Genomic DNA, 110,160 nt, shown 5'->3' with positions numbered 1-110,160 from the left:
GGCGCAGGAGTTTCCAGTCCGCCGGGGTCAGCAGGGCTTTTTTCAGCGAGCTGTCCGGGAAGTGCTGTTTGATCACCAGCCCGCAACCCTCGGCCTGCTGCACATCAATGATGGTTTCGTGCAGGCTTTCGTTCCACGCCTGTTCGGTGGTCACGCTGTAGCCGTCGGCCACTAGCGCGGCTTTGAGCACACTCAGCATGCCGGCGTGGTCATGCTTCTTGTCGCACACCAGCAGGTGTAGATGGGCCTGGGTCACGCCAGCGATCAACTTGGCACGCTTGAGCGCCAGGCTTTCCGAATGTTCGGGGTTGATGACCACCAGAATGCTGCGAATGGCTTGCATGAGCGGAGTCTCCAGCAAAGAAAAGGCACGGCGTTGCACAACTATAGTTGCTGCTCGATCGTGCGCGACTTGATGCATATCAACGCCAGCCGCTGGTGGTCTGCGGGCAGGCCGGTATAATCGGCGCCCTTCGCTCGAACACCTTTTACCGTGAGCCCCATGATCCTTCCCGAAATCCACGAATTCCTTGGCTGCCGCACCCCCGACGCCTGGGTTCAGGCTGCCCTGGCCGATCAGGAAACCCTGCTGATCGACCACAAGAACTGCGAGTTCAAGGCCGCCAGCACCGCCCTGAGCCTGATTGCCAAGTACCATTCCCACGTCGACCTGATCAACATGATGTCGCGGCTGGCCCGAGAAGAACTGGTGCACCATGAGCAGGTCATGCGCATCATGAAACGGCGCAAGATCGAACTGCGCCAGCTCCACGCCGGCCGTTACGCCTCCGGCTTGCGCAAGGTGGTGCGCAGCCACGAGCCGGTGAAACTGGTCGATACGCTAGTGGTCGGCGCGTTTATCGAAGCACGCAGTTGCGAGCGTTTCGAGGCCCTGGTGCCGCATCTGGACGAAGAACTCGGCAAGTTCTACTTTGGCCTGCTGAAAAGCGAGGCGCGGCATTTTCAAGGTTATCTGAAACTGGCCTATCAGTACGGCGATGCGAAGGACATTGCTCAGGTCATCGAAAAAGTCCGCGCCGCCGAGCAGGAGCTGATCGAGTCGCCGGATGAAGAATTCCGCTTCCACAGTGGTGTGCCTGCACAAGATTGTTAAAAACTCTTAAGAGTATGAAACATCACCGAAAACCGGCCCCAGCGGCCGGTTTTTGCTGCCTGAAACAAACGCCTGCGCCACGAAAGCCGCCATAATGCCGACCACTTCACACATGGGCGGCACACGGTCGTTATGGATAACCTGGGTTTTGGCAGACTCCTGCTGGTCGAAGACGATGAGCGTCTGGCGGCGTTGATCGCCCACTTTCTCGAACAACACGGCTACGAGGTGCGCACGGTGCATCGCGGCGACCTGGCCGTGGCTGCCTTTCTCGAATTCAAGCCGAACGTCGTGGTGCTCGACCTGATGTTGCCGGGGCAGAGCGGTTTGCACGTATGCCGCGAGATTCGCAGCGTGTCGGACACGCCGATTGTGATTCTGACCGCCAAGGAAGATGACCTTGACCATATTCTCGGTCTGGAGTCTGGCGCCGATGACTATGTGATCAAACCGATCAAGCCGCCGGTATTGCTGGCCCGGTTGCGGGCGCTGCAACGACGGCAGGTGCCGGACAGCAACGTGGTCAGTTTCATGGAGTTTGGCCAGTTGAGTGTCGACCGCAGTTGCCGGGAAGTACGGCTGGCGGGCGAGGTCGTCGAAATGACCACCATGGAGTTCGAACTGCTGTGGTTGCTGGCCAGCGCGGCCGGCAAAGTGCTGTCGCGGGATGACATCCTCAATCGCATGCGCGGGATTGCCTTCGACGGGCTCAACCGCAGTGTCGACGTGTACATCAGCAAATTGCGCAACAAGCTCAAAGACAATCCTCGCGAGCCAATGTGTATCAAGACCGTGTGGGGCAAGGGGTATCTGTTCAATCCGTTCGCCTGGGAGCTGTAGATGCTGCGGTTATTTCTCGGACTGTTTCTGGTGATGACGATCGGTCTGGTGTTGGCGTTGCAGACGGTCGAGCGCACCTTTGACGCTTTGCTCGATTATCAGATGCAGGACTATAACCGTGAAGCCGTACGCGGACAGGCATGGACGTTAGGCCAACAGTTGCGTGACCTCGACGGCCCGGCCCGGGAAAAACAGCTGGAAACGATCCGCCCGCATTACGGTTTGGGGCTGATGCTGGTCGACGCCTCTGAACTGGCCCTGAGTGACGAGGAAAAAGCCGAGCTGGCCAAAGGGCTGCTGGTGATCCGTGACAAGTACAACCAGTACATTTCCCCGATTGATGAGGGGCCGCAGTTACTCAGCATCCGCTTGCCGGCCGAACCGAGCCTGATGCCGTTCTACATCGCCGCTGCCTACCTGATGATCGCGGTGCTGATTGGCATCGTGCTGTTCTTCTGGGTGCGTCCGCACTGGCGCGATCTGGAGAAACTTCGCCTGGCCGCCGAGCGTTTCGGCGATAACGATCTATCGGTGCGCATCCAGTTGTCGAAGCGCTCGAACATCCGCGATCTGGCCGAACACTTCAACTTGATGGCGGCGCGTATTGAAGGGCTGATTGCCAATCAGCGGGAACTGACCAACGCCGTGTCCCACGAATTGCGCACGCCGATCGCGCGGCTGTCGTTTGAGCTTGATCAACTTAAACAGCAACCTGACGCCAGCCAGAACCGCGAGCTGATTGCCGACATGTACGCCGACCTCGGCGAACTGGAGGAAATGGTTTCCGAACTGCTGACCTATGCCAGCCTTGAGCGTGGCGCGACGGTGATCAAACGGGAAAACATCGAGGCCGCCAATTGGCTCGACAGTGTGGTCGGCAGCGTGGCGCTGGAGGCAGAAGCGGCGGGCGTGCAGTTGCTGATTGCTGATTGCCGGATCGACACGGTGCGCATCGAACCGCGCTTCATGGCGCGGGCGGTGATCAATCTGCTGCGCAACGCAATTCGCTATGCCGAGCAGCGGGTGGAGGTGACGCTGGAGCGCACCGGCGATTACTACGAAGTGCGCGTCAACGACGATGGGCCGGGCGTGCCGGTGGACGGGCGCGAGAAGATCTTTGAACCGTTTTCGCGACTGGACGCGAGTCGCGATCGGCGTACGGGCGGGTTTGGTTTGGGCCTGGCGTTGGTGCGCCGGGTTTCGCAGTCCCATGGCGGGCAAGTTGAGGTGGGTGATTCGCCTTGGGGTGGGGCGTCGTTCCGGATGACCTGGGCGCATCTGGATTAATACTGTGACCTGTACCGGCCCCTTCGCGAGCAAGCCCGCTCCCACAGGTTTCGGCGGCGCGCACAAATCCAATGTGGGAGCGAGCTTGCTCGCGAAGGGGTCAGTCCAATCAGCATTTTTGCTGCTGACCCACCGCTATCGCGAGCAGGCTCACTCCTACAGGGGGGCTGGAATTGCGAGGTCAGCGGGTCAAACCGAGGCGTTCATGCCACTGGGCGATGGATTCCTCGGGGTAGACGTCGAACTGTTGGTCTTTCGATTTGGCCTCCACTTCCACCCAGGTTGCTTTCGAGCCGAGCATCAAGTGCGTGCGTTCCGGCGGCACCGGCAACGGTGTGTCGATGGCCGAGGCGAACGGGTGAATCAGCTCCGGCCACTCGGGGCTGAACAGCCACAGGCCGCTGCCACACAATGAGCAGAAATGTCGCTCGGCGCTGCTGCGATGGGCACGTTTGGCGCCGTCGTCCTTCATCTTCGCGTGGTAGACGCTGATGTGTTTGCGCCCGTGCACCTTGAGGCTCGTCGCGTCGCCGCCGAGGTTGATCGCGTAACCACCGCCGCCCTGGGTCTTGCGGCAGATCGAGCAATAGCAGCGTTGATAAGGGTAGGGGTGGGCGCTGGTGAGGCTGAATGTGACCTCGCCACAATGGCAGGAGCCTTCGAGGTGCATGGTGTGCTCTCCCGTTTTTGAATGTGCGTTTGAGCCTAGAACATTCAGTGCGATGGCGGTCGGTGTGATTCGACGGGCGGGCGCAGCGTCTAGCCCCAGTGTCCCCGCAATCCCATGGGGCGAGACTTCGGAACCCGGCATGCAAGCGCTGTTGAACGAGATTCTTGAGGCTGTCCGCCCGTTGATCGGGCAGGGCAAAGTGGCTGACTACATTCCCGCCCTCGGCACCGTGCCGGCCAATCAGCTGGGCATCGCCGTGTACGGCAACGACGGTGAGATGTACTGCGCCGGTGACGCCGAGACGCCGTTTTCGGTGCAGAGTATTTCCAAGGTGTTCAGCCTGGTGCAGGCGATCGATCATTCCGGCGAAGCGATCTGGGACCGCCTCGGTCACGAGCCGTCCGGGCAGCCGTTCAACTCGCTGGTGCAGCTGGAGTTCGAGCGCGGTCGGCCGCGCAATCCCTTCATCAATGCCGGTGCGCTGGTGATCTGCGACATCAACCAGTCACGTTTCGCTGCACCGACCCTGTCGATGCGCGACTTCGTCCGGCGCTTGTCAGGCAATCCGCAGATCATGATCGACGGCAAGGTCGCCGACTCCGAATACCAGCACCGCGCGCGCAATGCGGCGATGGCGTATCTGATGCAGTCGTTCGGCAACTTTCACAACGACGTCGAAGCGGTGCTGCGCAGCTATTTCAGCCACTGCGCGTTGCGCATGAACTGCATTGATCTGGCGCGGGCGTTCTGCTTTCTGGCCAACGACGGTTTTTGCAAACACAGCGGCGACCAGATCCTCACGCGCCGGCAAACCCAGCAGGTCAACTCGATCATGGCCACCAGCGGACTGTATGACGAAGCGGGCAACTTCGCCTACCGGGTCGGCTTGCCGGGCAAGAGTGGCGTTGGCGGCGGGATTGTCGCGGTGGTGCCGGGGCAGTTCACGGTGTGCGTGTGGTCGCCGGAGTTGAATGCGGCGGGGAACTCGCTGGCAGGAATGGCGGCGCTGGAGATGCTTAGTTCGCGGATTGGCTGGTCAGTGTTCTGATCCGATTACACAAACACCACAAAACCCTGTGGGAGCGAGCCTGCTCGCGAAGGCGTCAGGTCAGCCAACATTGATGTATCAGATCCACCGCTTTCGCGAGCAAGCTCGCTCCCACAGGGTTAGCGGTTGCTTTGGAGGTTTGTGTTCCTATACATTTTCCGGCCGCTCCCTGCATGGTGAATCCGCTTCATGTCTCTCGCGCTCGAACGTCTAGTCGCTGGCACGCCGATCCCTTTCGCTGGTAACCGCGTCACCGTGGTCAGCCCCGAACTGGCGGCGCGCTTTCAGCCCGGTGACCATTTGCTGGTCGAGCAGGTCAGTGGCGAGTTGCTGTTGATTCCCGTAGCGGATCAGCAAGCGGCGTCCGTGGCGATCGAGCGTGCGGCAGCAGCATTCACGGCGTTATCGGCGGTGTCGGATGAGGCCATCAGCCAGTTTTTCGATCTGTTTGCGCAGCGTCTGGAAAGTCCGGAGTGCTGGGCGCACATTGAAACCGCCAACCTTGCCGACATCGAACGGGCCAAGGCACGTGGCCGTTCGACCACCCGACTGCTCGCCGATGAGCGCATGCGCGGTGACATGATCGCTGGCCTGCGCGCCTGGCGGGATGCCGCGGCCACGCGCGGCAAAGTCATCAGCAGCGTCGAGCACGACGGCTGGAAGGTCGAGCAAGTGGTCTCGCCGCTGGGCATCGTCGCGTTTGTCTTTGAAGGCCGGCCGAACGTGTTCGCCGACGCGGCGGGTGTCTTGCGCACCGGCAACACCGCCGTGCTGCGTATCGGCAGCGATGCCTTGGGCACCGCGCAGGCCATCGTCACTCACGCGTTGAACCCGGCGCTGGCCGATGCCGGCCTGCCCGCTGGTGCGGTGTCGTTGGTGGAAAGTGTCAATCATGCCGCCGGTTGGGCGATGTTCGCTGACCGACGTTTATCGCTGGCGGTGGCGCGCGGTTCGGGTCGTGCGGTCAGTCAGTTGGGCAGTATTGCCCAGCAGGCCGGCACCGCCGTCAGCCTGCACGGCACCGGGGGCGCGTGGTTGATCGCGGATCGTGCGGCGGATGCCAAACGTTTCGCCGCCGTGGTGCGCAACTCGCTGGACCGCAAAGTCTGCAACACCCTCAACGTGTGCCTGATCCAGCGTGAGCGCGCCGCGGAACTGGTGCCGTTGTTTCTTGATGCGCTGCAACAGGCCGGTACTGCGCGTGGCCAAGGCTGCAAATTGCACATCGTCGAAGGCAGCGAAGGCTGTTTGCCGAGTGAGTGGCAGAACGCGACCGTCGAGGTCTATCGCGCCGAGGGTTATCAGACCGAAGCACTCGCAGAACCCTTGGCAGAGTCCGAGTTGGGCCGCGAGTGGGAATGGGAAGAAACCCCGGAAGTCAGCCTGATGATCGTCGATGACCTGGATCAGGCGATTGCGCTGTTCAATCGCTACAGCCCGCAATTCACCGTGTCGTTGATCAGTGAGGATGCGCAGGTTCAGCAGCGTTTTTACAACGCGGTCAACGCGCCGTTCGTGGGAAACGGCATTACCCGTTGGGTTGACGGCCAGTACGCGCTGAACAAGCCGGAACTGGGCCTTTCGAACTGGGAGAGCGGGCGCTTGTTTGCACGCAGTGCGATTCTTTCCGGGGACGGCGTATTCACTGTTCGTAGCCGGATGACCCAGATCGATCTCACGGTAAAACGCTGATCCCGTGTAGGCGCTGCCGAAGGTTCGGGCCGCGTTCGGCAGCTCCTATAGAGAGGGCTTGAGTTTCAGGCGGCTGCAATGGCGTTTGCCTGAACCGCGCAAGTCGCCGGTTGCTCGGCCAATGGCACGAACGTGCGGCGGTCCGAGGACAGCGCATCGATCGAGCCGGTCTCGATGTCATACACCCAGCCATGCAGATTCAGCAGGCCTTTCTCCTGTGCCAGACGCACGCTCGGGTGAGTCTGGATATTCGCCAGTTGCGCGATCACGTTTTCGCGCACCATCGAACTCAATTTCGCCGCGTCGTTGGCATGCGGCCGCGCTTCGTTGACTACTTTCGCCGACTCGGCATGTTGCAGCCAGCCGCTGACGGCGGGCAGGTGATCCATGCATTTGCACTGGGCAATCGCGGTCATGGCGCCGCAGTCCGAATGCCCGCAGATGACAATGTCGGTCACACCAAGCACCGCCACTGCGTATTCCACCGTCGCCGAAACCCCGCCCGGATGCGGGCTGTAGGACGGCACGATATTGCCGGCATTGCGGATCACAAACAGCTCGCCGGGTTCTTGTTGGGTCAGCAGTTCCGGCACGACGCGGCTGTCGGAACAGGTGATGAACAACGTGCCGGGCTGTTGCGTGGTCGCCAGGTGTTTGAACAGTTCGGTGCGTTGCGGAAACGCTTCGTTCTGGAATTTCAGGAAGCCATCAATCAGGTTTTTCATGGTGTTGTCCTTTCAGTTCGAGCAACCGCTGCCGAATTCGCTGTATTGAAGAATGTGTTTGCCGCCGTGGCTGTCCAGATACGTCATCTCGACCGGCACCACGCCACACACATCGGCAACCGGAGTAATGCTCAGCACTTGGGCGATATCCAGTGGCATGCCATAGCGGTAGGCGACGGCCTCGTCAGCGGCAAATGCCTGGGCGCAAAAGCCGCCGAGTAGGGCCAGGGTCATTAGAATTTTTTGCATGGGGCAGCCTCCAGGCGCAGGTGGTGACGGGTAGCCATTTGGGATTGGGTTGGCCCGCACGAAGGGTGCGGGCCGGTGCGAATCAGAACGGACGCAGGGGCAGGAACTTGCCGTCGAGGGTGACCACAGCGCGGGAGCCGCCTTCCGGGTCTTCGACTTTTTTGATGTCGAGTTTGAAGTTGATCGCGCTGATGATGCCGTCGCCGAACTGCTCGTGAACCAGGGCTTTGAGGGTGGTGCCGTAGATCTGGATCATCTCGTGGAAGCGGTAGATGGTCGGGTCGGTCGGCACGCCACTGAGGCTGCCACGCAGGGGGATGATCTGCATCGCCGCGACGTCGTCAGCGCTCAGCTCCAGCTTGTCACCAACCACTTGGGCGGCGTTTTCCGGCAGCGGGTGCTGGCCAAGCAGCGCGGCGGTGACGTACGCCAGGCTCAGGCCGGTGTCGTCGGCCAGATCCTGCCATGACAGATCTTTGCGTGCCTTGGCGTCGAGAATGCGGGTGGTCAGGGCCAGGCTGGTGTCGTTGTAGGCGTGGGACTGTTGCATGGTGTCACTCCTTTCAGGGGTTGGCTTGCTGTGTGGGATTGATCTTCTGCTGATTGATCCATAGCGTCCAAGACCGATATACAATGCTTCGCATAAGTCCTGCCTATAGATGGTGTTCCCCATGCTGCTGCGACATTTGCGTTATCTGCTGGCCGTTGCCGATCACGGCGGCTTCACTCGCGCCGCCGAGGCACTGCATGTGTCGCAGCCGACTCTGTCGCAGCAGATTCGCCAACTGGAGGAAACCCTGGGGGTGAACCTGTTCGATCGCACTTCGCGCACGGTCAAGCCCACCGATGCCGGCGAGGCTTATATCGAATGCGCGCGACGGGTGTTGGTGGAGCTAGAGGCGGGCAAGCGCGCGTTGCATGACGTGAAGGATTTGTCTCGCGGGACGTTGCGCCTGGCGATGACGCCGACGTTCATGGCGTATCTGGTCGGGCCATTGGTGCGCGATTTTGCCGCGCGGTATCCGGGGATTCATTTGCAGATTTTCGAGCTGTCGATGGACGACATTGAGGTGGGTCTGGCGGATGACTCGCTGGATATTGCGATTGCGTTTACGCCAGTGCGCAATGCCGATATCGAGTGTATTCCGGCGTTTACTGAAACCTTGGGGATTATGGTCGGGCGGGAGCATCCGCTGTATGACAGCCACTCGGTACTGACGCCGGGGGATATTGCTTCGCTGGACTTTGCCTTGTTGGCGCCGGATTTCATTACGCGGTTATCGGTGGACGAATATTTCCGTCAGCACGGGATTACGCCGCAGGTGCGGATCGAGGTGAATTCGGTGAGTACGTTGCTGGAAGTGGTGCGTCATTCGCCGCTGGCGACGATGTTGCCGCAGGCGATTGCGACGGAGGATCGCGCGTTGCGCCGGTTGCGGGTTGAAGGTGACGCGCCGCAGCGTGGGGCGGCGTTGTTGCGGCGGCGCAATAATTATCACAGTGCGGCGGCGGTGGCGTTTGTGGAGTTGGTGTTGGACATGGGAAGCCCCTCACCCTCACCCTAACCCTCTCCCAGAGGGAGAGGGGACTGACCGAGGTGCTTGTGCGATTTACGCCGACCTGAGAAACCTGAGTCGAACTCAGGTTCTGAAAGCACCATAAATCGGCTCTCTCTTCCTAGGGAGAGGGAACTGACCGAGGTGTTTGTGCGATTTACGCCGACGTGAAATTTTTGAGCCGAACTGAAATTTTGAACGCCGCACAAATCGGCCCCCTCTCCCTCGGGAGAGGGCTGGGGTGAGGGGCTACAATTCCAGCCACGCCAAATCAATGCAAGCGAACAAAAAAAGGCCTGCTTCCTTTAAGGAAGCAGGCCTTTCAATTATTTAATGACTAACTCAGCAGAACCGATCAATCACCCGAACTTCATTCTTGTTCTGCATCGAATCCCACGCCTGTTTTAGCGTTTGCAGAACATTCCCGATGAAGTCCTTGTCGGCCGCAGCCTTCTTGCCAACATAACCGTGGCCGCGACGGTACATCTTCAAGCGGGCCAGCAGGTTCTGATGGTTGCGGTCGAACTCGTCTTCGTCAGCATGGGTCGCCAGGCAGTCGATATGTACCTGACCCGATTTGCTGATCCACAGAATATGGCTGTCGTGGCTGTCTTTCTGCGCAGCGAACATACGAGCCAGTTCTTCGATGGTAGGTTGATTGTTCAGATTCATGATATTGCCCCTTGACCAGTCTGGTGATCTTTCAAAGTTGATTCGCTAATACAGGTAGCCCATCGGTTAGTTGATCCCTGGCACCGAAACCAGGACGTCAGCGCTCGCCCGTGTGCAGTACGGGGTCGTGCATCTGTTGCATGTAGTCGTGTTGAATAACTGCTACGCAATAGCGTCACAACGAGGAGAAGCAGCGAAAACCGGGAGGCTCCTTGACGACATTTACCGTGTCGACCACAAGCGTCTTGAGAATTTTCGCTAGCGCTTCTCGTCCTTGTACTGGACGTTCAGGCCAGGTCAGCTTCTTCAATCTGCCTTGTGGGCAGCGTGTATCCGGAAAAAACAACTCGGCGGTCAGACGAGTTTGCTCAAGCGTGTTACCGATGTTCCCGATCGGGGAACGTCTTCATCATGCAAAAGCAAAACGACGCCGTCAACGGTTTTGTAGTGATTATTTTTGTTCACTACATATTGTCGGACAAAGCTGTTTTGGAATGAGAAAGAATCCGTTCAGGCAACGGAAAAAGGCGTGCGCAGCACGTAGAAGGTGCACGGATAACCGTCAACTTCGCGTTGCTGCAGGGTGAAGTGGCCGTCGCTCAATAACGGAATCAGCCTGGCCCAGAAGCGCTGTGCCGGCAGGTTGGCGTCGATGTGGAAAATCTGCCATTGACCCGGGATGTGGCTCAAGAGGGCAGAGACGACAAACTGCGCGACGCCTTGGCCACGGAAGCGTCGGGCGATGAAGAAATAGCCGATGTTGTGCTCGGCACCGGCGACATGTGTTTCGTCATCGACGGTCAGGAAACCGGCGAGTTCGCCATCGACACGAATCAGGAACGGGCGTGTCGCCGGGTGGCGCCAGTATTCGGTTTTCGGCTGGATCGAGAAGAAGCCGTGCCCGGCGAGCTTCAGCGGCAGCCACTCGCTGAAGTCATACATGTAGAACTGCATGAGGTTCTCGATGATGTCCAGCTCATCGCGCTGTGCGGGTTGCAGTTCGATATTGGCCATGCGCCGGGTTCCTGGAAGTGATGAGCCTGCAGAAACATTAGCGGTTTTTACTTGGCAGCCGGTTTCGCCGTGCGTTTTGTTGTGCCTGTGGTTTTGCTGCGGGTGGATTTGCGTTTCTTCTTCCAGGGGGCCGCGGCTTTGCCGGCCGGAGGCGGCCCGCTGATGGTCAGGCTGAGGCTGGAGCAGCGCGTCACCTGTTTGCTCATCCACGCTGCCTGTTTGGTGACGAATTCTTCCAGGCTCATTTCGCCGCTTTGCACCATGTCCAGCGCCTGCTCCCAGATCGCCGTGGTGCCGGGGTCGGCAATCGCACGCGGCACCGCGTCGATCAGGCTGAATGCGGCCGGGGTAGCGGCCAGGGCCTTGCCGTTTTTGACCAGATAGCCCCGATCAATCAAGCCCTGAATGATCGAGGCGCGGGTCGCTTCCGTGCCGATCCCGGTGGTGTCCTTGAGCTTCTGTTTGAGCAGCGGATCTTCCACCAGTCTGGCGACGTTTTTCATTGCCTTGATCAGATCGCCTTCGGTGTAGGGCTTGGGCGGTTGCGTCCACAGGTCCTTGAACTTGACGCCAGCCACTGCGCACTCAACGCCTTGCTCAAGTGTCGGCAAGGTTTGCGGTGCCGGTGCCTCGCGACCCTTGGCGGGTGCCAGTGCCTCGGGCAATGCGCGTTTCCAGCCCGGTTCGATGATTTGCTTGCCCACTGCACGCAGGTCTTCCCCGGCGCAGTCGAAGTCGGCCTGGGTGCGATCGTATTCGTGATTGGGCAGGAACTGCGCCAGATAGCGCGCACGGATCAGGGTGTAGACCGCGCGGTGCTTGCCATTCAGGCGTTCAAGGTTTTTCGCCGCAGCGGTGGGGATGATGCCGTGGTGCGCGCTGACCTTGGCGTCGTTCCATGCCCGGGATTTGCGTTGCGGCTCCAGAAATCCGTTGAGCGCTTCGAGGCCCGGATCAGCCTGACGCAACGCCGCGAGAATCCCCGGCGCCTCACTGTGCTGGCTCAACGGCAAAAAACCGCAATCACTGCGTGGATAGGTGATGACTTTGTAGGTTTCGTAGAGTGCCTGGGCGATGTCGAGGGTTTCCTGCGCGCCGAGGCCGAGCTTCTTCGAGCACACCTCCTGCAAGGTGCCGAGATCGAAGGGCAGGGGCGCCACTTCGCGCATACGCTCGGTTTTCAGCTTGACCACCCGGGCACTGGCCGCGCTGCTGATCGCAGCCGCCGCTTGCTGGGCCAACGCCTGATTCAGGCAGCGCTCCTGATCATCACAGACATCCGACGGCGCGCGCCATTGCGCGGTAAACGGGATGCCGTTGTGCAGCAGATCGACATCGATCGCCCAGAACGGCACCGGCACGAAATCGGCGATGCTGCGGTCGCGATCCACCACCAGGCGCAACGTCGGCGTCTGCACCCGGCCCACCGGCAACACGCCTTGATAACCCGATTGCCGCCCGAGCAGCGTGAACAGCCGGCTCATGTTCATGCCGATCAGCCAGTCCGCCCGCGAGCGGCCCAGCGCCGAGTGATACAGACTGAATGTCTCGGCGCCTGGTTTCAGTGCGGCCAAAGCCTTGCGGATCGAGGCTTCATCCAGTGCCGACAGCCACAACCGCCGGATCGGCCCGCGATAACGATAGTGTTCGACCAGTTCCCGGGCGATCATCTCGCCCTCACGGTCGGCGTCGGTGGCGATGATCAGCTCGCTGGCCTCGCCGAGCAGGCGCTTGACCACTTTGTACTGGCTGGCCGTGCGCGGCTTGACGGTCATTTTCCATTTGTCCGGAATGATCGGCAGATCGGCCAGCACCCAGCGCTTGTAGCGCGCGTCATAGGCATCCGGCGGGGCGGTTTCGAGCAAGTGGCCGATGCACCAGGTCACCGTGACGTCCGTTCCCAGCCAGCAACCGTCGCCACGCCGCCTGGCGCCGAGCACGGCGGCAATGTCTTTGGCCTGAGAAGGTTTTTCACAGAGGTACAGCCGCATGGCTTCCATCGCTGGTCGGTTTGGGAGGAGCGCACAGGATGGCTGGAGTTCGCGACGGGAGCAACTTTTATCTGTATGAATATACAGATAAAAACCGTTGCCGAACGTGACGTTGTTCAACGACCAGAAACCGATGCAAACCGTCTTACGCCGTTCGGCCGTATTTCCTGCTGGAACCGAAGCCATCAGCTATACCTGAACCGGTCTCTTCGCCGTCTCCAGGAGAAGCTCATGAAAAGCCCCGGTCCCGTGATCAACCTCGAACAACTGGCTGGCTGCCTGCTGGTGAAATTCCACGGCATCCAGGTCGCCGCGTCTTCTCACGCATTGATCCTCCGTGAGGCCAACTACCCGCCGGTCTATTACGTCCCCCGCGAAGACATCGACGAAAAGTATTTCGCCCGTACCGATCACACCAGTTATTGCCCGTACAAGGGCGATGCCAATTACTTCAGCCTGCAAGTGCCGGGGCATGAAGGGGCGAATGCGGTGTGGACTTACGAAAAACCGAAAATCTCGGTCGAGCAGATCAAAAACTACGTGGCGTTTTATCCGGATCAGGTGAAGTTCGAAGTGATCAACGCTGATGCCTGAGCAAAAAAAGCGGCGAGGGTAAAAGCCCTCGCCGATTGAGTTGTCTGGGTGAGTTTCAGTTCTTGTCGAGATCGATATTCTTCGTCTCACGCAAACAGATCATCCCCACCACCAGGCTCACCCCGGTAATCAACACCGGATACCACAGCCCGTAGAAGATATCCCCGGTGTACACCACCAGCGCAAACGACACCGTCGGCAGAAACCCGCCAAACCAGCCATTGCCGATGTGGTACGGCAGCGACATCGAGGTGTAGCGAATGCGCGTCGGGAACAGTTCGACCATCAGCGCCGCGAGCGGGCCGTAGCACATCGCCGAGATGATGATCAGTGCGACGATCAGGGCGACGATCATCGGTTTGTTGATCTGCTGCATATCGGCCTGTTGCGGGTAGCCGGCCAGGGTCACGGCACCGCGCAGGGCGGCTTCGTCGTAGCCGTCGATCTTCACGTCGCCGATGCTGACCTGCACGCCGCTGCCGGCCGGGGCGGCGGCGCTGGAGTAGGGCAGGCCTTGCTTGACCAGGAAGGTTTTGACCTTGTCGCACGGGCTGTCGAATTTAGCCTTGCCCACCGGGTCGAACTGGAAAGTGCAGGTCGCCGGGTCCGCCAGCACCGTGATCGGGGCCTGACGGCTGGCCTGATCGATCGCCGGGTTGGCGTAGTGGGCGAGGGATTTGAAGATCGGGAAGTACAGCGCCGTGGCCAGCAGCAGGCCCAGCATCAGCACCGGTTTACGGCCGACCTTGTCCGACAGCCAGCCGAAAAAGATGAAGAACGGCGCGCCGATGACCACGCTGATGATCAGCAAAGTATTGGCCACTGCCGGGTCCATTTTCAGGAACTGGGTGAGGAAGAACAGCACGTAGAACTGCGCCGCGTAGAAGGTCACCGCTTGCCCGGCGTTGATGCTGAACAGCGCGATCAGCACGACTTTGAGGTTTTCCCATTTGCCGAACGATTCGCGGATCGGCGCTTTCGAGGTTTTGCCTTCCTCCTTCATTTTCAGGTAGGCCGGCGACTCGTGCAGGCTCAGGCGAATCCAGGTGGAAATGCCCAGCAGTACGATCGACAGCAGAAACGGAATGCGCCAGCCCCAGACTTCAAACTGATCGCCGGTGAAGTAGCGGCAACCGAGCACCACCAGCAGCGACAGCAACAGGCCGAGGGTGGCGGTGGACTGAATCCAGCTGGTGTGGAAGCCGCGTTTGCCGATTGGCGCATGCTCGGCCACGTAGGTGGCTGCGCCGCCGTACTCACCGCCGAGCGCCAGGCCCTGCAGCATGCGCAGCACCACCAGAATGATCGGCGCGGCGATGCCGATGCTGGCGTAGGTCGGCAGCAGACCGACGCAGAAGGTCGCCACGCCCATCAGAATGATCGTCGCGAGAAAGGTGTATTTGCGCCCGATCATGTCCCCCAACCGACCGAATACCAGCGCCCCGAACGGCCGCACGATAAAGCCTGCGGCGAAGGCCATCAGCGCAAAGATGAACGCCGTGGTGTCGTTGACCCCGGCGAAAAACTGTTTGCTGATTACCGCCGCAAGGGCGCCGTAGAGGAAGAAGTCATACCACTCGAACACCGTTCCCAGTGATGAAGCGAAGATGACTTTGCGTGTGTCCGGACTGGTCTCCGCGCTGCGCACGGCGTCCAGCGGCTGAACGTGTTCTGACATATCGGTATCCCTCACAGTGATTGTTTTTGTTGTTCCACTGGTGTTGCGTGTCCGGGTGATGCGCGATGCCTTGAATCGGATGTAAATCCCTGTGGGAGCGAGCTTGCTCGCGAAGGCGTCCTGTCAGTCAACCTCTATGTTGAATGATCTACCGCTTTCGCGAGCAAGCTCGCTCCCACCGGTACGGTGTTTACAGCTTTGGAATTGAGGATGAGTTGTGCCGCTTTCTCGGCAATCATCAGCGTAGGCGAACAGGTGTTGCCCGAGGTGATGCGCGGCATGATCGAGGCGTCGGCGATGCGCAAACCAGGCACGCCATGGACGCGCAGCTGTGCGTCGACCACCGCATCGCCGTCATTGCCCATGCGACAGGTGCCGACCGGATGGAAAATCGTCGTGCCGATCTTCGCCGCCGCTTGCTGCAACTCTTCTTCACTTTGCAGGTTGGCGCCGGGCAGATACTCGACCGGTTTGAACGCTTGCAGGGCAGGCGCGCTGACGATGCGTCGGGTCAGACGAATCGCATCTGCCGCCACGCGCAGGTCTTCAGGATGACTGAGGTAGTTGGGTTGAATCAGCGGCGCCTCCTGCGGATCCGCCGAACGAATGTCGATGCGTCCACGACTCTGCGGACGCAAATCGCAAACTGAAGCGGTGAAGGCGGGGAAGCTGTGCAACGGCTCGCCAAAACGCTCCAGTGACAGTGGCTGCACGTGATATTCCAGATTCGCCGAAGTCTGCTCCGGCCCCGACCGCGCAAATGCGCCCAACTGACTCGGCGCCATCGACAATGGTCCGCTGCGGTTATACAGATAGCGCAGGCCCATGCCCATCTTGCCCCAAACGCTGCCTGCGATTTGATTGAGGGTGCGGGCGTTTTCCAATTTGTAGATCAGGCGCAGTTGCAGGTGATCCTGCAGGTTGCCGCCGACGCCCGGCAGCTCATGAATCACGCTGATGCCCAGGCGTTCGAGCAACGGCCGCGGACCGATCCCGGAGCGCTGCAAAATGCTTGGTGATCCGACGGCGCCTGCGCAAAGGACAATCTCCTTGCGTGCCTTGAACTGTTTGACCTGACCTTCGTGACGTGCACTGACTCTTGTTGCGCGACCGTCCTCCAGCAGCACGCGATCAACCTCAACCCCGGTCAGCACCGTCAAGTTCGTCCGGTCACGTACGGGTTTAAGAAAAGCCTTCGCCGCGTTCCAGCGCACGCCGGATTTCTGATTGACCTGAAAGTAGCCGCAACCCTCGTTGTCACCCTGATTGAAGTCATCGATGCTGGCGATGCCGCTCTGCTCGGCAGCACTGCGAAAGGCATCCAGAATCGGCCACGACAGGCGCTGTTGTTCGACCCGCCACTCACCCTTGGCGCCGTGAAATTCAGCCGCACCGGCAAAGTGGTTTTCGCTTTGTTTGAACAGTGGCAGCACGTCGTTCCAGGCCCAGCCCGGATTGCCCTCGGCGGCCCAGCCGTCGTAATCGTTGGCTTGGCCGCGCATGTAGATCATGCCGTTGATGGAGGAGCAACCGCCCAACACTTTGCCGCGCGGATAACTCAGGGCGCGGCCGTTGAGGCCCGGTTGTTGTTCGGTCTTGAAGCACCAGTCGGTGCGCGGGTTACCGATGCAGAACAGGTAACCGACAGGAATGTGAATCCACGCATAGTTGTCGCGCCCGCCGGCTTCGACCAACAGCACGCGCTGCTGCGCATCAGCCGACAGTCGATTGGCCAGCAAGCACCCGGCAGGGCCGGCGCCGACCACGATGTAGTCGTATTCATCGAGGGAAGTCTGCATTCCCTGACCTCGCTTTTTGTTTTTATTGTCGGACACTCTAGTTGTTAGCTTTCGTCAAAAGAATGTTAGTTTTTGCGCAGCCGCTGTGCGTTTTCAAACAGCCTGCATTGACCATAGCCGACAAGGACACGCCATGTTCGACTGGAACGACCTGCGGTTTTTTCTCGAATTGCAACGCAGCGGCCGCCTGCTCACCGCCGCCCGCCGGCTCAACACCACCCACGCCACCGTCGCCCGCCATATCGAAGCCATCGAAAAAAGCCTCGGCACCGCGCTGTTCGTCCAGCACGCCCAAGGCTACGAAATGACCCCGGCGGGGGAGGCGCTGCTTAAACACGCTGAAGCGATGGAAAATGTTGCGTTGCTGGCACAGGAAGAAATCACCCAATCCACTGCGCCACTGGGCAAGATTCGCGTCGGTGTCACCGAAGGTCTGGGCATCAAGTTTCTCGCCAGCCGCATGATCGGCTTGTTCGAACGCTATCCGGGATTGGAAGTGGAACTGGTCGCCGTGCCGCGCTTTGTCAGCATCCTCAACCGTGAAGCGGAAATCAGCATTCATCTGGAGCGCCCGGCGGCGGACATGCTCGTCACGCGCAAACTCACGGACTATCGCTTGGCGCTCTATGCCAGCCAACGCTATCTCGATAAAGCCCCGCCCCTGCACAGTCGCGAAGACCTCGGGCGGCATGCGTGGATCGGTTATGTCGATGATTTGCTGTTCAGCCAGGAGCTGATGTTTCTCAACAGCTTCTGCCGCAGCCCTCGGGTTGTGTTTCACAGCACCAGCGTCATCGCCCAGCAGGAGGCGGCGCGGTCGGGATTGGGCATTGCGGTGTTGCCGTGCTACATGGCCGAGTCTGACCCCGATCTGGTGCCCTTACTGCCGGATGAAAGCATCGAGCGCAGCTATTGGATCAGTACGCGGCGCGAGTTGCACAAATCCGTGCGGCTGCGGGTGGTCTGGGATTATGTGGTGGGGTTGTGTGAGGCGGAGCAGGGGTTGCTGCTGGGCAGGTCGCAGGCCGGCAGCTGTTAATCCTCTTTGGCTGTGCTGGTGTTGGCGCCGCTTTTGCTTGAATAGCGCCAAAGCCTTTGGTAATGGAGAGCAGCAATGAGGGAATGGCTTACCGTTCGCGACATCAATACGGACACCTTGAAGGCCATCAGTGACGGCGTCTTACGGCATGGCCGAGCCTTGTCTGAGGCGCGCGGCGGACAAGCTGAAGCCATCGCCTGTGCGCTCATGGAGGAGGGAACACTGATCGGCGGCGCTACCGGCAGAACCGAATTCAGGCGCCTGTTTGTCAATTACCTGTGGATCGACGCGCAATGGCGCGGAACCGGGCTGGGTGCTCAGGCGTTGCACAAGCTTGAGGCGCTGGCCGTTGAAAGGGCGTGCGTGGATGCCTTGATCGAAACGCTGGATGACGACGTCGCCCGTTGGTACATCCGCTGCGGCTACAGATTGATCGCGCACGTGTCTGAGTACTGCGGCCCGTGGAGTCGTCATACGCTGTTGAAAGCAATGGTGACGACAGCTGCGCCCACAGAGCTCTTTGGCCAAGGGCATTTGCCGGGTTGATTTATATATGGATATCCGTATATTCGAATTTCCATATATGCAGGCCAATCCCATGATCACCCCCACCGAAGTCTTCAAGAGCCTCGCCGACGAAACCCGCGTCCGCGCCATGCTGCTCATCGTCAATCAAGGTGAACTCTGCGTCTGCGAGTTGATGTGCGCACTCGGCGACAGCCAGCCGAAAATCAGCCGCCACCTCGCGCAACTGCGCAGCAATGGATTGCTGCTTGATCGCCGTCAAGGCCAGTGGGTCTATTACCGTCTCAACCCGGAACTGCCGGCGTGGGTGCGCGAAATCCTGCAAGTAACGTCAAAGGCCAACGCCGATTGGCTCAAGGACAACGCCGCGCGCCTGCAGAACATGGACGGTCGTCCGGTTCGCGAAACCGCCTGCTGCTGAGGAAGCAAGAAAACCATGCGAATTCTGTTTATGTGCACGGCCAACAGCTGCCGCAGCATCCTCTCTGAAGCCATGTTCAACCACCTGGCGCGCCCCGGATTCGAGGCCGTGAGTTCCGGAAGTTTCCCCAAGGGCCAAGTGTTGCCGCGCAGCCTGTCGACGCTGCAACAGGCCGGCATTGCCATCGATGGCTTATCCAGCAAAGGCAATGACGCGTTCGAAGACAATCCGCCAGACATTGTCATCACCGTCTGCGACAAGGCCGCCGGTGAGAGCTGCCCGGTGTACTTCGGCCCCGCGCTCAAAGCCCATTGGGGCCTGGCAGATCCCTCGGATGTGCTCGGCGACGATGCCGCCGTGGCCGCGGCGTTTGCTGCCACGCTGGCGATCATCGAGCGGCGCTGCGCGACCTTCCTCGGCCTGCCATTTAAAGCACTCAGCCGCGCTGAACTTCAGCGTGAGCTGGATCGTATCGGCTCTCTCTGAGTCGGAGGACATATGTCAGAACACCTGCCCTACCTTGATCATTCGCTGTTCGAAGGCTTACGGGCCTCTCCTTCGGGCGAGCTCAAACCGCGCATCCTGTTGCTCTACGGCTCGACCCGCGAACGTTCCTTCAGCCGTTTGCTGGTAGAGGAGGCCGCGCGCCTGCTCGAACACTTCGGTGCCGAAACACGCATCTTCAACCCGTCCGGTCTGCCACTGCCCGACGACGTTCCGGTCGACCATCCCAAGGTGCAGGAACTGCGCGAACTGGTGCTGTGGTCGGAAGGCCAGGTCTGGTGTTCGCCAGAACGGCACGGCGCCATGTCCGCCGTGTTCAAGGCACAGATCGACTGGATCCCGCTTGAACTCGGTGCCGTGCGCCCGACTCAGGGCAAAACCTTGGCGGTGATGCAAGTCTGTGGCGGTTCGCAGTCGTTCAACGTGGTCAACCAGTTGCGCGTGTTGGGGCGCTGGATGCGCATGTTCACCATCCCCAACCAATCCTCGGTGCCGAAGGCCTACATGGAATTCGACGACGCCGGGCGGATGAAGGCGTCGCCGTTTTATGATCGCGTGGTGGATGTGATGGAGGAGTTGGTGAAGTTCACCGTACTGCTGCGCGATCAACAGGCGCATCTGGTCGATCGGTATTCCGAGCGCAAGGAAAGTGCCGAGCAACTGATGGCGCGGGTGAATCAGCGTTCGATTTGAGGTCGTTTTCTCAGCAGGGACGGCCGTAGCAGGCTCGGTACGGCGGCTCGCGGCTGCTGCGGAGCGCGGTTGCCCGTCGGGAATCGACAACGTCGCTCGCAGGCAAACGCCAATCCTCTTCAACCACAATCCCTGTGCGAGTCTGCTCGCGAAAGCGGTGTGTCAGCCTATGATGATGTCGGCTGACACGGCCCCTTCGCGAGCAGGCTCGCTCCCACAGTTTTTTGTGGTGTGTTCGAGTAACCGACACTTCAGGTTTTGCGCCTGCCTGCCGATGAAATCTGCACGATTTCAACGGATGCCATTCATGAACAAGGTTGTTGCTGTACTGGCGCTTACTGCCCTCGTTGCAGGCTGCAAGAGCAGTCCACCCAATCCTCAGGACGAAAGCCTCACCGGCACCCGCTGCATGGTGTTTTCGAGTGTGAAAGACCTTTCCAGCGAACACCTCGACTATGTTCGCGAAGCCAGCAGCAACGGCAACCCCAAGTGCAAGATCGCGCTTGGCGTGTTGTATGAGTTTGGTCGTGGCGGCTTATCACCGGATGTGCGCAAGGCCCGGGCCCTGTATGAGTCTGTCGCTGTCGTGGATGGCGCTGGGTATGAGCAATTGGCGCGCATGGCCGATGAGGGCAGCGGTCAGGCGCCCGATGCTGTCGAAGCGCGACGACTTTATCAATTGGCGCTCGCGCATCGTCAGAGCGCGTACAGCGAGTTCGCGCTGGCACGGTTGATGGAAGCAGGGCGAGGTGGCCCACAGGATCTGTCCGGGGCGCTGATGCATTACCTCAATGCCACTCAGCGCATCGGTGACGAGGCATGGGTCGGCGTACAGCGGGTCCGCGCCCAGGTGTTGACGCTGACCACCGAGCAGACACAGCGCTACAACGAAAAATGGTACGACGGCGTCGGCAACAGCCTCGCATCAGCGATACACGATACCGAGTTGCTGCTGAACAGACAGATCAAACCCGGCTCCGCGAGCAAGCCCGTCACGCTGGAGGCGAAAGGCAAACCGGGTTCGCTGGTGCCGCACATCACCTTGGTCGAAAGCTCCGGCAACAACGACGTCGACCAAGCGGTGGTCAAGGCCCTCAGCGAGTACCGTTACCCGGCGCAGCCGATTTTGAAGGCTGGGCAGGAGTCCTGGTCATCAGAGTTTCCGGTTAAAGTCGGAGTGAACTGAGCTGGCCGGGTCACTTGCCGGAATAGTCTCTCGCGTCCACTCTATGACCTGCCGACAAGGAGCGTCCGCCGACCCTCCGTCGTGACCACAGGGAGCTTGCAGCATGAGCGAAGACAACAAGGTAAAAGGCCCGGCGTCATACTTCCCCTCCATCGAAAAAAAATACGGCCAGCCCATCGATCACTGGCTGAACCTGCTCGCCGGCATCACCGACAAGAAGCACATGGAACTGGTGGCGTGGCTCAAGGAGGAACACGGCATGGGCCACGGTCATGCCAACGCCTTGGTTGCGCATCATCTGGCGGGTAAACAGTGAGGGCAGGGCAGCGATGAATTTCACCCACCGGCCAGTGACGGCCGACGACGTCAACACCCTCTGCAGCTTTCCCCAAGGCGAACAAGAACTGTTCTTCATGTTCCCGAAAGCGAACTTCCCGCTGACGGAAGAGCAGATGCACAGCGCGATCAGCCAGCGCTTCGACTCCACGGCTTTTCTGGCCAACGGCGAGTTCGTTGGCTTCGCCAATTTCTACCGCGCCGAGCACGATGGCATCTGCTGCATCGGCAACGTCATCGTCGCGCCCTACGCCCGAGGCCAGGGTGTGGCGCGGTACATTGTCGAGACCATGACCGCGCTGGGTTTCGAAAAATACCAGGCCAAGGAAGTGCAACTGTCTTGCTTCAATGAAAACACCGCAGGCCTGCTGCTTTACCCGAAACTTGGCTTCGTCCCGTTCTCCATCGAAGAACGCCCGGCGCCGGGTGGCAAACGTTCAGCGCTGATCAACATGACGCGCATCAGAGACGCAGCGAATGCCATTCATCTTCCATAAGATGCACGCCAACGGCGATGACTTCGTCGTGATTGACGCACGCAACATCAGCAACCCCGTCACCGGCCAACTCGCCCGGCGCCTGGGCGATCGCCATCGCGGCATCGGTTTCAACCAACTCGCCGTGGTCCTCGATTGCGCAGACGCCGATGCGCGCGTGGAATTCTGGAACGCCGACGGCTCAGCGCTCGACGTGTGCGGCAGCGCCACCCGTGGCGTGGCGGACAGGTTGATGCGCGAAGCCGGCCGGACATCCATCACCCTGCGCACAAACCGTGGCTTGCTCACCTGCGAACGCACGCCCAGCGGATTGATCGCGGTCGACATGGGCGAACCGTTGCTCGACTGGCAAGACATCCCCTTGGCGCAAGAGCACGACACGCTTTTTCTACCGCTCGCCGGCGCTCCAACCGCCTGCAACATGGGCAATCCGCACTGCACCTATTTCGTCGATGACCTCAGCTCCATCGATATCGCTGCCCTCGGCCTGAGCCTAGAAACCCACCCATTGTTTCCACACAAAACCAACGTCCACTTCGTGCAGATCATCGACCGCCAACACATCCGCCTGCGCATCTGGGAGCGCAACGGTGCCATCCCGCTCGGCTCCGGCTCATGCTCATGTGGTGCGGCCGTCAACGGCATCCGCCGAGGCCTGCTCGACCACACCGTCAACGTCGAATGCGACGGCGGCCCCGTCACCGTCCACTGGAATGGCTCAGGCTCCGTAACCCTGAGCGGCCCGGTAGAACCCACTTTCTCCGGCACCCTCCCAGACACCCAACTCGACCTCAAGTGACCACAACCCTCTGTAGGAGTGAGCCTGCTCGCGATAACGCCAGCCCAGCCACCGCAAATCCCAACCCAACCACAAACCCCTGTGGGAGCTAGCCTGCTAGCGAAGACGCCAGCCCAGTCACCGCAAATCCCAAACCCACCACAAATCCCCTGTGGGAGCGAGCTTGCTCGCGAAGACGCCCACCCAGTCACCCCATCAACCACTGACCGAAATAAACAGTAAAACCACCACTGTTTAAACCAAGCCTCAAGTAACCACCGAAACCCTACAACGCCTTGCGCCGTTACCTACGACTAAGCCAGAATCCGCCGGCTTGTGCGTCTAGGTCGCGGGTTCTATCGTCTGTCGGTCGCTGAAAAACAGTGATCGGGTTTGGTAGCCCGCCATAACTAGTCGCATCGCGAACCGTTCGCAGACCTCATCAGGTCTCTGCTCAATGGTGGCCATGCGCAGGACACCTTCGGGTGTGCCGGGTCCTAGTTACCGGTCTACCAACCCGCGTATGGCCGCCACCTTCGTTTGGTAGCGAATGTGAAGGCTCCTTTTTATTAACTAGGAGTTTCACCATGATCAAACCAACACCCAACCCACCCGAAACCGACCCCACATCCCCCTACGAATCCCCCGATTCCAAGCGATTCCACGAAGCCGCCGAACGCGCCCTCGACCACTACCTCAAACCCGCCAGCCAAATCATGGCCAGCACCCAACAACCCGAACGCATGTACCTCGCCAACCCGAAGTACAACAGTGAATCCCTGCTCGCCAACGCCAGCGAAACCCTTGGCTCCGCCAGCGAAATGCTCCTCAACTTCGCCGCCATGCTCGACACCCCCCACCGCAAAACCGCACTGGGCATCGCCCAAGTCGTGATGCTCGGCGAAATCGCCGTCAACCAAGCGCTGGATAACGTCGAAATCGCCAGCTAATCCCCACCACGACGAGGGGAAACCCTCGTCGAACCCCGCTGTCACACCCCGGCTGGCACACGGCCACGGCTTGCGCCCCAAAGTCTCGGCTGTCACCCTTCGGGCCGTTCTCAAGGATCAGAACCAGGAATCACGGATGAGTGGCTACGTACCCAACCCCCCGAAAAATTATCGTTACGAAGAAGCCAAACCCGTCGATATTCACGCCCAGCGTTGGGCGGAATATGAGAAACACGGGAAAGAACCCGCGCGCGAACCTGAAAAAATCGGTATTGCGTTGAGGATTGGAGTTTTCTTTGATGGCACTGGGAATAATGCGAACAACACGGCGGCGGGATTGCTGTGTGGGGCGCAGCATCCGATTGCGCCGGCAGATATTCCTGCTAGCTGTCAGCCTTACATGAGCGATCCGGATAGCAGTTACGGCAACGATGTCAGCAATGTGAAAAGGCTGAGCGACTTGTATGACGCCGTACCTGACGCAGTAGGAGAGGGGCCGCTGAAGCGAACCTCCCGCGTCGTCTATATCGAGGGTATTGGCACCCGCTCCGGAGAAGAAGACAGTAAGTTCGGCTCTGGCACCGGACGCGGTGAAACAGGTGTTGCTGGTCGAGTCGAGTCCTCATTTCCAGTCATTCAACAAGCTATCAGCCGAGTCTTGATCGATAACCCCGGCAGTGAAATTGCTTCCTTGACGTTCGATACGTTTGGCTTCAGTCGTGGCGCCGCCGCAGCTCGACATTTTGCCAATGAGATCGTCCGCACCAGTCGTGGCCCGCTTGGCACTGTGCTGAGAAACCTGCCCAGAGCCTTTAGCCCTAAATTTAACGATCAGTATAAAAGCGACATCAACATGGGATTTATCGGCTTGTTCGATACCGTCCCATCGATTGCGGGTTGGTCGAATCTTGGCAACATCAAAAGCGCTGTAGCAACCGGAGTCAAACTCTATCTCGATCGTCGTTTTTTTACCGATGTCGTCCAGTTGTCTGCCCGTGATGAATGCCGCGCCAACTTCGCACTCAGTCGCGTCAAAGCGGATCACTTAGAGATAACCTTGCCGGGTGTGCATTCGGATATCGGCGGAGGTTACCTGGAAGAGGCACAGGAATGTGTGCTTGTAAGTCCCATGCAAACACTGATCGTGCCTTTGAATACTGATGTCACGACTACCTCGATTTACCGTGATGCCGTCAATGCCAAGACCCAGTGGTTAGCCAAAGGTTGGCCTACTGAAATGCTTGAAATCGTAACGCCCGACGCATTGCTGATGCCGAACAGCCCGCAAGATCGACTCAGTCCCAATGTAAAGCGTGTATACGCCGCTCTGCAGCTAAAACGCCCGGTGAGTGGCATGTTGTCCAGGGTCTACCTGCGAGTGATGCACCGTTTGGCAAAAGAAAAGGGCGCTCGATTCAGCGACATTCCAGATACGCCTGATCTGGCCATTCCTGAAGAGCTGCAACCCCTGTGCGATAGGTTTTTGGCGGGGGACTACAGCGTCACACCGCAAGAAGATGAATTGTTGAAATTGAAGTACATTCACACCTCCGCCAATTGGAACCATCCGCTTGGCCGAAAAGATGGTAGCGGGATCAACGCGGTGTACATCAACGCCCCCACGGAAGACTCAATCCGCGTGCAACATCCTCATGTACCTGACTGGACGCTTTGGTAATGAAAGTTCTTGTGACCCTGATGTGCGCGCTATTCATGACTGCCTGCCAATCTGCTGATCCGCTATCGGCGAAGAACGACCCCAAATCCGAATCTTGGGAGCTTGCGTTCACCGAGCCCTATTACATGAAGGTGTGGGTTGAGGACAGCGCGGTTGAAGACATCAATGGTAAGTTGTTCAAGCGCACAGGGTCAGGGACCGCCGCAGGCGGGGAGCCTGAGGACGGAAAAGAATCCGCTCGGGGCTGGCACGCAGTAGGTGGTGCAGCAAAAGCCGTGATTGGCGCTGATCTTCCAAAGCGCATTTACGTGCGTTGGCAATCAATTGTCGAGCCACAGACATATCAGGTTTGGGTTGATGTGCCCGAAGAGGCGAGGAACCTGATGTTGAAGTCGGTTAATCAGCGGTGTCCGGAAGCTCCGGAACAGCAGGCTAGCTACAGCGCGTCTATCTATTTGGGTCTGGCTCCTAGAGGCGTTGTGCAGGTTTTTGTCAGAGACTCTTGCCACCGTCCTGTCAAGGTGGCCAGAGCTCAGGCGGAGATCGATCCGCTGGGGCCCAGTCAGGGGAAGAATCAAGGGCGCTACGCATATCCCATCAGCGAAAAGTCCAAACGTTACATCGAAAAGTACGGCATTCCGTACGGGAGTTGGTAACCCGTCTACCAATGAAGCAAATCATATTAATGTTGAGTGTTTTACTGGTAGCTGGATGCCAAGCTACAGACCCACTTTCAGCCGAGAACGATCCGAGATCCGATTGGTGGGGACTAGCCTTCACTGAACCGGCTTACATGAAGGTTTGGGTAGAAGACAGCACAGTTCTGGACATCAAAAACAGGACGTTTTTCAAGGCAGGCGGGAGAACCGCTGCCGGAGGTGAACCAGAAGATGGCACAGAGTCTGCGCGAGGTTGGGGTACTGTCAGTGGTTCCGTTATTCCGGTAACCGGTGCCGATCTTCCCAAACTCATCTTTGTTCGTTGGCAGTCAATATCAGAACAGAAGACCTACAAGGGTTTCATCGAAATCCCAGAATCAGCCAGGCAGTTGATGTTGGAGTCAACGCACCAACGTTGCCTGGAAACTCCTGAAAGAGCTGCACGATATATGGCCTCTCTGTACGTGGGCCTAGCCCCGGGTGGTGTATTACAAGCGTGGGTCAGAGACCCATGCCACCGCCCCGTCAAAGTAGCTGATGCCCACGGTGAAGTTGAACCGCTAGGCCCGGAGCAGGGGAAGCACGGTGGGCGCTATGCCTACCCGGTGAGTGAACAGGCCAAGAGGTATATCGACAAGTACGGCATTCCGTATGGGAGTTGGTAACCCGTCCGCCAATGAAGCAACTCATTACGATGCTTTGCATCTTGCTGGTCACGGGATGCCAGATTGCTGAACCACTATCAGCCAAAAACGACCCGAAATCCGAATGGTGGGAACTGGCTTTTACGGAGCCGGATTACATGAAAGTCTGGGTAGAGAACAGTTCTGTTCAAGACATTCACGGCAGGATTTTCTACAAAACCGGCGGCGGCACCGCAGCGGGGGGAGAGCCTGAAGATGGCACGGAGTCCGCCCGAGGTTAGACAGGTGGGGTAGGCGGCAGCGGAAGGAGAGTGGTGGGTGCAGATTTACCTGTTCGCATCTGGGTCCGTTGGCAATCGATTGTCGAACAGAAAACGTGGCAGGCATGGGTAGAAATCCCAGAGGAAGCCAGGCAGTTGATGGTGGCGTCCGTCAATCAACGTTGCCCGCAGACGCCTGATCAGGAAGCGAGATTTATGGCGTCGGTTTATTTAGGGTTGGCCCCCGGTGGCGTTGTGCAGGTTTGGGTAAGAGACTCTTGCCACCACCCGGTCAAAGTCGCTCGAGCGCAGGCTGAAATTGAGCCGCTGGGGCCGTGCCAAGGTAAGAACGAAGGGCGTTACGCTTATCCGGTGAGTGAAAAGGCAAAGCGGTATATCGACAAATATGGCGTTCCGTACGGAAGTTGGTAGTCGTGACACTTAACTGAATGGATCTTTTGTAATGAAAGCAACGATTGCGCTGCTGGGTGCTTTATTGTTGTCTGGCTGCCAGATCGCAGGCACAGAAACCGACGAAAATGACCCTAAATATCCACGGTGGGAGTTAGTGTTCGTTGAGCCGAATTACATGAAGGTCTGGGTAGAGGGCAGCTCCGTCCAAGACATCAATAACAGAATTTAATTTCGCGCTGGCAAGAGCACTGCTCTGAGCGGAGCGGCCGATATCAGTGGAGAATCTACCCGTGGTTAGGTGACAGTACCGCTCTCCGGGAGACCTGTGGCGCGCACCGATCTTCCAAAAAAGATTTTTGAGGGCTAAGGGATACGTCGAAAAGCACGATATTTCTTAAGGAAGTTGGTAGAAGATACTTCTACTAGCTGTCTTCCAATGCCGCTGTTTTGAGTAATCATCTTTGACTGTTGTCGCGTCAATTCTGGGTATGATGTAGGGCCGCTTTCGGCCGTGGCTGTGTAAAAACGTTTTTCAGCGCGGCATGTACGCAACATCAGACTGGAAATCGCGCTTCTAAGCAAATCCACATCTGCTGATGTGTCGAAAAATTTCAGATTTAACGCAGATGTGCACGCTTTAATAGTGGCAATGCATTTTTACACACTCTGGGCCGGAAGCGGACGTTCAAAGGTGTCTACGTAAACTGGGGCGATTCACTTTAAGAAGTCAATGCCGACTCATTCGAGTATTCGCCTAACCGTACGTGCATCGGGTACGATTTTGAAGGATTGGAATGCTAACCTGGACTTGTATACAGCGACGCTGGGAAAATGCTGTTTAACCTTCTGTCTTACTGATTCGAGAGGCTCCTCGCATAGGGGGCCGAGAATGACCTCCGCCAGTTGAATATCGCCACTGATCGGCCAGAAATGAAGTGGGCCATCGGTGGAAGCATCATTTATGCTCACGAATCGACGATACTCTTCCTCATACCGCCATCCTCCGGACTTGGTGCACAGCAACTGTTGTTGCAGTTCCTCACTTAAGTTGTCTGGGGTTAGCGTCGGGCCCAGTGCGGCGAGGATTCGATCGTCCTGATAGTTGACCTGCTGAACCGTGCTACGACTAACGTCAAAACCCAAACAAATTCCAGTGTGCTTCTCGGCATAATGGCTCCACATCATCGGTTCTGACCAGTCTCCGGCGAAGCACAACAAGCCCATCAACGAATGGCTCTTATTTTTCCAGTTCCTTACGACCCGACGCGTCTTATGTTCTTTGAAGTTCGCCGCAAGTAGTTCGAATGGGTCATTCAGGTCAGCAAAGCGAGAGACCTTGATGCGCTGATTCTCTATGTTGCTAAGGCCGTGTTTGACGCTGGTGAGGTTATAAAGGCGAATCGTCGAAGGATTAGTTGGTGGACTACAGGCTATAGCGCTGCCCATATCTGATTTGTAGCCAGCTGCGATCCATTTGCTTCTTAGTATTTCATGGGTGGGCATGCTTATTTCCTTTTTTAGCATCTTGGTAAAAGTGTATTTCTGGGCTGCACTTAGCTGAACTGTAGGTTCCCCCGGTGTCGCTGTGCAGATATGGAACGGACAGTGGCCGGGGAGATTTTCTTTCCTTCGAGGATTGTCATGCCAGCTGCCTTGCGGACGGTTTGGCCGTCCAGCCTGCATGAAGCTTAGTATTTTGAGGGGAAGGGGAAGCTATTACTCGCTTCCCCTTGCTAATACGGGTTTAGTATGTACCACATGCTGCAGGGGTGACGTGGATCATCTCCTGAGAATTTTTGCTGTACCCTTGATCCAGGCGGATAAGTCGGCGTACTCATTTGCTGATCTATTAATCCAGAGCTGCTTTCTCGTGGAGTTTTTTACCAAGGCAAGATCGGCATATGGGTATAACCCTAGGTACTCTTCACCCTTAAATTCAGTTTGAGCATGCTGGGTGACTGGAAGAATGCCCACTGAGCCTCTCAACGCATCGAAATAACCAAGCTCCCAAGGCATCCAGCGAGATTTAGTCGAGTGACGGCTGTAAACGTATAAAAGCGATTTTGAAGACTTCATGCGCATTCGCAGAATTTCAGCAGTCTGAGGCGTAACCTGATCCGGGGAAAGCTGAGGGTCATCGACTTTATCTATGTAGACCGTAAGGTTTGCGTCTTCCAAATATCCCTTTAAACCATAAATTATTTCAAGGGGCTCATTGGATGAGTGGCTTAGGAAAACGTCATACATCTGCGTGCTTGCGGTAGACTTGAATATATTGCTCTGCCGGCTGACTGTGAGTGAACGTGCAATTACTTCTGCTTCCGTGAGTAATGACATATTGCTCCCTACTATTTTAGTGCATCAGTCCGAAATGGGCTTATAAGTTCATCAGGCCCCGTATCACCAGCACTATTGCTTGGTCTATGTGAGGTGTATTGGCAAGAGCCGTATTTTCTTCTGCAGTAAGCCCATTTCTCAGATCTTTGAGTTGGTATTGTCTGAATTTCCCGGAGTGCGACCAGATTGGGGTTGATGTGTTGAATTTGTTGTGAACCCCCATTAGATCTAGGATTTCTCTGGTACACCCGCCAAATCCGCCTAGCAAGTAAACAGGTTTATGGCTTTGAAGAGAGAGAAGTACTTCCTCAGCTATACCTGGCATGCTGCCAATAAATTTTGATGTTTTACCTCCAAGGACTATCCGGGCTGTTGACTCAGCGGTAATTGTGCTTCGCATTGCCGTTAGCCCTGCGCACCAATCAAACGTCGCGTCGGGTAGTAGAAGGGTAGCCTCCTCAATCGATAATGCATTGCCTTTCTCGTCAATTACTCTGAGCTCGGCAGTTCCTTCCATTTCGCTGCTCAAGGTAAGCAGGTCATTGATATTGGAATGTACGAAGACAGGCCAGGCAAGGAAGTTTATGACACTTGCTAAATTTTTTTCGTCATAAGAGTCTTTTCGATATCTAGAAACGAGTTCGTACAATATTCTGGTAAAACCATGGGCTCGTAGATCACCTCCATAGGTCACTGTTGCCCCCAAAGCGAGCATATGGCGCGCTATTTCACACATCGCATCCACTAGATGCGCATGGCTTAAGCCTAAGGCAGCCATGTTTTCGCTTTCCGATATCGATATTGAGATTTTTGAGCCGTCGAAAACTTCTTTGTAACTCATCTGGTTGCCCCCGCTTTCCATTCGGCAAGGCTTCTGAGCTGCACATTCGGCGAAACCCTGTTAATGAGTCTTTCCTCCTCAGTACTCAATGGAGGATCTGGGTAGATAAGTATAGTTTCTATAGAGGCAGAATCCGCCAACTCGGGTTCTTCAGGTATGCAGGATAGAGAGATTAACTCCGGCGGGCGTGGTATAAGAAATGCCCTCCTAGGAAGTTGTTTTTTGATTTCATGTGTCTGACAGCGCCATAGAAAATCCTTCAAAACCTCATCAAGAAGCCTACTAATTACGATGTCTATTCGAGAAACATCTGCTACATCGTAGCCCAAGCGAACTACCGGGACGTTCCCCATGTAAGGGAAGCCTCTTTCATCCATATTGTTTATACTGTTAGCGACTACAAGCGGGACATTCCAAGTTTTAGCTTCAATGATTTCTTTTCGGCACCACTCTCTTGACGAGTAAGAGTCTGTGTGAATAGCGATCATTGCGCTGATGCGCACCTGTGCTAGTAATACTTCGTCAAACCTGAGGCCGGCCGGGATGTCATTCACGTCAAAAAAAGAGGACAGACCGTGCCCTTCGTGGATTCTCTTCCTTATAGCTGTAGCAATTTCTGTACCGTCGCTATCGTGTTTTGAATGACTTAAAAAGATTTGCACCTTTTTTAGATAGTTTTCAAGGTTTTTATTTGATGGGCTTTCGAGTTGGGCCAAGTGGTGTCTAAGCATTCGGCAAAACTCGTAGGTGAGCTCGCTAATTAGGCGCGTTGTCTTTTCGATATCATCGCCTTTCCATGAGTCCCATCTTAGAGCTTGCTCAATTAAATTTGCTTTATGCAATGCTTCTTTGTTGAAAGAGACAGGAAATAGGAGATTGTTGAAGCAGGTCTTGTTGGATTGTTCAGTCTTTTCAGACAGGGTTTTGACGTAATTAACCCAGCTATGTGCTTCGCACAGGTTATCGTCAATGAGGGCGATGATCGCAGAAGCCTCAGATTCCTCGGGATTTATTGATATTGGGATGTCGTGGTCAGGCATGCAGACATTACGGAAAACTACCGGTATGCCCGCTCCCCCTACAATATTTTTGTAAAGATCCCGCCGAAAATGCTGCATTATAGATTCGGCGATTCTCTTCCCTAGCTCAAAGTTAGGGTGCCATACGACATAGAGCACAAAAAAAGGTTTTGCGAGATCACTCTCTCTTACTTCACCCATTACGCTTCTTCTTTTCACGGCTGTTGGCTATGAGTGATTTAAATTTTGATTTGGCGTCGGCGATATATTTTCCTAAAGACTCTGAGGACGCAGTAGCTTTTTCCCAGCTGGTAAACACGGCATACCCACTTTGGACGTTGTCATATAGTCTGCCAGGTACGATTACGCCTTTTTCGCCTCGTGGGGCTGATGGAAGGTAAATGCCGAGGAGGGCATGTTCCTTGTCAAGTGTTGCCTTGATTTCCCAATCAATATACTTTCTTTGGTAAGTTTCAGCGCCAATTAAAACAATTGTGCAAGAGGTGCCAACTATATATTCTTCGCGAATTCGTCGCATAACATAATCAACGTCGTCGCTGTCTATTTCACTGTCTAATGATGCATCATGTATCGATTCATATGTATCATGAAACTTAGTCGAGAATGCGTCATAGTACTCTTGATCTAATTTGTGATGATAACTCACGAAAACTTTGTGCTTGACTGGCGTTTCCAGAGATTTAAGAAGCTCTTGAAGATTCATTGACGGATCGGTCCTTGAGTTTTTTGTAGATGCCCGACTCATAGAACAGGAGCGGGTGGCTATTTAGTATCAAGGTCTGGATAGAGAGTGCAACCCCCTCCAGAGGTTTTCTCGCAGGAAATTCGGCGGATCGACACGTTTCCCACCTTGCGGGCCTCCGAACTGTCAACCATTTGGTGGTGACTATGACAAGTCTTCAAACCTACATGACCGCCCAAGCAGCATCAGCAATTTAGGTCAGTTGCCTAGGCTGGCAGAGTCACAGTCAGGTGCTCGTTTTTGACAGGAACGGTCGGTACAGCAGCGTGTTAATGGATACGCAAATTGCGCAGTTGTTTCGCCAAGGCGATTTCGTACTCTTCCGTACTAGTGAAATCAAGTACAAAGGGAGCAGAATTATGTTCAATTTATCTAAAAATAAATTTGTCACCTTTTCTGCTGTCCCTTTCTGCTTTTCTGTTGTCCCCTTTTCTGTTCATGGGTTGTCCCAATTCGAGGTGCAACCTGCGCTCTGAGAACGCTCAAAAGTTTTAACCCAAGACTAATCAGTTTAAAGACCGCCCCAGAGAAGGCGAAATGCGGTTGATCAAGCAATCGCCCCCCAAAACCCAGGTGACGGAGATGCTATTTTGACTAGCAAGCTTTCTTAAGACGTGCTCAATCAAAAATGAATTGAAGTTGAGCTCGTTTTTTATTTGTGAAAGACTTACTAAGTTTTTGTTTGTGATTGCAAACGCCACTGAGCGAAATATCTCGCTGTAGTTTTCTACGTAGTCGCGAGCATATGTCTCGAAGCCATAACTAGTCAGTGTGATAGATGGGAAGCCCCCTCCCAAGAAGTGCTGAAGGTCAAACACTCTTTGCTCACCTAGTATTTCAATCGACTCTCTTAGCTGGCTCTCAGGTACAAGCAATTCACCGTCTTTGAGGAACGCTGATAGGCTTATGTGCCTTGAGCCGGTCTTCAGCGCAGACTCACAGGCCATTTTGTATACTAGGCTGTCTAACTTGTTGTGTCCGGCAATGCTTATGCTAAGATTCTCTACATATGCAGGTGGTTTGCCCAGTGCGGGTTTATCTGAAACACCAAAAATCGAAGCAATTATTCGTTCCAGATTGGGCTGGTACGCGGATGTATCTTGTATGCGCTCCCAGAGAGTTGCCTTCAAAACTTCAGGGACTTCGCAGTCGTCGATAACGACAGGGATTAACTTGCTTCCAGTATTGATTCGCTTCACGCACGCAGCGTCGAGCTCATGTTGAACCCACGGTTTTCCTACGCTATTTCTAGAAAGTACGACTATTACTGCCTGGGCATCCTTAATTCCCTCTTCAAAAATCTTCGCAATCAGGCTATCCCCTGGCAGCATTTCCCATTTGTCGAGCCACGCATCAATGCCATTAGCTCTTAGAAGCTTTGCAAAATTTAATACAAATCGTTCTTTGTCTTCGCTTGCGTGGCTTACAAATACTTTGGGAGACATTTCTATTCTCTCTAGTGGTTTCGGATTATGATTGTCGCCGTAAAAATATATCCAAGCTATTTATCTATGACCTGTTAGCTGTGATGTCGTCTTTTGATCTTGGCTGACATCATAATACGTGGAACTGGTTTCACCGCTTTGGTGGTTTTTTTTCGCTTGACGAAAACAGCGCCTGCCAAGCAATCGATTTGGGCTGAATACGGGTCTACCTGTAAACCCTTCTATGTGAAATTACTGCCATACGTACAGAGTCACTTTGGGGCATCATCTTGTGGTGATGTTAAATGCAGCATTTGCCAGCATCGTTCCATTAACCATAACCCTCACCCCATGCCGCCCCTCAAAATGCTTCCGCGTCGTAAAATCCCTAATCACCTGCCGCCTCCCCACAACCTCACTCCCAAACCCCGCCAACACCACCGTCTTCAACTTAAAAACCTTCCTCGAAACCCCGCCATTCGCCTTCACATAGTCAATCGCATAATCAATCACCAACCGCTGCTCATGCGCCACCGTCGACTTCACCGCAAACGACAACGTAATCGCTTCCCCCAACCTAACCACCGCCGGCTCAACCCGCACATCCAACAACTCAACCTCAGCCTTCGCCCCCGCGCCAATCACCGTCAGCGCCCGCAAGTCCCCCTGTTTAATCAAACTCCGCAACGCATGCTTGGCAATCCACGCCGTGTGCTTGTTCTCCAGCGGCCAACCTTCAATCGTGTCCAACACCCACTCCGGATGCACCTTCGTCACATCATTCAAATGATTCGCCACGGACTTGCGCACGTACAAACTCTCATCCGCCTTCAACCGATCCAGTATCCCGGCGGCCAACTGCGGATCCGCCTGCACCGCGTCCAACCGAAACGACCAAGGCAGGCGAGGGCGGCTGCCTTCGCTGGCGAGGCGTCGAACGTGGTGGTTTTCGTCGCGGGTCCAGTCGTGCATCCGTTCCAGAGAGCGTTCCAGATCGCTGCGCAGAAAGTGGCGGATGGCGAATTCGGAGGAGCCGAAGGTGGTGAAATATTTCAGCGCATCCATGGAGGTATCGAACGCATGGCCGCCGTAACTCGCGACGTAGTGCGGCAAACACATGCTGACGAATCCGCTGTTCAGCCTTGGCGCGAGTTCGAAAAGCACTTCGAGGGAATCTTCGTAGTCCAGCGGCAACACGGCGTGCAGGCTTTCGCTGACACGCGCCATGCGTTGCATCACTGATAATTCAGCGAGTCCATCCTGTGCGTGCTTGAGAAACGCCTTGGCCTTGAACGTCGGGTACACGGCGCTCATTTCGCGGGCGATGTGCTGCAAGCGCTCGGCGTTGAAGATTTCCTTTAACGCCGGGGCGGCGGTGTCGGTGGTGCTCATAGTCAGGTCATCGGGGTGCTGACGAACGCTTCGAGGGTTTCGGCGTAGGCGGTGTATTGGGCGATGTGGGGGTAGCGGCGGGTGTCGATCTGGTCGGGGACGACGAGGTCGGTGAAGCTCCAGGCGACGGCGAGGCTGATGCCGGCCTGGGTGAGGGTGCCGTCGGTGGGCAGGCCGGTTTTTTCCAGTTCTTGCTCGAGGGCGGTGAACGCGGCGGCGAGTTGGCCTTCGACGCGTTCGACCCACGGCTGGTATTGAATGTTGGCGGGGCGCAGGTTGCGTTCGTAATAAAGCTGCACGGCTTTTTCGCAGGCGGCGAGGCTGAGGCCGATCAGGCGCAGGGCTTGGGCTCGCTGGCCTAACTCAGCCGGCAGAAGGCTTTTGCCGGCACTGGCTTCGAGGTAGTCGAGGATGAGGGTCGAGTCCATCAGGACCACGCCGTCGTCGAGGATCAGCGTGGGGGCTTTGACCACCGGGTTGATCTGCTGGAATTGCTCGAAGTGGCGGAACACCGAGACTGACTCGTGTTCGAGGTCGATGCCTAGGCGTTTGGCGGAGATCGCCACGCGACGCACGTAAGGGGAGTCCAGCATGCCGATCAGTTTCATGACGCGTTCCTTCAAGTCAAACCGGTGGGAAGGCATAACCTAGCCGACGTTGAAGCAATTGTCAGTCGTCGAAGCCGGGTTGTTCGTGAATCTCATCGACATTCAGTTCCAGCCGATACGCCACCGCCACAAACAAGGCCTGACACAAACACAACGTCGCACTCAGCGAACGAAAGGCGAGGGCGCTGCCTTCGTTTATCAGCAATACGCTGTCGGCGAGTTTTGCCAGTGGCGAGAGGTGGCTGTCGGTGAGGATCAGGGTGTTGGCCTGTTGCTGGCGGGCGAAACGCAGGCAGTGTTGGGTTTCTTTGGCGTAGGGCACGAAGCTGATGGCGATGACCAGATCGTTGGCGCGCACGCTGCGCATTTGCTCGCGATAGCTGCCGCCTAGCCCGGACACCAGGTGAATTTTTTTCTGAGTGTGTTGCAAGTTGTAAACCAGGTAGTCGGCGACGGCGAAGGAGCGGCGCACGCCGACGACATAAATGTTGTCGGCGTTGACGATCAGGTCGACGGCTTTTTCGAACGCGGCGTCGTCGAGTTCACGGCCCAGGCGTTCGATGCCGGAACGGGTGGCGTCGATGCATTCGCGGGCGAGGTCGCCGGCGCTGGCTTGCTGCGACTGGTTGGCGATCATGCTGCGGATGCGTTGCTGGTAGTTTTGCACCGGCGAGGCTTTGTGGGTGTAGGCGCTGCGGAACAGCGCCTGCATTTCGCTGAAGCCGCTGAAACCGAAGCGTTGCGAGAAGCGGACAATGGCGGACGGATGGACTTCGCACTCGCGGGCGATGTCGCTGATGCGGTCGACCATGATCCGGTCGCTTTGTTGGCTGATGTAGCTGGCGATGCGTTTGAGTTGGCGCGGCAGGGCGTCGTATTCCTCGGTGATCAGGTGCAGCAGGCGCTCGGCATTGATCGGGGGGCTGGCGAGTGAAATCTCGTCGGTGGCCGGCAGATCGGGGCGGGGCATAGGTCATCCTTCAGGCTGATTGATCACACGGTGGGCCTGATAGTAGTGGGGCTGTGCAGGGTCTGCTTTGCTGAAACGATGCAGTGCGTGGTAAAAAATTCGCGTCTGAGCGCTGGGTGTTAGCCGTTTGTCTTCTATATACAGCCGCCCGACTGAATTTCTTGCTATAAACGCACTCCGATGGCCGTGTAAGCGCTGTGTCAGAGCAGTTTCCGGGCGTTGTCGGACAAATTCCCTGTATTTACAGTTGCTGAGGCCTCGATCGGGCCTTAGACTGCCGCCCCTCGTAAATTGAGTGCCGGGTGGCATTTGCAATAAACGATGCCTTTTCGCCGACCGGACACGGTTCGCCGAAACGCTCCCTAATTCGCCTTAATGCACGTTTTTTATAGAGATATCAATGACAAAGGACAAGTTGCTGGCCATGCCGGCAGATGACTACATGAATGCAGAGCAGCATGCTTTCTTCACTGAGCTGTTGCAGAACATGAAAGTCGAAACCCACGAGCGCATTGAGCAAAATCGTATCGCCATCGAAAGCCTGGACACCCCGGCTGACCCGGCGGACGCGGCTTCGGTTGAAGAAGAGCGCACCTGGCTGGTGAACGCGATCGATCGCGACCAGCGCATGCTGCCGCAATTGGAACAAGCCCTTGAGCGCATCAAGGAAGACAGCTTTGGCTGGTGCGACGACAGCGGCGAGGCCATTGGCCTGAAGCGCCTGCTGATCAGCCCGACCACCAAGTACTGCATCGAAGCTCAAGAGCGTCACGAGAAGATCGATAAGCACCAGCGTCAGGCCTGATTTTCCGACGCTGTGATCGCGGGCAAGTCCGCCCCACAAGGTTCAACACCGAACCTGTGGGAGCCGGGCTTGCCCGCGAAGCTTTTTATCGTCCGCACTATTTCCGCGCGATTTCGTTGACCTGTCACAAACCCCACGACTAACGGACCATAGATAATGGCGTTGTAGTGGCGTTTAATGCAGTCACAACAATGAGAACAAGCGTGGGGTGTTGATATGACGAGAGACGGATCTCTGGTTGGGGCTTTGCCTGCACCAGTGCTTTTGCCGAAAAACCGCTGGATCGCGCCGACCCTGCAAAGTATCGCCCTGATGCTGTTGCTGGCCGGCATGTCCCTGGCCGAATGGTCGCTGTACATTGGCATGCCACTGGCGGTGCTGATTGTCTGGCTGCCGCGCTTGCGCTCCCGCGCCATCCCCGATGTCCAGCCTGCCGATACTGGCAGCGCAATGTCCGAACTGACCCGCGATCTTTCCTACACCACCAGTCATAACGCCTTGTCGGCGGCGGGGGTGGCGTTTTCGGTCAAGGAACTGGCGAGCAAACTCGAATCACAACTCGAGGCGGCGGCGCAGATTGTCAGTAACGCCGAGGTGATGATCGCCACCGAACATGCGACTTCACAACTCAGCCGTGCAGCGCTTGAGGCGGCCAGCCAGGCGCACCACAGCAGTGCGGCGGGGCGCACGGAGCTGGTAGATTCGATTGCGCGCATGCATCAACTCAGTCAGCGCGCCAATGCCAGCCGAGAATTGATCGAAGCCTTGAGCCTGCGCAGCGATGATATTCAACGTGTGACCCTGGTGATCCAGTCGATTGCCAGTCAAACCAATCTGCTCGCATTGAACGCGGCCATCGAAGCGGCGCGGGCTGGTGAGCATGGTCGCGGTTTCGCGGTGGTGGCGGATGAGGTGCGCGGATTGGCGGCGCGCACGGCGTCGGCAACCGGTGAGGTCGGTGAGATGGTCGCGGACATTCAGCAGCGCACCGCGCAGGTGGTGGAGCAGATTCGCGAGTTGTCGAGCGATCTGCAGACCGGGGTCGAGCAGGTCGAGCACACCGGCCAGCATCTGGAGAATATCGCGCGATTAGCGGCAGGGGTGGAATCTCAGGTCGGTGAAATCGCCCAAGGTGCAGAAACCAATCGCGAACAACTCGACAGCCTGTTCAAGGCCATCGAACAGATGCGCAGCGATCTGGCGATCAGCGATCAACAGACCCGCCGCCTCGCCGAAGCGGCGGTGCAAATGGAAGGGCAGGCGGAAACCATCAGTGAGCGTCTGGCCGAAGTCGGGCTGGATGACTATCACCAGCGCATCTACGATCTGGCCCGCGAAGGCGCGAGCCAGATTGCGGCGCGGTTCGAGGCGGATGTCGAGCAGGGGCGGATCAGCCTTGAGGACTTGTTCGACCGTCAATATCAGCCGATCCCGAATACCCAACCGGCGAAGTTTCAAACCCGTTTCGACCGTTACACCGATCAGGTGCTGCCGGCGATTCAGGAACCGTTGCTGCCGCGTCACGAGGGGCTGGTGTTCGCCATTGCCTGTACGCAGCAGGGTTATGTGCCTACGCACAATCAACTGTTCAGTCAGCCGTTGACCGGCGATGCGCAGGTCGATGCGGTAAACAATCGCACCAAACGCAAGTTTGCCGACCGCACCGGTATTCGCTGCGGCAGCCATCAGCAACCGGTGTTGTTGCAGACCTACACCCGCGACACCGGTGAGCTGATGCATGACCTGTCGGTGCCGATCATGATCAAGGGCCGGCACTGGGGTGGTTTGCGTCTGGGTTATAAGCCGGAAAAGCCGCGTTGAGGGATTGTTACTTCTGATGCAATGAATCTGTGCACGGAGCTTGCTGTTTCCGCCCGAGAGAAACCATTAATCTGGCGACTTAGTTAGGTTGCTAATTATTTCGGGAGGGCTGCATGCAGTGCAGAGTTGATGTTGCCGTGATGATCGGCAGTGGCGTGCCCGCCGGTTTGCGCGCAATGGGTCGCAGCGTTTGCTGGGTGGTGCTGCTCAATGGCGAGCGTCGCGGTACCGCGTTTGCCTGTCGCGACGAGGCCGAGGAGTGCAGGGCTGCGTGGCTCGAACAGTTGAACATCGAGTCCGGTGACAGCCTGCACTGATCAAGATTACTTGCCGCGGTGCAGGCGTACATTCAGTTCATCGACAATGACGGCTTCTTCGCCGTCCGCACGCAGCCACTCTTTGAGTAACTGTGCCTGTTGAGGCGTCCAGAAATCGGCATCGATGAGTTTGGTGTCCGGGTCCAGCGGATGTGCTTCCACGAAATCGTTGATCGACGCCTCGTCCGACGCCAGGCCCAACTGGGCAAAAAGGGTGGTCAAGTCAAGCTCGGTTGGCAGTTCCATCATCTACTCCTGGGTCGGCGCCGTTGCGGCTTTTTCGTTCACTACCCTTATCAGAGGCAGCCGCTGGCGTGGAGTTCGATTTTTGATTCAAGTGAGCGGGCAAGGGCGCACGCTTCGTTGTGGTCGCCGCGGAAACCTCTGACTCGCCCCGTGGATATCTCCTTGATGTGAAAGAAGGCGATGCCTGCTGGCACCACTTGAAAATGCGAGGTGCGGTGATTGTTAGAAGATGTCGGCAGGTTATCGAACCCGGCAACGTGCATTGCCAGAGGTGTGTTGATTCGCGCGTCAGCCGACGTGGCAAAATGAGTCAAAGTGCACATATGAAGTCCTTTTCATCAGTCGGCCGGGATTTTACGGCCGTTGCGGGTAGTCGTAATGAGCATCGCTGCTCTAGAATCGCCAGTACCTGTTGACGACAGGGCTTATCTAAAGCAATTTTTCGCCAGCGATATGTCGGAAAAGTGCTTTTTTTCGTGAGAATTTTCCCTAAAGTTCGTAGTCAGACTGCTCTTGCCAACGGTGAGGATTTTTCCTTCAAACTTTGGCGACATCGGAATGAGTTTCGCGAGTGACAATCCAGTAGTCTTAAAGACCTCGCGCTGAATCAGCACTCTGCTCGATTCGGGCTTTATTGATTTATTTGCAGTGACATCGGCCTGGCCGTTTTTTTGCCGTGCGCGTTTTCCGTGTGCGGTTTTTTCAGATGTGGGGATGTTTCTTTGGCAGTCAGTAATCTCGATATGCATGCTTTGTTCGTGTTGGGTGATTTGCGTGCAAAGCTGGTCAAGCTGTTTCAGTCGCGTTTTGTTTACATCACCGAGCAGAACGCCGAAGGCATTTACGTGGCCGAGATCGACACCGAAAGCGCCTTGGTGGTCGATGACAAACCGGGGCTCAAACTCAAGGTCGGCGATCATTTCAGTGCATCGGTGTTGCCCAGCCGCGAAGGCGGCAAGATGGATATCCGCTTTCGCGAAATCAAACTCACGGTTTATGGACTGGGCGATTACGCCTTTGTCGAGACCGCTGACGGGCACGCGATCCTGTTCAAGGAAGGCCATAGCGTGGTGACCGTGTTCGCCGCCCATCAGCAATTGCAGGAAGGCCTGACCAAGACCCTGAAAGCCGTCACCGCCAAGGCTGCGAAATGGCGCAAGGGTGAACTCGTGACGTTCAAGGCCAGCGAGTGAGTCGCGCGGATTTCCATGCGCAGAACCTCGACACTGCACGCGAGGAAGCGCTGCGTTTGTTCACCGCCAAGGCTGAACTGCAAGGTGCCTGGTTGAATTGGGTGGCCGCACAAATCTATCGGTTGCGACCTGCGGAATACGCCAGCATGGTCAGACGCGAGCTGCAAAGCCTGCAGGAAAAGTCTGATTCATAACCTCGTCCGCAGCATGACCCGGAAAAAGCAGGAACCTCGGCTACAGTCAGTTGACTGAGTATTCAGAGGCTTGCGGTCTTCTGCCAGGCCATCCTGCCATTGCTGTGAACAGCACGAGGTGCAATGCATGAACGGATTTCGACGGTTATTGGCCGCCAGCGTGGCCGCGCTCGGTTTGCTGACATCAGCGCCATCGGTGATGGCTGCCCAGGCGCCGATCCACTTTGCCGATCTGAACTGGGAAAGCGGCAGCCTGATTACCGATGTTTTGCGGGTGATCGTCGAGAAGGGCTACGGCTTGCCGACCGACACCTTGCCCGGCACCACCATCACCCTGGAAACCGCACTGGCCAACAATGACATTCAGGTCATTGGCGAGGAGTGGGCCGGGCGCAGTCCGGTGTGGGTCAAGGCCGAGGCCGAAGGCAAAGTCGTCAGCCTCGGCGATACGGTCAAAGGCGCTACCGAGGGCTGGTGGGTGCCGGAGTACGTGATCAAGGGCGACCCGGCCAAAGGCATCAAGCCGCTGGCGCCGGATCTGCGCAGCGTCAGTGATCTGAAAAAGTACAAGGACGTGTTCAAAGACCCGGAAAACCCGAGCAAAGGGCGCTTCCTCAACAGCCCCATCGGCTGGACATCGGAAGTGGTCAACAAGCAGAAGTTGACGGCCTATGGCCTGCAGGATGATTACACCAATTTCCGCAGTGGCTCCGGTGCGGCATTGGACGCTGAGATCAGTTCTTCAATTCGTCGCGGTAAACCGGTGCTGTTTTACTACTGGTCGCCGACGCCGTTACTCGGCAAGTTCAAACTGGTGCAACTTGAAGAGCCGCCGTTTGATGCCGAGGCATGGAAGACGCTGACGGATGCCGATAATCCCAATCCGAAACCGACCCGGTCGTTGGCGTCGAAGCTGTCGATTGGCGTGTCCACGCCGTTTCAGAAGCAGTATCCGCAGATTGCCGAGTTTTTCAGCAAAGTGGACTTTCCGATCGAGCCATTGAACAAGGCGTTGGCCGACATGAGCGAGAAACACACGGCGCCGCGTGAGGCGGCGGTGGCGTTCATGAAGGCGCATCCGGATGTGTGGCAGGCCTGGTTGCCGAAGGATGTGGCGGAGAAGGTTTCGGCGGATCTGAAATAGGGGTTGGCGGCTGCCCTCATCGCGGGCAAACCCGCTCCCACATTGGGTTTGTGAACGACACATATCCACTGTGGGAGCGGGCTTGCTCGCGAAGCTTTTAGAACTTGGTAGCCACCGCCAATTCAAAGGTGCGCGGTGTCCCCAGGTAATACGCCGGCGAAACATGCGCAAACTCGGCATACACCTCATTGGTCAGGTTGCGCACGCGACCGGTCACCGTGGTGTGCGAATCAACCTTGTAGCTAAGGAAGCTGCCGAACAATGTGTACGACGGCACGGTCATGGTGTTGGCCGTGTCCGCAAACACCGATGCCACATACCGCGCATCGACCCCACCTTGCCATTGCGGCGAAAAATCATACGTCAGCCACAGATTGCCAACCCGGTCTGGTACGTTGGTCGGCGTGTTGCCCTTGCGTGATACCACCACGCCAGCGGCATTCTTTTCAGTGAACTCGTCGTACTGCGCATCGACCCAGGCGAAGTTGCCTTCGGCCAACAGCTTGTCGGTGATCCGCAACGAACTGGCAATCTCTAACCCTTTTGATGTCTGCTCGCCGACCGGAATGCTGCCGGTCGGGTCCAGCGGGTCGGTCACGGCGAAGTCCTTTCGCTCAATGGTGTAGGCCGCAATGGTCGCCGCGCCGCGGCCGTTCAGGTAATCGAATTTGCTGCCAACCTCCCATTGCTTGCCGGTCGAAACGTCAAAGTCCTGTGTGCCGTTCGGTTGCTCGGCGGCGGTGCTGTATTGCACGTAGACGTTGGCGGAGGGCATGAATTGCCAGGTCAAACCAACGCGACCAGTCACAGGCTCCCAACTTCGCTTCAAGTGTTTGGGGTTGGCAGCGGTCACGGTGCGATGGTTGGTCACATCGAGGTCAATGTCGTCATAACGAAGACCGGTGAGCAGCGACAATTTGTCTGTCAGTGCCAGACGGTTTTCCGCGAACAGTGCTTTGGTGGTGACTTCGTTGGTTTTGTCGCTGATCAACTTCGGATTGGTGCCGGGAATATCGTAGAAATGCCCCGGACGATAGCTGTTCGGATCCACCGTGCTCGCTCCTTTGACGTTCAGCGGCGAGTTGGTGGTCTGGTTGACCTTGTATTCGAAGCCCCCCGACCACGTCGTGTCGAGACCGAAAAGCGTGTTGTCATGGCGCAGTTCGAACTGGTTGCCGTTCTGCTCGCCCTGATGACGCACCTGATAGGCAGTCGAACGATTCACCGCCGTGTTGTCGGCGTTGTACTGGTAGGTTTCCAGATTGCGGTAATCGCGCTGGCTGTCGAGGTGATACAGCGTGTTGTGCAGGCTGGTGCTGTCGTTGATCCGGTAGTCGATGATCGAGCGTACCCAGATCGTCCGTTGCTCGTAACGACCGTCCTCGACGTTGTAGTTGTTGAAGCGGTTGTGTTTATCGATCTTCAACTCGCCGGCTTTGGGATTGAGCACGGGCGTGCCCCAGTACGGACTGTCTTCGTGTTCGTCCTGATATTCCAGGGCCAACGTGTGCGACAGATCGGACGTGAGATCGCTGAGCAGGGAGAACGCCACGCTCCAGGCATCGCGCTCCTGGCGGTCGATGTAGCCGTTGCTGGTGTTGTGGCTGACGTCGAGTCTTGTGTAATGCTGAACATCGGCGCTTGGCTCGGTCAGGGCATGGTTGAGGCCGAATGCGGTTTCAGTGGTGTCGTAGGTGCCGTAGCTGACCCGGCCTTCTACCGCTTGTTCATCGCGGGTGGCCAGTCTGGTCACGTAGTTCAGTGAGCCGCCCACTGAGCCTGCGCCATTGATCAGCGATGACGGGCCGCCGACCAGTTCCACACGATCGTAGATCCAGGAGTCGACCGGCCGTGCGAGGCCGCCGGAAACGTTGATGCCATTGAACATCTGGGTGATCTGGCTACTGGTGAAACCACGATAGGACACGAAGCCGCCAAACCCCGGCGGTGCGCTGGCATTGACCCCGGGCAGGGTGTTGGCGGCGTCCTGGAAGTTTTGCGCACCGTGGCGCTCGATGTCGTTGCGATTGGCGATGGCTACCGAAGCAGGCGTATCGCGCACGCTCAGTCCCAGACGCGAGGCCATGCCGCTGGATTGCTCGAGGCTCAGGCCCGGCTCCGCGCCGGACTCGCCATCGATGGTAATCGGCGCCAAATCCACGGTGGATTGCGCCCAGACGTTAACGGACAGGCAGCCGCACAGGCTCGCCAGTAGAGTGAGTTGTTTCATCGTTGAATCCTGAATGCTTGTCTAGGCGTCAGCGCACAAACGAACGCGACGCGTTGGCGCAGTGGGCTGACGAATCAAAAAGGCAGAGACACTCAGGCGAGCGGTGGGGCGCGAGGGTTGGCCGGAGGCCAGGTGAAGCGGGCAGGTAGGTCGGCGCTGACGATGGGCGCCAGTGGTGGGCTGTGTTGTTCCGGCAGGATCGCCAGAGTCAGGCTGGAGTTGAACGCCGGGCCCATGCCCCCGCCGACCGAGCACAGCGGGCAACCAAAAGCCTTGGACAGGGTGGGCAGTTGTTCTTCCGTAGGGTTGCTGGTGAGCGGTGCCTGAGTGGTCGGGTCGACCGTACAGAACTGGCCGCCGATACCGTTCAGCTGCATGCCGACCATTTGTCCGTGACCGATGCTGCAGGCGAACACGTTGAACAGGACGCAGCAATAGAGCATCCAGGCCAGCAGTGAGCGATCGGAACGGGAGCATTTCATGGGGCGGCACTTTAACGTACCGCTGATCGGTCGTGCACTTGAAAAAAATCCGACTAGGATGATTTGTTCAAATCCCTTTCCAAGGATTTCAACCATGACCTTTGTGTTGGCTCAATGGCTGGTGACAACGTTTGCGGTGATCGCCTTGATGCACGTCTATTGGGCGCTGGGTGGGCAGTGGGCGGCAGCGGTGGTAGTGCCGCAGGTGCCCGTGCGCGGTTTTGTCGCAACGGTGCGGCCGGCGTTCAAGCCGGCAGGCTGGCTTACGTTGATCGTGGCGGCGGCATTGCTGGTGATTGCTGCGTTGGTGTGTATGCGGGTTGGCTGGGGAGTGCCGGCGGTGACGCACAAGGCGTTGCAATGGGTGATCAGCGCGATTGCGCTGTTGATGTTTGCCCGGGCGATTGGTGATTCGAATCTGGTCGGGTTTTTCAAGGAAGTGAAGGATTCGCGGTTTGCGCGGCTGGATACCTGGGTGTATTCGCCGTTGTGTGCAGTGTTGGGGGCGGGGCTGTTGGCGGTGGCCTGGGTCTGAGATCAGAGCGGATTTTTGTGGTTGCTGAACTGGCCTCTTCGCGGGCAAGTCCGCTCCCACAGTGATTGTGGGTTTACACAAATTCCGCGGGCAACCCAAGTCCCTGTGGGAGCGGGCTTGCCCGCGAAGAGGCCCGCACCGACACCACAAAAATCTGACTTAGCTACCACTCTCTGTCCGGCGGCTACTGACCTCTGCCGGCACATCATCGCCAGCCATGCGCTTGCGGAACAGGGCCGCCCGCGCCAGCAGCAAGGTGGTCACCGGCACAGTGATCGCCAGCAGAATCGGAATCAGCCAGGCATGCACCACCGGCCCGGACTTCAGCGCCGAAAAGCCGATGATCGAGGCGAGCGCCACACACCACGCGCCCAGCGTCGAAGCAAGCGCCGGCGGGTGCATGCGCTGGAAGTAGTCCTTCATGCGTAATAACCCGATCGCGCCGATCAGTGTGAACAGACCGCTGAGTACCAGCAGGATCGCCACCATAATCTCGACCCACAGCGACAATTCAGCATTCATTCGATCACCTCGCCACGCAGCAGAAATTTCGCCAGGGCAAACGAGCCGACGAAGCCGAACAGCGCAATCAGCAGCGCCGCTTCGAAGTAAGTGTCACTGGAATAACGAATGCCCAGGGTCAGCATCATCAGCATGGCGATGATGTACAGGTAATCCAGCGCCAATACGCGATCCTGCGCCGAAGGGCCTTTGAACAAGCGCACCAGGGTCAGCACCATGGCCAGCGAGAACAGGAACAGCGTCAGCAGGATCGCGTTCGACAGTAATGGGCTCATTCGAAAATCTCCATCAGCGGCTGCTCGTAGGTGGTCTTGAAGTGCTCGATGAATTGCGCTTCGTCATCCAGATCCCAGACGTGCAACAACAGAATGCTGCGGTCCAGCGCCAGCTCTGACCACACTGTGCCGGGCACTACCGTGCAGATCATCGCCAGAGTCGCCAGGCCATGGGCATCGCGCAAGTCCAGCGGGACTTTGACAAAGCCCGAGCGCGGAGGGCGACGACCGGCGTTGAGCACGCCCCACGCGACGATCAGATTGGACATCACCACGTCACGGCCGACGAGCAGGAACAGGCGCAGAATGGTTCCCGGACGGCGAATGCGCACTTGTTTCGGGCGCAGCTTGCGCATCATCAATGGTGCAGCGAAACCCAGTATCACACCGAGCAGCAGATTGCCCGGACTGATCGACAGGTTCAGGGTCAGCCACAAGGCGCACAGCGCCAGCGACAACAATGGTGCAGGAAACACACGCTTCATGGCTGCACCTCCAGCATCGCCGATTTGGCTTCCGGGCTTGGCACGGCGCGGGTGCCGAGCACCGCCATCACGTATTGCTGTGGGTTGTTCAGCGCCTCGGCGGTGGCTTCGGTGTAGCGCAGCAGCGGCTCAGCCTTGAAGGTCAGGGCGATGCTCAGCCCGAGCAGCAGGAAGATCGGCGCGCATTCGAGTTTGCGCAGCAGTGGCGAAGGGCGCTCCTCCGGGGTCCAGAAACGCTGGATGCCGAGGCGCGAGAAGGCCATTAACGACGCCAGACCGGTGAGAATCAGCAGTGCCAGCAGCGCCCACGCAGCGTTGGATATCGGCGCGCCGGTGCCCAGGCCCAGCGGATTGAGCAGTGCGCCGATCAGGCTGAGCTTGCCGATGAATCCGGACAGCGGCGGCATGCCGATGATCAGCAGCGCGCAAGCAATGAAGCTCAGGCCGAGAAACGCCATGGTCCACGGAATCACCTGACCGACCACGGCTTTCTGCTCGTCATCGAGGTTGATGCCTTTGGGCGGTTGCAGGGATTCCTGCGGACGCGGCAGCAGTTCGCTTTCGTCCTCCAGCGGGATCTCGTTGGCCGAGCGCGAACGTTCGATCAACTCGGCCAGCAGGAACAGCGCACTCAACGCCAAAGTCGAGCTGACCAGATAGAACAGCGCCGCGCCGATCAGGTTCGGCTGCGCGAAACCGACGGCGGACAGCAGGATCCCGGCAGACACCAGAATGCTCAGACTTGCCATGCGCTCCAGTCGTTGCGCGGCGAGAATCGCCAAGGCCGCGCAGGCCATGGTCGCCATGCCCCCGTAGATCAGCCAGTCACCACCGAAGAATGCCGAGGCTCCGGCCTGCCCGGAAAACAGCAACGTCCACAGGCGCAACAATGTGTACACGCCGACCTTGGTCATGATCGCGAACATCGCCGCCACCGGCGCACTGGCCGAGGAATAGGCCGGCACCAGCCAGAAGTTCAGCGGCCACATCCCGGCCTTCGCCAGGAACGCTACCGCGAGAATGCCAGCTCCGGCGTGCAGCAAGCCACGGTCGGCTTCCGGTACCAGCGGAATCTTCAGCGCCAGATCGGCCATGTTCAGGGTGCCGGTGACACCGTAGATCAGTGCCGCGCCAATCAGGAACAGGGAGGACGCGAGCAGATTAATCGAGATGTAATGCAGTCCTGAGGACACCCGCGCCCGACCTGATCCATGCAACAGCAACCCATAAGACGCGGCGAGCAACACTTCGAAGAACACGAACAGGTTGAACAGGTCCGCCGTCAGGAATGCACCGTACAGGCCCATCAACTGAATCTGGAACAGCGCGTGGAAACTCGAGCCGGCGCCATCCCAACGGGCCATGGCAAACAGCAGCGCGCTGACGCCAATGATCCCGGTCAGCACCAGCATCAGCGCTGACAGGCGATCGACCACCAGCACGATACCGAACGGCGCCTGCCAGTTGCCCGGCAGGTAAACGCCGATGGAGCCGGGCACGCCCGTGGTTTGCGTCCATTGCAGCAACAGCACCGAAATGAACAGGCCGACGAGGCTGGAGAACAGGTTGATTTTCGCCTTCAGCGGTCGGTGCCGTTCGCCGAGCAGCAGCATGATGGCGGCGGTCAGCAGCGGCAGCAGAATCGGTGCGGCGATCAGATGAGTCATCGCCATCATTCCTTAGGCTCCCGGCCGTCAACGTGGTCGGTGCCGGTCAGGCCACGCGAGGCGAGCAGCACAACGAGGAACAGCGCAGTCATGGCGAAGCTGATGACGATCGCGGTCAGCACCAATGCCTGTGGCAGCGGGTCGGTGTAGTGCAGCAAGTCCTGGGTGACGCCGTCCTTGATCACCGGCTCCTTGCCGATGAACAGGCTGCCCATGCTGAAAATGAACAGGTTGACCGCATACGACAGCAGACACAGGCCCATGACCACCTGGAAAGTCCGTGGTCGCAGGATCAGCCAGACGCCGGACGCGGCGAGCACGCCGATGGCGATTGCGATGACTTCTTCCATCAGACGGCTCCTTTGCTGGCGACGGACTTGGGCAGCGATGCGGTCTTGTGACCTCGCACCGATTGGTGGGCGAGGGCGGTGAGGATCAACAGCGTCGAACCGACCACCACGCCGTACACGCCGATGTCGAAGAACAATGCGCTGGCGACATGGATGTCACCCAGCAGCGGCAAGCTGAAATGCCAGGTGTGCGTGGTCAGGAACGGATAACCGACGACCATGGCCCCCAGACCGGTGGCAGTGGCGAACAGTAATCCGGTGCCCATCCAGCGCAACGGCCGCAGGCTCATTTGCGCCTCGACCCACTGCGTACCGGCGACCATGTATTGCAGGATGAACGCCACCGACATCACCAGACCGGCGACGAAACCGCCACCCGGCTGGTTGTGCCCGCGCATGAACAGGTAGAACGACACCACCAGCGCAATCGGCAGCAACAGACGCACCAGCACAGCCGGTACCATCATGAAGCCGAGCGCGGTGTCGCTGGCCGAACGCGGGTTGACCAGATCGGTGACCACGTCCGGCGCCAGCAAGCGTTGCTGGGCTGGCAACTGCAGGCTTTCTTTCGGTGGGCGGAAGCGGCGCAGCAGGGCAAATACGGTCAGTGCCACGGCGACCAGCACGGTGATTTCGCCAAGGGTGTCGAAGCCGCGGAAGTCGACCAGCATCACATTGACCACGTTGCTGCCGCCGCCTTCAGGCATGGCCCGGCTGAGGTAGAACGAGGAAATGTCATTCGGCGTCTGCCGCGTCAGCATCGCGTATGACAGCAGCGCCATACCGCCGCCAACGGCAATCGACAGCAGCAAGTCGCGCAGACGGCGGATACGCGCCTTGCGCAGGCTGTTTGGCAGAGGAGAGACTTCTTCGATGCGTCGCGGCAGCCAGCGCAGGCCGAGCAGGATTAGCACAGTGGTGACCACTTCGACCGCCAGTTGCGTCAGGGCCAGATCCGGCGCGGAGAACCAGACAAAGGTCACGCAGGTCATCAACCCGCAGACGCTGACCATGGTCAGCGCGGCGAGACGATGATACTTGGCCTGCCACGCGGCGCCGAGGGCGCAGGCGATGGCCAGCAGCCACAGGGTCACGAAGACGATCGAGCCGGGAATCTTCGGCCGGTCGCCCCAGCTCAGGCTGCTGTGCAACATCGGGATCAGGCCAGCAAGCACGGCCGCCAACACCATCAGGAACAATTGCATTTGCAGACGCTTGGTGCCGAGGCGACGTTCCACGCGCCGGGCCATGCGCATCATCACCACCAGGCTGCGCTCGAACAGGCGCTTGCCGTTGAAGCGGCCTACCAGTGGCGGGTATTTGAAACGTCCGCGCTTGAACTGATTACGCAGCAGCAGATAGACGATGATCCCGCCGGACATGGCAATCAGGCTCATGATCATCGGCGCGTTCAGGCCGTGCCAGATCGCCAGGCTGTACTCCGGCAATTCACCGCCGACCACAGGCAGTGCCGCTGCCGCGAGCAATGGACCGACGATCTGCGCCGGGAAAATCCCCACCAGCAAGCAAGTGAATACCAGCAGTTCCACCGGCGCGCGCATCCAGCGCGGCGGCTCGTGCGGGGTGTGTGGCAGGTCGGTGGCCGTTGGGCCGAAGAACACGTCGACGGTGAAACGCAGCGAGTAAGCAACGCTGAATGTGCCGGCGATGGTCGCGACAATCGGCAACGCCGCTTCGACCCACGCCGTGGCATTGATGAACACGGTTTCGGCGAAGAACATCTCTTTCGACAGGAAGCCGTTGAGCAATGGCACACCCGCCATCGAGGCGCTGGCAACCATGGCCAGTGTCGCGGTGAATGGAATCAGTTTGATCAGACCGCTGAGTTTGCGGATGTCACGGGTGCCGCTTTCATGGTCGATGATGCCCGCGGCCATGAACAGCGAAGCCTTGAACGTTGCGTGGTTGAGGATGTGAAACACCGCCGCCACTGCCGCCAGAGGACTGTTCAGGCCCAGCAACAGGGTGATCAGGCCGAGGTGGCTGATGGTCGAGTAAGCCAGCAGGCCCTTGAGATCGTTCTGGAACATCGCGCAATAAGCGCCGAGCAACAGCGTACACGCGCCGGCCCCGCTGACGATGTAGAACCATTCTTCGCTGCCGGACAGCGACGGCCACAGACGCGCAAGCAGGAACACCCCGGCCTTGACCATGGTCGCCGAGTGCAGATAAGCCGAAACCGGTGTCGGCGCTGCCATCGCGTGGGGCAGCCAGAAATGGAAAGGAAACTGCGCACTTTTGCTGAGTGCGCCAATAAGAATGAGGGGTAACAGGATAGGGTAGAGAGCGTGTGCACGAATCATGTCGCCGGCGGCCAGGACCTTGTCGAGGTCATAGCTGCCGACGACATGGCCGAGAATCATGACCCCCGCCAGCAGGCATAACCCGCCGGCACCGGTGACCATCAACGCCATGTACGCACCGCGACGGGCGTCCGCGCGGTGGTGCCAATAGCCGATCAGCAGGAATGAGAAGAGACTGGTCAACTCCCAGAAAAACACGATCTGGATCAGGTTGCCGGAGATCACCAGGCCGAGCATGGCGCCCATGAACGCCAGGAAAAACGCGAAGAAGCGCGGCACCGGATCGTCCGGCGACATGTAATATCGGGCATATAAAGAAACGAGCGTGCCGATGCCGAGCACCAGCATCGAGAACAACCAGGCGAAACCATCCATGCGCAGGACGAAGTTCAAACCAAGGCTGGGCAGCCACATGAATTCTTCGTGGATCACGCCACCGTGGGCAATCTGCGGGTACAACATCGCGACCTGGACGGTGCCGATCAGAGCGACCAGACCTGCCAACAGGGATTCGGTATTACGTGCGTTGTGTGGCAGCACCGCTGCCAGACAGCTGCCAATGAATGGCAGAAGCAGTAGAACTATCAGGGACATAGGCTTCTAATCTGCGGAAGTTTGTGAAGCATCATACGTGCCAGCTCCCTGATCACCAAACGCGAGGATGTCTCAGAATCCTACAAAGTAGTCTGGAATTAACTGTTTGGCATTGTTTCAGGGGGAGGCGGGTCGTTGGTGAGGGCGCCTTCGCGAGCAGGCTCGCTCCCACATTTGAAATTCATTCCCCTGTGGGAGCGAGCCTGCTCGCGATAGCAATTAATCAGACGCTGAAACTCTCAGCCTTGAATTTCTTGTTCCATCTCAGTCTCTGCTTCAGCAGCCTTACCCTTGGTCTTCAACTCACTGACAATCACCGCCGCCACAATCAAACCGGCCCCCACCAGCGCAATCGCCGGCAACCGCTCCCCGGCCATCCGCCCGACAATCCCGGCCCACACCGGCTCCCCGGCATAGATCAACGTGGCTCGAGTCGGCGAAACACTCTTCTGCGCCCAGTTCATCGCCACCTGAATCGCCGCACTCGCCGCGCCGAGGCCCAAAGCCGTAGACAGCAGCAGCCACGAAAAGTCCGGAATCGTTTCGCCGGTCGGCACGACCATCAGAAAGGACAGCACCGACGTCGTCGCCAGTTGCACCACAGTCACCCGGCGTACATCAACCTGGCCGGCATAGGTGCTGATCAGAATGATCTCGGCGGCAATGGCGATGGCGCTGATCAGGGTAGCGATTTCACCGGGGCTGAAATTCAGCGAAGCACCGGACGGCCCCGACAACAACATCAAACCGGTAAACGCCAGCATGATGCCAATGCTCGGCATCAGCCCCGGCCGTCGCCCCAGCACCAGCCATTGCAGCAGCGGCACAAAGGGTACGTAGAGTGCGGTAATGAACGCTGACTGACTGCTTGGAATGGTTTGTAGCCCGACCGTCTGCAAACCGTAACCGAGCATGATCGCCACGCCGATGAAGGCGCCGGCCTTGAGTTCGAACAGGGTCAGTTCGCGCAGGTGGCGCCAGGAGAACAGAGCGACAATGGCGGCTGCCGCAGCGAATCGCAGACCGACGAAAAACATCGGGCCGCTGACGGTCATCGCGTGCTGTACCAGCAGGAAGGTGCCGCCCCAGACCATGGTGATCAGCACCAGCACGCACTCGGCTTTGCTGAAGCGGGAGAAACGAAGGGAGGTATCGGGGCGATTCACTGGCGTCATTTCCTTGCACGCTGGAGAAAGAGCGACGCACAATGCGCCAAACGTTGCGCAGTATACTGCCCAACCCCATCGAGTGAGCAATATAGTGCACAAAGATTCCAGCCAACGAGCCTCCGTCCTGCAACACGTCAGCCATAACGTCCGGCGCCTGCGCCACGCTGCTGACATGAGTCAGACTGCGCTGGCGGAAAAGTCCGGCGTCAGCCGGCGGATGCTGGTGGCCATCGAGGCGGGCGAAAAGAACGTGAGCCTGACGACCCTCGACCGCGTTGCCGAAGCGCTCGATGTCGCTTTCAGCGATCTGATCCAGGCGCCTGACGCTCGTGACCCGAGTCGTATCAATGAAGTGGCATGGGCCGGAACTATCCCAGGCAGCAAAGCGGTATTGCTGTCCAAAGCGACTGCCACCCGCGAAGTCGAGCAGTGGGAATGGTGCCTGCAACCCGGTGAGGTCTATCCCTCGCAACCGGATGCCGATGGCTGGAGCGAGCAGATCTTCGTGTTCGAAGGCTGCCTGACATTAATGCTTGGCGAGCAACCGCAGCACATCAGCGCGGGCGAGTTTTTCATGTTTGCCAGCAATCAGCCGCATGCCTATCGCAATGATGGGGATGTGGCGACGCGGTTTGTGCGTAACGTGGTGATTTGAATGAGTCAGAGCGCAGACATCCTGATCATCGGCGGCGGCCTCAGCGGCACGATGCTGGCCGTGCAATTGTTGCGACTGCCCGGCCAGCGCCAGATCCTGATCATTGAACCGCGCGCCGAACTCGGTCGCGGCGAAGCCTATAGCGCGGTTGAATTGGGCCATACGCTCAATGGCAACGCCGCGCGGATGAGCGTTGATCCGGATAACCCGGATGATCTGACGCATTGGCTGACCGAGCATATTGCCGCCGGTGGCTGGCCGGAGTCGGCTGAGCAAGATGTGCCTGTCAGTGAGTTGTTCCCGCCGCGTGGGTTGTTCGGCGTTTATGTGCAACAACGGTTAGCCGAAGCCCGCCGTGTCGGTGCGCAACGTGGCTCGAGCGTCGAGCATATCCGCGCAGAAGCCGTCGACCTGCAAACCGATGCCGATTCAGTGCAGCTCACCCTTAGCGATGGCCAGCACTTGAGGGGCGCATACGCGGTGCTCGCTACCGGCATGTTCCCCGCCGCCCGCACGCCGCAGAAAGACTCCAGTGGCCTCAATGCCGCCGCGCTTGACCCTTGGGATGTCGCGGCCATGCGCCAACTCGATCCGCAATCGACCGTGTTGATCATCGGCTCCGGCCTGACCATGGTGGATGCCGTTGTGTCGCTGGATAAGGCCGGGCACCGCGGGCCGATCGAAGTGTTTTCCCGTCACGGTTTGCTGCCCCATGTGCGTCGACAACCGCCGGTCTGGGTGGATTTCCTCGCTGAAGATCACGGCATCCGTTCGCCACGCCAGTTGTTGCGCGAACTGCGTCGACATTGCCGTGACGCCATCGCTCAGGGCATCGACTGGCAGGCGCCGCTGGACACGGTGCGCGCGCATATCGGGCGACTGTGGAGTCAGGCGACTGACGTTGAGCGTCGACAATTCGTACGCCATGTGCGGCCGTGGTGGGAAAGCCATCATCATCGTTCGCCGCCGCTGAGTGCCCAATTGGTCGAGCGGCTGCAGGGCGAAGGGCGGTTGCGGATTCAGGCAGCGTCGTTCAAAGGGTTAGAGCCTGGCGCGGAGGGCGGCGTGAGCATTCGCATTCGTCGCCGTGGTGAAGCTGAAACCTGCTTAGTTCATGGCGCAGCGCTGATTAATTCCAGCGGCATTGAATATGACTGGCGTCGGGTCGCGCGGCCATTGCCGCAGCAGTTGTTGGCGCGCGGACTGGTGCGGTCGGGGCCGTTGGCGTTGGGGATCGCGGCTGCGATTGATGGTGCGGTGCTGAACGAACACGGGCAGGTAGCGAACCGGCTGTTCGCCATGGGCCCGCCGTTGCGCGGGATGTGGTGGGAGAGCACGGCGGTGACGGATGTGGCGTTGCAGGCCAAGGCGTTGGCGCTGCGGTTGGCGGGCAGGTCAGAAAGTTGAGGTGTGCTTGGTGGCCTATTCGCGAGCAGGCTCGCTCCCACAGGGGGGGGGCAGGTTATAAACGCCATTTGTGCCACAGCACAGAACCTGTAGGAGTGAGCCTGCTCGCGATAGCGGTGGTTCAGTCACAATAAATGGTGACTGATATGCCGCTATCGCGAGCAGGCTCACTCCTACAGGGGCAGGTGGTGGCTGAAAAAGTTACGCCACCACCCGATAACACGGCACATACGCCGCGCCACCTGGCAGTTTCATCCGGTGCTGGGCGACGAAGGCTTTGAGCAGGGCATCGAGCGGCTGCATGATCGCCGCGTCACCACGGATCTGGTACGGCCCGTGTTCTTCGATCAGGCGAATGCCCTTGTCCTTGACGTTGCCGGCGACAATACCGGAGAACGCCCGGCGCAGGTTGGCTGCGAGTTCGTGCGGTGGCTGGTCTCGGTGCAGTTTCAGGTTGGCCATGTTTTCGTGGGTCGGATCGAACGGGCGCTGGAAGCCCTCGTCAATCTTCAGCAGCCAGTTGAAGTGGAACGCATCGTTGCGTTCGCGGCGGAACTGCTTCACTGCTTTCAGGCCTTGGGTCATCTGCCGCGCCACTTCGGCCGGGTCGTCGATGATGATTTCGTAGTGCTGTTTCGCGGCTTCACCGAGCGTCGCGGTGACGAACGCGTCGAGTTGTTCCAGATACGGCGCGGCATGTTTCGGCCCAGTGAGGATCACCGGGAACGGCAGCCCCTTGTTGTCCGGGTGCATCAGTATGCCCAACAGATAGAGAAACTCTTCAGCGGTACCGGCGCCGCCCGGGAAGATGATGATGCCGTGGCCAACACGGACGAACGCTTCCAGACGTTTTTCGATGTCCGGCAGGATCACCAGTTCGTTGACGATCGGGTTCGGCGCTTCGGCGGCAATGATGCCCGGCTCGGTCAGACCGAGGTAACGTCCGCCATGGATACGTTGTTTGGCGTGAGCAATGGTGGCGCCTTTCATCGGGCCTTTCATCACACCGGGGCCGCAGCCGGTGCAGATGTCGAGGCTGCGCAGACCCAGTTCGTGGCCGACTTTCTTGGTGTATTTGTATTCTTCGGTGTTGATCGAGTGACCGCCCCAGCACACGACGATCTTGGGCTCGACGCCCGGGCGCAAAGTGCGGGCGTTGCGCAGCAGGTGGAAGACGTAGTCACTGATGCCTTGTGAGGTGCTCAGGTCGATGCGCTGGCTGTCGAGTTCGTTTTCGGTGTAGACGATGTCGCGCAGGGCGCTGAAGAGCATTTCCCGGGTGCTGGCAATCATCTCGCCATCGACGAACGCGTCGGCCGGCGCGTTCAGCAGTTCCAGGCGTACGCCGCGATCTTGTTGGTGAATACGGATTTCGAAGTCCTTGTAGGCTTCGAGGATGGTCTTGGCGTTATCGACATGGGCGCCGGTATTGAGGATGGCCAGGGCGCACTGGCGGAAGAGGGTGTAGGTGCTGCCGGATCCGGCTTCGCTCAGTTGCTGAACTTCACGTTGAGAAAGGGTTTCCAGGCTGCCTTTCGGGCTGACCGAGGCATTGATTACGTGTCGTTGGGTCATGCAATGATCCTTAAAACGATGTCATCCCAAAACCAGGCGGATGGCATCTGAATAGTGTGTATCCATGAATGAAGATGGCACGATCTGCGCTGTACCGCCATGTCCCCGTTGGACGTTGAAAAGATGAAAAGGAGCCCCAGCATAGCTAAATCCGCGGTAGAGGCGATAATGCGCCGGCCGGTTTTTTCAGTTACCCCTCTTGTCGCTCAAGGAAGTCATTTGTGATGTTCGAGATTCAGCCGATGGACGCCGCCACCTTTCGCCAGCAGACCCGCCGCAGCACGATCATCATCGCCGTGCTGTTCCTGGTGCTGGCGATGTTGTTTTCCAGCGTGGCGGTGGCGCTGTTCGGCGAGCCTGGTGGCGATAACCTGCGCTTCAACGTCGGCGGCGTGTTTCTGGCGTTTCTGCTGACCGCAGCTTTACTGCGCGGGCGCTTCTGGCATCAGAGCTGGATGGCGCCAGCGGTGTACAGCTGGCGGCTCAAGCGCAGCCTGATGAGTATCACCAATGTGATGCATCAGGTAATGGCGGCGGTGGAGCAGAACGATCCGGCGGCAATGAAGGTGCTGCGTTTCTACCACTTGGGGTTGACGCAGATGCACGAACTGGACGGCAACTCCAGCGATCACGGGCAATTGTGGCGGGAAGCCGAGGCGCACAAAGAGCGGATGCAGGCGCTGGGGCTCGATACCGAGCAGACACGCCTGGATCCGGCATGGCTTGAAAACTTGAAGCCGGTGTCCCGCTGATTACACGGCTCGACGCAGCTTCCACGAGCGAATCAAACGGCCATACACCAGCAGGTTGACCGCCAGCACCACGCTGCCGAGCGCCAGTTGAATCTGCGGAGTGAGCCCGGCCGGGTAGATGATCGGCCAGATGTAGTGCTCGATGAAGCCGCCGGCGTATTCGGTCTGTCCGGCGGCGTGGCGCATGAGGTTTTCCCAGTAGGTCAGCGGGCAGGTCAGATGCAGCACTTCGACCGCCACGCCCCAGGCGGCAGCCGGCAAATGCAGCCACATCACCCGTGGCCATTTGAGGACCAGCAGCCCGCCAAACAGCACGAACAGAATGAAGGACAAATGAAACAGCACCAGCCCGTCGGCTGCGATTCGGTACAGCATGTCGTCTCCCTGACGCGATTGTGAATGGCTCACATGGTACGCCCATGGCTGCCCTCAGTCGGCGCGATTTAGTGCAATTGCGCAAGATTGTTCAAGCCGGATAAGGGCATTTGCTGGCAGAGTCTGTTGCTGTTTCCACTGTTGAAGAGCGATATGTCTGACTCACTCATGCCGCGCAGTGCGTTCCTTCGCGGCGCTGCGGCGATCATGCCGTTATCTCTGGCCACCGCGCCGTGGGGGCTGCTCGCCGGCTCCATGGCGATCGAAGCCAACCTCACACCGCTGCAAGGCCAGGGACTGTCGAGCATCGTGTTTGCTGGTGCCGCGCAACTGGTGGCGATCGGTATGCTCAAGGGCGGCGCAGGGATTTTCTCGATTCTGTTGACCACGCTGCTGCTGACTTCCCAACACTTGCTGTATGGCATGAGCCTGCGTTCGGTGATTTCGCCGCTGCCGGGGCGTTGGCGCATGGGCCTGGGTTTTTTGCTCACCGATGAGTTGTTCGCGTTGACCAGTCAGCATGACCGTCAGCAGTTCAACCGCTGGTATGCGCTGGGCGTCGGCCTGACGTTTTATGTCGCGTGGAACCTGTTCACCCTCGCCGGCATTGTCCTTGGCAGCAGTATTCCGGGGCTTGAGCACCTGGGGCTGGACTTTTCGATTGCCGCCACCTTCATCGCCCTGATTACACCAGTGGTGCGTAACGTGCCGACGGTAGTTTGTGTGGCGGTGTCGCTGTTTTGCTCGGTGTTGTTCAGTTACTGGCAATGGGGCTCGGCACTGGTGTTGTCGGGGCTGGCCGGAATGACTGCCGGGTTTATCTGCAACAAGTTTTATCGGGAGCGCACATGATGATTTGGGCGGTGATTTTCGGCATGGGGATTCTGGTGTTTCTCAATCGCTACGTGTTTCTCGAGCCGCGACTACCGGTGCGCTTGAGCAGCAACGCGCGGCAGTTTCTCGGTTTTGCAGTACCGGGGATGCTCACGGCCATTTGCGGGCCGATTGTCTTCCTGCCTGAAAAACAGCTGAATCTGCAGTGGGATAATCCCTATTTGCTTAGTTCGCTGGTGGCGATCGCACTGGTGATCTACACGCGCAGCACGTTGCTTAGCATGGTGTTGAGCATGGCGTTCTTCTTTTTGTTGCGCTGGTGGTTGTAAGTAGCCTGTTCTACGCTTCAGGGATGAAGAGGTGGTGATAACGGGAGGTGCGCATGGCGACTGAGCAAAAGCATCCAGAGACGGATGAGGAAGAGACTGATGAGCCAACGCAAGAAGAAATAGAACGGGAGAAACACAAGGAGCAGACCTGGAAGCACGATGATGGCAGAGAGCTTTCGGATCCTGACCGTAAATTTTGAGCGATTTCTACGAAAGAGCCCCGCACAGGCGGGGCTTTTTTATGGTTTCAGAGATCGTCCAACTGCGTGAAGTCGGGGTGTGAGGCCCGGTATCCCAAGGTTCGGTCGATCCACGCATTCAGCTCGTTGACCATCACCGGTGGGTGGCCGGGATACGCCTCGAGGGTGGTGCGCAGGATGCGTTCGATCTCCGGAACGTCACGCAGGTTTCGGGTCTTGATGTAGTGGCCGATAAAACAGTCGAGTTCAAAGCGTTCTGTCATGGACAGATAAATACACTCCAGGCCGCTGACCTGTTTGATTGCAAAATCGTCGCGCAACTTATTTCTCTGCAAGGCTTGTAGATGTTGTAGGGGATTCCTGGCTTATTGACTCTTTGGTCAATTGGTATACCAATCGGAGAGGCGGCGCGCATGCTATCCGTAGTCCATCTAAATGTATGTATGACGGTTGAAATGTCAGACAGGCGGTTTGTTCAATCGAACGTGTGTTTCAAAAGTCCTGTCTCAGAGATGAAACAGTTGTTGTAACGAAAGTGCGTCACCTGTAGGGGTAGCCTTCGGCAACTCCTGCATTGATTAACGCGCGACAGCGGTAAATGTTTACGTCTGCTCAATAATCAAACTGGCGCCCTGATTGCGGGTGTTACCAACAGCTTTGCCGACTTTGTACCATTCGAACACGTCGCTGCCTTCACCTTCGAACAGCAACATTTGCTCGGCGCGCTCAACTGGCGTCGCCGGGTCGAGCCATTCGTTCACCAACTCTGCGCTGAACACTACCGGTCGGCGATCATGGATATCGAGCATGCCGCCGACGGCATCGGCGGTGATGATCACGAAACCATCATCGTCTCGTGCCGCCGTTTCGGCTGTCGGAAATTGTCCGATGGCAGCGCAGAAAACCGTTCCCTGATCCGCACGACGAATCAACCAGGGTTGTCGGGTTTTGTCTTCGCTATCGACCCATTCAAACCAGTTGTCCACGGGCACAATCAAGCGATGTCGCCAGATCGCCCGGAAGAATGGGCCATGGGCGACTTTCTCGACCCGGGCATTGATGGGCGCGGCGCGATCCTTGGCCCAATGCGGACGCCAGCCCCAGCGCAGATTGTCGGCATGCAGGTGCTGCCCTTGTAGCTGCAGGACAGCCAGCGCGGTGGTCGGTGCCGCGTTGTAGCGATTGAGCGGCGCATCGCCGACGTGATTGATCAACGCATCGGGAATGCTCAGCACCGCGACGAAGTCATGAATGCCCCGGTACTGCGAGAGTCTTCCGCACATGGCTGAATCTCCGGTTGGAGCTTTCAGCTTAGTCGCTGGCGTCCTGTCCGGTGAACGTGTCACGCCAGCGCAGGCAGCGGCGTTCGAGCACCGCCAGCAGGCCGTCGCTGAGTTTGCCGAGTAAAGCGAGGACGATGATCGCAGCCAGCACGATGTCCGGCCGCGAGGTTTCCCGGCCGTCACTGAGCAGATACCCCAAACCTTTGGTGGCGGCAATCAGTTCCGCCGCCACCAGAAACATCCACGCCAGGCTCATGCCACTGCGCAGCCCGGTGAACAGGCCGGGCAGGGCCGCCGGCAGCAAGATCCTGCGCACCAGTTGCAAGCGGCTGAAACCATAGATACGGCCGACTTCCACCAGTTTGCGATCAATGTTGCGAATGGCCGCGACGACATTGACGTACACCGGAAAGAACGCGCCGATGGCGATCAGGACGATTTTCGAGGTCTCGTCGATACCCAGCCACAACAGCAGCAGCGGCACCCACGCCAGGCTCGGAATGGAACGCAGGGCGGCAAAGGTCGGTTCCAGATAGGCCTCGGCTTCGCGGCTCAAACCGACCCACGCAGCAAACACCAGCGCGAGGCTGGCGCCTATGACAAAGCCCAGCAGCACGCGGATCAGACTGGCGCCGATGTGTTTCCACAGCGCACCTTCAGCGAGGTCGGTGAGGGTCAGGGCGATCTCGCTCGGCGCCGGCATCTGGTAGGACGGCAGCCAGCCGATACGTACGATAATTTCCAGCGCGATGACGATCAGTAGTGGCAGGGCCAGGCCTTTGCTGCGGCGCTGCCAGATCGAATTGAAATCCACCGGGCGCTGTCTCGGCACAACATTTGGCGCGGGCAAATCTTTGCTGTGAGTGGTCATGATTTTGGCTCCACTCACGACCAATCCGCGACGGGCGCGGATGGATCGTGAGGCTGATCGGTTACTGGCGGGCGACGGCTTGCTGCACACCGCTGTCGAGCAATTGATCGATGACCTGATCGACATTCACCCCACGACGCACCAGTTCCTCGGAGACCAGAATCGGCGCTGCAGCCTTGGAGGCGCTGATGTCCTGCTGGGTGAGTTGCGGGCTGCTCAGGTCGGTGCGCGACAGTTGCAACCTGGCCACGTCCAGCGGCAAGCCGGACTCCTTGGCGAGCAGCGCGGCGAACTCTTCGGGATTTTTCAGCGCCCAGTCGCGGGCCTGTTCGTAGGCTTTGATCACGGTGTCGATGGTCTGTGGATGTTCCTTCGCGTATTGCTCGGTGACGCTGACCACGCCGTAACTGTTGAACGCCGGGTTGCGGTAGAGCAGGCGCGAACCGGCCTGGACCTGGCTGGCGGCCATGTGCGGATCGAGTCCGGCCCAAGCGTCGACATCACCTTTTTCCAGCGCGGTGCGACCGTCCGGATGTTGCAGGTGAACCAGTTCCACGTCGTCTTTTTTCAGCCCGGTCTGTTGCAGACTGCGCAGGGTGAACAGATACGGGTCGGTGCCCTTGGTGGCGGCGATCTTTTTGCCCTTGAGGTCGGCGACGGTCTGGTAAGGAGAATCCTTGCGCACCACCAGGGCGGTCCATTCGGCGCGGCTATAGACGTAGACGGATTTGATCGGGCTGCCGTTGGCGCGGCTAAGCACCGCAGCAAGGCTGGCACTGGAGGCGAAATCAACGCCGCCACTGTTGAGGTATTCCAGCGAGCGGTTGCTGCCCTGACTCAGTACCCAGCTGACTTTGGTCTGTGGCAGGGCTTTTTCGAGGAAACCGAAGTGCTTGAGCACCAGACTCACTGGCGAGTAATAGGCATAGTCGAGATGCACTTCCGCCGGCGCGGTTTCAGCCGCGTGGGCGAGCGGTTGCAGGCTCAGCACTATGGCGCTGGCAGCCAGCAGGATTTTGAGTCGAGGAAAGAACGATGTCATGGGGCGCTCCGGCAAAGGCACAGGTTTTTTATGTCCAAAAAATATTTTTATCGAATGCTTCCTGCATGAATGGAATATTGCAGGCTCTGTGCCATATGCCCGCAGACGCTGGTTTATAGGGGTTTGAAGGCGAGGGGGAGGGATTGCGCTGTTGATCTGGCAACACTGTGGTTTGCCACTGTTGCGGTACGAACAGTGGAAATCGACAGTGATGAGCTTATGCATTAATCGAATTTTAAAACCTTTAATTAAGAGCGTTATGGTCTATGCAATTTCCCTTTTGCAGGACATGCCATGAAGCTTTCTCGGTTCCTACGCGGTGCGCTGAGCGCTGCCCTGTTTACATCGCCATTCTCCTACGCCGCTGAGCCCTTGGTCCTGCACGTCGGTGATCAGAACTACTACAACATCCGCGCCTCGGTGGAGGCGTCCGGCGTATTGAAAGACGCGCCTTACACCGTTGACTGGAAACACTTCCAGGCCGCAGCACCGTTGGCTGAAGCGTTGCAGACCGGTTCGCTGGACCTGGGTTTTCTGGGTGACTCCGGTTTTCTGTTTCTCGCTGCCAAGCAGGCACCGGTGAAACTGATCGGCGTATCGCGGCAGAATCCGGACACCATTGCGCTGCTGGTGCCAAAGGATTCGCCGGTGAAAACCATCGCCGACCTGAAAGGCAAGAAAGTCGCTTACTGGCCCGGCGCCTGGAGCCAGCAGTTGACCTTGCGCGCACTGGAACAGGCCGGTCTGCCGGAAAACTACGTCGACTTCGTCAAGCTGATGCCGATCGATGCCGCCGCCGCGCTGCCCCAGGGCAGTATTGACGCTTTCCCGGTGTGGGAACCGTACATTTCCCAGCAGATCGTGTTTTCCGGGGCGCGGCCGATCCTGACCGCAAAAAACCTGATGCCGGGGCTCAGTGCAATCGCGGCGTCGACGCCGTCGATCGACAGCAAACGTGCAGCCATTGCCGATTTTCTCGTGCGTTTGAAGCAGGCGCGGGTCTGGGTTGACAGCCACACGGATGAATACGCCGACCTGTGGGCGAAGAAAGCCAGTCTCGATCAGCAGGTGTCGCGCCACTGGTTGCGTCAGGCGCACATGACCGTCGGGCCGGTGGACCAGCAAGCGACGACAGACCTGCAAAGCACCGCTGACTTCCTGTTCAAAGTCAAAGCGCTGCCGGCACCGTTGGCCACTGCCGGGATCATCGACACATCTTTTCAGCAGGCCTTGTCTCACTGAGCGAGCGCCGGAACCAAACCCTGTGTACCTTATCCAACCTGCGCTCGGGTATCGGAGCGCAAGGATGGATAAGGGCGAGGGAGTTTTGCCAATCGACAACATGACGGCAGCCGCCGCGCTCAAGGCAAAACATGACATCCGGATCCAAGCTTCTCTGTGCAGCGCTGATTGCCCTCGGGCTGGCCGGTTGTATTGCCGCCCCGATAGAAATGACCGCGCAGACCGAAACGCGCCTGCAAACCCGGGCACCGGTGCGTTTTCTATTGACGTTCGATGACGGCCCCAGCGCCTCGAGTTTGTGGAACCCGTCGGCCACGGTGCTCGACAGCCTCAAGGACAATCCGCTGATGCCAAATATCAAAGCGGTGTTCTTCGTGCAGACGCGTGCACCACGAGCGGGCAACAGTGACATCGGTCGCAGCATCATGCGCCGCGAGCATGATGAGGGGCACATACTGGCGTTTCACACGGCGACCCATTGGCACACCAATCACCGTTCGCTCGACCCGCAACAGCTTGAAGAATCGCTGACCAACGGCACCGCCGATATCGCCGCCATCACCGGGGCGCCGCCGAAGTTGCTGCGCCCGCCATTCTGGAATTACGACAAGCGCACCTTCGCCGGCTATCAGCGCCACGGCTTGCATGTGTTGCTCACGGATCTAAGCGCCAATGACGGCAAGATATGGGGCTTCAATGCCAGCCCGCGACGTCGGGCCAACATGCTGCGGCAGTTATCGCAAGTCCGTGAACGGATTGCCCTCGGCGCATTGCCGACAGTCGACGGGGTGATTCCGGTGGTGGTGACGTTTCATGATCTCAACCGCTATACCGCACGGCACACGCGCGAATACCTGCAGATTCTGCTCGATAGCGCCGCCGCGACAGGCGTGAAGCTGGCGGACAAGCCTTTCTACGATGATCACGCCGAACTGGAGAAAGCCGCGCTGGCCCGCACCGTCGAAAAGAGTGCGGAACCGGTGAATCTGCCAGGGATGTGGAACTGGATCTGGGATCACGACTCGCACTGAGGGCAGGGTGGAAAGTTGTGACCGGATTGGCATTTTTGTAGCGGGCGAGTCACACGTTGCTCATCTATGCTCAACCAGCCGATCGACCCGCCTGCGAGGCGTTCACTCATGCTTGCCATTGACGATATTTGCCGGATTGTCGAATCCGGCTTTCCTGCGTTCAAGTGCGATTGCATTCCGAGTTCGCAAGGCCTGTTGCAAATCAAAGTGTACGAGCCGGACAGTGGACGCGTCGAATTGCTGTTGACTGGTGTTTCTCCGAAACACCTGGTCACGATCCGTGACATTTCCAGGTTCATCGGTGAGTTACGCACCGAAATGAACGCTGGTCGCCGAGCCTTCGCTGGTTAACGTCTCATAAGCGCCGTTGAAACGCTTGAACGATGCGCAGCGTCGCCTCGCTGGTGTTCAGGTTGCGCACTGCATCCAGCGGATGCCAGATGCAATCGATGATCTCGTTCTGTGGGCGCACCTGTTCGAAGTCCAGCACCGATGCCTCGTAGACATGGTGCTGCGTGCTGCCGCTCTGCAGCTCCATCAGATACAGCACATCGTCGGCGTCCAGACCGGTTTCTTCCTGCAATTCGCGCACGGCCGCCGCCGCTCGGGTTTCGCCGGGCTCGACCTTGCCACCGGGCAATGTCCAGCGGCAGTGGGGTTTGCGTACCAGGAGAACATGGCGATCCTGTTCGCATATAACGGTTGCGCGTACTTTCATCTGTTACCCGTTTACTGCTTGTCACAAAATAGAAATAAAACTGCAATATTTGAGCCGAGGCCTGCGGTAAAGGTTCATTGGATTTGGAGCGTACGCTGCTGAGAAAAGTGCCGGATCCATGACGGTCGCGGCTGGCGACATCCGGTCAGCATTACGGGCGGATCAGGGTGTAAGGTAAAAGCGTGAAGCTGCTTTTGACCGTTAGCAAAAATGGAGGTGTCCATGAGCATGCCGATGTTGAACAAGATGCACATGAACGGCTATGACGTGCTTAGCGTGAACAATGGCCCATGGCGGGTTTGCACCCAAGGTGATCGGCTGGCGTCGTTTGGCAGTCGGGAGGAGGCGCTGGCCTACGCCGCCGCACTGCCTGGCTACAAAAAACGTTCGACGCGCGCGCAGAGTCACAAAACTCACTGACTGGCTGTAACGGAAAAGCCCCGGCATTGTCGGGGCTTTTGTCGAGGGGAGGGGACCTCAGTGGATCTTGATTCGGCTGATGGTTCGGGATTTCACTTCCTTGGCATAGAGTTGTAACCGTTCTTCGTCGCTTTGCAGCACCTCGCAGGATCGCAGCACGGTCTGTGCATCCGCCTCGTTGCCGGATTTGCGCAGTAATTCCGCGATACGTTTCAGGTCGACCGCCGACCATCTCAAGTCCGATGCAACGCTTTGCAGGTCGCGTTGAAGTTCGTGTTCGTATTCATTGAGCCGCATGATCACCTCCAGAACATTCTCGGTAGAAAAGAGTAGTCGCATTTTTCGTCGATGGGCAAAGCCTGTTCGTCCGCACGCTGAACGGTTGTGAAAAGTTGTGCAGATTACGCCACAGGCGCGATGCCACGATGGATGTGGGTAGGCTTACGCGCTACATTCACTTTTTTTCAGATCAGGAACACAGCATGCGGATATGCATCGCGGGTTTGGCGTTGGCCATCTTGGCGGGTTGCTCGTTGCCAGCATCGGTGGTGCCGGGTGAGCCGAATATCAGCAAGACCAGCGACAAGTCCCCCAAGGACTATGCAGCGTGCGTATTACCGTTGTGGCAGAAAGACATCGCAAAAACGTCGCAGACGTCGATTTCCAATGGCTACCGCATCACTGCGCCGAGCATCATTACTGCTGACGAGATTCTCGACATCGTCAAGTACAAGGATGGCAGTCGGGTTTCGCTGTATCAGGGGCCTCCGTGGGCCAAGTCCGGGTCGTTGCGCCAATCGGTGCGTGATTGCCTGTAACGAACTCTGCGACACAATAAGAGCAGAAGCCGGATGAACGGCTTCTGCTTTTTTTTCGACAGTGGTGTGGATTTGATTTGCGAAATGAACGGTGACAGTTGCGCGCGAGGTTTTTTAGCTGTGTGCACTAGGCTTTTGCGGGGCGGTCGATAGTCAGGTCGGCTGGTCTTTCAAGGAGTCTCGGATCATGGATGATCTGGTCAAAGAAGTTATTCCGCTGTTGCAGTACCTGATTCCCGGATTTTTGTCGGCGTGGATTTTTTACTCGCTGACGGCGTTCAAGCGGCCCGATACGTTTGGGCAGATTGTGCAGGCGCTGATTTTTACGTTTGTGATTCATGGCGCGGTATTGGGGATTGGGGAAATGTGTTTGTGGGTAGGCTCGAATGGATTCTCTATAGGGCGCTGGGATGCCAAGGTCGAAACGATGTGGGCATTCATTGTGTCGGTGACGCTGGGGTTGCTTTCCTGCTATTTGGCCACGAATGACAAATTGCATGGCTGGTTACGCAGTCGAAATGTCACGAAACAAACTTCGTACCCCAGCGAATGGTTCAGCGTCTTTGCCCAGCATCATCGTCTGGTCACGCTGCATTTGAACGATGAAAGGCGCGTTTTTGGCTGGCCGGTGGAGTGGCCACCGGAGTCCAGCAGTGGCCAGTTCGTCATGCAAAATCCTTGTTGGCTGGATGCCGAAGGAGCAGAAGTGCCTTTTGGCGCTGAGTTTTTGCTGATAGATTCCGGGAAGGTCAAGTGGGTCGAATTCGGCCCGAAATCGGAGGTTTCGTTATGACAGCCAGAGCACCACAACCAATGCCAGAATGGGTGGCGCGTCGTTACACGAAAGACGGCAAGCCAGTGGCAAATGCTCAGCCCAGAGCGCCGAGCGCTCCACCACCGCTGAAGGGCCAGTATTTCCCTTAGCCCCAACCCTCAGCCACCGCCCGGCGAATCGCCTCCAGCAACATCGCGAACGCCGGGTTGTCGTTGTTCTCCCGCCAGATCAGATGCAGCTCGCTCTGCACCCCTTCGCCCAGATCGATATCGCGAAACACCACATTCTTGAACACCACACTGGTGGCGCAACGTGGCACCAGCGCCAGGCCCATGCCGGCATTGACCAAGGCCAGAATCGTCAACGATGACCCCAGCCACTGCACGTAATCCGGCGCAACCCGGGCCGAGCGCAGCATGCCGGTCAGCAGTTCATTGAACGGCGGATACGCGGCGTGGGAGTACATCAGGAACGGTTGTTTATCCAGGTCACTGACCGCCACTTCAGTCGCCGTCGCCAAGGCGTGAGCGCTTGGCACCGCCAATACAAATGGCTCGCGCACCAGGCATTCGGTGGCGTAGCCCGGCTCTAGTAGCGGCGCGCGGGCGATGCCCAGATCGATGCGGCGCGCGCGCAAGGCTTCGTGTTGCTGGTAGGTGTTCATCTCCGCCAGATCGATTTTCACCTGGGGCTGTTTCAGACGCGCTTCGGCGATCACCTTGGGCAAAAACTCATACACCGCACTGCCGACAAAACTGATGTTCACCGAACCGATATCGCCTTCGGCAAACCGTCGGGCCGTAACCGCCGCTTGCTGTGCGCGCTCCAGCAGGTTCTGGGCTTCGATGAAGAACGCACGGCCGGCCGCCGTCAGCGCAACACTGCGGGTACTGCGGGTAAACAACTCGACGCCGAGGTGATGCTCGAGCAATTGAATCTGCCGGCTCAGCGGCGGCTGGGTCATGTTCAGCCGTTCGGCGGCGCGGCGAAAGTTGAGTTCGGTGGCGACCGTGGTGAAGCAGCGCAGTTGAGTCAGTTCGAACATTGATCTAATCCGGGTATCAATCGAATGCCAAGTTAGATTAGACGGGATCAATGCCCCGCGTCCATGATCGGCCCATTGCTTTACGCCATCCCTAAAAAAACAAGATCGGGAGTCGCCCTTGAAAACCCTCCAGAGTCCGCTGGACGTCACGGTTCTTGCCCGTGCCGCCGCCAAGGTCAAGCGCCACGTGCTGCCGCTGTTCGTGGTGATGTTCATCGTCAATTACATCGATCGGGTCAACATCGGTTTCGTGCGCAGTCATCTGGAAACCGATCTGGGTATCGGCGCGGCGGCCTATGGCCTCGGCGCCGGCCTGTTCTTCGTGGGCTACGCGCTGTTCGAAGTGCCCTCCAACATGCTCCTGCAGCGTTACGGCGCACGGGTCTGGCTGACGCGGATCATGTTTACCTGGGGCGCTGCCGCCATGGCCATGGCGTTTGTCAGGGGTGAAACCAGTTTCTATGTGCTGCGCTTTATTCTCGGTGCGGCCGAAGCCGGGTTCTTTCCGGGGATCATTTATTACTTCACCCAATGGCTGCCGGCCTCCGAGCGGGGCAAGACCATGGCGGTGTTCCTCAGCGGTTCGGCGATCGCCTCGGTGATTTCCGGCCCGGTGTCCGGTGCGTTGCTGCACATCAGCGGGCTGGGTCTGCATGGCTGGCAGTGGATGTTCCTGATTGAGGGCGCCGCCTCGGTGGTGCTCTGCGCGTTTGTCTGGTTCTGGCTGCAATCGCACCCGCGTCAGGCCAGGTGGCTGAGCGAAGAGGAGCGCGAAGCGCTGGTGGCCGCGATTGCCGAAGAACAGCGCGCTCGTGAGGCGGTGCAGGCGGCCAAACCCTCGATGTTCAAACTGTTGGCGGATCGGCAGATTGCGCTGTTCTGCTTCATTTACTTTTCCATCGCCCTGACTATTTACGGCGCGACGTTCTGGTTGCCGAGCATGATCAAGAAAATGGGCAACCTCGGCGACTTTCAGGTCGGTCTGCTCAATTCGATTCCGTGGATCATTTCGATTGTCGCCATGTACGGTTTCGCGGCGATGGCCGGCAAGTGGAAGTTTCAACAGGCCTGGGTCGCGCTGACGCTGGTGATCGCCGCGATCGGCATGTTCATGTCGACCACCGGTGGGCCGATCTTCGCTTTCGTCGCGATCTGCTTCGCCGCCATTGGCTTCAAGGCTGCCTCGGCATTGTTCTGGCCGATTCCGCAAAGCTATCTGGATGCACGCATCGCGGCGGCGGTGATCGCGCTGATCAACTCCATCGGCAACCTCGGCGGTTTCGTTGCGCCGACGGCGTTTGGCTTTCTCGAACAAACCACCGGCTCCATCGAGGGCGGTCTGTACGGTCTGGCGGCAACCTCGCTGATCGCTGCGGTGGTGATCTTCTTCGCCCGCACCGCGCCCGGTGCCAAGGGTAAAACCCCGGCAAAGCCCGATGACAATACCGCCGTCGCGACGACGGCCAGCCCGGCCGCGAGCCATTGAATTGATTGTTGATCTGTCAGGAGCGTTATCTTGAAAATCACTCGTGTCACCGTGACCCCGATTGCCTTCCGTGATCCGCCGCTGCTCAATGCCAGCGGCATTCACGAACCCTTTGCCCTGCGTTCGATCATCGAGATCGAAAGCGACAACGGCTACATCGGCCTCGGCGAAAGCTATGGCGATGCCCCGGCACTGGCGATCCAGCAACAGTTGCAGGCGCAGCTGATCGGCCTCGACCCGTTTAACCTCAATCAGCTGCGCGCCATCGTCCAGGCCACCGTCGCGGCGAACAAACCGGCGAGTATTGCTGGGGCCGAACTGGCGCCCGGTTCCCATGCCAGTAAAGCGGTGAGCAACGCCTACTCGGCGTTCGAAGTCGCGTTCCTCGATTTGCAGGCGCATTACCTGAATGTGCCGCTGGTGGATCTGCTCGGCGGCGCGATTCGCGATGAAGTGCCGTTCAGCGCCTACCTGTTCTTCAAGTACGCGCAGCATGTCGATTCGCCGTACAAACCGGACAACTGGGGCGAGGCGCTCAGCGAGCAACAGATCGTTGCGCAGGCCGCACGGATGATCGAGGCGTACGGTTTCAAAAGCATCAAACTCAAGGCTGGTACGTTGCCGCCGGAGCATGAAGTGGCGTGCATCAAGGCGTTGAAAAAAGCTTTTCCCGGTTACCCGTTGCGCATCGATCCGAACGGCAACTGGTCGCTGGAAACCTCGATTCGCATGGCCGAATTGCTCGGCGATGATCTGCAGTATTACGAAGACCCGACCCCGGGCCTCGAGGGCATGGCCGAGCTGCACAAGCGCACCGGTCTGCCACTGGCGACCAACATGGTGGTCACCGATTTTGACGAGTTCCGCCGCAGCGTCGCGCAGAACAGCGTGCAGATCGTGCTTGCCGATCACCACTACTGGGGCGGTCTGCGCGACACGCAGACGCTGGCGAAGATGTGCGATGTGTTCGGTCTCGGCGTGTCGATGCATTCCAATTCACATTTGGGCATCAGCCTGATGGCAATGGCGCATGTGGCGGCGGCCGTGCCGAATCTGGATTACGCCTGCGACACCCATTACCCGTGGCAGGAACCGGATGAAGAGGTGATCAAGGGTGGCAAGCTGCCGATTGTCGATGGCTGCGTGAAAATCACTCGCGCGCCGGGGCTTGGCCTGGAGCTGGATCATGAGCAGTTGGACAAGCTGCATGATCAGTACCTGACCTGCGGGATTCGCCAGCGCGATGATGTGCGGCAGATGCAGCGCTACAAGCCGGACTGGAAGGCAGTTAAACCGAGATTTTGAAGTGTCTGCATTGACGCCATCGCGAGCGGGCTCACTCCTACAGGGAAACGCATTCCAACCGTAGGAGTGAGCCTGCTCGCGATTGGCGTCCTCACGGTTACAACGTTTCTATCAGCCAATCCCGAAACGCTTTCAGTGACGGCAGATTCTCATTGCGCGGCGGATACACCAGGTAATAGCTGCGGCGACTGGTAATCGGCTCGCCCAGTTGCAGCAGCTCGCCATTCAACAACTCATCCTCAACCAGAATTCGCGGCACCAATCCCACACCAATATTGGCCCGCACCGCCTGAATCAAGTGCGAGGTCATTTCAAAACTCGGGCCGATGCGCATGCTGCGGTGCGGTAAGCCGTGATGACTGAACCACTCCGCCCAGGCCTGGGCATTGCTGCTGACATTGAGCAGCAGTTGCCCGGCGATGTGTCGTTCGGCGTCATCGCGTTCAGCAACGGACAACTGCGCACTGGCGATCACCACCAGTTCCTCGGTGTGCAAGGGCAGGGCAGTCAACCCAGGCCAGTCCCCGCCGCCGACGCAGATCGCGGCATCGATTTCGCTGGTATCGAAGTCGATCGCTTCGATCCGCGAATGCAGATGCACGGTCATGCCCGGATGCGCCGTGTAGAAATCCTTCAGGCGTGGCAGCAGCCATTTCGAACCGAAAGTCGGCAGCGTCGCCAGGCGCAAGCTGTGAATGCCCGAGCCGAACGCCATTGCCTGCAGCGTGGCACTGCGAATCTGCCCCAACGCTTCGGCGAGTTCGCGCTGATACATGCGTCCGACGTCGGTCAGCACCACTTGCCGGCCTTCGCGCGTGAACAGGCGCATGCCGAGCATCTTCTCGAGAATTTGCACCTGGCGGCTGACCGCGCTCTGCGTCAGCGACAGTTCATGCGCGGCGCGGGTGTAGCTTTCGTGGCGCGCCGCCGCCTCAAAGGCCAGCAATAACGACATGGACGGGGTGAGCGTGCGCGGATTCATTCGTAAAAGTCATCGATAGCGGGTCTAAATTACGGTTGTCCCGAGGTTCATCAGCCATGAACATGGGCACCCTGAGATGGCGGAGCCTGACGCAATCATTCGTTGCGTACAACTGTTCACCGCCACGCGGCCCGATTTGACCGAGAAAACCTGACCGATGATTGCCCTGCTGTCTCCCGCCAAAGCCCTGACCCGCGATTACCAGCAGTTCCTCCAAGCCCTGAAAGCCAGCGGCTTTCGCGGTGAGATCAGCGCCGATTACGCCAGCCGTGTGGTGCTGGCGACGGATAACTCGATCTATCAGCGCCTGCCGCAAGCGGCGGTGTTTCCGCTGGACGCCGAGGACGTGGCGCGGGTGGCGCGGCTGATCGCCGAACCGACCTATCAGCAGGTGCTGATCACCCCGCGTGGCGGCGGCACCGGCACCAACGGCCAATCGCTGACGGACGGCATCGTCGTCGACCTGTCGCGGCACATGAACCGCATTCTGGAAATCAACGTCGAGCAACGCTGGGTGCGGGTGCAGGCCGGGGTGGTCAAGGATCAGCTCAACGCCGCATTGAAATCCGCCGGGCTGTTTTTCGCCCCGGAGCTGTCGACCTCCAACCGCGCCACCGTCGGCGGCATGATCAACACCGACGCCAGCGGTCAGGGCAGTTGCACCTACGGCAAGACCCGCGACCATGTGCTCGAACTCGATATGGTTTTGCGCGGTGGCGAGCGCCTGCACGGTTTGCCCCTTGAGGAAAGTGAGCTTGAAGCGTTGTGTGCCCGCGAGGATCGTATCGGCGAGGTCTATCGCTGCGCCCGGCAGATCATTGATGAGCAGGGTGAGCTGATCAAACAGCGTTTCCCCGACCTCAACCGCTGCCTGACCGGTTATGACCTGGCGCACCTGCGTGAGGCGGACAATCGTTTCAACCTCAACAGCGTGCTGTGCGGTGCTGAAGGCTCGCTGGGGTTTGTCGTCGAGGCGCGGCTGAATGTCTTGCCGATTCCCAAGCATACGATGCTGGTGAACATCCGCTACGCCGGCTTCATGGACGCACTGCGCGACGCTCGCGCGCTGATGGCGCTCAAGCCATTGTCGATCGAAACCGTCGACTCGAAAGTCTTGCTGCTGGCGATGCAGGACATCGTCTGGCACGGCGTCGCCGAGTATTTCCCGGAAAGCGCCGAGCGCCCGACCTTGGGCATCAATCTGGTGGAGTTCTGTGGTGATGATTCCGAAGAGCTGCAGCGCCGGGTCGAGGCGTTCGTCGAACACTTGAGCAACGACCGTACTGTCGAGCGTTTGGGCCACACGCTAGCGGTCGGACACGCGGCGGTGAACAAGGTCTACGGCATGCGCAAACGTGCGGTGGGCTTGCTCGGCAACGTCGCCGGTGAAGCACGGCCGCAGCCGTTTGTCGAAGACACTGCCGTACCACCGCAGCACCTGGCCGAGTACATCGCCGAGTTGCGCGATTTGCTCGACAGCCACGGTTTGCAGTACGGCATGTTTGGCCACGTCGACGCGGGCGTGCTGCACGTGCGGCCGATTCTCGACATGAAAGACCCGCAGCAAGCGGCATTGGTGCGCCCGGTGTCCGATGGCGTTGCCGCGCTGACCCAGCGTTACGGTGGCCTGTTGTGGGGCGAGCACGGCAAAGGCTTGCGCTCGGAATACGCGCCGGCCTTTTTCGGTGAACTTTACCCGGCGCTGCAAGCCTTGAAGGCCGCGTTCGACCCGTTCAACCAGTTCAACCCGGGCAAGATCGCCACCCCGGCCAACACTGACGCTGCGCTGCTGAAAATCGACGAAGTCACTTTGCGCGGTGAACTGGATCGACAGATCGACGAAAAAGTCTGGCAGAGCTACGGCGCCGCCATGCATTGCAACGGCAACGGCGCCTGCTACAACTTCGATCCTGACGACGCGATGTGCCCGTCGTGGAAAGCCACCCGCGAGCGTGCGCAATCGCCCAAGGGCCGCGCCTCGTTGATCCGCGAGTGGCTGCGCTTGCAGGGCGAGGCGGGTGTCGATGTGTTGTCTGAGGCGATTCGCAAACCGAAGTTTTTCAGCACGTTGTGGCAGCGCTGGCGCAACAGCCGCGATCCGTCAGCGGACTTCTCCCATGAGGTCTACGACGCCATGGCCGGTTGCCTGGCGTGCAAATCCTGCGCGGGGCAGTGCCCGGTGAAGGTCAATGTGCCGGAGTTTCGTTCGCGCTTTCTCGAGCTCTATCACAGCCGTTATTTGCGCCCGGCGCGGGATTACCTGATCGCCTCGCTGGAATACAGCATCCCGTACATGGCGCGGATTCCTGCGTTGTACAACGGGTTGATGGGCGCTACGTGGGTGCGCGGGCTGCTGGAACGCGTCGGCGGTATGATCGACGTGCCGTTGCTCAGTCGTTTCGATTTCCACGCGGCGATGCGCCGCTGGCAGGTGCAACCGGCGACGGTGTCGACCCTGGCGACGCTGACTCCGGGGCAACGCGAACGCAGCGTGGTCATCGTGCAGGATGCCTTCACCCGCTACTTCGAAGCACCGCTGTTGGCCGATCTGGTCGAGCTGATTTCGCGTCTGGGTTATCAGGTGTATCTGGCGCCGTTCAGCGCCAATGGCAAGCCGTTGCACGTGCAGGGCTTTCTTTCGGCGTTCAACCGCGCGGCGTTGCGCAACGCCCGGCAGTTGCGGGAGTTGGCGGATATCGGTGTGCCGTTGCTGGGCCTCGATCCGGCGATGACGTTGGTGTATCGCCAGGAATACCTGAAAGTCCCCGGCATGCAGCAATGCCCGGAAGTGGCGCTGGTGCAGGAGTGGTTGCTCAAGGTGATGCCGGAGCATGCGTCGCAGGATGACAGCGCATCGTTCCGACTGCTCGCCCATTGCACCGAGAAAACCAACGCCCCGGCCGCGACCCGACAATGGGAGCAAGTGTTTGAACGTGTCGGTTTGAAACTGGCCACGCAAGCCACCGGTTGCTGCGGCATGTCCGGGACTTACGGTCACGAAGCGCGCAATCGCGAAACTTCAGCAGTGATCTACGAGCAGTCGTGGGCAAGTCAGATCGAGGCGCCGGCAGAGCAGGGCGAAGCACTGGCGACCGGTTATTCCTGCCGCAGTCAGGTCAAGCGCCAGTCGGACCGGGCACTGCGTCATCCGTTGCAGGTGCTGCTGGCGGTTCTGCGTCGCTGAGCGGTTCATCGTCCGGAGCGTTGTCCCAGATCAGCCGGGGGTCGAAGCTCATTGCCGAGAGCATGGTCAGCACCACGACCATGCCGAAGAACAGGATACCCGGCCGCGGTTCGATATCGCCCAGTGTCTGGAATTTCACCAGCGCCGCGACCAGTGCGACCACCAGCACATCGAGCATCGACCAGTAGCCGATCAACTCGACGAAGCGAAACATTTTCGAGCGCTCCCGGCGTGCCCAGCCACTGTCGCGTTGCACGGTGATCAACAACAGTGACAGGGCGACGAATTTGATGCCCGGCACGGCGATACTGGCGATAAAGATGATCAGTGCGATGTCCCACGCGCCATGCTGCCAGAACTCCAGCACGCCGCTCATGATCGTGCTGTCCGCGCCGTTGCCGAGCATGGTGGTGTTCATTACCGGCAGCAGATTGGCCGGCACGTAAAATGCCAGCGCAGCGAGCAGATACGCCCAGGTGCGCGTCAGTGAGTTGGTCTTGCGCCGATGCAGCGGCGCATCGCAGCGCGGGCATTGGTGCGGCTCGTCGGTCATGTCACAGGCCAGGCCACAGCTGTGACAGAGGCACAGATTGAGTTCGCTGGCAGTCGCGGGTCGTTTCATGGAATGTCCCAGAGGTCACGAATATCGCGGCCGGCAATCCTGATCATCATCAGGCTGAGCACGGCCAGCGCGAACAGGCCGATGCCGGGCAGCACGTCGAGCATCCCCGCCAGTTTGAACACCGCCACCATCGCCCCCAGCAGACACACCTCGAGCATGCTCCACGGCCGCAGGGTCTCCAGCCAGCGCATGCACAACTTGAAGCCCGGTGCACGTTGCGATGACAGCGCGAAGCTGAGCACCCAGACCAGCAGCACCAGTTGAAACGCTGGCGCGATGATGATCGCAATCGCCGCGACCATCGCCATGAACGTGATCGGTCCCTGACTCAGCGCCAGCACCGAATCCCATAGCGTCGCGCTGTTTTTCAGGCCTTTGAGGCTGATGCTCATCACTGGATAGAAATTGGCGAACAGCCACAGCATCGCTGCCGTGAAGGTCAGGGCCAGGCGCTGTTCGACGGTCAAACCGTTGAAACGCTGGAGCACGCCGCCGCAACGCACGCACGAGGTTTTCTGGTGTTTGCCCAGCACGGCTTTTTCGTACACGCAGTCGCAGTGCTCGCAGATGATCAGGTGTTCGGTGTTGATCATGGACAACGCTCGACAACAGGCCGCAAGGGCAGGGGGACCTGATCACTATAGAAGCCTGAGGCGGGAGGGCAACTTGGGTGGCGTGATCTGCCTGCGGTTTTCTGAGAAATGCTATCGATTGGACTTGGGATTTTGCTTTTTAGTGTTATAAGGTAACGCAAATTTTTCAGGGTGCTCCGTTGTGGCGCCTGCTGTTATCCCCTCTATTGCGAAACGCTTATGACGAATGTGCTTCCCCGTTCTGCCCCGTTGACTGGCCGGCTGCTGTCCATTGATGCCCTCAGAGGCCTGGTCATTGTGTTCATGCTGCTGGACCACGTGCGTGAAACCTTTTTGCTGCATCGTCAGGTCGCCGATCCGATGGACATTGCCAGCACCGAGCCGGCGCTGTTTGTCAGTCGCACGTTGGCGCATCTGTGTGCGCCGGTGTTCGTGTTGTTGACGGGATTGTCGGCGTGGTTGTTTGGCGAAAAGTACGCGGGCAAGGCCGATGTCAGTGCGTTTCTGTTCAAGCGCGGTCTGTTTCTGGTGGTGCTGGAGTTCACGTTGGTGAACTTCGCCTGGACATTCCAGCTGCCGCCGAGCGTGATTTATCTGCAAGTGATCTGGGCGATCGGTTTGAGCATGATCGCCCTGTCGCTGCTGGTGTGGTTGCCGCGCTGGCTGCTGCTGATGTTGAGCCTGATGATCATCGCCGGACACAACCTGCTCGATGCGGTGCATTTTCCAGTGGAGTCGGCGCTGCACGTGCCATGGGCGATCTTGCATGATCGCGGCTGGATCGACGTCAGCGAAAATCTGCGCCTGCGCACCTCCTATCCTTTGCTGCCATGGATCGGCGTGATCGGTCTGGGGTATGCGCTGGGACCGTGGTTTGCCCGGGGCGTTGAGGCGAGTTTGCGTCAGAGTCACCTGCTGATCATGGGTAGCGCAGGGCTGCTGGGCTTTGTCGGGCTGCGGCTGATCAATGGCTACGGCGAGAAAGCCTGGGCAGTGGGCGATACGTTGCCGCACACCCTGATGAGTTTCTTCAACATCACCAAATATCCACCGTCGCTGCTGTTTATCGCGTTGACGGTGAGCGTCGGGTTATTGCTGCTGTTGGCGTTCGAGCGGGTACAGGATCGGCGCTGGATCCGTTGGCTGACCGTGTTCGGTTCGGCACCGATGTTTTTCTATCTGCTGCATTTGTACGTGTTGAAGATGCTGTACCTGATCGGCGTGGCCCTGTTCGGGCTGAATCAGGGCAGCTATTTCGGCTTTTCGTCGGTGGCGGCGATCTGGTTGGCGGCGGTCATTCTCGCGGTTGCGCTGTTTCCGGCGGTACGCTGGTTTTCGGCGTTGAAGGCCCGGCGGCGTGACATTGCCTGGTTGAAGTACTTTTAAGTGCCCCAAAACCTCTTGGAGCTGCGGCACGCTGCGATCTTTTGATCTTCAAAAGCAAAGTCAAAGGATCGCAGCGCCGCAGCTCCAAGAGGTGAATCGTGCAATGGCCGGGTTATTTGCGATCCAGCCACACGGTCTGGGCATTGCAGAACTCGCGCACGCCGAAGTGCGACAGTTCACGACCGAAACCGCTCTTCTTCACGCCGCCAAAGGTCACGCGCGGGTCGCTGGCGGAGTAGCCGTTGATGAACACGCCGCCGGTGTCCAGTTCGCTGGTCAGTTGCTGGGCCAGTGCCACGTTGGCGGTGTAGATCGTTGCGGTCAGGCCGAACTCGCTGTCGTTGGCCAAGGCCACGGCATGCGCGCAATCGCGGGCGGTGATGATCGAAGCGACCGGGCCGAACAGCTCCTGTTTGAACGAAGTCATGCGGTCGGTGACATCGCCCAGCACGGTCGGTTCGTAGTAGTTGCCCGGGCCTTCGGACTTGCCGCCGCCGAGCAACAGCGTCGCGCCTTCTTCCAGGGTGTCGCGCACTTGCTGGTCGAGTTCATCGCGCAGGTCGAAACGCGCCATCGGGCCGATGTAGGTTTCGCTGGACAACGGATCGCCGACCTTCAACTGGCGCGTGGCTTCGACGAATTTACGGGTGAATTCTTCGACTACGCCTTCCTCGATGATCAGTCGCTTGGCTGCGGCGCAGACCTGGCCGGAGTTCTGGTAGCGACCGATGACTGCCGCTTGCACGGCTTCGTCCAGATCGGCGTCATTGAGCACGATAAACGGGTCCGAGCCGCCCAGTTCCAGCACGCATTTCTTCAACGCGGCACCGGCCTGAGCGCCGATGGCCATACCGGCACGCACGCTACCGGTCAGGGTCACAGCGGCAATGCGCGCATCGGCGATCGCGGTGGAAACGCCTTCCGGGGTGACGTTGATCACCTCAAAAACACCCTCGGCGAAACCGGCGCGGGTGAAGGCATCGCGCAACAGATAAGCGCTGCCCATCACGTTCGGCGCATGCTTGAGCACGTAAGTGTTGCCGGCGATCAGCGCCGGAACGGCACCGCGCAGCACTTGCCAGATCGGGAAGTTCCACGGCATCACCGCGAGGATCGGGCCGAGCGGACGGTACTCGATGCGCGCCTTGCCGCCTTCAACCTGGGTCGGTTCAGCGTCGAGCATGGCCGGGCCGTGTTCGGCGTACCACTCGCAAAGCTTGGCGCATTTTTCGATTTCACCGCGGGCTTGAGCAATTGGCTTGCCCATTTCCAGGGTGATCATGGTGGCCATGGCTTCGCTGGTTTCGCGCAGTGAGCCGGCGAGGGCGGTCAACAAACGCGAGCGATCCTGCAACGGCTTGCGCTTCCATTTGCCGAAGCCGTAGGCGGCGCGGGTCAGTGCGGCGTCGAGCGCTTGCGCGGATTCAAACGCGTAATGAGCGAGCTGCTCGCCGGTGGCGGGGTTGATCGAGATAGCGTGGGTCTGGCTGGAAATCTGGCTCATGGCATCGTCCTGCATGTTCGTCGGATGAGCCTAGAGTAGGGTGGTGTTTGTTTTCTGGAAACTGAATAATAAAGATCGTTTCTTTCATGATTGGAGAATGACTGTGGATCTGGTGCAGCTGGAAATCTTCAAAGCCGTTGCCGAACACGGCAGCATCAGCGCCGCCGCGACGCAGATCCATCGCGTGCCATCGAACCTGACCACGCGGATCAAGCAACTTGAGCAGGATCTGGGCGTTGATCTGTTTATCCGCGAGAAAAGCCGTTTGCGCCTGTCGCCAGCGGGGTGGAGTTTTCTTGAATACGCGCGACGGATTCTCGACCTGGTGCAAGAGGCCCGGGCGACGGTGGCGGGGGAGGAACCGCAGGGTGCGTTTCCGTTGGGTTCGCTGGAAAGTACGGCGGCGGTGCGCATTCCCGAATTGCTGGCGGCGTACAACCAGTTGCACCCGAAAGTCGATCTGGACCTGTCCACCGGACCGTCCGGCACCATGATTGACGGCGTGTTGTCCGGACGCCTGGCTGCAGCGTTTGTCGACGGTCCTGTGCTGCATCCGACGCTGGAAGGCGTGCCGGCGTTCGAGGAGGAAATGGTCATCATCGCGCCGCTCAATCACGCTCCCGTCAAGCGCGCGGCGGACGTAAACGGCGAGAATATTTATGCCTTCCGCTCCAACTGTTCCTACCGTCACCATTTTGAAAAATGGTTCAGCACCGACGCTGCCGTGCCGGGCAAGATCTTCGAAATGGAGTCCTATCACGGCATGCTCGCCTGTGTCAGCGCCGGTGCCGGCCTGGCGCTGATGCCGCGCAAAATGCTGCAGAGCATGCCCGGCAGCGCGACCGTCAGCGTGTGGCCATTGGCGGCGGATTTTCGCTATCTGACCACGTGGCTGGTGTGGCGACGGGGCACGGTGTCGCGCAGCCTCAGCATGTTTGTGCGCTTGCTGGAAGAGCGCGGCGTGGTGCGCGCCGATGCATGATCGCGTCTGCGCGCACTCGGTTACCGTTATTGCCCGTCGACGCTGCGCGGCAGATTCAGCGGATTGCCTTCGCGCAACACGTCTGGCAACAGCTCATCGGGAAACCCCTGATACGCCACGGGCCGCAAGAAGCGCTCGATCGAGGTCATGCCGACGGAAGTGAAGCGGCTGTCCGAGGTCGCCGGAAAAGGGCCGCCGTGTACCGTGGCAAAGGTCACTTCCTGTGGATGCGCGAACGCGTTGACCACGATGCGCCCAGTGCGGCGTTCGAGAATCGGCAGCAGGCGCCGGGCCAATCCCAAGTCAGTATTCTCAAGGTGAATCGCCGCGCTGAGCTGCCCTCTGAACGAACGGGCGACGGCCAGTAACTCGGCTTCATCGTTGACGGCAACCAATAGCGCCGACGGACCAAACACCTCATGGGCCAGTGCCGGTTCGCTGAGCCATTGCTCTCCCTCGACTTCCAGCAACGCAGCTCGTCCGGCAAGTGGGGCATCGGCCGGTGTGCCTACGGCGATCACCTGCGCGCCGACAACTTCCATTGTTGCCAGTCCCTCGACGTAGGCGCCGTGAATGCCCGGTGTCAGCATTGTTCGCGCGGGTGCCGCGCTGACCCGTTTACGCATGGCGTTGCGCAGTTCATCAAATCCCGCACCGCGGACGGCGATCACGATCGAGGGGCACAAGCAGGCCTGCCCGACGTTGACCAGCATCCGCTCGATAAAGCCATCACCAATCTCGGCGCCGCGAGTTGTCAGCGCCTCGGGCAGGATGAAGGTTGGGTTGACGCTGGTCATCTCGGTGAATACCGGGATCGGGTCAGGGCGCAATTGCGCGCGGCGATAGAGCGCCATGCCACCCGCTTCGGACCCGGTGAAGGTCACCGCCTTGATCAGCGGATGATCCACCAGCGCTTCGCCGATGGCATTGCCGCCGCCACGCACCATGGAAAAAACCCCTTCGGGCAAACCATGCGCTTGCACGGCTTTACGAATGATCCGCGCCTGGATTTCCGAGGCCCCCGGATGGGCGTTATGCGCCTTGAGAATCACGGTGGCGCCGGCCGCCAATGCCGACGCGGTATCGCCGCCCGCCACCGAGTAGGAGATCGGAAAGTTGCTCGCGCCGAAAATCGCCACCGGACCGATGGCGATTTTTTGCAGGCGATGATCCATCCGTGGGCGAGGCTGGCGCTCGGGTTGCGCCGGGTCGATCGCCAGTTGCAGGAAGCGGCCCTTGCGCACGACATCAGCGAACTGGCGGAACTGGGTCGCCGCTTTTGCGGCTTCGCTTTCGAGCTGGGCGTGCGGCAGTCCGGTTTCCAGCGCGGCGCGTGCCGCCAGTTCGCTGCGCACTTCATCGAGGTTGTCAGCGATGGTTTCAAGAAACGCGGCACGCTCGACCAGCGAGGTGTGGCTGTAGTGATCGAACGCTGCATCGGCGAGTGTTGCAGCCTGATCGACCTGTGCGGCACCGCCGAAGGCGAAGTCCGGTTCGATCAACTGCTCAGTGGCCGGGTTCAGCGCTTTCATCGTGCCTTCGGTGGCGGCGACATCCGTCGCGCCGATCAGCAAATGGCCTGTCAGACTCATTGCGCGTCCCCCTGAGATTCGAGGTCGACAATCAGTTCGGCAGTGCTGGCAATCACGTGAGCGAAGGTCGGCCCGTTGAGCTCGTGGGCGGCGTGCATCATTTCCGCTTTGAACGCCGCCGTTGCATCGCGGACCAGGGTGACGTGGTAGCCCAGTTCCGAGGCGTAGCGCGCAGTGGCTTCGATGCAGGTGTTGGCCAGCAGGCCGACAATGATCACGTGGGTGATGCCGCGCTGCTTCAGGCGAAAATCCAGGTCGGTGTTGGCGAAACCACTGGAACCCCAGTGTTCCTGAACCACAATGTCGCCCGCTTGCGGGGCGAAATCCGGGTGCCATTCACCGCCCCATTCGCCCCGGGCAAAGTGGTGCATGTGCATGATTTTGCACTGCGTGGGGGTCGGGTGATCCCAGTTTTCGTAGTCGCCTTTTTCCCAACGGTGATGGGGTACGATGACCACCGGAATGTTCAGGTCGCGCACCGTGCGGTCGAGTTTGCGCAGATTGTCGAGCAAGCCGTTCTGTTCGGCCATGGGCTTGATCAGCGGGAAAACCTTGCCGCCCTCCGAGAGAAAATCGTTGTACGGATCGACCAACAGGTACGCGGTTCTGTCCAGCGGATAAGGGGTATTCGACATGGCGGCTTGCTCCGGCAATGGGATGATCGGTGCGCAGGGCTTGTCCCGGCATCGTGTAGATATGATAATCATAGTAACTGTAAAAGAGGCAAGCCCTGATGGCAGTAAACGATAGTCTTCCCGACACGCTGTGCCCGATCTCCCGGGCCGAGACGATCGTCGGCGACCGTTGGACCGTGCTGGTTCTGCGCGAGTTGTTCATGGCCAATCATCGCTATGACGAGATCCAGGCGCAGACCGGCGGTACACCGCAAATGGTCGCCGCGCGTCTGAAATGTCTGGAGGCGGATGGGCTGGTCGAACGCCGCTTGTACAACGAGCGGCCGAAACGCTACGAGTACCACCTCACGGCGAAAGGTGAAGCGTTCTACCCGGTGATCATGGCGCTGCGTGCGTGGGGAGAGACCTGGTGCAAATCACCGCAGGAAGGGCTGGCGGTGAACATGACCCACAAAAGCTGCAACCACAGCGCCGGTCTCGGACCGCTGTGCGAACACTGCGGTGAAGCGCTGCGTCGGCAGGATCTGATCAGCCAGCCACAAGCAGCCTACGCCGCTGAACGACAGGCGCGGCGTGAGGCGTTCAAAAGCAAATAACGTTGAGCACGGCGTGCCGTTTCGACCCTGCACAAAATAACCAAGGCCCGCACAGTGCGGGCCTTGGTTGGTCATCGAGGCAATCTCACAGACTGCCCGCCAGTTTGCCGCCCATCATCCGTCGACGGTAAGACGTGTCGCGGTTGGCCAGCCAGAAATACAACGGCGAGGTCACTAGCAGCCCCACCAGCCACGACAGATCCGCGCCGTTGATGTGCGCCGATACCGGGCCGACGTACAGCGGCGTGTTCATGAACGGGATCTGCACGGCGATGCCGATCGCGTAAGCCAGCAAGGCCTGCGGGTTGTAACGGCCGTAGATGCCGCCGTCGACCTGGAAGATCGACTGGATGTCGTACTGGCCCTTGTGGATCGCGTAGAAGTCAATCAGGTTGATCGCCGTCCACGGCACCAGCACCACCAGCAACACCAGCACCATGTCGACGAAGTGGCCGATGAAGTCCTTCGAGGCGCCGACGGCAGCAAAGCAGCAGGCCAGCAGCACGATGATCGAGATCACTGCGCGGCTCTTGGCAGTGGGGATCCAGCGGTAGGCGAAGGTCTGCACCAGGGTGATCAGCGACAGCACTGCGCCGTACAGATTGAGGGCGTTGTGGCTGATCACGCTGAGCAGAAACAGCACCAGCATCAGCGGGCCAATGGACCCGGTAGCGAGTTTGACCGCGTCCATGGTGTCCATGCCCACCGGTGTTGCGAGCACGGCGACGGCACCGAAAATGAACGCCAGGCTCGAACCCAGCGCCGAACCCAGATACGTCGTCCAGAAGGTCGACGAGACTTTCACGTCGGCCGGCAAGTACCGCGAATAGTCGGACACGTAAGGCGCAAACGCGATCTGCCACAGCGCGGCCAGCGACACAGTGGCCAGCCAGCCGGACAGGTTGAAGCTGCCCCGGGTGAGGAAGTCGTCAGTCTGGATGTGCGTGAAGATGTAGCCGAAACCGACGACGATGCCGATCCCCAGCACCCAGGTGCCGATGCGATTGAGCACGTGGATGAAGCGGTAGCCAATGATGCCGATGATGCCCGAGCCGAGTGCGCCGATGACAATCCCGACCGGCACCGGAACGCTGTCGACCACGCCATGCAGCGACTTGCCGGCCAGCACGATGTTGGAGGCGAAAAAGCCGATGTACATGACACCGGCAATCAGCACCACCAGCAACGCCCCGAGGGAACCGAACTGCGCACGGCTCTGGATCATCTGCGGGATGCCCATCTGCGGGCCTTGCGCCGAGTGCAGCGCCATCAGCACGCCGCCGACCAGATGGCCGACGAGAATGGCGACGATGCCCCAGACTAGATTCAAATGAAACAGCTGCACGCCCAGCGCACCGGTGACGATGGGCAACGGCGCGATGTTGCCGCCGAACCAGAGGGTAAACAGATCCCTGACCTTTCCATGGCGATCTTCGGGCGGCACGTAGCCTATCGTGTGTTTTTCAATCAGCGGAGCGGAGGATGCTGCAGGGGTAGCCATGACGAAACTCCAAGGCAAGGATGAGTACGTGGACGTACTTCGGCAAGCGCCGGCACGGGCGGCGCATTTCTTGTTGAAGTGATCATGTGCAAAGCCTCGGGAGAGATAAATTAGTAAGTTTGTTGCTACAGACCTTAAAAAAAATATGCTTGGGCTGGCGCCGGCGTCCGGTATGTTCAAGCTTGATCGTGCGCCAGGGAAACAGGCGAAAACCAACGCTCTTTTTGGAGAGACACATGGCCGCCTACAACCTGCGCCAGCTCAAATACTTCGTCACCACAGCCGACTGCGGCAGCGTCGCCGAGGCCTCGCGCAAGCTCTACATCGCGCAGCCCTCGGTCTCCACCGCGATCAAGCATCTGGAAGAAAGTTTCGGTGTGCAGCTGTTCATCCGGCACCACGCTCAAGGCGTGTCGCTGACGCCCACTGGCTCGCGGTTCTATCGCAAGGCGCTGGAGCTGTTGCGCGTGGCGCACGAGTTCGAACAGAACGCGCTGGCCGACAATGATGTGGTTGCGGGGCAGATCGATGTCGGCTGTTTCGAAACCGTCGCGCCGCTGTACCTGCCGCGCTTGATCGCTGGTTTCAAGGCGCGTTGGCCGGGGGTGGAAATCCGCATTCGGGATGGCGAGCAACAAGAGTTGGTGCAGGCGCTGACCGCTGGCAGCATCGACGTGGCGATGATGTTTGAACACGACCTCGACAGCACCATTGAAACCGCGCCGCTGATGCCGCCGCAGCAGCCTTACGCGCTGTTGCCGGCCAGCCACCGCTTTGCGCAACAGGCAAAAGTCTCGCTGCATGATCTGGTGCTGGAGCCGATGATCCTGCTCGACGTGGTGCCGAGCCGCACCTATTTCGTGAGCATCTTCGAAGAGCGCGGGCTGACGCCGAACATCGTCTTCAGCTCGCCGTCGATCGAGATGGTGCGCGGCATGGTCGGCAACGGTTTCGGCTTTTCGATTCTGGTGACCAAACCGTTCAGCAACTACACCTACGACGGCCAGCAAGTCGTGTGTGTGCCGCTGGCGGAAGACGTCACCGGTTCGGGATTGTCGGCGGCCTGGCTGCGTCGCGTGCAACTGACTAAACCGGCGCAGTTGTTTGTCGACCATTGCCGCGAGGAGTTGGCCCGACTGCACTCGTAAGCGCAATCGAGCCGCGTGTCAGAGGCTGATAAACGTCAGCATGCGCTGGAGCATTTCATCGCACGCCTGCAGTTGATCGAGGCTGACAAATTCGTCAGGCTTGTGACCCTGATCCATGCTGCCAGGGCCACACACCACCGTGGGAATGCCCACCGCATCAAACAACCCGCCTTCAGTGCCAAACGCCACGGTGCCGAAATCCTTCGAACCGCAGAAGGCAGAAATCAACTCGGCGGCCTGGCTTCGCGCATTGGTGGCCAGACCCGGATACGCCGACAAGGCGCTGAAGCGAATATCACTCTGCGCACTGACCGCTCGCATACGCGGCAGCACTTCGCGTTCGGCATAGGCTTTCAGCGCGTCGGCAACCAGCGCCGGATCCTGCGAGGGCAGGGCGCGGATCTCGAAATCGAATCGGCAATCGGCGGGCACGATATTTAACGCCTTGCCGCCGCTGATCACCCCGGTTTGCACCGTGCTGTAGGGCGGATCGAAGCGCGCATCGTGATGCTCTGGCGCTTTCAGTTGCTGACCGAGTCGGCCCAGTTCAGCGATGAGTTCGGCGGCGTATTCAATGGCATTGACCCCCAGCGGCGCGTAGGCCGAATGACAAGGATGGCCGTGTACGTCGCAGCGCATCGCCAGTTTGCCTTTATGGCCGAGCACCGGTTTCAGTTCGGTCGGCTCGCCGATGATGCACAGCAACGGTTTGATCGGGCGTTGCTGTAAAACCTCAAGCAACGAACGCACGCCGAGGCAGCCGACTTCTTCGTCATACGACAGGGCAATGTGCACCGGCAGACGCAATGACGCCTGCACCAGCGCCGGCACCAGCGCGAGCACGCAAGCGATATAACCCTTCATGTCCGCCGTGCCGCGGCCGAACAGTTTGCCGTCGCGCTCGGTCAGTTCGAACGGCGGCAGCGTCCACGGCTGGCCATCGACCGGCACCACATCGGTATGCCCGGACAGCACAATGCCCGGTTGATCCACCGGGCCGAGCGTGGCGAACAGGTTGGCCTTGCTGCGCTCATCGTTGTAGATCAGCGCGCAGGGCACGTCGAAGCTTGCGAGGTAATCGCGGACGAATTCGATCAACTGCAAGTTGGATTCACGGCTGGTGGTATCGAACCCCACCAGCGCCTTGAGCAACTCGACGCTGTTCATCGGTCATCACCGGCCACGCCATAGCCCGGCGCTTTGGCCGGATCGAGGGCGCGGTCGATGTAGTCCTGAAGCTGCGGCTCGTAAGCGTTCCAGAGTTTTTGCAACTGACCGATCGGGTCTTCATCGGCCCAATCCACGCGCAGGTTGACGATCGGCCAAGTCTGCTCGCCGACCACCACGACAGCGGCCGAATGCACCGGGCCGGCTTCACCGCCGAGGGCTTGTGCGGCGTGCAGGGCCTTGAGCAGACGATCAGCGAGTTGACCTTCGCCATCCTCGAAGGCGCTGACCATGGCTTCGATCACCGCACGCCCGGCGAGCATGTTGCCGGCGGCGACGCACTGTTCACCGGTGACGGCATTGTGCACACCGAGGGTTTGCGCGCCGCTGAAGTGCGCGGTCTGGCCGAGATGGTTGATCGCGGTGATCTGGCGGTACTGGCTGTAGCCGTTGCGCGTGAGGACTTTGTCCAGCGCATCGTCAGGGGTGAGACCTTGCTCCATCAGTGCGAGGACTTCCGGGCCGAGGGACGGCAGGGTGATGTTCTGGCTCGACACCGCACCAACACCCGGCAGCAGCCACGGGCAACGGGCGCCGACGGCGATGCTGGAGGAACTGATGGCGATACCGAACTGCCCGGTTTCGGCGCAGCGGGCGGCGATTGAAAAGGTCATCTGATGAACTCCTTGTGTGTCTGGACTGGCCTCTTCGCGAGCAGGCTCGCTCCTACAGGGGAACGCATTTCAAATGTAGAGTGAGCCTGCTCGCGATGGCCATAACTCGGTTGCCTGACTTACTCAGGAATCACCGCAATCACATCAATCTCCATCAGCCACTGCGGCTGCCCCAGCGCCGACACCACCAGCCCGGTGGAGATCGGGAACACGCCCTTGAGCCACTTGCCGACTTCCTGATACACCGCCTCGCGATAACGTGGGTCAATCAGGTAGGTGGTGGTCTTGACGATATGGCTCATGTCACTGCCAGCTTCTTCGAGCAGTTGCTTCACGTTGCGCATGGCCTGTTCGGCCTGCGCACGCGGGTCGCCCAGACCGACCAGATTGCCGTCGAAATCAGTACCGACCTGGCCGCGCACATACACGGTGTTGCCGGCGCGCACGGCCTGGCACAGGTCGTTGTCCAGCGTCTGGTTCGGGTAGGTGTCCTTGGTGTTGAACATGCGGATGCGCGTGTGGGTGGGCTGGCTCATGGAATACTCCTGAAGAAGGTTTGCCCGGCGCAATCGGCGCCGGGGCGAAAAGAGATCAAGCGTCGACGGTGTCGGCGGTTTTGCTGTGGCTGTTGTGGTGCAACTCGGCTTCACGCTGCTCGGCATCGCGGTAGTCGAGGTACTTGCGCTGGGTGGCGATGTGGTCGGCGACGTGTTTGGCGTCGTGCCAAACGCCCCAGATAAACGACGAGCCACGGCGCGACTGCCACGGCAGACCGAGGAAATACACTCCCGGCTCGCTCGACACACCGCGCTGATGCACCGGCTTGCCCTTGTCGTCGAACGCTGCGACTTGCAGCCAGGAATAATCCACGGCAAACCCGGTGGCCCAGATGATCGAGGTGACGCCGGCCTTGGCCAGATCCAGATCGACCAGCGGGTTTTTCACGCACTCAGGATCCGGATAGGTCTCGCGCGCTTCCGGCTCTTCTGGCAAATCGAGGCCGTTGCGTTCGATGTAGGCATCAGCCGCATCGAGCAGGGCCAGGTAGTTTTCGTCACCGCGAGTGAGGTTGCCGAGCAGGTCTTGCTTGAAGCTCACCACGCCGTTTTTGAACGATTCAGTGACACCGACCAGGGTCATGCCGCGATGGGCCAGCCCACGGAAATCAATGGTGCGACCGCCATGGGCGCCGCTGACTGCGATGGTCACGTGTTCGCGTCCCGGCTTCATCGCCGCCTGATCCCATTCGCCGAGCACGCCCAGCCACCAGCAGAAATCCCGGTTGCGATAAGCGCGAGGCGGGCGGTCATGGGCGCCGACCGACAGGTAAACCTGCTTGCCGGAGCGTTGCAGTTCATCGGCGATTTGCACGCCGGAAGAACCGGCACCGACCACTAGCACCGCGCCTGCCGGCAGTTGCTGCGGGTTGCGATAATCAGCGGAATGGATCTGCAGCAGGCGCCCGTCTTGCGGGGCAATCGCCGGGATCACCGGTTTCTGAAACGGCCCGGTAGCGGCGACAACCCGGTTGGCTTCGATCACCCCTTCGGAGGTTTCAACCGTGAAGCCCGGACGACCGACATTGCGCACCACGCTTTTCACTTCCACACCGGTGCGGATCGGTGCATTGAATTTCTTCGCGTAGGCTTCGAAGTAATCGGCCACGCGTTCTTTCGGGGCGAAGCCGTCGGGATCGACGTCGTCGAATTCCAGGCCGGGAAAGCGGTCGTGCCACGCCGGGCCGTTGGCAACCAGCGAGTCCCAGCGCCCGGTGCGCCAGCGTTCGGCAATGCGATTGCGCTCCAGCACCAGGTGCGGCACACCGAGTTTGCTCAGGTGTTCGCTCATGGCGACGCCTGCCTGGCCGGCACCCACGATCAGCGTGTCTGTTTTTATTATTTCTGAGGTCATCTCTACATCCTTCCTAGCAAGGCAGTGGGATTCGGGCCGCTGTTGGCTTGTCCGTTTGGCTTGAGGTCAGACTAGGGAGGAGGGGGGTATCGGTAAAATATTATTAAGCTGGGATGTGAAGATAAAATTCTGATGCAGAGGGCTGAAGGCCTTTAAATACGGGGCTTTCAAGCGCAGGCCGAGACCTTGCCGGTGATCCGCCTTGTTAGACATTCTGTGGCGAGGGAGAAGGCTCCCTCGCCGCCAGGTTTGATAGCAGGGTTTCAGCGGTTGAGGAAGGCCAGCAAATCCTCATTCAACGCCTGCGCATGCGTCACTGCAAAGCCGTGCGGTGCACCCGCGTAAACCTTCAACTCAGCGCCCTTGATCTGCGCCGCTGCCTGCTTGCCGGTGGTTTCGAGCGGCACAATCTGATCGCCGTCGCCATGGATCACCAGTGTCGGTACATCGATCTTGACCATATCCGGGCGGAAGTCGGTTTCCGAAAACGCGGTGACGCAATCCACGGTGCCTTTGAGCGAGGCCAGCAGGGCGATATTCAGTGTTTGCGTGAGCACGCCGTCAGAGACTTTCTGGCCCTGATTGGTGCCGTAGAACGGCGCGGCGAAATCGGCGATGAACTGCGCACGGTCTTTCAGCAGGCCGGCCTTGATACCGTCGAACACCGCGGTATCGACGCCTTGCGGGAAGTCGGCTTTCTTGCCGAACAGTGGCGTCACCGCGCCCAGCAATACCAGACCGGCAACGCGTTCGCTGCCATGACGAGCGATGTAACGGCTGACATCACCGCCGCCCATGGAGAAGCCCACCAGCGTCACGTCGCGCAGATCCAGGTGGTTGATCAGTTGCGCGATGTCATCGGCAAACGTGTCGTAGTCATAACCGGTCCACGGCTGATCGGAACGGCCGAAACCGCGACGATCGAACGCAATGGTGCGATAGCCCCGGCTGCTCAGGTATTCCATCTGGTATTCCCACATATCGGCATCCAGTGGCCAGCCGTGGCTGAACAGCACCGGTTTACCGCTGCCCCAATCCTTGTAGTAAATCTCGGTACCGTCTTGCGTGGTGAAGGTGCTCATGGAGACTCCTGCTTCGAGGTTCAGGCCGAAATGGCGGCATTCACTATCAGCGTAAAGCGGTCCGGCTACTTGTATGCAAGTGCTGGTTTTACGTCGGCTCATTCGTGGATGCGCTGCAGAGTTGTATGATGCAACTCGCAGCCGCATGGCTGATCACTGAACCGAGGGAGTACGTGACGTGAAACGCAAAAGCTTGCAGGGCAATGCCTGCCCGGTTGCCCGGACCCTGGACCTGATCGGCGACTGGTGGTCGTTGCTGATCATTCGTGACGCGCTGGACGGGATTAGCCGCTTCAACGATTTCCAGAAAAGCCTGGATATCGCCAAAAACATGCTCAGCGCGCGCCTCAAAGGTCTGGTGGAGCAAGGCATTCTGCAAGCCATGCCAGCCGCCGACGGCGGCGCCTACAAGGAATACGTGCTGACCGAGCGCGGCAAAGCCTTGCAGACCGTGATCGTCGCGCTGTCGCAGTGGGGCGGCGAGTTCATGTACACGCCGGGCGAGCCGGGTTCGGTGATGGTCGATGCCAAGCACCGGCAGCCGATTCGCAAGCTGGAGTTGATCGCGGCCGATGGTCGCCTGCTGACACCGGACGACGTCGCGACCCGATTGGGCGTAGAACATTAATGCGTCAATGCCAAACCCCGATGGACGGTTGATACTTAAGTTTGACGTCAAAATAATGGCCATCTAATATCGCGCCACTATTTCGATATCAACTTTCGTTTCGAGGGATCGAACGTGTTCTCACACGCACTGGCGGCGCGGATGTGCGTGGCTTTATTGTGTCTGTCTGCGCTTCAAATTGCCCACGCTGCACCTACCCCAGGTGAAACCGACCTGATCCGCGATCGCCAGAATCGCCTGCTCGAGGAGCAACAGCGGCGCCTCGAAGAGCTCAAGGATCTGCCCGGCAAGGACGCCAGACCTGCGCAACCAACAGCGCCCGCCGACACCCGTTGTTTTCCGATCAAAGACATCGAACTCAAGGGCGCCGACAGCCTTTCCGAGCGCGATAAAGCCCGCCTGCTCAAACCTTATATCGGCGAATGCCTCGGCGTGCCTCAGCTCAACGAGCTGCTCAAAGTCATCACCGATCACTACATCGAAAAGGGCCTGGTCACCAGCCGCGCCTACCTGCCACAACAGGATCTGTCCGGCGGACATTTGAAGGTACTGGTGGTAGAAGGCAAGCTCGAAGGTCTGAAAGGCGCCGAGAACAGCAAGCTTTCAGATCGCGAACTGGCCATGGCCTTTCCCGGTAAGGCGGGTGATCTGGTCAACCTGCGCGAGATCGAGCAAATGGTCGATCAGCTCAATCGCTTGCCATCGAATCAGGCCAAAATGGAGCTGGCGCCGGGCCAGAACGTAGGTGGCAGCGAAGTGCGGGTCACCAATACGCCGCAGAAACCTTGGCGCGCTGGTCTGTCACGCAACAACGACGGCCAGCGCAGCACCGGTGAACAGCAGTGGGGCACCACGTTTGATTGGGACAGCCCGCTCGGCCTGGCCGATCAGTTGAGCCTGCGCGGTGGTCACGATGCGATGACCGATCATCAGCACACCTCCAACAACGCCATGCTCAATTACAGCGTGCCGTGGGGCTGGTGGACGTTCAGCTACACCTACAGCCAGAGCGAATACCGCTCGCAGATCGCCGCCAATGGCTACAACTTCAAACAGACCGGCGACAGCGAAAACCATCAACTGCGTGCCGAGCGCGTGATCCACCGCGACGCCGTCAGCAAGACCTCGCTCAGCACCGGCCTGTCGTACCTGCGCACCAACAATTTCATCGAAGACAGGAAGCTCAAACTGAGCAGCAACCGCATCAGCGAAGCGCAATTCGGCTTCAACCACGGTCGTCGTGTCGGCAGTGCTTTCGTCAACTTTGACGCCGGCATGCAAGAAGGCATCGGCGCTTTCGATGCCCAGGGCAGTCACGATCCCGGCCCCGGCGAGCCGAATGCACGCTACCGCAAATACACCGCCACCCTGAGCTATTTGCAGCCGTTCAAACTATGGGGCGAATCGTTCAGTTTCAGCAGCCTGATGACCGGCCAGCGCAGTGAAGACGTGCTGTTCAGTTCACAGCGCACCAGCCTTGGCGGCTCGTCATCGATTCGTGGCTACAAGGATCAGTCCCTGTCTGGCGACAGCGGCGGATACTGGCGCAACGATCTGCGTTGGAGCCGTCCGGTGACCGCCGAATGGCTGCAGCCTGTGTTTGCTGAATACGGCACCAGCCTGGGTTACGACCAGGGTGTGATCCGTGGCGATCGCTACAACGGTGATCAGCACGGGCGCATGTCGAGCAACTCGCTGGAACTGTTCGCCCGTGGTCAGCACGTCGCCGCCAGTGTGACATTTGCCCATTCCCTGGAACGACCGGACGCGCTCACCGAACGCGAAACACCGATCTATTTCCGCATGGATTTCTTCCTCTAACACCTGCCTGCCCTGAGATTCTTAAATGGACTTCCGTCAACTGGTCTGCGTGACCAGTCAGCCTGCTGCTGTCGTAAAACACCACGAACGTTTCCTCGGCATGCCTAAACGCGGGCTGGCGTTCCTGCTGGCCAACGTCATGTTCTGGCAACCGATGTGGGCGCAGGCCGACGGCATCGTGGTGGCCAACCCGAACACCTCGCTGGATCACGCGGGCAATGGCGTACCGATCATCAATATCGCCACGCCCAATGCCAGCGGTCTGTCGCACAACCAGTTTCATGATTACAACGTGGGTGCGCAGGGCGTCATCCTGGGGCGAATGAAGCACTCGTAGTTGAATTGAACAGGATGGTCGGGGGAAACAAAGACCTGCTCTCGATGGCGTCACAAATCGTCGGTGTGTTAGCAGCGTCTGCCACAGGGAATGGTGATGCCGAGACTCTTCAAACGGGAGCATGGATCGCCGACAACGCCACGACCTACAACTTTGATCTGCATGTGTCCCCGGGCTTAACCCAGTATGCGCAGGCGGCAACGTCCATGATCGAGTACATGCAACAACATGGAGCAACTGCGGACGAAATCGCTCAAGCGCAGTTAGCACTCAATCAAGGACAGGGCTTTGAAGGCGTTCAACCTGCGAATGAATTCGTTAAAGCTTGGGGCGCGTTCATGGCCGGTGAAATCACCGGTGCAGGATTATTAGCTTTGATCGGAAAGGCGGGCTCGTGGTTTTCCAAAGTTGAACAAGGTACAACTAACCTGCTCGATTCTGGCGCAGAGGGTGTTGGACAGATTCCGGTCGATCTCGGTAAAGTCAATTTCTACGCTGCCAACGATATAGGATCAATATACTCTCCAAAAGTGAGCATGATCGGAACCGATGTGATTTTTGATGATTTAGCAATTGGTACGAGTAAAGGATTTTTGGGCGTTGGCCCGGATGGCGCAGCAGAACTGGTAGGCCCATTAAAGAAAATGCTGGAGTACACTCAGTCCAAAGGTGGCCAAAACATTACTTTCAGAGGATATTTCGCATCTGAGGAAGGGGCAGCATTAGGTGGTGGCGAAGTCGGGCAAAAATTTTCGTATACTTTTCCCGCTACTAGAGAAGGGCTTAGAGAGTTCCTGAAGGGGTTGCATTGATGAACGCTTTGAAGCAGCTAAATAGTATAAATTTGTCCGGCTATGGAGTTTTTATTTCCTCTACTACTCATGAAGTTTTAGGCGTTGGGATTTATCAGCTAAATTTTGGTTGTGAAGTTTTTCGGATTTTTAAAATTGGTTTTTCAATTTTGTCGGAAGGGGCGGAAAAGAGTGTTTTCTTTAAAGATATTATAGGTATAAAAAGCAACTTGAATGCATCGATTTTCTCGGAGGCATCTGAGAAAAAGGATTTTTATGTTTCGCTTCCTTTATGTATAGAGACATCGGAGGATGCAGTTGTAATTGAGGTTCCGTTACTGATTTATTCAAGGCTTCTGATTTTCTTGAATAAGATGTGTGAGTTGCATAAAGCTTGAAGGCAGGTGGGGCAAGTTGTCGGTCATCAGTAATGAGGAGCGCCAAGAAATGCGTAGTGTCCCCTTTTTTAGGATAAATGGGGACAGACCACGTTTAGATAAGGGGGCGGACCACGGCTTTGTAATTTATTCAAAAAACGTGGTCTGTCCCCGTCTTCTCTAAAATTCACTCCCTCGATCCGCCCAAGGACGGGCAGGTAGTTTTTTGGTGTGATAACTGCACTAATATTTCCGGAGTCGAATAATGGAAATGCACGACGAATTTCTGGAAATCAATGATCTTGATTGGTTTGCCTCATGTCGAGGTGGGGTCATCGCTCATTTCGCTACAGGTGGACATGGAGTTGTGCCCGACGATGTCCGTCAGTCAATTTCCAGATATGAGGAAATTTATGACTACTTCTACTCAAGGCCTGAAGGCGTGGACGTTGAGATAGTAGAAGCCAATTTGGTTGAGTTTGCCGATGAAGCTCAGCGTGCGCGCTATTTAAAATCTTTTGTTGAAATAGCTGGCAGAGGGTTGTTCAGTCATGACGCTTCCGAGCAGGGTGGTTATAAATTAATTGCCAAACCAAAATCGGCGCTAAAGTTAGTGGATCTCCCGAAGTTGATGCAGTCTTCTATTTTTAAGCTACCATTGAAGCTCGCTGACTGGATACGTTGCGACGACTTCACTAAAGATTAAATGGGAAAGAACACATAAAAATGCTTTGAAACGGTAAAATGGGGTAAATGGGGACAAATCACGATTAAAGCGTACTCCGAAAACGTGGTCTGTCCCCGGATTACCCTCGTTTAGTTAGCGCTCCGATAATGTGGCGCGTCCCTCGTTTTGTTTTGGGATGACCAGACAAAGGTATAAAAGAAATTTTTATGGACTCGAAAACATACAAGCTTTTAAACGATATCCCGGAGCATGCCGATTATGCTGTAGAAGCCGGAGACTTGGATTCAGAGGATATTCCTCAGGAACGAGTTGACGCTGTTAAGGAATTACTTTGCCGTACAGAGAACGATGAAGAGCGGTTCCTGGCCGCGAAGCTTTTAACCCATTGGGGATGCTCAGACGGTTTAATGGCTCTCGAGACATGTATGGTAAAGCCTGAAAGCATTGAATGGAGTTATTCTCATCGGTTGCACGGTTATGATGATACTTATCGTCATATACTTTTTGCCCTGACTCAATACTATGCCAATATCGCTGATCGGGGTCACGCTGAGGTCGCGAGAGCTGAAGTATTCCCACTTATATCGAAGATAATTGTGCTGGCGAACAGTAAGCCGTTTGAAATAACCAGCGCACTTGATTTTGCAAGGAGAGAAGGGTGCCAAGAATATCTACCTCTCATAAAAGAGCATCTTCTCTCGATAGTTGATCATTTCGAAGTTCATCGCTGGAAAATTTATGATGCTATTGTCTTTCTACTGAGTTTTGATGCCGATTTTGTAGTGTCTTTACTGAAGCAAAAAAACAAAACCATTGATGACTTCAAACCGATTAACGGTGCATAGCCGTTGTGGACACGCAGGAAGAAACAAGTGTTCGGATTATTGACTGTGGTAACCCATAATGACTGAACCCTTTCCAATAGCATGCGAGCAGTGTAGAGGCAAATTAGTTGTCTTCAACGAAGGTCACAATTTTTTAATGTCGAGAGATATGCTCCTGCAAGGCTCTACTCTGGTATTTAGCGGTCAGGCGAAGTCGGTCCTGCGGGTTAGAAATATTCTTGTATCAGCAGGAGTCGCTTGTGAGATTACGCCTGATTTTTGCTGGATATAAATTGACTCTGGCGATGAAGGCCAATTTTTCGCAGGCGGCCATGAGTCAACAACAGCAGGAGTTGATGATTGACCAGGTATAGAAGCAGATTTCACAAGATAGATTTTTTGAATTCTGATTTGGCGTTGGGAATATCCCGGAAGAATATTTGCATGCTGAACTGAAAAGCCCCGAACTGCTCGGGGCTTTTTTATTTGGGGCAGGCAATCAGCAGTGACTCACCGAAACGCCGGCACCACATGCTTGATAAACAGCTCCAGCGACTTCTTCTTCTCCTCATGCGGCAAGCTGTTGTCACACCAGAAACTGAACTCATCCACGCCCAGCTCCTGATAGTACTTGATCCGCGGAATGATCTCTTCCGGCGTACCAATCATCGCCGTCTTGTGCAAACTCTCCAGTTCAAACTCCGGACGCCCGGCAAACTTCTCTTCCGGGCTCGGCGCGAGGAAGCCGTTGACCGGCGTTTCCTTATTGCCGAACCACGCATCGAAGGTGCGGTAGAACCGTGAGATCGCTTTCGCGCCGACTTTCCAGCCATCCGGGTTATCAGCGGTGTGTACGTGGGTGTGGCGCAGCACCATCAATTGCGGGCGCGGTACGTCGGGGTTGTTGTCCAGCGCGGTCTGGAATTTGTTCTTCAGGTCGAGGACTTCTTCGTCGCCCTTCATCAACGGCGTGACCATAACGTTGCAGCCGTTGGCCACAGCGAAGTTGTGCGAGTCCGGGTCGCGGGCGGCGATCCACATTGGCGGGTTCGGCTTCTGGATTGGCTTCGGCACGCTGGTGGACGTGGGGAATTTCCAGATGTCGCCATCGTGGGCGTAGTCGCCTTGCCACAGGGCGCGGACCACCGGGACCATTTCGCGCAATGCCTGGCCACCGCTGGAGGCAGGCATGCCGCCGGCCATGCGATCGAATTCAACCTGATAGGCGCCACGGGCCAGGCCGACTTCCATGCGACCGTTGCTGATGACGTCGAGCAACGCGCATTCACCGGCGACGCGCAGCGGGTGCCAGAACGGCGCAATGATGGTGCCGGCGCCGAGGTGGATGGTGGTGGTCTTGGCGGCGAGGTAGGCGAGCAATGGCATCGGGCTCGGCGAGATGGTGTATTCCATGGCGTGGTGTTCGCCGATCCACACGGTGCTGAAACCACCGGCCTCGGCCATCAGGGTCAGTTCGGTGAGGTCTTCGAACAGTTGGCGGTGGCTGACGCTTTCGTCCCAGCGTTCCATGTGGATGAACAGGGAAAATTTCATGACGCTTCCTCGGATCTTTTGTTGTTGAGGCTACCTGTGGGAGCGAGCCTGCTCGCGAAGGCGGTATAACAGCCGGCATCTATGGCGACTGACAAGACGCCTTCGCGAGCAAGCCCGCTCCCACAGTTGATCTGTGTTGGCTTGGTAATGTCGATCAGGCCAGGACGGGCAGGGCGCCCATCTTGCCGTGGCAGTACACCAGCGGCCCGGCGATTTGCTCGGGGACGATCAGGTTCTTCACCGCGCCGACCATGATGGCGTGGTCGCCGCCTTCGTATTCGCGCCACAGCTCACATTCGATGATAGCCGTCGCGTTGGCGAGGATCGGGTTACCCAATTCGCTCAAGGTCCACTCGATGCCTTGCGCTTTGTCCTTGCCTTTGCGGGCGAAGGCGTAGGCTTCGCTTTGCTGGCCGCCGGAGAGAACGTGGATCGCAAAGCGTTTGTTTTTGATCAGCACCGGATAGGAATCAGAGCTGTAGTTGGGGCAGAACAGCACCAGCGCCGGGTCCATCGACAGCGAGCTGAACGCGCTGGCGGTCAGGCCGACGATCTGACCGTCATCGTCCAGGGTGGTGATAACGGTTACGCCGGACGGGAACGAGCCCATGACTTGTTTGTAGATGGCGGCATCGATCATTGGTCGGTCCTCGGGTGATGTGTTGCTGTTTTTATGTGTTTGTTGGTCTGATGGTATACCAGTATTCGATCTTTGCAAGGCCTTTTAAGCTGAACCGATAAACGTGCCGCGTTCGTCGGAAACTCAGCAATTACGGGGCTTTCACCTGGTCTGCAGGCCACGGTTTCAGAGAGGATGGCGTATCAGCTGGCGCCGTAAAATACGGATCAGTCTTGTGAATTGTTTGGAATACCATAATATGGTCTGCATCTGAGGGGCGACCAAAGAGTCCCCCCGGTTTGGCTTCATACAAAGATAAGAACAGACAAACTCGAGTTCATGCATATGACCCAGATGTCCCGGCAAGATCCGTTGATCGAGAACCATACGGTCGACTACGTCCCACTCGCGGAACGCCACGGGAAGGCCCGCGACCTTTTCACCCTGTGGTTCAGCACCAACATTGCGCCACTGCCCATCGTCACCGGCGCCATGGTGGTTCAGGTGTTCCATCTCGATTTGCTTTGGGGGCTGCTGGCGATTGCGCTGGGGCACCTGATCGGCGGCGTGGTGATCGCGCTGGCCTCGGCACAAGGCCCGCGCATGGGCATTCCACAAATGGTCCAGAGTCGCGGCCAGTTCGGCCGTTACGGTGCGCTGTTGATCGTGTTCTTTGCGGCGATCATCTACATCGGTTTCTTTATTTCCAACATCGTGCTCGCCGGTAAATCCATCGTCGGCATCGCGCCGTCGGTGCCGGCGCCGTTGAGCATTTTGATCGGGGCGCTGGCGGCCACCGCGATTGGCGTGATCGGCTACAACTTCATTCACACGCTGAACCGCATCGGCACGTGGGTGATGGGCGGTGCATTGCTGGCCGGGTTCATCTATATCTTTGCTCATGACTTGCCGGCGGACTTCCTCACTCGCGGCAGTTTCAACCTGTCCGGCTGGCTGGCGACGGTGTCGCTGGGGATCATCTGGCAGATCAGCTTCTCGCCTTACGTGTCCGACTACTCGCGTTACCTGCCAGCGGATATCGGCATTGCCAAGCCGTTCTGGGCGACCTATCTGGGCGCGACGCTGGGCACGATTCTGTCGTTCAGCTTTGGTGCAGTGGCCGTGCTGGCTACTCCGGAAGGTACCGAAGCGATGGTCGCGGTCAAGCAGTCGACGGGTTGGCTCGGGCCGATTCTGATGGTGTTGTTCCTGCTTAACATCATCAGCCACAACGCGCTGAACCTGTATGGCGCGGTGTTGTCGATCATCACCTCGATCCAGACGTTTGCCAGCCAATGGACGCCGAGCATCAAGGTGCGTGTGGTGTTGTCGAGCGTGGTGTTGGCCGGTTGCTGTCTGGTCGCGCTGGGTGCGTCGGCGGATTTCATTTCCGAGTTCATCGGTTTGATTCTGGCGTTGCTGCTGGTGCTGGTGCCGTGGGCGTCGATCAATCTGATCGACTTCTACCTGATCAAGCGCGGTTGCTACGACATTACCTCGATCTTCCGCGCCGATGGCGGGATTTATGGGCGCTTCAATCTGCACGCGATCATTGCTTACTTCATCGGCATCCTGGTGCAGTTGCCGTTTGCCAATACCTCGCTGTATGTCGGGCCTTACGCCAATCTGGTCGAAGGCGCGGATTTGTCCTGGCTGGTGGGCCTGGTGGTCACCGTTCCGTTGTATTACTGCCTGGCGACACGCGGGCAGACTGAGCGGAGCAGGGCGACCAGGCTGGGTTACACCGACTGATCTGATCCGCTACCCAACAATGCCCGGCCAAGTGCCGGGCATTGTCGTTTCCGCATCCTGGCGGTCATTCAAATTGGCCACATCGATCCCCTTTTGGCCGATCCCCCACTGTGCTCCGGCTACGCTGTCAGCAAGAATCAAAACCACAACGAAACGCTGGACCTTTTTTACCCTTGGCTACCTTTACAGCCGCTGCCGTGTACAGAACATAAAAACCATCGAACTCACGCTGCCTTTTGGGGAACAACCATGGTCACGATGAAACGCATTCTGGGTGCCGCTGTGTGTGGGCTGACGCTGTTGGCCAGCGCCGTTCAGGCTGAGCAACGCGAGTTGCGCGTGTACAACTGGGCGGACTACATCCTGCCGTCGGTGCCCAAGGATTTCGCCGCGAAAAGCGGCATCAAAGTGACCTGGGACACCTTCGACACCAACGAATCCCTGGAAGCCAAACTGCTGACCGGCAACTCCGGTTACGACCTGGTGGTGCCGTCGAACCAGTTCCTTGAAACGCAGATCAAGGCGGGCGTGTTTCAGAAACTGGATAAATCGAAACTGCCGAACTGGAGTCACCAGGATCCGGAGTTGTTGAAACTGTTGAGCAAGAACGACCCGGGCAACCAGTACGGCGTGCCTTACATGGTTGGCACCGTGCTGATCGGCTTCAACCCGGCCAAGGTCAAAGCGGCACTGGGTGACAACGCACCAGTGGACAGTTGGGATCTGGTATTCAAACCGGAGAACATGGAAAAGCTCAAATCCTGCGGTGTGGCGATGCTTGATTCGCCGACGGAAATCCTGCCGCTGGCCCTGCATTACCTGGGCCTCGACCCGAACAGCCAGAACCCCGCCGACTATGAAAAAGCCAAGGAGCTGATGCTCAAGGTTCGCCCCTACGTGACCTATTTCAACTCGGCCAAATACATGACCGACATCGCCAACGGCGACATCTGTGTGGCCATCGGTTACTCCGGCAGCTTCTACCAGTTCGGCAACCGCGCCAAAGAGGCGAAAAACGGCGTAGTGGTGGACTGGCGCTTGCCGAAGGAAGGCGCGCCGATCTGGTTCGACACCTTCGCCATACCGAAGAGCGCGAAGAACGTCGCCGAGGCCCATGAATTCCTCAACAACCTGCTTGATCCGAACGTGATTGCGCCGATCAGCGACTTCCTCGGTTACCCGAATGCGAACAAGGATTCGATGCCGCTGATCAACAAGGAAATCACCGGTAACCCGAACCTCACGCCCACACCAGAGGCCCTGAAAAACCTCTACGTCGTGCAACCGCTGCCGCAGAAAATCGAGCGCGTGCGGACACGGGTGTGGACCAACATCAAGTCTGACAAATAACTGTCGGCCAAATGAAATCCCTGTGGGAGCGAGCTTGCTCGCGAAGGCGTCGGATCATCCAGCATCATCGGTGGATGACACACCGCTTTCGCGAGCAAGCTCGCTCCCACAGGGTTTTGTGGTGTGTCATTCCGTGCTGCGTTCGCTTTCTCTGGTCATCACCAGACTCAGCAGGACTGAGCCAAGGATGACCCCACCCACCACCGCCAGCGACCACTCCACCGGCATGTGCAGCCACGGCATCAACACCATCTTGCCACCGATAAACACCAGCACAATCGCCAGTCCATACTTGAGCAGATGAAAGCGCTCGGCCATGTCCGCCAGCAGGAAGTACAACGCGCGCAGGCCCATGATCGCGAAGATGTTCGAGGTGAACACAATGAACGGGTCCGTCGTCACCGCGAAGATCGCCGGGATGCTGTCGACCGCGAACATCAGGTCACTGGCTTCGATCAACACCAGTACCAAAAACATCGGGGTAGCCCAGCGCACGCCGTTCTGCAGGATGAAAAACCTTTCGCCATGAAAGCCGCTGGTGATGCGCATATGCCCGCGTACCCAGCGCAGCAGTGGATTTTTGTCCAGATCCGGCTGGTGCTCGGCGAACACCAGCATCTTGATCCCGGTGAAGATCAGGAACACGCCGAACGCATACAGCAGCCATTCGAACTGCGACACCAGCCATACCCCGGCAAAAATCATCACCGCGCGCATCACGATCGCCCCGAGCACGCCGTACAGCAGCACCCGCCGCTGCAGCTCCGGCGGTACGGCGAAATAGCTGAAGATCATTACGAAGACGAACATGTTGTCGATCGACAGCGACTGCTCGATCAAATATCCAGTAAGGAATTCGAGGGTTTTCTGCCGGGCGATGTCAGCGCCGAACGTGCCGTGCAGATACCACCAAAGCAGCGCTGCGAAACTCAGTGCCAACAAACACCAGGCAATGACCCAGGACAAGGCCTCACGCACTGAGACCCGATGTGCCTTGCGTCCACCGAAGACAAACAGGTCCAATGCCAGCATCGCAAGCACGAAGACGATGAAGGCGCCCCACATCCACGGTTCGCCGATATTGATGTTTGTGGCTGGCATGTCACGCTCCCTGTCTATTCTTGGATTGGGTTCAGACGAGGCCATGCTAGCGACGGGTTTGCGGCAAAGAAAAATCGTTTATTTCTGTGCAACAGTTCGTTAAAAACGAACTATCTGCCCTCGGTTACAGCTCGGGCACTTTTTACGGAGCAACATTTCCAGCGATGAATACCGACATTCTCGAACCTCAAGCGGTGTGCAGTCCGATCACCAGCAGCGCGATATTCATCGTCGCGACGCTGAATGCCGGGCCTGATGCTGCGCAAACCGTCAAAGACTGGTGCGGTGATGTCGCCGGGCTGGTGCGTTCGGTTGGCAAGCGCGTGCCGACGGGCAATCTGACGTGCATCTGCGGCTTTTCCTCAAACGCCTGGGATCGCCTGTTTGGCACTCCGCGCCCGGCGTCGCTGCACGGTTTTCGTGAATTTGGCGGGGAAGGGCGGCACGCGCCGGCAACGCCGGGCGATCTCCTGCTGCACATTCGCGCCGATCAAATGGATTTGTGTTTTGAACTGGCCACGCAAATCATGGCGGCCCTCGGCGATGCGGTGACGGTGGTCGACGAAGTACAGGGTTTCCGCTATTTCGATATGCGCAGCATCATCGGTTTCGTCGACGGCACGGAAAACCCGGTCGGGCGCAAAGCGGTCAACTTCACCATCGTCGGTGACGAAGATCCGGATTTCAGCGGCGGCAGCTACGTGCTGGTGCAGAAGTACCTGCACAATATGACCGCGTGGAACGGCTTGAGCGTTGAAGCACAGGAGCGCGTCATCGGTCGTACCAAGCTGTCCGACATCGAACTGGATGACGCGGTCAAACCGAGCAACTCGCACAGCGCGCTGACCACCATCACCAATGCGGCCGGCGAGGAAGTGAAAATCCTTCGTGACAACATGCCGTTTGGCCGTCCCGGGGCAGGGGAGTTCGGCACGTTCTTTATCGGTTACGCGCGCTCGCCCGAGCCGATGGAGCAGATGCTGGAAAACATGTTTGTCGGCAAGCCACCGGGCAACTACGACAAGTTGCTGGATTTCAGTACTGCAGTGACTGGCAGTCTGTATTTCGTGCCGTCAGCGGATTTGCTGGAAGAGCTGGCGGATCGCTGATCAACGAAAAAACTCCCCTGGCGTCTCCCCAAACTGTTGACGGAACGCCGCGATAAACGCCGATGTCGAGTCGTAACCACAGGCTAGCGCGACATCGGTGACGCGCTCACCTTTTTCCAGCGGCGTCAGCGCGCCGAGCAGGCGCAAGCGCTGGCGCCAGGCGCGGAAGGTCAGCCCGGTGTCGCGCAGGAACAGGCGGGTGAGCGTCTTTTCAGTGACGCCGAACTTTTCGCTCCAGTGGCTTAGCGTGGTCTGTTGCTCCGGGTGTTGTTCAAGGCTCTGATAGATCTGCTTCAAGCGGGCGTCTTGCGGCAACGGCAGCATCAGATCGATCTGCGGCGCCTCAGCCAGTTGATCAAGGATCACTTGGGCGAGACGTCCGTGTGGGCCGCTCTGGTCGTATTCCACCGGGACTTCGCTGAACGCGCGAATCAGCTCCCTGAGCAGATCGCTGACGCCGAGCACATGACAGCGCTTGAGCGCCCACCCGGCGACGCTGCAATCGATGTAAAGGCTGCGCATTTCCGTGTGCGGCGAGCTGAACACCCGATGCGGCACGCCCGCCGGGATCCACACGGCGCGCTCTGGCGGGGCGACGAAGCGGCCGGCGCTGGTCTGGATTTCCAGCACGCCCTGAATCGCGTAGGACAACTGCACCCATGGGTGGCTGTGGCGCCGGGTCAGGGCGCGATTGGGCAGCGATTCGGTGCGCCCGTACAGTGGACGCGGCAGGCCGGGCAGCCCGGGAATGCTGCGGCGCACGCTTTTTTCATGTCCTTTAGGCGGCATCTTGTGGCCCTTCGGCGTTAGTCGGTAATTCGCAGCCACGTTAGAGTCGTCGGCACGCACTGGCAACCCCCGGATGAACCGACCATGACTCGCCCCCGTTTTCTGCCCGACAACTTCACCCTGACGCTGATCGGCGTTGTGCTGCTGGCCAGTTTTTTGCCGGCCAGCGGCCAGGTCGCCGTCGGCTTCGGCTGGCTGACCAACATCGCCATCGCCCTGCTGTTTTTCCTGCATGGCGCCAAACTGTCCCGCGAATCGATCATTGCCGGCGCGGGTCATTGGCGCCTGCATTTGCTGGTGTTCGGCCTGACCTTTGTGCTGTTCCCGATTCTCGGCCTGGCGCTCAAGCCGCTGCTGTCTCCGCTGATCGGCGACAAGCTGTACATGGGCATGCTTTACCTGTGCGCACTGCCGGCCACGGTGCAATCGGCCATCGCTTTCACATCGCTGGCCCGGGGCAATATCCCGGCGGCAATCTGCAGCGCGGCGGCATCGAGCCTGTTCGGGATTTTCCTCACGCCGTTGTTGGTGACGCTGCTGCTAGACGTCCATGGTGATGGCGGTTCAACGCTGGATGCGATCCTGAAAATCAGCGTGCAATTGCTGCTGCCATTCATTGCCGGGCAGATCGCCCGGCGGTGGATTGGTGCGTGGGTGGGGCGCAACAAGAACTGGCTGAAGTTCGTCGATCAGGGCTCGATTCTGTTGGTTGTCTACGGCGCGTTCAGCGAGGCGGTCAACGAAGGCATCTGGCATCAGATTCCGCTCGTTGATCTGTTGGGTCTGGTGGTGGTCTGCTGCATCTTGCTGGCGCTGGTGCTGCTGGCGTCGACATTGCTGGGCAAGGCCTTCGGTTTCAGCCAGGAAGACCGCATCACCATTCTGTTCTGCGGCTCGAAAAAGAGCCTGGCCACCGGTGTGCCGATGGCGCAGGTGTTGTTTGCCGGCAGCACGATTGGTGTGTTGATTCTGCCGCTGATGCTGTTCCATCAGATCCAGTTGATGGTCTGTGCGGTGCTCGCCCAACGCTACGCGAAACGCCCGGAACCCGTGGCGGAGCTGATGGCGCAAGTCGACCCTTGATTCCGCATCTTACAGAGGCGCGGGCATCAGACGATATCGTCGATCAGGATATGCGACAGCCCTTTGCTGCACTGCTCGATGCGCGCTTCGACCTTGTAGACGTTGCGCAGCATCTGTTCGGTGATCACTTCATTGCTCGGGCCGCTGCCCTGACTGGTGCCCTCGGCAATCACCAGCACCTGATCGGCGAAACGCAACGCCTGATTCAGGTCATGGATGGCGATGAACACAATCACTTCGCGCTGGCGCGCCAGGCGGCGCATGAAGTTCAGCACCTGGACCTGCCGATGCATGTCGAGGGCACTGGTCGGTTCGTCCATCAACAGGATTTCCGGCTCGCGCACCAGCGTCTGGGCGATGGACACCAGCTGTTGCTGACCGCCGCTGAGCTCGCCGAGGTTGCGGAACGATAGCGCCGTGATGCCCAGCGCGGCGAGAATCTCGTCGACCAGTTTCAGCTCATCTTCGTGGACGACCCAACCCGGCGTCAGTTGCTTGCGCGCCAGCAACACGGATTCGTACACCGTCAGTCGCGCACTGGCGTTCAAGCCCTGTGGCATGTAACTGATGCCGGTCAGGCCTTTTTTCGACGCCTGCAGAATCACTCGGCCGGGGCCGTCGATCAATCCGGCCATGCGCTTGAACAGGGTCGATTTACCGGCCGCGTTCGGCCCCACCACGGCAACCACCTGACCGCCAGAAAACGTTGCCGTCGAGACGCCTCGAATGATCTCGCGCTGACCATAGCGGGCCCCCAGATTCTCCAGTTGCAGCGTCACCATGAGTTTTTCTTCCCGCCGAGAATCAATGAAATAAAGAACGGCACGCCAATCAATGACGTGACCACGCCGATGGGGAAAATCGCCCCGGGAATCAGGGTTTTGCTGACCACCGAACTGGCCGAGAGAATTAACGAGCCGGTGAGCAGCGAAGCCGGCAGAAAGAAGCGCTGGTCTTCACCGATCAGCATGCGCGCGATGTGCGGGCCGACCAGGCCGATGAACCCGATGGTGCCGACGAAGGCCACGGGAAACGAGGCGAGCAGGCTGACCATGATCAGTGTCTGAAAACGCAGGCTGCGCACATTGATGCCGAAACTGGCCGCCTTGTCATCGCCCAGGCGCAGGGCGGTCAAGGCCCAGGCGCGCTTGGCGAAAATCGGCAGGGTGATCAGGATCACCACACAAATCACCCCGAGTTTTGGCCAGGTGGCTTTGGTCAGGCTGCCCATGGTCCAGAACACCACGGCCGCAACCGCTTGCTCGGTCGCGAAGAACTGCACCAGCGCCAACAGCGCATTGAAGGTGAACACCAGCGCGATGCCGAGCAGGACGATGGTTTCCGCAGTGACGCCGCGACGCATGCTCAGAAAGTGAATCAGCAGCGCCGAGAGCATGGCCATGATGAAGGCGTTGAGCGGCACCATGAATTGCGCCGCCAGCGGAAACAGCGCAACACCGAAGGCCAGGCCCAGCGCCGCGCCGAAACTGGCGGCAGCGGAGATTCCCAGCGTGAATGGACTGGCCAGCGGGTTGTTGAGGATCGTCTGCATCTGCGCGCCCGCCAGCGACAAGGCCGCGCCGACGGCCACCGCCATCAATGCCACTGGCAGGCGAATGTCCCACATCACCACGCGCACTTGCGGTGACGCGCTGTCCGGTGAAAACAGCGCGCCAAGCACTTCGCTGAAGCTGTAACTCGCCGGGCCCAAGGCCAGATCGAGGAGCACACTGCACAGCAACAGAACGATCAGTGCGGCAAGGATCAGGCGTTTACGCAATACCAGGCGGCGATAGGTTTCGCGCTGTACGACCACAGTGTCGGTCAGGGAGCTCATGGTTTGACCTCCGGGTTACGCAGGCTGACGAAGTAGCCTGACTCATACGGCACGGGCAGAAAACGTTCATGCAACTGGCGAAAAGAGGCGTCCGGATCGAGGTCGGCAAACAGCTCCGGGTGAAACCATTTCGCCAATTGCTGAATGGCCACGAACTGATAAGGGCTGTTGTAGAACTGATGCCAGATCGCGTGGAACGCCTGGTTTTCCTGAGCCTTGATTCCGGCGTAGGCCGGCCGTTGGGTGTACCACGCGAGTTTTTTTCGCGCCTGAGCCATGTCCGCACCGGGGCCGACACCGACCCAATGGCCACCCGGCGCGAAGGCTTCCCAATTGGCCGTGGTGACGACCACGTGCGCTGGATTGGCGACGATGACCTGCTCGGGGTTCAACTGGCCGAACGTGGTTGGAATGATCCGCCGGGCAATGTTGTTGCCACCGGCCATATCGACAAACAGGCCAAAGTTTTCGTTGCCGAAACTCAGGCAGCAATCGTCGGTGTAGCCACCGATGCGCTCGATGAACACGCTCGGACGCGGTGGATGGTGTTTCTCGATGACATCGGTGACGCGGTGGATTTGCTGGTTGCGAAAATCAATGAACGCTTCGGCGCGTTGTTCCTTGCCGAACAACTGGCCGAACAGGCGCATGGTCGGCTCGGTGTTCTGCATCGGATTGTTGCGAAAATCGACATACACCACCGGGATGCCGAGGGCGTCGAGTTTTTCGATGTAGCGCGCATCTTCGGTGGCATGCTGCGCCTCGATGTTGAGGATGATCACGTCCGGACGCTGCGAGATCGCCTGCTCGATATCAAAGGTGCCATCTTCAAAGCCTCCGAAGGTAGGGATTTTGGCGATGTCGGGAAACTTGCGCAGGTAAGCGTTGTAAGTGTCCGGGTCCGACTGGATCAGGTCCTTGCGCCAGCCGACGATGCGCTCGATCGGGTTTTGAGTGTCCAGCGCGGCGACCAGGTACAACTGCCGGCCCTCGCCGAGGATGACCCGCCTGACCGGTAGGTGCACCTTGACCTTGCGCCCGAGCAGATCGGTGACTTCGGTGCGCGGCGCATCCGTCTCGCTGGCGAAAGCCATGCGCGGCGCCAGCGCAAACAGGCTCAGCAGTCCTGCCAGTAACAGCCCAGCCAACGCGAGGCTGCGTCGATCAACAATCACCATGGTCAAAGCCTTTTGCAAGGGTCAGCTCGGCCGGCAGCACACGCCACCCGCCGGCTGAGCGTTTCAGAAATCGACAGTCGCCGACAGTAATAGGGTGCGCGGTGAGCCTTGGGAGAACGCGCCGTAGGAGGCGACGCCCGACCAGTACTCGTGATCGAACACGTTCTGCACGGTGGCGCGAAACGTGGTCGGTCGCTCATCGATGCGGGTGGTGTAGCGTGCGCCGACATCAAAGCGGGTCCAGTCGTCGAGTTTTTGCGTGTTGGCCTGATTCACGTACTGGCTGCCGGTGTGGATCGCTCCCCCGGTCAGCGTCAGGCCTTCGACCCGGGGGGCGTCCCATTCGGCCCAGAGGTTGGCCTGGACTTCGGGCACGCCGACCGGTTTGTTGCCCCGATTGGCGGCGACCGCGGATTGGGTCAGTTCGGCATTGAGCAAGGTTACGCCGCCGAGCAGGCGAGTGCCCGGCGTGACTTCGCCGAACACGTTCAGCTCCAGCCCGCGGTTGCGCTGTTCGCCCTGTACCGAAAACACCCCGGAAGTCAGTTCGCCGCTGGGTTTGGTGATTTGAAACAGGGCGAGGGTGGAGGTAAATGTGCCGTAGTCGGCCTTGACGCCGAGTTCGTGTTGACGCGAAACGTAAGGGGCGAAAATCTCGCCGGCGTTGGACGCGGTGGAGGGGGCGATGTCGCCCTTGCTCAGGCCTTCAAGGTAGTTGTAGTAGAACGAAACGTGATCCCAGGGTTTGATCACTGCACCGAACAGTGGCGTGGTCCGGCCATCATCGTAGGCAGTGGTCACCCCGCCAGTGGCGTTGTAATTGTCGGACTGGATGTTCTGCCTGCGCACACCGAGGGTCAGTTGCACTCGCTCATCAAGCACCGACAACGTGTCGGCCACGGCGATGCCGGTCAGTTCGCTTTCGGCGACTTTCGGTGTGTCCGGCTTGGGAATGTAAGGCTCGGGACGATCCACCGGGTGGTAAATGTTGGACAGGATCGGCGCGCCGGAGATGATCCCGCGCGACAACACATCGCGATAACGGCTGACCTGCACGGTGGTGCGATGCGTGATCGGGCCGGTCTCGAAGCGCAGCCGCGCACCGGTGTCGACGGTGTAACGCTCTACTTCGAATTTGTAATAGCCGGGGATGGAGGAGGTATCACCGGACGCGTTGATGAGGGTCGGCGTCTGGTCGGACATCCGCGCGACATCCGACTTGCCACCTCCGGCATGTGCGAACAGGGTCAAGGCATCGCTGAGGTCGTACTCGCCGCTGAGCAGTGCGGACTTGTCACGGGTCTGTGACCAGCCCCAATCCTGACTGACGCTGGTACGGCCGTTGGCGGCGGAAGGAATGTCCACCCCCGGAGCAATGAG

At 58.5% G+C, this 110,160-nt stretch carries 117 protein-coding genes and 2 pseudogenes (2 of these 119 only partly in view); 59 read left to right on the top strand and 60 right to left on the bottom strand.

Annotated elements, in window-relative coordinates; all coding sequences use genetic code 11:
- Positions 1-343 carry the beginning of a universal stress protein gene (locus tag ACM6IV_RS11080; protein WP_414869997.1) on the bottom strand. The gene continues 521 nt to the left of window position 1, outside the view, so 343 of the gene's 864 nt are visible here — the first part of the coding sequence; its start codon is at positions 341-343; its stop codon lies off the left edge, out of view.
- 159 nt (positions 344-502) lie between these two features.
- Between ACM6IV_RS11080 and ACM6IV_RS11075 the strand changes: the two genes are divergently transcribed.
- The 3 genes from ACM6IV_RS11075 to ACM6IV_RS11065 all read left to right on the top strand — a co-directional run bounded on the left by ACM6IV_RS11075 (position 503) and on the right by ACM6IV_RS11065 (position 3,241).
- Complete coding sequence (locus ACM6IV_RS11075) at positions 503-1,114, top strand: tRNA-(ms[2]io[6]A)-hydroxylase (RefSeq protein ID WP_414869996.1); 612 nt, start codon at positions 503-505, stop codon at positions 1,112-1,114.
- Between the two features lie 132 nt (positions 1,115-1,246).
- Entirely contained in the window at positions 1,247-1,954 is a 708-nt protein-coding gene (locus tag ACM6IV_RS11070) for a response regulator (protein ID WP_414869995.1), read from the top strand.
- Positions 1,955-3,241: an ATP-binding protein gene (locus ACM6IV_RS11065; protein ID WP_414869994.1), complete on the top strand. Its 1,287-nt coding sequence runs from the start codon at positions 1,955-1,957 to the stop codon at positions 3,239-3,241.
- A gap of 181 nt (positions 3,242-3,422) precedes the next feature.
- Here ACM6IV_RS11065 and ACM6IV_RS11060 read toward each other — a convergent pair whose 3' ends face one another.
- The gene (locus ACM6IV_RS11060; protein WP_414869993.1) at positions 3,423-3,911 is read right to left on the bottom strand and encodes a GFA family protein; all 489 of its coding nucleotides are present in this window, start codon (positions 3,909-3,911) and stop codon (positions 3,423-3,425) included.
- A 139-nt stretch (positions 3,912-4,050) separates the two neighbouring features.
- Between ACM6IV_RS11060 and glsB the strand changes: the two genes are divergently transcribed.
- Both glsB and ACM6IV_RS11050 read left to right on the top strand, forming a co-directional pair.
- Positions 4,051-4,959: a glutaminase B gene (gene glsB, locus ACM6IV_RS11055; protein WP_414869992.1), complete on the top strand. Its 909-nt coding sequence runs from the start codon at positions 4,051-4,053 to the stop codon at positions 4,957-4,959.
- Positions 4,960-5,148: 189 nt separating this feature from the next.
- Positions 5,149-6,651: an aldehyde dehydrogenase family protein gene (locus ACM6IV_RS11050; RefSeq protein ID WP_414869991.1), complete on the top strand. Its 1,503-nt coding sequence runs from the start codon at positions 5,149-5,151 to the stop codon at positions 6,649-6,651.
- 65 nt (positions 6,652-6,716) lie between these two features.
- Here ACM6IV_RS11050 and ACM6IV_RS11045 read toward each other — a convergent pair whose 3' ends face one another.
- From ACM6IV_RS11045 to cynS, 3 genes are all read right to left on the bottom strand, one after another.
- Positions 6,717-7,376 carry a carbonic anhydrase gene (locus ACM6IV_RS11045; protein ID WP_414869990.1) on the bottom strand — a complete coding sequence of 220 codons (660 nt, stop codon included), beginning with the start codon at positions 7,374-7,376 and terminating at the stop codon, positions 6,717-6,719.
- A gap of 12 nt (positions 7,377-7,388) precedes the next feature.
- On the bottom strand, positions 7,389-7,625 hold the full coding sequence (locus ACM6IV_RS11040; protein ID WP_414869989.1) for a DUF2790 domain-containing protein: 237 nt from the start codon (positions 7,623-7,625) through the stop codon (positions 7,389-7,391).
- An 82-nt stretch (positions 7,626-7,707) separates the two neighbouring features.
- Complete coding sequence (cynS, locus tag ACM6IV_RS11035; protein WP_194934597.1) at positions 7,708-8,175, bottom strand: cyanase; 468 nt, start codon at positions 8,173-8,175, stop codon at positions 7,708-7,710.
- Positions 8,176-8,296: 121 nt separating this feature from the next.
- On the opposite strand from cynS, the gene cynR reads away from it, so the two are divergent.
- Positions 8,297-9,190 carry a transcriptional regulator CynR gene (cynR, locus tag ACM6IV_RS11030; RefSeq protein ID WP_414869988.1) on the top strand — a complete coding sequence of 298 codons (894 nt, stop codon included), beginning with the start codon at positions 8,297-8,299 and terminating at the stop codon, positions 9,188-9,190.
- A gap of 333 nt (positions 9,191-9,523) precedes the next feature.
- Here cynR and ACM6IV_RS11025 read toward each other — a convergent pair whose 3' ends face one another.
- The 3 genes from ACM6IV_RS11025 to ACM6IV_RS11015 all read right to left on the bottom strand — a co-directional run bounded on the left by ACM6IV_RS11025 (position 9,524) and on the right by ACM6IV_RS11015 (position 12,858).
- Positions 9,524-9,853: a hypothetical protein gene (locus tag ACM6IV_RS11025; protein ID WP_093437124.1), complete on the bottom strand. Its 330-nt coding sequence runs from the start codon at positions 9,851-9,853 to the stop codon at positions 9,524-9,526.
- Between the two features lie 510 nt (positions 9,854-10,363).
- A complete protein-coding gene (locus tag ACM6IV_RS11020; protein WP_414869987.1) occupies positions 10,364-10,867 on the bottom strand; it encodes a GNAT family N-acetyltransferase in 504 nt (167 codons plus the stop codon).
- A 47-nt stretch (positions 10,868-10,914) separates the two neighbouring features.
- Positions 10,915-12,858: a DNA topoisomerase III gene (locus ACM6IV_RS11015; protein WP_414869986.1), complete on the bottom strand. Its 1,944-nt coding sequence runs from the start codon at positions 12,856-12,858 to the stop codon at positions 10,915-10,917.
- Between the two features lie 231 nt (positions 12,859-13,089).
- On the opposite strand from ACM6IV_RS11015, the gene ACM6IV_RS11010 reads away from it, so the two are divergent.
- Complete coding sequence (locus tag ACM6IV_RS11010) at positions 13,090-13,452, top strand: DUF427 domain-containing protein (protein WP_414869985.1); 363 nt, start codon at positions 13,090-13,092, stop codon at positions 13,450-13,452.
- A 55-nt stretch (positions 13,453-13,507) separates the two neighbouring features.
- Here the strand turns inward: ACM6IV_RS11010 and ACM6IV_RS11005 are convergent, their stop codons facing one another.
- Together ACM6IV_RS11005 and ACM6IV_RS11000 are read right to left on the bottom strand one after the other, a co-directional pair.
- Positions 13,508-15,130 (bottom strand): MFS transporter, encoded by a 1,623-nt coding sequence (locus ACM6IV_RS11005; RefSeq protein WP_414869984.1) that lies wholly within the window; start codon positions 15,128-15,130, stop codon positions 13,508-13,510.
- 134 nt (positions 15,131-15,264) lie between these two features.
- Positions 15,265-16,929, bottom strand: a complete 1,665-nt coding sequence (locus ACM6IV_RS11000) for a GMC family oxidoreductase (protein WP_414869983.1) — start codon at positions 16,927-16,929, stop codon at positions 15,265-15,267.
- A 133-nt stretch (positions 16,930-17,062) separates the two neighbouring features.
- Between ACM6IV_RS11000 and ACM6IV_RS10995 the strand changes: the two genes are divergently transcribed.
- From ACM6IV_RS10995 to ACM6IV_RS10925, 15 genes and pseudogenes are all read left to right on the top strand, one after another.
- Positions 17,063-17,968, top strand: a complete 906-nt coding sequence (locus ACM6IV_RS10995) for a LysR family transcriptional regulator (protein WP_414869982.1) — start codon at positions 17,063-17,065, stop codon at positions 17,966-17,968.
- A gap of 75 nt (positions 17,969-18,043) precedes the next feature.
- Complete coding sequence (locus tag ACM6IV_RS10990; protein ID WP_414869981.1) at positions 18,044-18,514, top strand: GNAT family N-acetyltransferase; 471 nt, start codon at positions 18,044-18,046, stop codon at positions 18,512-18,514.
- A gap of 52 nt (positions 18,515-18,566) precedes the next feature.
- Positions 18,567-18,914, top strand: a complete 348-nt coding sequence (locus tag ACM6IV_RS10985) for a metalloregulator ArsR/SmtB family transcription factor (RefSeq protein ID WP_414869980.1) — start codon at positions 18,567-18,569, stop codon at positions 18,912-18,914.
- Between the two features lie 15 nt (positions 18,915-18,929).
- Positions 18,930-19,400: an arsenate reductase ArsC gene (locus tag ACM6IV_RS10980; RefSeq protein WP_414869979.1), complete on the top strand. Its 471-nt coding sequence runs from the start codon at positions 18,930-18,932 to the stop codon at positions 19,398-19,400.
- A 12-nt stretch (positions 19,401-19,412) separates the two neighbouring features.
- Complete coding sequence (gene arsH / locus ACM6IV_RS10975; protein ID WP_414869978.1) at positions 19,413-20,111, top strand: arsenical resistance protein ArsH; 699 nt, start codon at positions 19,413-19,415, stop codon at positions 20,109-20,111.
- 307 nt (positions 20,112-20,418) lie between these two features.
- The gene (locus ACM6IV_RS10970; RefSeq protein ID WP_414869977.1) at positions 20,419-21,297 is read left to right on the top strand and encodes a tetratricopeptide repeat protein; all 879 of its coding nucleotides are present in this window, start codon (positions 20,419-20,421) and stop codon (positions 21,295-21,297) included.
- Between the two features lie 103 nt (positions 21,298-21,400).
- The gene (locus tag ACM6IV_RS10965; protein WP_095120305.1) at positions 21,401-21,613 is read left to right on the top strand and encodes a DUF4287 domain-containing protein; all 213 of its coding nucleotides are present in this window, start codon (positions 21,401-21,403) and stop codon (positions 21,611-21,613) included.
- Positions 21,614-21,626: 13 nt separating this feature from the next.
- Entirely contained in the window at positions 21,627-22,130 is a 504-nt protein-coding gene (locus tag ACM6IV_RS10960) for a GNAT family N-acetyltransferase (protein WP_414869976.1), read from the top strand.
- Positions 22,111-22,929: a diaminopimelate epimerase gene (gene dapF, locus ACM6IV_RS10955; protein WP_414869975.1), complete on the top strand. Its 819-nt coding sequence runs from the start codon at positions 22,111-22,113 to the stop codon at positions 22,927-22,929. The genes ACM6IV_RS10960 and dapF overlap by 20 nt, the downstream gene beginning before the upstream one ends.
- A 566-nt stretch (positions 22,930-23,495) precedes the next feature.
- Positions 23,496-23,858 (top strand): DUF6124 family protein, encoded by a 363-nt coding sequence (locus ACM6IV_RS10950; RefSeq protein WP_016982978.1) that lies wholly within the window; start codon positions 23,496-23,498, stop codon positions 23,856-23,858.
- A gap of 136 nt (positions 23,859-23,994) precedes the next feature.
- Positions 23,995-25,536, top strand: a complete 1,542-nt coding sequence (locus tag ACM6IV_RS10945) for a T6SS phospholipase effector Tle1-like catalytic domain-containing protein (RefSeq protein WP_414869974.1) — start codon at positions 23,995-23,997, stop codon at positions 25,534-25,536.
- Entirely contained in the window at positions 25,536-26,192 is a 657-nt protein-coding gene (locus ACM6IV_RS10940; RefSeq protein WP_414869973.1) for a DUF2931 family protein, read from the top strand. Before ACM6IV_RS10945 ends, ACM6IV_RS10940 begins: the two co-directional genes overlap by 1 nt.
- A gap of 11 nt (positions 26,193-26,203) precedes the next feature.
- Entirely contained in the window at positions 26,204-26,860 is a 657-nt protein-coding gene (locus ACM6IV_RS10935; protein WP_414869972.1) for a DUF2931 family protein, read from the top strand.
- Between the two features lie 11 nt (positions 26,861-26,871).
- Positions 26,872-27,531 (top strand): annotated as a pseudogene (locus ACM6IV_RS10930) (DUF2931 family protein).
- Between the two features lie 31 nt (positions 27,532-27,562).
- Positions 27,563-27,742, top strand: coding sequence for a hypothetical protein (locus ACM6IV_RS10925; protein ID WP_414869971.1), 180 nt, complete (start codon positions 27,563-27,565; stop codon positions 27,740-27,742).
- A gap of 509 nt (positions 27,743-28,251) precedes the next feature.
- On the opposite strand, the gene ACM6IV_RS10920 is transcribed toward ACM6IV_RS10925, so the two are convergent.
- The 9 genes from ACM6IV_RS10920 to ACM6IV_RS10880 all read right to left on the bottom strand — a co-directional run bounded on the left by ACM6IV_RS10920 (position 28,252) and on the right by ACM6IV_RS10880 (position 36,867).
- Entirely contained in the window at positions 28,252-29,016 is a 765-nt protein-coding gene (locus ACM6IV_RS10920; RefSeq protein WP_414869970.1) for a DUF2971 domain-containing protein, read from the bottom strand.
- A gap of 276 nt (positions 29,017-29,292) precedes the next feature.
- Positions 29,293-29,850, bottom strand: coding sequence for a TIR domain-containing protein (locus ACM6IV_RS10915; RefSeq protein WP_414869969.1), 558 nt, complete (start codon positions 29,848-29,850; stop codon positions 29,293-29,295).
- A gap of 40 nt (positions 29,851-29,890) precedes the next feature.
- Positions 29,891-30,691: a hypothetical protein gene (locus tag ACM6IV_RS10910; RefSeq protein WP_414869968.1), complete on the bottom strand. Its 801-nt coding sequence runs from the start codon at positions 30,689-30,691 to the stop codon at positions 29,891-29,893.
- Entirely contained in the window at positions 30,688-31,911 is a 1,224-nt protein-coding gene (locus tag ACM6IV_RS10905; protein WP_414869967.1) for a toll/interleukin-1 receptor domain-containing protein, read from the bottom strand. The genes ACM6IV_RS10910 and ACM6IV_RS10905 overlap by 4 nt, the downstream gene beginning before the upstream one ends.
- Positions 31,904-32,434: a TIR domain-containing protein gene (locus ACM6IV_RS10900; RefSeq protein WP_414869966.1), complete on the bottom strand. Its 531-nt coding sequence runs from the start codon at positions 32,432-32,434 to the stop codon at positions 31,904-31,906. Before ACM6IV_RS10900 ends, ACM6IV_RS10905 begins: the two co-directional genes overlap by 8 nt.
- Before the next feature lie 545 nt (positions 32,435-32,979).
- Positions 32,980-33,918, bottom strand: coding sequence for a toll/interleukin-1 receptor domain-containing protein (locus tag ACM6IV_RS10895; protein ID WP_414869965.1), 939 nt, complete (start codon positions 33,916-33,918; stop codon positions 32,980-32,982).
- A gap of 264 nt (positions 33,919-34,182) precedes the next feature.
- Positions 34,183-35,289: a DNA alkylation repair protein gene (locus tag ACM6IV_RS10890; RefSeq protein WP_414869964.1), complete on the bottom strand. Its 1,107-nt coding sequence runs from the start codon at positions 35,287-35,289 to the stop codon at positions 34,183-34,185.
- A 2-nt stretch (positions 35,290-35,291) separates the two neighbouring features.
- The gene (locus tag ACM6IV_RS10885) at positions 35,292-35,897 is read right to left on the bottom strand and encodes a glutathione S-transferase (RefSeq protein ID WP_414869963.1); all 606 of its coding nucleotides are present in this window, start codon (positions 35,895-35,897) and stop codon (positions 35,292-35,294) included.
- Between the two features lie 61 nt (positions 35,898-35,958).
- On the bottom strand, positions 35,959-36,867 hold the full coding sequence (locus tag ACM6IV_RS10880; protein WP_414869962.1) for a MurR/RpiR family transcriptional regulator: 909 nt from the start codon (positions 36,865-36,867) through the stop codon (positions 35,959-35,961).
- Positions 36,868-37,267: 400 nt separating this feature from the next.
- Between ACM6IV_RS10880 and ACM6IV_RS10875 the strand changes: the two genes are divergently transcribed.
- The 3 genes from ACM6IV_RS10875 (at position 37,268) to ACM6IV_RS10865 (ending at position 39,810) form a co-directional block, all read left to right on the top strand.
- Positions 37,268-37,672, top strand: coding sequence for a TraR/DksA family transcriptional regulator (locus tag ACM6IV_RS10875; RefSeq protein WP_414869961.1), 405 nt, complete (start codon positions 37,268-37,270; stop codon positions 37,670-37,672).
- Positions 37,673-37,888: 216 nt separating this feature from the next.
- Positions 37,889-39,493, top strand: coding sequence for a methyl-accepting chemotaxis protein (locus tag ACM6IV_RS10870; RefSeq protein WP_414869960.1), 1,605 nt, complete (start codon positions 37,889-37,891; stop codon positions 39,491-39,493).
- A 113-nt stretch (positions 39,494-39,606) separates the two neighbouring features.
- Positions 39,607-39,810, top strand: a complete 204-nt coding sequence (locus ACM6IV_RS10865) for a hypothetical protein (RefSeq protein WP_414869959.1) — start codon at positions 39,607-39,609, stop codon at positions 39,808-39,810.
- Positions 39,811-39,816: 6 nt separating this feature from the next.
- Here ACM6IV_RS10865 and ACM6IV_RS10860 read toward each other — a convergent pair whose 3' ends face one another.
- From ACM6IV_RS10860 to ACM6IV_RS10850, 3 genes are all read right to left on the bottom strand, one after another.
- On the bottom strand, positions 39,817-40,056 hold the full coding sequence (locus tag ACM6IV_RS10860) for a DUF2789 family protein (protein ID WP_414869958.1): 240 nt from the start codon (positions 40,054-40,056) through the stop codon (positions 39,817-39,819).
- A 50-nt stretch (positions 40,057-40,106) separates the two neighbouring features.
- Entirely contained in the window at positions 40,107-40,319 is a 213-nt protein-coding gene (locus ACM6IV_RS10855) for a hypothetical protein (protein WP_414870257.1), read from the bottom strand.
- A gap of 162 nt (positions 40,320-40,481) precedes the next feature.
- Positions 40,482-40,805: a hypothetical protein gene (locus ACM6IV_RS10850; RefSeq protein WP_414869957.1), complete on the bottom strand. Its 324-nt coding sequence runs from the start codon at positions 40,803-40,805 to the stop codon at positions 40,482-40,484.
- Here ACM6IV_RS10850 and ACM6IV_RS10845 point away from each other — a divergent pair.
- From ACM6IV_RS10845 to ACM6IV_RS10835, 3 genes are all read left to right on the top strand, one after another.
- Positions 40,800-41,249, top strand: coding sequence for a hypothetical protein (locus ACM6IV_RS10845; RefSeq protein ID WP_052178306.1), 450 nt, complete (start codon positions 40,800-40,802; stop codon positions 41,247-41,249). The genes ACM6IV_RS10850 and ACM6IV_RS10845 overlap by 6 nt on opposite strands.
- The gene (locus ACM6IV_RS10840) at positions 41,246-41,443 is read left to right on the top strand and encodes a hypothetical protein (protein ID WP_414869956.1); all 198 of its coding nucleotides are present in this window, start codon (positions 41,246-41,248) and stop codon (positions 41,441-41,443) included. Before ACM6IV_RS10845 ends, ACM6IV_RS10840 begins: the two co-directional genes overlap by 4 nt.
- A 127-nt stretch (positions 41,444-41,570) precedes the next feature.
- Positions 41,571-42,587, top strand: coding sequence for an ABC transporter substrate-binding protein (locus ACM6IV_RS10835; RefSeq protein ID WP_414869955.1), 1,017 nt, complete (start codon positions 41,571-41,573; stop codon positions 42,585-42,587).
- Positions 42,588-42,684: 97 nt separating this feature from the next.
- Here ACM6IV_RS10835 and ACM6IV_RS10830 read toward each other — a convergent pair whose 3' ends face one another.
- Positions 42,685-44,817 carry a TonB-dependent receptor gene (locus ACM6IV_RS10830; RefSeq protein WP_414869954.1) on the bottom strand — a complete coding sequence of 711 codons (2,133 nt, stop codon included), beginning with the start codon at positions 44,815-44,817 and terminating at the stop codon, positions 42,685-42,687.
- A gap of 92 nt (positions 44,818-44,909) precedes the next feature.
- Positions 44,910-45,299, bottom strand: coding sequence for a DUF2946 domain-containing protein (locus tag ACM6IV_RS10825; RefSeq protein WP_414869953.1), 390 nt, complete (start codon positions 45,297-45,299; stop codon positions 44,910-44,912).
- Positions 45,300-45,393: 94 nt separating this feature from the next.
- Here ACM6IV_RS10825 and ACM6IV_RS10820 point away from each other — a divergent pair, with 94 nt between their 5' ends.
- Positions 45,394-45,834 carry a DUF3995 domain-containing protein gene (locus tag ACM6IV_RS10820; protein WP_414869952.1) on the top strand — a complete coding sequence of 147 codons (441 nt, stop codon included), beginning with the start codon at positions 45,394-45,396 and terminating at the stop codon, positions 45,832-45,834.
- Positions 45,835-45,993: 159 nt separating this feature from the next.
- On the opposite strand, the gene ACM6IV_RS10815 is transcribed toward ACM6IV_RS10820, so the two are convergent.
- The 7 genes from ACM6IV_RS10815 to ACM6IV_RS10785 form a co-directional block, all read right to left on the bottom strand.
- Complete coding sequence (locus ACM6IV_RS10815) at positions 45,994-46,356, bottom strand: Na+/H+ antiporter subunit G (RefSeq protein WP_414869951.1); 363 nt, start codon at positions 46,354-46,356, stop codon at positions 45,994-45,996.
- Positions 46,353-46,631, bottom strand: a complete 279-nt coding sequence (locus ACM6IV_RS10810; protein ID WP_123467805.1) for a K+/H+ antiporter subunit F — start codon at positions 46,629-46,631, stop codon at positions 46,353-46,355. The genes ACM6IV_RS10815 and ACM6IV_RS10810 overlap by 4 nt, the downstream gene beginning before the upstream one ends.
- Complete coding sequence (locus tag ACM6IV_RS10805; protein ID WP_414869950.1) at positions 46,628-47,116, bottom strand: Na+/H+ antiporter subunit E; 489 nt, start codon at positions 47,114-47,116, stop codon at positions 46,628-46,630. The genes ACM6IV_RS10810 and ACM6IV_RS10805 overlap by 4 nt, the downstream gene beginning before the upstream one ends.
- Positions 47,113-48,792: a monovalent cation/H+ antiporter subunit D gene (locus ACM6IV_RS10800; protein ID WP_414869949.1), complete on the bottom strand. Its 1,680-nt coding sequence runs from the start codon at positions 48,790-48,792 to the stop codon at positions 47,113-47,115. The genes ACM6IV_RS10805 and ACM6IV_RS10800 overlap by 4 nt, the downstream gene beginning before the upstream one ends.
- Positions 48,789-49,133 carry a Na+/H+ antiporter subunit C gene (locus ACM6IV_RS10795; RefSeq protein ID WP_008085854.1) on the bottom strand — a complete coding sequence of 115 codons (345 nt, stop codon included), beginning with the start codon at positions 49,131-49,133 and terminating at the stop codon, positions 48,789-48,791. Before ACM6IV_RS10795 ends, ACM6IV_RS10800 begins: the two co-directional genes overlap by 4 nt.
- Positions 49,133-52,051: a monovalent cation/H+ antiporter subunit A gene (locus ACM6IV_RS10790; protein ID WP_414869948.1), complete on the bottom strand. Its 2,919-nt coding sequence runs from the start codon at positions 52,049-52,051 to the stop codon at positions 49,133-49,135. The genes ACM6IV_RS10795 and ACM6IV_RS10790 overlap by 1 nt, the downstream gene beginning before the upstream one ends.
- A 239-nt stretch (positions 52,052-52,290) precedes the next feature.
- Entirely contained in the window at positions 52,291-53,226 is a 936-nt protein-coding gene (locus tag ACM6IV_RS10785) for a DMT family transporter (protein WP_414869947.1), read from the bottom strand.
- Positions 53,227-53,311: 85 nt separating this feature from the next.
- Here ACM6IV_RS10785 and ACM6IV_RS10780 point away from each other — a divergent pair, with 85 nt between their 5' ends.
- Together ACM6IV_RS10780 and ACM6IV_RS10775 are read left to right on the top strand one after the other, a co-directional pair.
- Positions 53,312-53,875: a helix-turn-helix domain-containing protein gene (locus ACM6IV_RS10780; RefSeq protein WP_414869946.1), complete on the top strand. Its 564-nt coding sequence runs from the start codon at positions 53,312-53,314 to the stop codon at positions 53,873-53,875.
- Complete coding sequence (locus ACM6IV_RS10775; RefSeq protein WP_414869945.1) at positions 53,876-55,282, top strand: FAD/NAD(P)-binding protein; 1,407 nt, start codon at positions 53,876-53,878, stop codon at positions 55,280-55,282. It abuts the gene before it with no gap.
- A 201-nt stretch (positions 55,283-55,483) separates the two neighbouring features.
- Here ACM6IV_RS10775 and ppnN read toward each other — a convergent pair whose 3' ends face one another.
- Positions 55,484-56,857 (bottom strand): nucleotide 5'-monophosphate nucleosidase PpnN, encoded by a 1,374-nt coding sequence (gene ppnN, locus ACM6IV_RS10770; RefSeq protein ID WP_034152412.1) that lies wholly within the window; start codon positions 56,855-56,857, stop codon positions 55,484-55,486.
- A gap of 224 nt (positions 56,858-57,081) precedes the next feature.
- On the opposite strand from ppnN, the gene ACM6IV_RS10765 reads away from it, so the two are divergent.
- The gene (locus tag ACM6IV_RS10765; protein WP_414869944.1) at positions 57,082-57,609 is read left to right on the top strand and encodes a DUF3087 family protein; all 528 of its coding nucleotides are present in this window, start codon (positions 57,082-57,084) and stop codon (positions 57,607-57,609) included.
- On the opposite strand, the gene ACM6IV_RS10760 is transcribed toward ACM6IV_RS10765, so the two are convergent.
- Positions 57,610-57,984, bottom strand: a complete 375-nt coding sequence (locus ACM6IV_RS10760) for a DUF2784 domain-containing protein (RefSeq protein WP_150693549.1) — start codon at positions 57,982-57,984, stop codon at positions 57,610-57,612.
- Between the two features lie 153 nt (positions 57,985-58,137).
- Here ACM6IV_RS10760 and ACM6IV_RS10755 point away from each other — a divergent pair, with 153 nt between their 5' ends.
- The 3 genes from ACM6IV_RS10755 to ACM6IV_RS10745 are packed head-to-tail and all read left to right on the top strand — an operon-like array spanning position 58,138 to position 59,347.
- The gene (locus tag ACM6IV_RS10755; RefSeq protein ID WP_414869943.1) at positions 58,138-58,836 is read left to right on the top strand and encodes an AzlC family ABC transporter permease; all 699 of its coding nucleotides are present in this window, start codon (positions 58,138-58,140) and stop codon (positions 58,834-58,836) included.
- A complete protein-coding gene (locus tag ACM6IV_RS10750; protein ID WP_414869942.1) occupies positions 58,833-59,147 on the top strand; it encodes an AzlD domain-containing protein in 315 nt (104 codons plus the stop codon). The genes ACM6IV_RS10755 and ACM6IV_RS10750 overlap by 4 nt, the downstream gene beginning before the upstream one ends.
- 53 nt (positions 59,148-59,200) lie before the next feature.
- On the top strand, positions 59,201-59,347 hold the full coding sequence (locus ACM6IV_RS10745; protein WP_414869941.1) for a hypothetical protein: 147 nt from the start codon (positions 59,201-59,203) through the stop codon (positions 59,345-59,347).
- 47 nt (positions 59,348-59,394) lie between these two features.
- On the opposite strand, the gene ACM6IV_RS10740 is transcribed toward ACM6IV_RS10745, so the two are convergent.
- The 4 genes from ACM6IV_RS10740 to ACM6IV_RS10725 all read right to left on the bottom strand — a co-directional run bounded on the left by ACM6IV_RS10740 (position 59,395) and on the right by ACM6IV_RS10725 (position 62,543).
- A complete protein-coding gene (locus tag ACM6IV_RS10740) occupies positions 59,395-59,667 on the bottom strand; it encodes a hypothetical protein (protein WP_414869940.1) in 273 nt (90 codons plus the stop codon).
- Between the two features lie 282 nt (positions 59,668-59,949).
- The gene (locus ACM6IV_RS10735) at positions 59,950-60,630 is read right to left on the bottom strand and encodes an SOS response-associated peptidase (RefSeq protein ID WP_414869939.1); all 681 of its coding nucleotides are present in this window, start codon (positions 60,628-60,630) and stop codon (positions 59,950-59,952) included.
- Between the two features lie 28 nt (positions 60,631-60,658).
- On the bottom strand, positions 60,659-61,501 hold the full coding sequence (locus ACM6IV_RS10730; protein ID WP_414869938.1) for an ABC transporter permease: 843 nt from the start codon (positions 61,499-61,501) through the stop codon (positions 60,659-60,661).
- A gap of 61 nt (positions 61,502-61,562) precedes the next feature.
- Positions 61,563-62,543, bottom strand: coding sequence for an aliphatic sulfonate ABC transporter substrate-binding protein (locus ACM6IV_RS10725; protein ID WP_414869937.1), 981 nt, complete (start codon positions 62,541-62,543; stop codon positions 61,563-61,565).
- 294 nt (positions 62,544-62,837) lie between these two features.
- Here ACM6IV_RS10725 and ACM6IV_RS10720 point away from each other — a divergent pair, with 294 nt between their 5' ends.
- From ACM6IV_RS10720 to ACM6IV_RS10710, 3 genes are all read left to right on the top strand, one after another.
- Positions 62,838-63,785: an ABC transporter substrate-binding protein gene (locus ACM6IV_RS10720; protein WP_414869936.1), complete on the top strand. Its 948-nt coding sequence runs from the start codon at positions 62,838-62,840 to the stop codon at positions 63,783-63,785.
- Between the two features lie 131 nt (positions 63,786-63,916).
- On the top strand, positions 63,917-64,816 hold the full coding sequence (locus tag ACM6IV_RS10715; RefSeq protein ID WP_414869935.1) for a polysaccharide deacetylase family protein: 900 nt from the start codon (positions 63,917-63,919) through the stop codon (positions 64,814-64,816).
- A 108-nt stretch (positions 64,817-64,924) separates the two neighbouring features.
- Positions 64,925-65,167, top strand: coding sequence for a DUF1652 domain-containing protein (locus tag ACM6IV_RS10710; protein WP_414870256.1), 243 nt, complete (start codon positions 64,925-64,927; stop codon positions 65,165-65,167).
- A gap of 4 nt (positions 65,168-65,171) precedes the next feature.
- Here ACM6IV_RS10710 and ACM6IV_RS10705 read toward each other — a convergent pair whose 3' ends face one another.
- The gene (locus tag ACM6IV_RS10705) at positions 65,172-65,534 is read right to left on the bottom strand and encodes an NUDIX hydrolase (RefSeq protein ID WP_414869934.1); all 363 of its coding nucleotides are present in this window, start codon (positions 65,532-65,534) and stop codon (positions 65,172-65,174) included.
- 222 nt (positions 65,535-65,756) lie between these two features.
- On the opposite strand from ACM6IV_RS10705, the gene ACM6IV_RS10700 reads away from it, so the two are divergent.
- Positions 65,757-65,954 carry a hypothetical protein gene (locus tag ACM6IV_RS10700; RefSeq protein WP_034152400.1) on the top strand — a complete coding sequence of 66 codons (198 nt, stop codon included), beginning with the start codon at positions 65,757-65,759 and terminating at the stop codon, positions 65,952-65,954.
- Positions 65,955-66,011: 57 nt separating this feature from the next.
- On the opposite strand, the gene ACM6IV_RS10695 is transcribed toward ACM6IV_RS10700, so the two are convergent.
- Entirely contained in the window at positions 66,012-66,251 is a 240-nt protein-coding gene (locus ACM6IV_RS10695; protein ID WP_414869933.1) for a hypothetical protein, read from the bottom strand.
- 185 nt (positions 66,252-66,436) lie between these two features.
- On the opposite strand from ACM6IV_RS10695, the gene ACM6IV_RS10690 reads away from it, so the two are divergent.
- Positions 66,437-66,772, top strand: coding sequence for a hypothetical protein (locus tag ACM6IV_RS10690; protein WP_414869932.1), 336 nt, complete (start codon positions 66,437-66,439; stop codon positions 66,770-66,772).
- 187 nt (positions 66,773-66,959) lie between these two features.
- Positions 66,960-67,565: a DUF6338 family protein gene (locus tag ACM6IV_RS10685; RefSeq protein WP_414869931.1), complete on the top strand. Its 606-nt coding sequence runs from the start codon at positions 66,960-66,962 to the stop codon at positions 67,563-67,565.
- Positions 67,566-67,692: 127 nt separating this feature from the next.
- On the opposite strand, the gene ACM6IV_RS10680 is transcribed toward ACM6IV_RS10685, so the two are convergent.
- Positions 67,693-68,592, bottom strand: coding sequence for a LysR substrate-binding domain-containing protein (locus ACM6IV_RS10680; protein WP_414869930.1), 900 nt, complete (start codon positions 68,590-68,592; stop codon positions 67,693-67,695).
- A gap of 118 nt (positions 68,593-68,710) precedes the next feature.
- Here ACM6IV_RS10680 and ACM6IV_RS10675 point away from each other — a divergent pair, with 118 nt between their 5' ends.
- Positions 68,711-70,078, top strand: coding sequence for an MFS transporter (locus tag ACM6IV_RS10675; protein WP_414869929.1), 1,368 nt, complete (start codon positions 68,711-68,713; stop codon positions 70,076-70,078).
- Positions 70,079-70,108: 30 nt separating this feature from the next.
- Positions 70,109-71,383, top strand: coding sequence for a glucarate dehydratase family protein (locus ACM6IV_RS10670; protein ID WP_414869928.1), 1,275 nt, complete (start codon positions 70,109-70,111; stop codon positions 71,381-71,383).
- Between the two features lie 97 nt (positions 71,384-71,480).
- Here ACM6IV_RS10670 and ACM6IV_RS10665 read toward each other — a convergent pair whose 3' ends face one another.
- Positions 71,481-72,365: a LysR substrate-binding domain-containing protein gene (locus tag ACM6IV_RS10665; RefSeq protein WP_414869927.1), complete on the bottom strand. Its 885-nt coding sequence runs from the start codon at positions 72,363-72,365 to the stop codon at positions 71,481-71,483.
- A 157-nt stretch (positions 72,366-72,522) separates the two neighbouring features.
- Here ACM6IV_RS10665 and ACM6IV_RS10660 point away from each other — a divergent pair, with 157 nt between their 5' ends.
- Positions 72,523-75,549: an FAD-binding and (Fe-S)-binding domain-containing protein gene (locus tag ACM6IV_RS10660; protein WP_414869926.1), complete on the top strand. Its 3,027-nt coding sequence runs from the start codon at positions 72,523-72,525 to the stop codon at positions 75,547-75,549.
- Here the strand turns inward: ACM6IV_RS10660 and ACM6IV_RS10655 are convergent.
- Together ACM6IV_RS10655 and ACM6IV_RS10650 are read right to left on the bottom strand one after the other, a co-directional pair.
- A complete protein-coding gene (locus tag ACM6IV_RS10655; protein ID WP_414869925.1) occupies positions 75,482-76,171 on the bottom strand; it encodes a paraquat-inducible protein A in 690 nt (229 codons plus the stop codon). The two genes, ACM6IV_RS10660 and ACM6IV_RS10655, sit on opposite strands and share 68 nt — an antisense overlap.
- A complete protein-coding gene (locus ACM6IV_RS10650; RefSeq protein WP_414869924.1) occupies positions 76,168-76,764 on the bottom strand; it encodes a paraquat-inducible protein A in 597 nt (198 codons plus the stop codon). Before ACM6IV_RS10650 ends, ACM6IV_RS10655 begins: the two co-directional genes overlap by 4 nt.
- A gap of 219 nt (positions 76,765-76,983) precedes the next feature.
- Between ACM6IV_RS10650 and ACM6IV_RS10645 the strand changes: the two genes are divergently transcribed.
- Positions 76,984-78,150 (top strand): DUF1624 domain-containing protein, encoded by a 1,167-nt coding sequence (locus ACM6IV_RS10645; protein ID WP_414869923.1) that lies wholly within the window; start codon positions 76,984-76,986, stop codon positions 78,148-78,150.
- Between the two features lie 112 nt (positions 78,151-78,262).
- On the opposite strand, the gene ACM6IV_RS10640 is transcribed toward ACM6IV_RS10645, so the two are convergent.
- Positions 78,263-79,654: an aldehyde dehydrogenase family protein gene (locus ACM6IV_RS10640; RefSeq protein WP_414869922.1), complete on the bottom strand. Its 1,392-nt coding sequence runs from the start codon at positions 79,652-79,654 to the stop codon at positions 78,263-78,265.
- A gap of 103 nt (positions 79,655-79,757) precedes the next feature.
- Here ACM6IV_RS10640 and ptrR point away from each other — a divergent pair, with 103 nt between their 5' ends.
- Positions 79,758-80,636 carry a putrescine utilization regulator PtrR gene (gene ptrR, locus ACM6IV_RS10635; protein ID WP_093437993.1) on the top strand — a complete coding sequence of 293 codons (879 nt, stop codon included), beginning with the start codon at positions 79,758-79,760 and terminating at the stop codon, positions 80,634-80,636.
- A 26-nt stretch (positions 80,637-80,662) separates the two neighbouring features.
- Here ptrR and ACM6IV_RS10630 read toward each other — a convergent pair whose 3' ends face one another.
- Both ACM6IV_RS10630 and ACM6IV_RS10625 read right to left on the bottom strand, forming a co-directional pair.
- The gene (locus ACM6IV_RS10630) at positions 80,663-82,228 is read right to left on the bottom strand and encodes an aldehyde dehydrogenase (NADP(+)) (RefSeq protein WP_414869921.1); all 1,566 of its coding nucleotides are present in this window, start codon (positions 82,226-82,228) and stop codon (positions 80,663-80,665) included.
- Entirely contained in the window at positions 82,225-82,863 is a 639-nt protein-coding gene (locus ACM6IV_RS10625; RefSeq protein ID WP_414869920.1) for an isochorismatase family cysteine hydrolase, read from the bottom strand. The genes ACM6IV_RS10630 and ACM6IV_RS10625 overlap by 4 nt, the downstream gene beginning before the upstream one ends.
- 98 nt (positions 82,864-82,961) lie before the next feature.
- On the opposite strand from ACM6IV_RS10625, the gene ACM6IV_RS10620 reads away from it, so the two are divergent.
- The gene (locus tag ACM6IV_RS10620; RefSeq protein WP_414869919.1) at positions 82,962-83,459 is read left to right on the top strand and encodes a winged helix-turn-helix transcriptional regulator; all 498 of its coding nucleotides are present in this window, start codon (positions 82,962-82,964) and stop codon (positions 83,457-83,459) included.
- Between the two features lie 85 nt (positions 83,460-83,544).
- Here ACM6IV_RS10620 and ACM6IV_RS10615 read toward each other — a convergent pair whose 3' ends face one another.
- On the bottom strand, positions 83,545-84,960 hold the full coding sequence (locus ACM6IV_RS10615) for a purine-cytosine permease family protein (protein ID WP_414869918.1): 1,416 nt from the start codon (positions 84,958-84,960) through the stop codon (positions 83,545-83,547).
- Between the two features lie 236 nt (positions 84,961-85,196).
- Between ACM6IV_RS10615 and ACM6IV_RS10610 the strand changes: the two genes are divergently transcribed.
- The gene (locus ACM6IV_RS10610) at positions 85,197-86,108 is read left to right on the top strand and encodes a LysR family transcriptional regulator (protein WP_414869917.1); all 912 of its coding nucleotides are present in this window, start codon (positions 85,197-85,199) and stop codon (positions 86,106-86,108) included.
- 18 nt (positions 86,109-86,126) lie between these two features.
- Here the strand turns inward: ACM6IV_RS10610 and argE are convergent, their stop codons facing one another.
- The 5 genes from argE to ACM6IV_RS10585 all read right to left on the bottom strand — a co-directional run bounded on the left by argE (position 86,127) and on the right by ACM6IV_RS10585 (position 90,942).
- Positions 86,127-87,275: an acetylornithine deacetylase gene (gene argE, locus ACM6IV_RS10605; protein ID WP_414869916.1), complete on the bottom strand. Its 1,149-nt coding sequence runs from the start codon at positions 87,273-87,275 to the stop codon at positions 86,127-86,129.
- Positions 87,272-87,949, bottom strand: coding sequence for a DUF1028 domain-containing protein (locus ACM6IV_RS10600; RefSeq protein WP_414869915.1), 678 nt, complete (start codon positions 87,947-87,949; stop codon positions 87,272-87,274). The genes argE and ACM6IV_RS10600 overlap by 4 nt, the downstream gene beginning before the upstream one ends.
- 119 nt (positions 87,950-88,068) lie before the next feature.
- Positions 88,069-88,485, bottom strand: a complete 417-nt coding sequence (locus tag ACM6IV_RS10595) for a RidA family protein (RefSeq protein WP_039763092.1) — start codon at positions 88,483-88,485, stop codon at positions 88,069-88,071.
- A 55-nt stretch (positions 88,486-88,540) separates the two neighbouring features.
- Complete coding sequence (locus ACM6IV_RS10590) at positions 88,541-89,860, bottom strand: flavin-containing monooxygenase (RefSeq protein WP_414869914.1); 1,320 nt, start codon at positions 89,858-89,860, stop codon at positions 88,541-88,543.
- 263 nt (positions 89,861-90,123) lie between these two features.
- Positions 90,124-90,942 carry an alpha/beta fold hydrolase gene (locus tag ACM6IV_RS10585; RefSeq protein ID WP_414869913.1) on the bottom strand — a complete coding sequence of 273 codons (819 nt, stop codon included), beginning with the start codon at positions 90,940-90,942 and terminating at the stop codon, positions 90,124-90,126.
- Positions 90,943-91,120: 178 nt separating this feature from the next.
- Between ACM6IV_RS10585 and ACM6IV_RS10580 the strand changes: the two genes are divergently transcribed.
- The 7 genes and pseudogenes from ACM6IV_RS10580 to ACM6IV_RS10550 all read left to right on the top strand — a co-directional run bounded on the left by ACM6IV_RS10580 (position 91,121) and on the right by ACM6IV_RS10550 (position 96,429).
- Entirely contained in the window at positions 91,121-91,570 is a 450-nt protein-coding gene (locus ACM6IV_RS10580; RefSeq protein ID WP_414869912.1) for a winged helix-turn-helix transcriptional regulator, read from the top strand.
- A 141-nt stretch (positions 91,571-91,711) separates the two neighbouring features.
- The gene (locus tag ACM6IV_RS10575; protein ID WP_414870255.1) at positions 91,712-93,391 is read left to right on the top strand and encodes a ShlB/FhaC/HecB family hemolysin secretion/activation protein; all 1,680 of its coding nucleotides are present in this window, start codon (positions 91,712-91,714) and stop codon (positions 93,389-93,391) included.
- Positions 93,392-93,416: 25 nt separating this feature from the next.
- Positions 93,417-93,707, top strand: a pseudogene (locus ACM6IV_RS10570) (hypothetical protein); the annotation flags it as partial.
- A 65-nt stretch (positions 93,708-93,772) separates the two neighbouring features.
- Positions 93,773-94,540 carry a hypothetical protein gene (locus ACM6IV_RS10565; RefSeq protein WP_414869911.1) on the top strand — a complete coding sequence of 256 codons (768 nt, stop codon included), beginning with the start codon at positions 93,773-93,775 and terminating at the stop codon, positions 94,538-94,540.
- On the top strand, positions 94,540-94,917 hold the full coding sequence (locus ACM6IV_RS10560; RefSeq protein WP_414869910.1) for a hypothetical protein: 378 nt from the start codon (positions 94,540-94,542) through the stop codon (positions 94,915-94,917). The genes ACM6IV_RS10565 and ACM6IV_RS10560 overlap by 1 nt, the downstream gene beginning before the upstream one ends.
- Before the next feature lie 244 nt (positions 94,918-95,161).
- Entirely contained in the window at positions 95,162-95,602 is a 441-nt protein-coding gene (locus ACM6IV_RS10555) for a hypothetical protein (protein WP_414869909.1), read from the top strand.
- A 188-nt stretch (positions 95,603-95,790) separates the two neighbouring features.
- Complete coding sequence (locus ACM6IV_RS10550) at positions 95,791-96,429, top strand: hypothetical protein (protein ID WP_414869908.1); 639 nt, start codon at positions 95,791-95,793, stop codon at positions 96,427-96,429.
- A 489-nt stretch (positions 96,430-96,918) separates the two neighbouring features.
- Here the strand turns inward: ACM6IV_RS10550 and ACM6IV_RS10545 are convergent, their stop codons facing one another.
- Both ACM6IV_RS10545 and ACM6IV_RS10540 read right to left on the bottom strand, forming a co-directional pair.
- Positions 96,919-97,962: an LLM class flavin-dependent oxidoreductase gene (locus ACM6IV_RS10545; protein WP_093437590.1), complete on the bottom strand. Its 1,044-nt coding sequence runs from the start codon at positions 97,960-97,962 to the stop codon at positions 96,919-96,921.
- A 154-nt stretch (positions 97,963-98,116) separates the two neighbouring features.
- Entirely contained in the window at positions 98,117-98,602 is a 486-nt protein-coding gene (locus ACM6IV_RS10540; RefSeq protein ID WP_016987069.1) for a flavin reductase family protein, read from the bottom strand.
- Between the two features lie 324 nt (positions 98,603-98,926).
- On the opposite strand from ACM6IV_RS10540, the gene ACM6IV_RS10535 reads away from it, so the two are divergent.
- A complete protein-coding gene (locus ACM6IV_RS10535) occupies positions 98,927-100,333 on the top strand; it encodes a purine-cytosine permease family protein (RefSeq protein WP_414869907.1) in 1,407 nt (468 codons plus the stop codon).
- A gap of 249 nt (positions 100,334-100,582) precedes the next feature.
- Positions 100,583-101,683, top strand: a complete 1,101-nt coding sequence (locus tag ACM6IV_RS10530; protein ID WP_414869906.1) for a polyamine ABC transporter substrate-binding protein — start codon at positions 100,583-100,585, stop codon at positions 101,681-101,683.
- Positions 101,684-101,809: 126 nt separating this feature from the next.
- On the opposite strand, the gene ACM6IV_RS10525 is transcribed toward ACM6IV_RS10530, so the two are convergent.
- Positions 101,810-102,784, bottom strand: coding sequence for a TerC family protein (locus tag ACM6IV_RS10525; protein ID WP_414869905.1), 975 nt, complete (start codon positions 102,782-102,784; stop codon positions 101,810-101,812).
- A 164-nt stretch (positions 102,785-102,948) separates the two neighbouring features.
- Between ACM6IV_RS10525 and ACM6IV_RS10520 the strand changes: the two genes are divergently transcribed.
- Complete coding sequence (locus ACM6IV_RS10520; protein ID WP_414869904.1) at positions 102,949-103,893, top strand: Dyp-type peroxidase; 945 nt, start codon at positions 102,949-102,951, stop codon at positions 103,891-103,893.
- Here ACM6IV_RS10520 and ACM6IV_RS10515 read toward each other — a convergent pair whose 3' ends face one another.
- Positions 103,894-104,682 (bottom strand): AraC family transcriptional regulator, encoded by a 789-nt coding sequence (locus ACM6IV_RS10515; protein ID WP_414869903.1) that lies wholly within the window; start codon positions 104,680-104,682, stop codon positions 103,894-103,896.
- A gap of 84 nt (positions 104,683-104,766) precedes the next feature.
- Here ACM6IV_RS10515 and ACM6IV_RS10510 point away from each other — a divergent pair, with 84 nt between their 5' ends.
- The gene (locus ACM6IV_RS10510) at positions 104,767-105,765 is read left to right on the top strand and encodes a bile acid:sodium symporter family protein (RefSeq protein ID WP_414869902.1); all 999 of its coding nucleotides are present in this window, start codon (positions 104,767-104,769) and stop codon (positions 105,763-105,765) included.
- 26 nt (positions 105,766-105,791) lie between these two features.
- Here ACM6IV_RS10510 and ACM6IV_RS10505 read toward each other — a convergent pair whose 3' ends face one another.
- From ACM6IV_RS10505 to ACM6IV_RS10490, 4 genes are all read right to left on the bottom strand, one after another.
- Positions 105,792-106,547 carry an ABC transporter ATP-binding protein gene (locus tag ACM6IV_RS10505; protein ID WP_414869901.1) on the bottom strand — a complete coding sequence of 252 codons (756 nt, stop codon included), beginning with the start codon at positions 106,545-106,547 and terminating at the stop codon, positions 105,792-105,794.
- Positions 106,541-107,602, bottom strand: a complete 1,062-nt coding sequence (locus tag ACM6IV_RS10500) for a FecCD family ABC transporter permease (protein ID WP_414869900.1) — start codon at positions 107,600-107,602, stop codon at positions 106,541-106,543. Before ACM6IV_RS10500 ends, ACM6IV_RS10505 begins: the two co-directional genes overlap by 7 nt.
- Complete coding sequence (locus ACM6IV_RS10495) at positions 107,599-108,780, bottom strand: ABC transporter substrate-binding protein (RefSeq protein ID WP_414870254.1); 1,182 nt, start codon at positions 108,778-108,780, stop codon at positions 107,599-107,601. Before ACM6IV_RS10495 ends, ACM6IV_RS10500 begins: the two co-directional genes overlap by 4 nt.
- Before the next feature lie 63 nt (positions 108,781-108,843).
- On the bottom strand, positions 108,844-110,160 hold the 3' portion of the coding sequence (locus ACM6IV_RS10490; protein WP_414869899.1) for a TonB-dependent siderophore receptor. 1,098 nt of this gene lie beyond the right edge of the window; 1,317 of the gene's 2,415 nt are visible here — the last part of the coding sequence; its start codon lies off the right edge, out of view; the stop codon is at positions 108,844-108,846.

This window comes from Pseudomonas sp. IT-347P (assembly GCF_949768005.1).
Taxonomy (GTDB): domain Bacteria; phylum Pseudomonadota; class Gammaproteobacteria; order Pseudomonadales; family Pseudomonadaceae; genus Aquipseudomonas.
The sequence above is the reverse complement of the archived record's forward strand: the minus strand, read 5'-3'. Positions and strand labels throughout refer to the sequence as shown.

Coding starts and splice junctions, on each gene's coding strand:
- ACM6IV_RS11075 (WP_414869996.1), top strand. CDS start 503: ATGATCCTTCCCGAAATCCACGAATTCCTTGGCTGCCGCACCCCCGAC.
- ACM6IV_RS11070 (WP_414869995.1), top strand. CDS start 1,247: ATGGATAACCTGGGTTTTGGCAGACTCCTGCTGGTCGAAGACGATGAG.
- ACM6IV_RS11065 (WP_414869994.1), top strand. CDS start 1,955: ATGCTGCGGTTATTTCTCGGACTGTTTCTGGTGATGACGATCGGTCTG.
- ACM6IV_RS11060 (WP_414869993.1), bottom strand. CDS start 3,911: ATGCACCTCGAAGGCTCCTGCCATTGTGGCGAGGTCACATTCAGCCTC.
- glsB (WP_414869992.1), top strand. CDS start 4,051: ATGCAAGCGCTGTTGAACGAGATTCTTGAGGCTGTCCGCCCGTTGATC.
- ACM6IV_RS11050 (WP_414869991.1), top strand. CDS start 5,149: ATGTCTCTCGCGCTCGAACGTCTAGTCGCTGGCACGCCGATCCCTTTC.
- ACM6IV_RS11045 (WP_414869990.1), bottom strand. CDS start 7,376: ATGAAAAACCTGATTGATGGCTTCCTGAAATTCCAGAACGAAGCGTTT.
- ACM6IV_RS11040 (WP_414869989.1), bottom strand. CDS start 7,625: ATGCAAAAAATTCTAATGACCCTGGCCCTACTCGGCGGCTTTTGCGCC.
- cynS (WP_194934597.1), bottom strand. CDS start 8,175: ATGCAACAGTCCCACGCCTACAACGACACCAGCCTGGCCCTGACCACC.
- cynR (WP_414869988.1), top strand. CDS start 8,297: ATGCTGCTGCGACATTTGCGTTATCTGCTGGCCGTTGCCGATCACGGC.
- ACM6IV_RS11025 (WP_093437124.1), bottom strand. CDS start 9,853: ATGAATCTGAACAATCAACCTACCATCGAAGAACTGGCTCGTATGTTC.
- ACM6IV_RS11020 (WP_414869987.1), bottom strand. CDS start 10,867: ATGGCCAATATCGAACTGCAACCCGCACAGCGCGATGAGCTGGACATC.
- ACM6IV_RS11015 (WP_414869986.1), bottom strand. CDS start 12,858: ATGCGGCTGTACCTCTGTGAAAAACCTTCTCAGGCCAAAGACATTGCC.
- ACM6IV_RS11010 (WP_414869985.1), top strand. CDS start 13,090: ATGAAAAGCCCCGGTCCCGTGATCAACCTCGAACAACTGGCTGGCTGC.
- ACM6IV_RS11005 (WP_414869984.1), bottom strand. CDS start 15,130: ATGTCAGAACACGTTCAGCCGCTGGACGCCGTGCGCAGCGCGGAGACC.
- ACM6IV_RS11000 (WP_414869983.1), bottom strand. CDS start 16,929: ATGCAGACTTCCCTCGATGAATACGACTACATCGTGGTCGGCGCCGGC.
- ACM6IV_RS10995 (WP_414869982.1), top strand. CDS start 17,063: ATGTTCGACTGGAACGACCTGCGGTTTTTTCTCGAATTGCAACGCAGC.
- ACM6IV_RS10990 (WP_414869981.1), top strand. CDS start 18,044: ATGAGGGAATGGCTTACCGTTCGCGACATCAATACGGACACCTTGAAG.
- ACM6IV_RS10985 (WP_414869980.1), top strand. CDS start 18,567: ATGATCACCCCCACCGAAGTCTTCAAGAGCCTCGCCGACGAAACCCGC.
- ACM6IV_RS10980 (WP_414869979.1), top strand. CDS start 18,930: ATGCGAATTCTGTTTATGTGCACGGCCAACAGCTGCCGCAGCATCCTC.
- arsH (WP_414869978.1), top strand. CDS start 19,413: ATGTCAGAACACCTGCCCTACCTTGATCATTCGCTGTTCGAAGGCTTA.
- ACM6IV_RS10970 (WP_414869977.1), top strand. CDS start 20,419: ATGAACAAGGTTGTTGCTGTACTGGCGCTTACTGCCCTCGTTGCAGGC.
- ACM6IV_RS10965 (WP_095120305.1), top strand. CDS start 21,401: ATGAGCGAAGACAACAAGGTAAAAGGCCCGGCGTCATACTTCCCCTCC.
- ACM6IV_RS10960 (WP_414869976.1), top strand. CDS start 21,627: ATGAATTTCACCCACCGGCCAGTGACGGCCGACGACGTCAACACCCTC.
- dapF (WP_414869975.1), top strand. CDS start 22,111: ATGCCATTCATCTTCCATAAGATGCACGCCAACGGCGATGACTTCGTC.
- ACM6IV_RS10950 (WP_016982978.1), top strand. CDS start 23,496: ATGATCAAACCAACACCCAACCCACCCGAAACCGACCCCACATCCCCC.
- ACM6IV_RS10945 (WP_414869974.1), top strand. CDS start 23,995: ATGAGTGGCTACGTACCCAACCCCCCGAAAAATTATCGTTACGAAGAA.
- ACM6IV_RS10940 (WP_414869973.1), top strand. CDS start 25,536: ATGAAAGTTCTTGTGACCCTGATGTGCGCGCTATTCATGACTGCCTGC.
- ACM6IV_RS10935 (WP_414869972.1), top strand. CDS start 26,204: ATGAAGCAAATCATATTAATGTTGAGTGTTTTACTGGTAGCTGGATGC.
- ACM6IV_RS10925 (WP_414869971.1), top strand. CDS start 27,563: ATGAAAGCAACGATTGCGCTGCTGGGTGCTTTATTGTTGTCTGGCTGC.
- ACM6IV_RS10920 (WP_414869970.1), bottom strand. CDS start 29,016: ATGCCCACCCATGAAATACTAAGAAGCAAATGGATCGCAGCTGGCTAC.
- ACM6IV_RS10915 (WP_414869969.1), bottom strand. CDS start 29,850: ATGTCATTACTCACGGAAGCAGAAGTAATTGCACGTTCACTCACAGTC.
- ACM6IV_RS10910 (WP_414869968.1), bottom strand. CDS start 30,691: ATGAGTTACAAAGAAGTTTTCGACGGCTCAAAAATCTCAATATCGATA.
- ACM6IV_RS10905 (WP_414869967.1), bottom strand. CDS start 31,911: ATGGGTGAAGTAAGAGAGAGTGATCTCGCAAAACCTTTTTTTGTGCTC.
- ACM6IV_RS10900 (WP_414869966.1), bottom strand. CDS start 32,434: ATGAATCTTCAAGAGCTTCTTAAATCTCTGGAAACGCCAGTCAAGCAC.
- ACM6IV_RS10895 (WP_414869965.1), bottom strand. CDS start 33,918: ATGTCTCCCAAAGTATTTGTAAGCCACGCAAGCGAAGACAAAGAACGA.
- ACM6IV_RS10890 (WP_414869964.1), bottom strand. CDS start 35,289: ATGAGCACCACCGACACCGCCGCCCCGGCGTTAAAGGAAATCTTCAAC.
- ACM6IV_RS10885 (WP_414869963.1), bottom strand. CDS start 35,897: ATGAAACTGATCGGCATGCTGGACTCCCCTTACGTGCGTCGCGTGGCG.
- ACM6IV_RS10880 (WP_414869962.1), bottom strand. CDS start 36,867: ATGCCCCGCCCCGATCTGCCGGCCACCGACGAGATTTCACTCGCCAGC.
- ACM6IV_RS10875 (WP_414869961.1), top strand. CDS start 37,268: ATGACAAAGGACAAGTTGCTGGCCATGCCGGCAGATGACTACATGAAT.
- ACM6IV_RS10870 (WP_414869960.1), top strand. CDS start 37,889: ATGACGAGAGACGGATCTCTGGTTGGGGCTTTGCCTGCACCAGTGCTT.
- ACM6IV_RS10865 (WP_414869959.1), top strand. CDS start 39,607: ATGCAGTGCAGAGTTGATGTTGCCGTGATGATCGGCAGTGGCGTGCCC.
- ACM6IV_RS10860 (WP_414869958.1), bottom strand. CDS start 40,056: ATGGAACTGCCAACCGAGCTTGACTTGACCACCCTTTTTGCCCAGTTG.
- ACM6IV_RS10855 (WP_414870257.1), bottom strand. CDS start 40,319: ATGCACGTTGCCGGGTTCGATAACCTGCCGACATCTTCTAACAATCAC.
- ACM6IV_RS10845 (WP_052178306.1), top strand. CDS start 40,800: ATGCATGCTTTGTTCGTGTTGGGTGATTTGCGTGCAAAGCTGGTCAAG.
- ACM6IV_RS10850 (WP_414869957.1), bottom strand. CDS start 40,805: ATGCATATCGAGATTACTGACTGCCAAAGAAACATCCCCACATCTGAA.
- ACM6IV_RS10835 (WP_414869955.1), top strand. CDS start 41,571: ATGAACGGATTTCGACGGTTATTGGCCGCCAGCGTGGCCGCGCTCGGT.
- ACM6IV_RS10830 (WP_414869954.1), bottom strand. CDS start 44,817: ATGAAACAACTCACTCTACTGGCGAGCCTGTGCGGCTGCCTGTCCGTT.
- ACM6IV_RS10825 (WP_414869953.1), bottom strand. CDS start 45,299: ATGAAATGCTCCCGTTCCGATCGCTCACTGCTGGCCTGGATGCTCTAT.
- ACM6IV_RS10820 (WP_414869952.1), top strand. CDS start 45,394: ATGACCTTTGTGTTGGCTCAATGGCTGGTGACAACGTTTGCGGTGATC.
- ACM6IV_RS10815 (WP_414869951.1), bottom strand. CDS start 46,356: ATGAATGCTGAATTGTCGCTGTGGGTCGAGATTATGGTGGCGATCCTG.
- ACM6IV_RS10810 (WP_123467805.1), bottom strand. CDS start 46,631: ATGAGCCCATTACTGTCGAACGCGATCCTGCTGACGCTGTTCCTGTTC.
- ACM6IV_RS10805 (WP_414869950.1), bottom strand. CDS start 47,116: ATGAAGCGTGTGTTTCCTGCACCATTGTTGTCGCTGGCGCTGTGCGCC.
- ACM6IV_RS10800 (WP_414869949.1), bottom strand. CDS start 48,792: ATGATGGCGATGACTCATCTGATCGCCGCACCGATTCTGCTGCCGCTG.
- ACM6IV_RS10795 (WP_008085854.1), bottom strand. CDS start 49,133: ATGGAAGAAGTCATCGCAATCGCCATCGGCGTGCTCGCCGCGTCCGGC.
- ACM6IV_RS10790 (WP_414869948.1), bottom strand. CDS start 52,051: ATGTCCCTGATAGTTCTACTGCTTCTGCCATTCATTGGCAGCTGTCTG.
- ACM6IV_RS10785 (WP_414869947.1), bottom strand. CDS start 53,226: ATGACGCCAGTGAATCGCCCCGATACCTCCCTTCGTTTCTCCCGCTTC.
- ACM6IV_RS10775 (WP_414869945.1), top strand. CDS start 53,876: ATGAGTCAGAGCGCAGACATCCTGATCATCGGCGGCGGCCTCAGCGGC.
- ppnN (WP_034152412.1), bottom strand. CDS start 56,857: ATGACCCAACGACACGTAATCAATGCCTCGGTCAGCCCGAAAGGCAGC.
- ACM6IV_RS10765 (WP_414869944.1), top strand. CDS start 57,082: ATGTTCGAGATTCAGCCGATGGACGCCGCCACCTTTCGCCAGCAGACC.
- ACM6IV_RS10760 (WP_150693549.1), bottom strand. CDS start 57,984: ATGCTGTACCGAATCGCAGCCGACGGGCTGGTGCTGTTTCATTTGTCC.
- ACM6IV_RS10755 (WP_414869943.1), top strand. CDS start 58,138: ATGTCTGACTCACTCATGCCGCGCAGTGCGTTCCTTCGCGGCGCTGCG.
- ACM6IV_RS10750 (WP_414869942.1), top strand. CDS start 58,833: ATGATGATTTGGGCGGTGATTTTCGGCATGGGGATTCTGGTGTTTCTC.
- ACM6IV_RS10745 (WP_414869941.1), top strand. CDS start 59,201: ATGGCGACTGAGCAAAAGCATCCAGAGACGGATGAGGAAGAGACTGAT.
- ACM6IV_RS10735 (WP_414869939.1), bottom strand. CDS start 60,630: ATGTGCGGAAGACTCTCGCAGTACCGGGGCATTCATGACTTCGTCGCG.
- ACM6IV_RS10730 (WP_414869938.1), bottom strand. CDS start 61,501: ATGACCACTCACAGCAAAGATTTGCCCGCGCCAAATGTTGTGCCGAGA.
- ACM6IV_RS10725 (WP_414869937.1), bottom strand. CDS start 62,543: ATGACATCGTTCTTTCCTCGACTCAAAATCCTGCTGGCTGCCAGCGCC.
- ACM6IV_RS10720 (WP_414869936.1), top strand. CDS start 62,838: ATGAAGCTTTCTCGGTTCCTACGCGGTGCGCTGAGCGCTGCCCTGTTT.
- ACM6IV_RS10715 (WP_414869935.1), top strand. CDS start 63,917: ATGACATCCGGATCCAAGCTTCTCTGTGCAGCGCTGATTGCCCTCGGG.
- ACM6IV_RS10710 (WP_414870256.1), top strand. CDS start 64,925: ATGCTTGCCATTGACGATATTTGCCGGATTGTCGAATCCGGCTTTCCT.
- ACM6IV_RS10705 (WP_414869934.1), bottom strand. CDS start 65,534: ATGAAAGTACGCGCAACCGTTATATGCGAACAGGATCGCCATGTTCTC.
- ACM6IV_RS10700 (WP_034152400.1), top strand. CDS start 65,757: ATGAGCATGCCGATGTTGAACAAGATGCACATGAACGGCTATGACGTG.
- ACM6IV_RS10695 (WP_414869933.1), bottom strand. CDS start 66,251: ATGCGGCTCAATGAATACGAACACGAACTTCAACGCGACCTGCAAAGC.
- ACM6IV_RS10690 (WP_414869932.1), top strand. CDS start 66,437: ATGCGGATATGCATCGCGGGTTTGGCGTTGGCCATCTTGGCGGGTTGC.
- ACM6IV_RS10685 (WP_414869931.1), top strand. CDS start 66,960: ATGGATGATCTGGTCAAAGAAGTTATTCCGCTGTTGCAGTACCTGATT.
- ACM6IV_RS10680 (WP_414869930.1), bottom strand. CDS start 68,592: ATGTTCGAACTGACTCAACTGCGCTGCTTCACCACGGTCGCCACCGAA.
- ACM6IV_RS10665 (WP_414869927.1), bottom strand. CDS start 72,365: ATGAATCCGCGCACGCTCACCCCGTCCATGTCGTTATTGCTGGCCTTT.
- ACM6IV_RS10660 (WP_414869926.1), top strand. CDS start 72,523: ATGATTGCCCTGCTGTCTCCCGCCAAAGCCCTGACCCGCGATTACCAG.
- ACM6IV_RS10655 (WP_414869925.1), bottom strand. CDS start 76,171: ATGAAACGACCCGCGACTGCCAGCGAACTCAATCTGTGCCTCTGTCAC.
- ACM6IV_RS10650 (WP_414869924.1), bottom strand. CDS start 76,764: ATGATCAACACCGAACACCTGATCATCTGCGAGCACTGCGACTGCGTG.
- ACM6IV_RS10645 (WP_414869923.1), top strand. CDS start 76,984: ATGACGAATGTGCTTCCCCGTTCTGCCCCGTTGACTGGCCGGCTGCTG.
- ACM6IV_RS10640 (WP_414869922.1), bottom strand. CDS start 79,654: ATGAGCCAGATTTCCAGCCAGACCCACGCTATCTCGATCAACCCCGCC.
- ACM6IV_RS10630 (WP_414869921.1), bottom strand. CDS start 82,228: ATGAGTCTGACAGGCCATTTGCTGATCGGCGCGACGGATGTCGCCGCC.
- ACM6IV_RS10625 (WP_414869920.1), bottom strand. CDS start 82,863: ATGTCGAATACCCCTTATCCGCTGGACAGAACCGCGTACCTGTTGGTC.
- ACM6IV_RS10620 (WP_414869919.1), top strand. CDS start 82,962: ATGGCAGTAAACGATAGTCTTCCCGACACGCTGTGCCCGATCTCCCGG.
- ACM6IV_RS10615 (WP_414869918.1), bottom strand. CDS start 84,960: ATGGCTACCCCTGCAGCATCCTCCGCTCCGCTGATTGAAAAACACACG.
- ACM6IV_RS10610 (WP_414869917.1), top strand. CDS start 85,197: ATGGCCGCCTACAACCTGCGCCAGCTCAAATACTTCGTCACCACAGCC.
- argE (WP_414869916.1), bottom strand. CDS start 87,275: ATGAACAGCGTCGAGTTGCTCAAGGCGCTGGTGGGGTTCGATACCACC.
- ACM6IV_RS10600 (WP_414869915.1), bottom strand. CDS start 87,949: ATGACCTTTTCAATCGCCGCCCGCTGCGCCGAAACCGGGCAGTTCGGT.
- ACM6IV_RS10595 (WP_039763092.1), bottom strand. CDS start 88,485: ATGAGCCAGCCCACCCACACGCGCATCCGCATGTTCAACACCAAGGAC.
- ACM6IV_RS10590 (WP_414869914.1), bottom strand. CDS start 89,860: ATGACCTCAGAAATAATAAAAACAGACACGCTGATCGTGGGTGCCGGC.
- ACM6IV_RS10585 (WP_414869913.1), bottom strand. CDS start 90,942: ATGAGCACCTTCACCACGCAAGACGGTACCGAGATTTACTACAAGGAT.
- ACM6IV_RS10575 (WP_414870255.1), top strand. CDS start 91,712: ATGTGCGTGGCTTTATTGTGTCTGTCTGCGCTTCAAATTGCCCACGCT.
- ACM6IV_RS10565 (WP_414869911.1), top strand. CDS start 93,773: ATGGCGTCACAAATCGTCGGTGTGTTAGCAGCGTCTGCCACAGGGAAT.
- ACM6IV_RS10560 (WP_414869910.1), top strand. CDS start 94,540: ATGAACGCTTTGAAGCAGCTAAATAGTATAAATTTGTCCGGCTATGGA.
- ACM6IV_RS10555 (WP_414869909.1), top strand. CDS start 95,162: ATGGAAATGCACGACGAATTTCTGGAAATCAATGATCTTGATTGGTTT.
- ACM6IV_RS10550 (WP_414869908.1), top strand. CDS start 95,791: ATGGACTCGAAAACATACAAGCTTTTAAACGATATCCCGGAGCATGCC.
- ACM6IV_RS10545 (WP_093437590.1), bottom strand. CDS start 97,962: ATGAAATTTTCCCTGTTCATCCACATGGAACGCTGGGACGAAAGCGTC.
- ACM6IV_RS10540 (WP_016987069.1), bottom strand. CDS start 98,602: ATGATCGATGCCGCCATCTACAAACAAGTCATGGGCTCGTTCCCGTCC.
- ACM6IV_RS10535 (WP_414869907.1), top strand. CDS start 98,927: ATGACCCAGATGTCCCGGCAAGATCCGTTGATCGAGAACCATACGGTC.
- ACM6IV_RS10530 (WP_414869906.1), top strand. CDS start 100,583: ATGGTCACGATGAAACGCATTCTGGGTGCCGCTGTGTGTGGGCTGACG.
- ACM6IV_RS10525 (WP_414869905.1), bottom strand. CDS start 102,784: ATGCCAGCCACAAACATCAATATCGGCGAACCGTGGATGTGGGGCGCC.
- ACM6IV_RS10520 (WP_414869904.1), top strand. CDS start 102,949: ATGAATACCGACATTCTCGAACCTCAAGCGGTGTGCAGTCCGATCACC.
- ACM6IV_RS10515 (WP_414869903.1), bottom strand. CDS start 104,682: ATGCCGCCTAAAGGACATGAAAAAAGCGTGCGCCGCAGCATTCCCGGG.
- ACM6IV_RS10510 (WP_414869902.1), top strand. CDS start 104,767: ATGACTCGCCCCCGTTTTCTGCCCGACAACTTCACCCTGACGCTGATC.
- ACM6IV_RS10505 (WP_414869901.1), bottom strand. CDS start 106,547: ATGGTGACGCTGCAACTGGAGAATCTGGGGGCCCGCTATGGTCAGCGC.
- ACM6IV_RS10500 (WP_414869900.1), bottom strand. CDS start 107,602: ATGAGCTCCCTGACCGACACTGTGGTCGTACAGCGCGAAACCTATCGC.
- ACM6IV_RS10495 (WP_414870254.1), bottom strand. CDS start 108,780: ATGGTGATTGTTGATCGACGCAGCCTCGCGTTGGCTGGGCTGTTACTG.